The following is a 115,343-nucleotide window of genomic DNA, read 5'->3' on the forward strand; positions in this document are numbered from 1 at the left end:
CACTTAATTTTTCGCTATATTGATCGCGATATTAATTTTACTTTGTTGATCTTGTTTAGGCGTCCACGCCTAGTGATTGAGATTAACATTCAGTTTTATTTTTGGAAATAAAAAACGTGCGAAAACACAAGTTTTCCGCACGTTTCAGACGAACAGCAAATTAAGCAGATTTAGAATTTACAACTTTCAAATCTACTTTAGGCGCAGCTTCAGTCTCTGCTTTAGGTTGACGCTCTGCCTTTAACTCTGGCTTTCCTTCACCACTAATCACCGCATCATTTACGATCACAGTTCCGACATCGGTACGGCTTGGTAAATCATACATCGTTTCAAGTAAAGAATTTTCCAGGATTGAACGCAGACCACGTGCACCTGTATTACGTTCTAATGCTTTTTTGGCCACAGCACGCAATGCAGAATCTTCAAATACCAAGTCAACATTTTCCATACCGAATAAATATTGGTATTGGCGTATTAAGGCATTCTTCGGCTCAGTCAGAATCTGCATAAGTGCTTCTTCATCCAACTCTTCCAAAGTTGCAATAACCGGTAAACGACCAATGAATTCTGGAATTAAACCAAATTTCACCAAGTCATTTGCTTCCACTTGACGGAATAAATCAGACAATTTTTTAGTTTCGTCTTTTTTCTTCACGTCTGCAGTGAAACCAATACCGCCTTTTTCTTGACGTTGTTGTACGATTTTCTCAAGACCCGAGAATGCACCGCCACAAATGAACAAGATATTCGAGGTATCAATTTGAATGAACTCTTGTTGCGGATGCTTACGACCACCTTGTGGTGGAATTGAAGCAACCGTACCTTCGATCATTTTCAATAATGCTTGCTGAACACCTTCACCTGATACATCACGGGTAATCGACGGGTTTTCAGACTTGCGGGTAATCTTGTCGATTTCATCGATATAGATAATACCCTTTTGCGCTTTTTCTACATCGTAATCCGCTTTTTGCAGAAGTTTCTGTACGATGTTTTCAACGTCTTCACCGACATAACCGGCTTCGGTTAATGTCGTTGCATCTGCCATAGCAAATGGAACATCTAAGAGACGCGCTAAAGTTTGAGCAAGTAAGGTTTTACCTGAACCTGTTGGTCCAACCAAAAGAATATTACTTTTCGCAAGTTCTACAGCATCATCAGGTTTATGACCTGAGTTGGTGACTTTTAAACGTTTGTAATGGTTATAAACCGCAACTGAAAGCGTTTTTTTCGCAACATCTTGACCAATAACATATTGATCAAGCGCAGCACGAATTTCATGTGGTTTTGGCAAAGGTTTAGTTGCCCAATCACCAGATTCGACTTGCTGACTGGTCTGGACTAAATCTAAGCATACGTCCACACACTCATTACAGATGTAAGCGTCCTCACCTGCAATCAGTTTCCCGACTTCAGACTGCGTTTTACCGCAAAATGAACAATGCTTTTGTCCTTGAGGATGTTCGGACATATTCACTCCAATATTAAAATCTGAAAATTATGGACGTTTACTTAACACTTCATCCACGAGACCGTATTCTTTCGCAGCCTGAGCTGTCATAAAGTTGTCACGGTCAGTATCTCTTGCAACAGTTTCATAGTCTTGACCACTATGCTCTGCCATTAAACGGTTTAAGCGTTCTTTGATGAATAGAATTTCACGTGCGTGAATTTCAATATCCGATGCTTGACCACGGAAACCACCAAGTGGTTGGTGAATCATCACACGGGCATTTTCCAAGCAGTAACGCTTGCCTTTGGCACCGGCATTCAACAAGAACGCACCCATAGATGCCGCTTGCCCCATACAATAAGTCACCACATCCGGTTTAATAAACTGCATGGTGTCATAAATTGCCATACCTGCAGTCACCGATCCACCTGGTGAATTAATATAGAGGTGTATATCTTTATCTGGGTTCTCTGCTTCTAAAAACAACATCTGCGCAACAATTAAGTTCGCCATGTTGTCTTCAACTTCACCTGTTAAAAAAATTACACGCTCACGTAAAAGACGTGAAAAAATATCAAAAGAACGCTCACCACGAGACGATTGTTCTACAACCATTGGTACTAAAGCGTTATTAATTGTTGGAACATACATACGTTATTTATTCCTAAATTTTTTGTTACTCAACTCATAGTCACAATATGAGGGATAATTGTCGAAATTGCAAAATATTCCCAATTAAATAACAGATATTTTTTGCATAAGTTTGGTTAATTCAGGACACGTTCAAGATAAGCCAATACATAAAAAAAGGCGCATGATGCGCCTTTTTTCGATCAGCTAAACTTAGCCTTGTTGACGAGCTTGTTGCTCTTTCAACAATTCTTCGTAGCTTACAGCTGTATCAGTCACTTTAGCAGACGCTAAAATGTGATCAACGATTTGATCTTCTAACACAACCGCTTCGATTTGAGCACGTTGCTGTTTGTCATTTTTGAAGTATTCAATAACTTCTGTAGGATCTTCATAAGAAGAGGCCATGTCATTGATATAAGCTTCAACGCGAGCAGGATCAACTTCGATTTTAGCATCAGCTAAAACCTTACTTACCAACACACCCAATTTAACTGCTTTCTCAGCTTGTTCTTTGAACAAGTCATCTGGAAGCATGCTGCTGTCAAATGCTTGCGCACCTTGCGCACCAAACTGTTGAGTGAATTGTTGAATCATTTGTTGACGTTGACGGTCAATTTCTTGAGCCAACATAGACTCAGGAACTTCAACTTCGTTTGCCGCTACAAGCGCGTCAAAAGTCGCAGCTTTAACTTGGTTACGAAGACCGTTTTTCACTTCACGATCCATATTTTTGCGAACGTCAGCTTTTAATTTTTCAACGCCTTCTTCTTCAGTCAAACCAAAGGTTTTCAAGAATTCAGCATCAATTTCTGGAAGTTTTGGTTTTTCAACTTGCTTAACAGTGATTTTGAACTGTGCAGCTTTACCAGCAAGGTTTTCAGCTTGGTAGTCTTCAGGGAAAGTTACATCAATAACTTTCTCTTCGCCTTTCTTCATACCAACGATACCGTCTTCGAAGCCAGGGATCATACGACCAGAACCTAAAACAAGTTTAAAGTCTTCAGCAGCACCGCCTTCAAACTTTTCACCGTCAACAGTACCTTCGAAATCGAAAGTTACTTGCATGTCTTTTTTAGCCATGCCTTTGGTTTCAGCCCAAGCTTGACGTTGTTTTTGAAGGTTTTCAATCATCTGGTCAACGTCTTTGTCGTTAACTTCAGTTGTTTTACGTTCAACTTCCAAAGTGTCAAAAGCTTTCACTTCAACTTCTGGATAAACTTCTACAGTTGCTTGATAAACAAGAGCATCTTCTTTGTTTTCAACTTTATCAATGTTTGGCATGCCAACAGCATTGATTTTTTCTTGCTGAATTGCTTCGAATACTGTGTCACGAATTACATCGTTCACAACTTCTTGATAAATGCCTGCGCCATATTCACGACGTACAACATTTAAAGGCACTTTACCTGGACGGAAGCCGTTGATCTTCACAGTTTTAGCAGTGCGTTTTAAACGAGCTTCAAATTGCTCGTTCACACGGCTCGTCGGTACAGATACATTTAAACGACGGGCAACGCCCGAAACCGCTTCAGAAGTTACTTGCATGGCTTCCTCGATATAGAAATAGTAATTGCAATTTTGAAAGTGTCATATTATATGACAACATTGGAAGATATACAAAACAGGATGATTTAACCATTAAATTTTAAGCTTTCTTCTGATAAAAATCCGTTTTTATTTCAATTTCCTAACACTTTATCTGCCAAATACGCTCATTTTGTATGCGCTTTAGCTAAAAGCGTAAGTTTTCTTAATTTTGAGTACTTAGCTGATTGAGTTAGTGCATCCTAAATTAGAGTTGCATCACTCTTTGTAATTACCAATAAAAAAACGCGCATCAACTTGTAACAATCTTAATCAATGAAAATCACTTTTTTAATTACATGGCAAAATTTATAACTCACAAATGCGACCTTTTAAATCCGGTTCACAATATTCATCCTTCACAACAAAAAAGATGAACTTTGTGTAATTTCATTACAAGGCATCTAGAATAAGGTTTGGTAGCGCTTCGACTTGAGTTAAAATAGTACATTGATAATGAATACAACCTACTCGATGTGAGAAACACGATGTAACATCAAATGAACTATTCGACATCACAAATTGCTTAAAAAATTCTTAACATCAGTATGATTAAAATTCACAATCAAATATTACACATTAACTGTTTTTACAGATATACAAATAAAATCAAAAACTTAAATATAGATAGCAGTATTCTTTTATTCAATATACCACTCAATTAAAGCATAATGATCGTAAACTACAATTTGGATTAATAGTTATACAAAATAAGAATCATTATTATTCTCATACATTTTCACAGTTCACCTTTTGAGTTAGAAATGGCCTTCATAAAAACACGCAAAAAAATCGTATCTTCTGCGATTGTGTCATCACTTTCAGTAATGGCGGGTAATGCAATTGCACAAGATCAAGTGACTCAACTTGATACTATTCGCGCTCAAGCAGAAGCAGAACAAACGCTCAAGGTAGATAAATCTGCGAATTCCAAGTTTGTTGCGCCGCTACTCGATACGCCTAAATCAGTTTCTATCATTTCTAAACAGCTGATTGCCGATACTCAAGTAACAACTTTAAGCGATGCTTTGCGTACTGTGCCTGGTATTACTTTAGGTGCGGGTGAAGGTGGTAACCCAAATGGTGACCGTCCATTTATTCGTGGTTATAACTCTGAAAGTTCAATGTATGTGGATGGTGTGCGTAGCGCAACTTCACAAAACCGTGAAATGTTTGCCGTAGAACAAGTTGAAGTGACTAAAGGTTCTGCATCTGCAATGGGTGGTGCGGGTACCACTGGCGGTAGCATCAACATGATTTCTAAAGTTGCTAAAAAAGGTGACTTCTTAGAAGGTTCTGTTGGTGCAGGTACAGACAATTACCAACGTATTACCTTAGATGGCAATAAAGATTTTGGTAATGGTATTGCCGCACGTGTTGCGGTATTGGGTCACAAAAATGAAAAAGCCGGTCAAGCCGATGGTACTGAATATGCACGTGCTGGTATTGCGCCAAGTATTACTTTTGGTTTGGACACAGCGACTCGTGCAACTTTAAGCTATTACTACTTAAAATCGGACGATACACCTGATTCAGGTATCCCTTATAACAATCCTTTCTCAGCAACCAATAAACCTGCTCGAATTTCCGAAAATGGTAACGGTAAACCGATTGATGTCAAACAAGGTCTATATTACGGCTGGAAAGACCGCGATTTCCAAAAACAGGAAAATCAGATCGGAACAATCAAATTAGAACATGATTTAACTGACAATCTAACCATTAGCAATACTGCTGTGTATGGTAACTCTAAGAATGATTACCTTTGGACCAATCCAGATGATTCAAGAGGTAATTTTTATCAACCTGGCGGTTCTTTAACAGGTAATGTTTGGGCACGTGCAAACTCTCGTGTAGCCGATACCGATACCTTTACTGACCAGCTGGCATTAACTGGTAAGTTCAATACGGGCCCCCTCAAGCATAGTTTTAACTTGGGTGCGGAGTACTCAGATCAGGAAACTGATCGTACCCAATACATTATTGATGGTCTTAACGCTACAGGTAATGCACATAATGCCTGTACGCCTGCCGATATTACTTCGGGCTGGTGTACTTCGGTACAAAACCCTAATCGTGGGCCATGGACAGGTACATTAAGTACCAATGGCGCCGACCGTTACAATATTGAAAGTAAATCAAAATCTGTTTATTTCTTAGATAGCATTGAATTCAATCCACAATGGATTTTAGATTTGGGCGTTCGTTGGGATGACTATTCAACTGAACAAACGATGACTTATGGTGCACGAAATAACTCAGTTACTGGTGCAAACAATACACCGATTACAGCAAATGCAGGTGATAAAGTTACGATCGAAAATGATAAAGACTTTATTAACTATCAGGCTGGTATCACTTTCAAACCTGTTGAGAATGGTAGCATCTATGCAAGTTATGCGACTTCTTCAAATCCAGTCGGTGTAGATGGTGGCGATGGTTCTGAAGGGATTACAGCTGCAATCAACAATCTTAAACCTGAAGAAGTCCGCACCATGGAGTTAGGGACTAAATGGGATGTCTTGAATGACAAACTCAACCTGACTGCAGCTATTTTCCGTACTGAAAAAACCAATACTCGTGCGACCGGAGATGATGGTACGACAAGTAATATTGGTGAAACTCGTGTTGATGGTATTGAATTAGGTGCTAGCGGTAATATCACTGAAAAATGGGCTGTATCTGCTGGTTATACTTATTTAGACAGCGAGTTGGTTGATGGTGGTTATGAAAACATTGGTACTACAGCTGCACCTCTCTATATTTCAAACAGAAGTAATGGTAATCAAGTTCAAAACGTTGCTAAAAATAGCGCTACACTTTGGACCACTTACCAAGTATTACCACAGTTAACATTGGGTGCTGGCGCGGTTGCTATGGATAAAGTCTATGGTAATGCGACTAATACCAAGTTTGTTCCAGGTTACGTACGTTACGATGCCATGGCACGTTACAACGTAAACAAAAATGTTGATTTACAATTGAACGTAAACAACCTGTCTGACGAACGCTACTTCACTAAAGCATATTCTTCACACTATGCAACTGAAGCAGAAGGTCGTAGTGCAGTATTATCTTTAAACTTCAAATACTAAAACCCGCTCAAAAATCCCATAAATTATTTATGGGATTTGATTTTAAATAGCCTCATAATGAGGCTATTTTTATAGCTCAAAGAAATCATTCTTCCAAAGGTGTATTGCCGTGATTCATCATATTCCTAACGTACTGAGTAAAGAACAAGTTCAATATTTTCGTGAAGAAATGAATAAAATTGAATGGGTCAATGGTAAAGTCACTGCAGGTACACTTTCAGCCACCGTCAAACAAAACCAACAACTCCCCGAAGATCTTCCACTGACTCATCACTTAAGTACGATTATTTTAGAATCATTAGGACAACATCCATTATTCCTGTCTGCGGCTATTCCTTTAGACATCATTCCGCCCCTGTTTAACCGTTATGAAAACAATGAAGCCTTTGGCTTTCATGTCGACAATTCGATTCGTCGAATCCGAGGAACAAATGAACGTTTACGTACCGACCTGTCCTGTACTGTTTTTTTGAGCGAACCAGATGAATATGAAGGTGGGGATTTAGTCGTAGAAGACACTTATGGCTACCATGAAGTTAAACTTCCTGCCGGTGACATGATTCTCTACCCTTCCACCAGTTTGCATGAAGTCACGCCAGTAACCTCAGGTTGCCGTATTGCATCATTCTTTTGGGTGCAAAGCATGATTCGTGATGAAGCAGAACGTCATATGTTATTCAATCTTGATCAAAGCATTCAGAACCTGCGTATGCAGTTGGGTGATCAACATGATGAAGTGATCAAGCTAACCAATCTTTATCATAATTTAATGCGTAAATGGGCTGAGCTTTAATTCTTTTAACCCCCAAAAATTAAATGGGCGGTCGAGATTTTATATCGGCTAGCCCAGTCAATGACTTATAAATATAAGAATTTCTGTTTTATCTGTGAGTCAGATTTGACTGTCATCGGATCGTTTTCTTTGAGCATGATTGCTTTATCTAATTAATAAACTTGAATTAAGTCATATTTCCATCCCTTTTCATCACAATTAAACACTCACCACCATTGTTAATGATAATTATTATCATTATAATTCGCATAAATTGTTACAGGCCATAACAATATCTCCGCTTTTGCTGCTATTTTGCCGACTTTAAAAGTTGCAAGGCAGTAATGGAATTCTGTCATATACGATATTAGGGATTAGCTACAATGGCACAGATTAAAAGCCGTAAACACAATCGAAATGCTCAACTGGTTGCTTTAGCTGCATCTCTCCCCCTGATGGCTCATGCAGCTAATACACAAGATGTCACTCAACTTCCAACCATTACCGTGAAATCAGATGCAGAAAATAAATATAAAGCGGATAAGCTAAGTTCGCCTAAATATACTCAGCCTCTGGTCGATACCCCACAAACAGTTTCAGTGATTAAAAAAGAATTATTAAAAGAACAAGGTGCAACGTCCCTAGTTGAAGCTTTAAGAAATACCCCAGGAATTACCCTGCAACTCGGTGAAAATGGCAATACCAGTGCAGGTGATGCTTTCCAAATGCGTGGGTTTTCAACTCAAACATCAACTTATGTCGATGGTATTCGTGATCTGGGTGCTGTTACTCGGGATGTATTTAACCTGGAACAGATTGAAGTAGTCAAAGGCCCTTCTGGTGCAGAAGCAGGACGTGGATCGGCATCGGGTTATATTAATCTGGCTACAAAACTTCCTCAGACTGAAAATAGCCAAGAAGTTTCTGCAACTTATAATACGGCTGAACATGCACGCCTGACTGCCGATATGAACCAAGTGATTAATAGTGGTACTGCTTTTCGCTTAAATGCGATGGGACAAGACGGCGGTGTTGAAGGTCGGGATTACCTTGAAAACAATAGCTGGGCAATTGCTCCTTCGATTGCCTTTGGCTTAGATACCGATACACGTCTGTATCTCTATTCGCAGCATATTCGTCAACGTAATATTCCAGACGGCGGTATCCCGACTGTAGGGATGAAGGGTTTTTACAATGCAGATTCAGCTTTAAGTTCAGCACCTAAAGTAAACCGTGAAAATTATTATGGTCATGTGGATGATCATGAAGATGTTGATGCGGATATGTTCACGGCAAAAATCGAAAGTGATCTGGCTGAAAATGTAAAACTGACCAATATTACCCGTTTGGGCAAAACTCATATGCAACGTGTATTAACCGGGATTAATACACTTAGCACCAACAGTTCAACCAATCCTAATGACTGGACAGTGAGCCGTTCTCGCCAAGGGGTGGATCAGGAAAATAAAATTCTCGCCAACCAGACGACTTTAAATTTAAATTTAAAAACGGGAGCGATTGAACATGACGTCGTTGCGGGTCTAGAGTTTTTAAAAGAACAGCAATATAACAAAACCATGGCAACGCAAATGCCTGGGCAAACCCCTGTTACTCCGACTGCAGCCAGCTTATACAACCCTGATCGCAACCAAGTACTCCCAAGCTTAGTGTATACGGGTGGCTACACCAATGGTGAAACGGATACTGCTGCCGCTTATTTATTTGACACGCTTAAATTCAGTGATCGTTTCCAACTCAATGGTGGTGTACGTGTCGATTATTATGATACTGAATATGATGCTTTGACTTTGCCATCGGGCAGCGGTAGCTTGGTGCCTGCCAATTTTGGTGCGCACGATACTTTGGTCAGCTGGAAAGTGGGTGGTTTATTTAAGCCAACCACATTTAGCAGTGTCTATGCCTCTTATGCAAAATCACTAACGCCTCCGGGAAGTGCGAATTTCACTTTGTCTGAAACAGGTGCAAACAGCTCGGCAGCTGAACCTCAAGAAACCCATCATTATGAAATTGGTACGAAATGGGACTTGCTTGAAGGCAAATTGGCGTTGAATGCTGCAGCTTACCGTACTGAAAACGAAAACCAGTTTACGATTGATTCCATTACTCAACTCTCGGTACAAGAAGGTAAAAAACGCGTTGATGGAGTAGAGCTCAGTGCAGTAGGACAAATCACCGATGTGTGGAATGTTTCAGCCGGTGTTGCTCATATGAAAGTGAAACAGCTGAATCAACAAACGGCAACTGCAACAACAGTAGCTGAACGCTGGTCACCCGAGTGGACTGCAAGTTTATGGTCTACTTATGATGTTGCAGGCTTTAAACTGGGCTTAGGTGCACGTTATGTTGATGATCAAAAGCGTGTGATTACAGACAGCACTGCAGCAGCGAATATGCCAAGCATTCCGGGTTATGTGGTATTTGATGCCATGGCCGGTTATACCCTCAATAAAAATGCCTCTGTAAACTTGAATGTCTATAATCTGGCAGATAAAGAATACATCAGCACCTTAAATAATGGTGGTGGTCGTGTTGTATTGGGGCAACCGCGTTCTGCAGCCTTAACCTTTAACTATAAGTTTTAAGCAATTCGCTAAGTATTAGCAGATTGAGTATAAATGTAGTGTGTTAGAGCTAACGCACTACATTATTTTTATTTTTGGGCCTTAACAATTCAAGGGATGCAGATAAAGCGGATGATGTTACATATTCCTGAAATTTTAACCAAACAGCAGGTTGCCGAATTACGCCAGCAATTGGATGCGAGTCATGCCTGGGTTCATGGTCAGCAAAGCGCAGGCTTTCAGGCTCAAAAAATAAAAAATAATCTGCAAATCGATGTGAACAGCATTATTTATCAGTCCCTTTCTCCCAAAATACTGCAAGCCTTACAGCGAAATGCTCAGGTCAAATCTGCGGCACTGCCCAAACACATGCTCTCACCTTTATTTAACTGCTATCAAGATGATGGCCATTATGGCAATCATGTCGATAATGCGGTGCAATATTCAGATGCTACAGGACACGCGATTCGTACCGACGTTTCAATCACGCTGTTTTTGTCTGAACCTGATGAATACGAAGGTGGTGAACTGATTATTGAAGATAATTATGGCAGTCATGAAGTAAAGCTAGATGCTGGCGATGCCATTCTCTACCCAGCTACAAGCTTGCATCGGGTTGAACCGGTCACTCATGGCAAACGGGTTGCAGCTTTTACCTGGTTACAAAGTATGGTGAAAGATGACTGGCAACGCAGTATGTTATTTAACCTAGATATGACCATTATGAAACTACGACTACAAGTGGGCGATTCGGAAGAAATCATCAGCTTAACCAGTCATTATCATAATTTATTGCGCCAATGGGGCGATCTATGAAACCGATTACGCCACTTGATCCCTTCAACCAAATTCCAGCACATTTACAAACACTAGCCGATTACGAACAACAGGCTGAAAAACACCTTCCAGAAAGTACCTGGCATTACTTGCAAGGCGGTGCCATGGATGAAGTCAGCGTTCAGGAAAACCTAGATCAGTTTAAAAAAATCCAGCTCATTCCCAGACATTTAAACGACCTGACTCAAGGCAATACCGCATGTGAAATTTTGGGACAAACATTTCCACATCCTATTTTTCTGGCACCGATTGGTCATCAACAACTTTTTCATGCCGACGGTGAACTGGCGACTGCCTTAGCAGCTGAAGTTTTACACAGCAATCTGATTTTAAGTACCTTTAGCAATACCGATATGCGTAGCGTCAAAGCTGAAAATCCTTATAAATGGTTTCAGCTTTACTGGCAAGGCGATCGTGAAAAATCATTGGCACTGGTTAAACTCGCTGAACAGCAAAATTTCAAAGCTCTGGTGATTACGATAGATTCACCGCATAGCGGTATTCGCGATCGTGAAAGACGTGTGTTTTTCCAGTTACCTGAAGGTATGCAACATCCGCATACCCCTGCGCATATTCCCCTGCCTGAAATTGGTGAAGATCAACACCCTGTATTTAACGGCTTAATGCAGATTGCCCCGAAATGGCAGGACATTGAATGGATTATTGCAAACACTTCTTTGCCGGTCATTTTAAAAGGTGTTGTTCATCCCAAAGATGCTGAGCGTGCAGTTCAATCTGGCGTGCAAGGACTGATTATTTCCAATCATGGGGGGCGGGTTTTAGATAGCTGTATTTCGCCACTCACTGCCCTGCAGCGGATTAAAGCAGTTGTGCCTCAGGATTTCCCTTTAATTGTCGATGGTGGAATTCGTCGTGGAAGCGATATTTTTAAAGCCATTGCTTTAGGTGCAACAGCAGTCTGTATTGGTCGACCTTATATTCATGGTTTAGCAGTTGCCGGTGCTTTAGGCGTTGCCCATGTGATTAAAATCTTGAAGGAAGAATTTGAAATCACGATGGCTTTAGCGGGAACTGCGACATTAAACCAGATTACTTCCGACTATATTTTTCATAAATAGCTTAATTAAAGGAAAATATTTTCTATAAAGCTGTTGTAAACGCAAAAATAGAAAATTATTTTCGGAATAAGTGGATTAATATTTAGTTATAGATTTGCAAGTGCTGCGATAAAGCTAAGTCGTAATAATTTATCAATATTTTACGACTTTCGACTAAAGTACCCGAAGCATTGCTTGTAAATGGTTAGAATAGACACAATCTATATTCGTAGTACGTTGCCGTTATCCACGATTAAAAGCAATGCATGCTACACAAGGAGTTACCTCATGATGTTGGCTGATCCAAGTAAAAAATATCGTCGCATGTATCAACGTGTAGACTTGCCAGACCGTCAATGGCCAAATAATGAAATCAATCAAGCGCCAATTTGGATGAGCACCGACCTTCGTGACGGTAACCAGGCAATTTTCGAACCGATGGATATGGAACAGAAATTTAAAATGTTCCAGATGTTGGTGAAAATCGGCTTTAAACATATTGAAATTGGTTTCCCTTCTGCATCGCAAATTGACTTTGATTTCACCCGTAAATTGATTGAAGAAAATCATATTCCAGATGACGTTTACATTGAAGTTTTGGTTCAGGCGCGTGATCATTTGATCCAACGTACTTTCGAATCATTGGTTGGTGCAAAACGCGCGATCGTGCATATCTACAATTCAAACTCACCGACTTTCCGTCAAAAAGTCTTGAATGTTGATGTTGCCGGTGCAAAACAGTTAGCGGTAAATGCTGCGACTAAAGTGAAAGAATATGCAGCGCAATATCCTGAAACTGAATGGGTATTCCAATACAGTCCAGAATGTTTCACTGCAACCGAATTAGAAGTGGCAAAAGATGTCTGTGATGCTGTGACTGAAATCTGGGAAGCATCACCGACAAACAAAGTGATTTTAAACTTGCCTGCAACGGTTGAAGTTTCAGGTCCGCATGTGTATGCCGACCAAATTGAATGGATGCACCGCAACATTCAACGTCGTGATGGTGTGATTATTTCTGTTCACTGTCACAATGACCGTGGCTGTGGTATTGCAGCTTCTGAATTGGCAATTATGGCCGGTGCTGACCGTGTGGAAGGCTGTGTGTTTGGTAATGGCGAACGTACAGGTAACGTGGACGTTGCAGCAATTGCATTGAACATGTACACCCAAGGTGTTGCACCAAACTTGGACTTCTCCAATATCAATGAAATTATTGCCACTGTTGAAGAATGCACTGGCTTGCCCGTTCACCCGCGTCATCCGTATGCAGGCGACTTGGTGTTCACCGCATTCTCTGGTTCGCATCAAGATGCGATCAAGAAAGGTTTCGAGTTCCAGAAGAACCAAGAAATGTGGGATATGCCTTACTTGCCAATCGATCCTAAAGATTTAGGTCGTGACTATGACGCCGTGATTCGTGTCAATTCACAGTCAGGTAAAGGCGGTATTTCTTACTTGTTAGAATCAAATTACAACGTGGTCTTGCCGCGCCGTTTACAAATTGAATTCTCACAAGCGGTTCAACAAGTGACAGATGAACAGGCGAAAGAAGTTTCAGCACAAGATATCTGGGCTTTGTTCAAACAGAATTATGTTGCAACCAAAGATGGGCATTATTCTACCAAAAACTACAAATTGTCTGATGAAAATGGCAATCAAGTGATTGAGCTAGATATCGAAATTAACGGTGAAAATCAACACTTGCGTGGTGAAGGTAACGGTCCAATTTCTGCAATCTTGAATGCATTGCAATTGCCAATTGACGTGTTGAACTATGAAGAACGTAGCATTGGCTCGGGTGCGCATGCCAAAGCATTGGCTTTAATTGAACTTCAAGTAAAAGGCACGGGTAAATCTGCATTCGGTGCGGGTGTTCACGACAATATTGTGACGGCTTCAATCGAAGCGATTATTGCCTGCACCAACCGTTTAATCGAGCAAGGTGTACTGAGTACAGAACAGGTTGTTGCAGCTGCGGTATAAGTATTAGCAATAATATTTAGCACTAAAATGACTTTAGAAGGATACCCTCAAGTGGTATCCTTTTGTTTATACATCCTAAAGATTTAAGGCGAATTATTCCTGTGTCTTTTCCAGCTGACTCAGTGGGTCTAGTTACCCCACAAAAGTTCTCATTCGAAGAGCCGTTAGAGCTTGAATGTGGTCGCATTCTCCCACGTTTCGAAATCATGGTTGAAACCTACGGTACGCTCAATGCAGATAAATCCAATGCGATTCTGATTTGCCATGCGTTGTCGGGTCATCATCATGCTGCAGGCTATCATCACCAAGATGATAAAAAACCCGGTTGGTGGGATGCCTGTATTGGTCCGGGCAAAGCGATTGATACTTCTAAATTCTTTGTTGTTGCCCTCAACAACATTGGTGGTTGCAGTGGCTCCACTGGTCCAATATCGCCAAATCCTGAAAATGACAATCGCCCTTATGGTCCGGACTTTCCCTTAGTTACTGTTCGTGACTGGGTGAAGACTCAAGCCATGCTGTCTGATCGTTTAGGCATTGATGTCTGGTACTCGATTATTGGGGGTTCACTCGGTGGCATGCAGGCTTTGCAATGGTCGGTGGATTATCCTGACCGTTTAAAAAACTGCGTCATCATTGCCAGTGCACCAAAACTGTCTGCACAGAATATTGCCTTTAACGAAGTGGCGCGTCAGTCGATTTTGTCCGATCCAGATTTCCATAACGGCCGTTATTTAGAAAATGATAGCTATCCAAAACGTGGCCTCATTTTGGCACGTATGGTCGGGCATATTACCTATTTATCTGAAGAAGCAATGAAACAGAAATTTGGCCGTGACTTGAAGTCGGGCAAATTTATGTATGGTTTTGACGTTGAATTCCAGGTGGAAAGTTATTTGCGTTATCAAGGTGAGCAATTCAGCCGTAACTTTGATGCCAATACTTACCTGATTATGACCAAAGCGCTGGATTATTTTGATCCTGCACGTGAATATGAATTGTCTTTAACCAAGGCGATGGCGAATACCAAATGCCGTTTCCTGGTGGTTTCATTCACTACGGATTGGCGTTTCACTCCAAAGCGCTCAGAAGAAATTGTTGATGCACTGATTACCAATCATAAACCTGTCAGCTATGTCGATATTGATGCAGAACAAGGTCATGACTCGTTCCTGTTCCCTATTCCGCTTTACGTTAAATCATTACGTGCATTTTTAGGTGGCGCAGAACACCTTGAAGCAACACCTCAGGAGACTGTGTAATGCGTATCGATCATCAACTTGCTGAGACATGGATTAAACCTGATTCAAGCGTACTTGATTTAGGTTGTGGCGATGGTGAACTGCTGGCTCATATGGGCAAAAAGCACAACATTCGTGCATACGGATTGGAAATTGATCAGGAAAAGATTGCAATTGCGGTCAGTCGAGGGTTAAATATTATCCAACAAGACTTGAACCTCGGTTTAAGCCGCTTTGCAGACCAGTCATTTGACTATGTTGTTATGGCACAGGCTTTGCAAGCAGTAGATGCACCAGACGTATTATTGCGTGATATGGTGCGTGTGGGGAAACAAGCAATTATTACCTTTCCTAACTTTGCCCATTGGAAGACGCGTTCTTTCTTGGCTTTAAAAGGAATGATGCCTGTTTCAAATGCTTTACCGTATATGTGGTATAACACGCCTAATATCCACTTATGTACTTTCCGTGATTTTGAAGCACTTTGTGTGGAAAACGATATCCGGATTATTAACCGACTCGCCGTGAATGGGGATCAACAAGGTAGTTTACTTAGTAAACATGTCCCGAATCTGTTTGGTGAAGTCGCTATTTATCGAGTGAGCGCACTATGAAAAAAATATTATTAAGCACACTATTGGTTGGTTTTTTTAGCATTCAAGCCCATGCGGATTATGTTTCATCTACCCCATCTGTTTCCAGTCAGGCAGCACAATATTCTGTCATGGATATTAATAGCCTGATTAAATCAGCCAAATCTGGTCAAGCGGCCGCACAGTTTTATTTGGCGACCAAATATCAACTCGGCAAAGATATTCAAAAAGATGTACAGCAAGCTTTTTCCTGGTACAAGGCCGCTGCTGACCAAGGTCTAACTGCTGCCCAATTAAATGTCGGCCGTATGCTGGCTGATGGTATGGGTACCAAAAAAGACGAAGCTTTAGCGCGTAAATACTTTGAAAAAGCTGCAAGTCATGGTGACAACCGTGCCAGCTTTAATCTTGCGATGATGGAAGAGCAAAAGAAAAATTACGTGGGTGCATATCAGTGGTATGAACTTTCTACCCGTGATGGCATGCTCGACAATAAAGTTATTTCTCTTTCTGAAGGTAAGAAAACAGCTTTGGCTGCCAACTTAACTCAAGAGCAAATTCGTATGGCGCGTGACCGTGCCGACAAATGGATTCAAGCCCAATAATTTTGCCTGATTCTAGAAAGCACCTTCGGGTGCTTTTTTATTGGCTAAATTATCTAGATAAGTTTGCTAAAATACGCACAATTATTTTCACATTAAGATCAAAATCATGGCTTCTACAGATTGGTTATCCCAAGGCACTCTTGTACTTGCAAGTAACAATAAAGGCAAAATTTCAGAATTTGAAAAATTGTTTGCAGAACTGAACCTACCTGTCGAAGTAGTTGCTCAGGGCAACCTCAACATTGAAGATGCTGTCGAAGATGGCTTAAGCTTTGTCGAAAATGCGATTATTAAAGCCCGTCATGCATCGAAAATTTCTGGAAAACCGGCCATTGCCGATGATTCCGGGATTTGTGTACCTATCTTAGGCGGAGCACCTGGCATTTATTCTGCGCGTTACGCAGGTGAACATGGTGATGATGCTGCCAATAATGAAAAACTGTTAGCTGACTTAAAACCACTACGTAAATACAGCGAAGCGATTGAAGGGATGTTTGTCTGTGTACTTGCGCTGGTGCAACATGCAGAAGATCCGCTTCCACAAATTTTTCAAGGCATTTGGAAAGGTGAAGTTCTAGAAGCGGCACGTGGTGAAAATGGTTTTGGTTATGACCCATTGTTCTGGTTACCTGAACTTGGGATTTCTAGCGCAGAACTGTCTAAAGAAGAAAAAAATAAAATTAGTCACCGTGGTCAGGCGATGCAATTGTTTAAGGCGAGTTTGGAGAAGTAATTTCCTTACGGATTCCCTCTCCTTTTAGGAGAGGGTCAGGGAGAGGTCAACTCCTTCCTCTTGCGCCATACATTGCTCAGGAGAGGAAATTTCAATTTTGGTTAAATAATCCCTCCTAAGCTCCCTTTAATAAAGGGAGGAAAAGCCCCTCTTTATTAAAGATGAGGAATATATTCCGCAAGAGGGAGATTCGGTTTTTGACTTGTTAAAATTGAAGAACCTTTCCCTAACCCTCACTTGCGCTAAGATTTAAAGCATCGCTTTAAATCTTGCTCAGGACAGGGAATCATATGTGGTTTAATCCAAGCATAATTTTAAATCGATGCTCTCCCTCCCTTTGGGAGGGAGTTAGAGGGAGGGTAATAAAAGATGAAGCACCACGCCATAAATTCCTATCAAGATCGTACTGGCAATCGTCCCTGATGCAATATATTTCGCTGAATGTCCTGTGCCCTGGTAATACGTTTCTAAAGCCACAATATTGGCTGCAGGTGGCAAGGCAAAGAACATAAACATAACAGCATAAGTCAGCTGCTGATGTGGAATCGGTAAGACATAATAAGCTGCCAAACACACAAAAATAGCTAAAAACATTCTGCTACTGATCAGCAATAGACTCTGTTTTAGATCACTCAAACCAATACGAATTTTACTTAGCCACATGCCAAGAATGCACATCCCGGTAAATGTGACCAAGACCTTATTGGTTTGATAAAACCACTGCACCCATGGATGCGACTCATAGGCTGTAAAATCCCAGATCGACAGAATAGCGGCTAGACTTAAGGCAATTACGGGTGGAGAAAGCAGAACATTTTTAATAATAAATTTTGAATTTTGCCTGGTTTGACTGACTGCCATGACCGCACAAACATTGCCAAACAAAGAGCCGCCAATATATAAAGCCACAATTATGCTGCTGGCTTGCGGGCCAAATAATGCCAAGGCAAAGGGAAACCCCAACCAAGCCCCATTTAAATAGCTTAAGCACAGCGCACGTAATTTATCTTTTTTGAAATAATAAAAAATACAAAAGAAGAATACCGAACTGATAAAACTAAAACCAATGAGCCACAAACTACCCGCCTGATAAAACACCATGTTGTAAATAATCACGACGGGAATAAAAAATCGGGCTAATAAACTCGCAAATAGTGGTTTTAAAGTTGCGGAAAATTGTGTTGAAGCGAGTCCCCATCCACATAAAAAGCCGAAAAGTGGTAAAAGCAAAGCCACAACATTACCCTAAATGATCAATAGAAATATGCTAGCACTGAATCAAACACAAAAGCAGCTTTAATCCAGTTTGTCTTTAAACTGAAATTTTTCAGTCACATTGCTGTCATCGCAAAATGTTCAGATGGTTCTAGATAAAAAATGAGTAAAGAACATGGCAGGATTATCGATTTGGCACGTTGTGATTTTTGCAATTGTGGTGATTTTATTGTTTGGTACATCAAAACTTAAAAACTTGGGTAAAGATGTCGGTGGTGCAGTCAAAGATTTTAAAAAGTCAATTAAAGAAGATGAAGCAGCTACCTCAGCATTAAATGAACCAAAAATTATTGAACATCAAACCAGTCATTCTGATGTTAATTCCACGGTAAAAACCCATTCAGGCTAAAATGTTATGCTTAATATTGGTATGACTGAACTGCTGGCTTTCGGCATCATTAGTTTATTGGTGCTTGGGCCTGACAAGCTTCCAGAAGCTGCTCGCTTTGTCGGAAAATGGTATGCGAAAATCAAACGTACGGTCAGCAATGTACAAAATGATATTGACCGAGAGCTGCGTTTATCTGAACTGCGGGAACAGATGCAAAATGAAATGCAAAGGATTCAAGAGCTAGAACAAAAGATGCAAGCTCACATGCATGAACTAAAACAACAATCACAACCTGCAACAGAAAAACAATTACCAGACGCATTACCCAATAATAATGCTCCCGTTCTTTATATTTTTATCAAACATCATCGACCTTTGTGCGTTTATTTAAGCGTACAAAGTGCTTGCAGCATTACGCCGTCAATAGAACAGCCTTTAAACATCATGCCTCCAATTTCACAGTTAAATGAATTAAAGGTGGCAGTATGAACACTCCAATAGAAAACCAATTGCCGATTACCCTTGCAGATCAACAATCCCCTAATCTTGAAGAAATGCCGATTACCCAGCACCTGATGGTTTTGCGTCGGCATCTGTTTAAAATTGTCGGTTTACTGTTGGTATTATTTTTTTGCTTATTGCCTTTTGCCAATCAAACCTATCAGCTTTTGTCTGAACCTTTACGTGCACAATTGCCTGTTAGCTCATCGATGATTGCCACTGATGTCACGGCGACATTCATGGCACCATTTAAGCTAAATTTCTTTGTTGCCTTGATGTTGGCGATGCCTTTTATCATTTTTCAACTCTGGAGTTTTGTAAAACCTGCACTCTATGAAAAAGAAAAAACTTTAGCGATGCCATTACTGTTTGGCAGTATCAGCTTATTTTATGCCGGGATTGCTTTTGCATATTTCGTTGCGTTGCCTTCGATTCTGCATTTTTTCATTAGTGTTTCACCCGAAACGGTTGCGCCAATGACTGACATTAACAGTTACCTGGCTTTCTGCTTAAAATTGTTTTTGGTGTTTGGTTTTACCTTTGAAATCCCGATTATTACCTTAATCCTTATTTTAATTGGTCTGGTTTCTACACAACAATTAGTCGAAAAACGGCGCTTTATTGTGGTCGGCTGTTTCTTTGTGGCGATGTTCGTAACACCACCCGATGCAATTTCCATGATTATGCTCGCCATTCCCATGTGGTTATTATTTGAAATGGGCTTGTTCTTTGGCAAACTGATTGAAAAACGTCGGGCAGCTTAAATGCTGGCAGCAATTTTTTAGGCAGACTTCGGTCTGCTTTTTTCATCAGAGCGACTTATTTTCTTCACCAGACTGTCATTTAAACGTCAGCGCGCTGTCATATATTTCACCTAAGTTTGATACAACTTTATAACAACCATATACTTGGGAAATATCATGACAGACTTTACGCCATATCATGAAGAGCAAGAATTAGACAACAATACTTCTGACAATGTCCATTTCCGTGACATTTTAGAGCAAGCGATTACACGCCGCAGCCTCATCACTAAAACTGCGAGTGGTGCAGTTGCCTTGACTTTGGCTTCAACTTTGACAGCTTGTGGCAGCGATAGTGATAGTGACTCGGCAACAACAACTCCAGCTACTGATCCAACCAAATTACCGACAAAGTTGAGCTTTACCCCAGTCGCGAAGAACTTGAATGATATCGTGACGGTTCCAGAAGGTTATGAAGCCAAAGTAATTTATGCGCTGGGTGATTCCATCAATCAATACTATGGTCCATGGGATGACAGCAATGTTCCTTCAGGTCCAAGTTTTCAGTTCCGTTCTGGTGACTGTCATGATGGTATGAGCTATTTTGGCTTAAATACTACGACTGGTCGTTATGATGACAGCAAATCAGATCACGGTTTACTGGTTTTGAATCATGAATACATTAACCAGACTTTCTTACACCAGACAGGTCCGACCAATAAGGGAACGGGTCCTCGTCCTGAAGATGAAGTGATCCGTGAAGTCAATGCGCATGGCGTATCCATCATTCATCTGAAAAAAGACAGCAAAACCCAAGCCGTTGAAATTTTGAAAAATTCAATTTTCAACCGCCGTATCACAGCTTCTACACCCATGACTTTTGCGGGCGTTGCTGCGGGTTCAACTTTACTTTCAACCCGCTTCTCTCCATCTGGTGTAAAAACCCGTGGTACCCAAAATAACTGCGGTAATGGTTATACACCTTGGGGCACCTACCTGACTGCTGAAGAAAATTTTATCGGTTACTTTGTTCGTAATTCAACAGATGATAGTTCGCGCACCGCAAATGAAGTTGTAGCATTAAACCGTTATGGTCTAAAACAAGGTGCTAAATCGCGTTATCAGTGGGAAACAGCAACAGGCAGTCTGGAACAACAGGACATGTATGATCGCTGGAATGCATCTGTTGTAGGTGCATCTGCTTATGTAGACTATCGCAATATCCCGAATACTTTTGGCTGGATTGTAGAAATTGATCCATTCGATAGCCGTCAGGACCCTGTAAAACGCACCTCACTTGGCCGTTTTGCACATGAAGACTGTCGTACTAGCCGTGCTATTGAAGGTCAGAACCTGGCATTCTATATGGGTGATGACTCACGTGGTGAATACATCTATAAATTCGTTTCTGATGCGAAATGGGATGTAAAAGATGTCAATGGTGGCTATGCAGCCGGCGATAAATACATGAATAGCGGCAAACTGTATGTTGCCAAATTCAATGCCGATGGTACAGGTCAGTGGATTGAGCTATCAACTAGCAACTCAGCAATTTCTGGTTATACGACTTACGCATTTGCAGACCAAGCCGATGTAGTGACGCATGCACGTATCGCTGCAGATGCTGTTGGCGCAACCAAAATGGACCGTCCTGAATGGGTTGCAGTCAATCCAAACAATGGTGAAGTGTATGTCACTCTCACCAATAACAGTAACCGTGGTACCAACTATACAACTGATGCCGCTAACCCACGTAATTATTCTGATCCAGAAGGCGGTAAAGGTAACGTGAATGGTCACATTATCCGCTTCCGTGAAGATGCAGATACTACAACAGCCACCACATTCAAATGGGATATTTACCTGTTTGGTGCTGAAGCACAAATGCTTGAAAATGTTAACCTGTCTGGCCTAACTGACAATAATGACTTCTCTAGTCCGGATGGTATGTGGTTTGACCCACGCGGCGTGCTCTGGATTCAAACAGATGATGGGGCTTACACTGACGTGACCAACTGTATGATGCTGGCTGCATTGCCGGGTACGATGGGTGATGGTGGCAAAGCGACTGCGCTTTCAGGTACTGCTACACAAGATACCTTTATGGGTGCCAAAGTGACCGATGAAAATCTACGTCGCTTCCTGACCGGTCCAAAAGATTGTGAAATTACTGGTGTGACTATGACGCCTGACTACAAAGCCATCTTTATTAACGTTCAGCACCCTGGTGAAGATTCAACTGCTTATAATAACGCAACCAGCCACTGGCCTGCGACACAAACAGACCCTACCAATACCACTGCGCGCCCACGTTCAGCAACGGTAGTGATTACCCGTAAAGATGGCGGAGTGATTGCTGGATAAGTTTCCAAATCTTAAAAATACCGGCTTTATGCCGGTATTTCTTATTTTGGGATCGGAATAATCTTTTCTACAACCTGCCCTGCGGTTTCCCCCTGTTGGGATTTTTCCTGCCACAACCAGGCATCATTTTTCATTCTTAAAAAATTTGAACAACGGGTGCCATAAACGGGGCTTTGAATAAAAGTCGATGAGAGCAATTCTTCCATCTCTGCACTAATACCGGTTTGTGGGAGAAGTTCAGGAATGATTTTTCGTTCATCTTCTAAAATATCCCATACCGTAAATTCAAGATCCGCTTCAGTAATAGAAGCCTGCTGCAACATCGGCAGGAATTCTTGGGTAAAGCGTTTACGCAAATGTCGAGTCTTTTCCCAATGTTCGGTCATTAAACCATTGGATACCACATATACACCTTTGGCTAAAACCTGAGGTGCTTCACCGCGGTTACTCATATAGACCGCCTGATCTTGATCACCGAGCAATAAATTAAAACCGGCATAATCACATTGGCGTTTTTCTAATGCTTGAGCAAAGCGGATCGGCGTTAAACCGGATTCTAAAAAAGCTTGAATCAGATGACCGCGTGAAGTCGGATATGTTTTTTTATCGGTTGCATCTCGAAAGTTAGTCACTACCGCCCATCTTCCCGATGCAGTCACGCCCATCCACGTTCCGCCAGACTGTAGATCTTGTCCGGCAATAATCGGGCTATTTCCCCAAACTTTTAAACCACTGGTCGGGCGCTGATAAAACTCATCACGATTAGAAATCAGACATAAAGGCGTATCTTCCAAGACTTGCCAAGCTAAAGCTACAATACACATAATTCGTGCTCTTTATCTTTACACATTGAATGTACAACATTTTTCATCACATTCAGCTAAAATCTGTGCAAAACAGAATCACAAGGAACAGGAATGCTGACCTATCCAAATATTGACCCAGTTGCCGTATCGCTGGGACCGTTACAAGTCCATTGGTATGGATTGATGTATTTACTGGCATTTTTATTTGCCTGGGGACTTGCCACTTATCGCACCAAACATCGGGATGGCTGGACACCCGACATGGTGTCTGACCTGATTTTCTATGGGGCTTTAGGTGTGGTCGTCGGTGGCCGTATTGGCTACGTGTTCTTTTATGGCTTTGAGCAATTCCTTGCCAATCCACTCTGGCTATTTCAGGTATGGACCGGTGGCATGAGCTTCCATGGTGGCTTTCTGGGTGTGATGATTGCCATGCTGTTCTGGTGCAAGAAATACAAGATGACCTGGTTTCAGACTTTGGACTTCATCGCGCCTTGTGTACCGACTGGCTTGATGTTCGGTCGTATCGGCAACTTTATTGGTGGCGAGCTCTATGGTCGTCAAGTCACTGATCCAAACTTTGCGTGGGGGATGATTTTCCCCACCGATCCGCTGCAGTTGGTGCGTCACCCATCACAGCTTTATCAAGCTTTGGCTGAGGGGTTAATCCTGTTTATTGTGTTGTGGTGGTTCAGTTCAAAACCTCGCCCACGTATGGCCGTTTCAGCCTTGTTCCTGATTGGTTACGGTATTGCACGCTTTGTGGTGGAATTCTTCCGCGAACCGGACAATGGACAACTGTTTATTGGCTGGATGAGTAAAGGCCAATTCCTGACTGTACCGATGATTTTGATTGGTCTCTGGATGATGTGGTATGCCTACCAAAAGAAAATTTATGATTGGGGTCCACAGAAAAATACTTAATTTTTAGCGAGGCAAAAGCCTCGCTTTTTTATCTTTGTTTTTGCTAAAGTGCAGTCAGTGCTCGTTTATCTATCAGAAAATTATGCTCGAATTTTGGTTTAATCCTAAAGTTTCCATCCTCCGTAAACTCATGATCTTTGTAGTCATTGCGATTGCAACAGGCATACTTTACTGGATGGATCCGCTAAAACCTGATGCAATTCTCATGTTCTTAGGAACAGGTATTATTTTTCTGATTTGTCGTTACTGCAAAATCCATTTTGCATCTAAAAATCCAACCGGATTGTTATATCGCCTACTGACTTGGATTCCGATTGCGCTATTACTGGCTCTTATTTTTATGCAGATGAAAGAGGGTGAAATTTTAATTCCGGGTGCGCAAGGCATTGGCTTTATGGCTTTAGCCATCTGTTTATTTTCACCTTTGTCTTTACTGAATAAAAATGATGTTACAGACGAGAAAAAATAATGCTGGAATTTTGGTATTCAGATAAATGTACCCGTCAAATCAAGCTGATGGTCTGTATTGCCACCTGTGTGATGATTTATTTGTGTTCCACAGTGCAACAACTTTCCCCAATGTTTACGGGAATCAGTATTGCTATTGGCATGAGCATACATGGGTTAAGAACTTTGAGCTTAAAAGTTGCAGCAGATAATCCCTATAAAAAAGGTTTTGTTATTCTCATTTTGGTTATGCCGCTTATGGCATTCATCACTTTAATTTCAGTATTACCGATACAGCATAAAATCATTCTCGCCATGCAAGCAATTGGATTTTCTGCAATTGGTTTATTCACCTTATCGACATTTCCAAAGCGTCGCTTTGATAAAAATTAAAAGATCGATATTTTATCAAATGAAAATAAAAAAGACCGCTAAAAAGCGGTCTTTTTTCAATCATCCGAAGACGATTAAGCAGCTAATGCGTCTTTCGCTTTTTGAGCGATAGCAGCAAATGCAACTGCATCATGCATAGCGATGTCTGCAAGTACACGACGGTCGATAATCACTTGAGCTTTTTTCAAGCCAGCGATCATACGGCTGTACGATAAACCATTAAGACGCGCACCAGCATTGATACGTGCAATCCACAAAGCGCGGAATTGACGTTTCTTCTGACGACGGTCGCGGTAAGCATATTGACCTGCTTTAATTACTGCTTGGAACGCTACGCGATATACGCGTGAACGAGCGCCGTAGTAACCTTTAGCACGAGCAAGAATTCTTTTATGACGGCGATGAGCCTGGACACCACGTTTTACACGAGCCATTTATAAATCTCCTAAAGGTATGGGCACATACGGCGAACTGAAGCAACGTCACTTACGTGAACCATTACACAGCCGCGCAATTGACGAATACGCTTAGCAGATTTCTTAGTCAAAATGTGGCGTTTGAACGCTTGTTTACGCTTGATACCGTTAGCTGTCGCTTTAAAGCGTTTAGCAGCACCACGGCGAGTTTTCATCTTAGGCATAACAACCTCTTTTGAACACCTGTTCGGAACGTCTGCACCATTGCAAAAACGACCTGCAGGTAAGGGAGCCAGTATTCTAAAGCATCTTTGCTTAAAACAAAAGCAAATATCCTTAAAATACACAACCAATCGTCCGTTTCTTTTAGTCTTATTTCCTCTATTGAATACGAGATGTTTTTATTAATAACTCAACTATTCAGCATTATAATTATCGCAACATAAGAATATTGGACCAACATGACTCCCGCACAGGATGCTTTTGCAGCACTGCGCTATCGTGATTTCTCTATTGTTACGATGAACCAGTTCTGCCTCACTCTCGCCATTTTAATTCAAGAAATTATTGTCGCGTATTCACTTTATCAAATCACCAAAGACCCACTGACACTAGGTTTAATTGGTTTAGCCGAAGCGATTCCATTTATCACCTTGTCTTTATGGGGTGGCTATTTTGCAGACCGCTTTAATAAACAGACCATTATGAAAATCTGTTTGTTCTTTGCCGTGCCTTTACCTGTGGTTTTGTGGTGGCTGTTTCATGCCTATGGCCTAGGTCAAATCGGGGTCAATACACTGTCTTGGGGGATTTACGCCGTTATTTTTGGCTTAGGAACGATTCGTGGTTTTTACAACCCATCTGCAACTTCACTCAAGCCTTTTCTGATTCCACGTGAACTCTATGCCAACGGTGCAACATGGACAACGATCGGTTGGCAAAGTGGCGTGATTATTGGACCTATGCTCGGTGGTTTCATGCTGGCACTTTTAGGTCGTGAAACCAGTTTATTATCGGTTGCGGTATTGCTGAGCATCTGTTTTGTCTTAATTAACCTGCTGCAAAAACGTAGCTTCCCCAAAATCGAAACAGACAATTTAATCGAAAGTTTGGGTGATGGTTTCCGCTTTATCTGGAAAACCAAGATTGTACTGTGGGCGATTTCACTGGATTTGGTTTCTGTTCTCTTTGGTGGGGTAATTGCCCTACTGCCTATTTTTGCAGAAGATATTTTAAAAGTCGGTCCTGAAGGCTTGGGTTATTTACGTGCTGCACCTTCTATTGGGGCACTATTGACCATGATTGTCCTAACCAAGTTTCCACCTACACAAAATGCCTGGCGCAATATGCTGCTTGCCGTAGCAGGTTTTGGGGTATTCACGCTGCTGTTTTCCTTCTCAAATAACATGTGGCTGTCCCTGTTTGCTTTAGCCATGACCGGGGCCTGTGACAGTATTTCAGTCGTAGTTCGTCAAACGATCCTACAAATTTACCCACCTGAGAATATGCGTGGACGCGTTGCGGCAGTAAACGGCATGTTTGTCTCAAGCAGCAATGAACTTGGGGCATTTGAATCTGGCTTAGCCGCAAAATACATGGGTACCATTATGGCCACAGTATTTGGTGGATGTATAACGATGGTGGTGGTTGCGATAAGTTGGGCAAAAACGCATGATTTATTTGGCGTAGATATCACTCAAGGTGATGATCAAATACGTTAATTCACTTTTTAGACTTGCGAGTATTTCTAATTCAGGAAATACTTCGCACTCACCATGCTCCGCTCCCGATACAACCTCTGGCTTGATTAAAGAAATAAATAATTATGAAGAAAATCCTGTGTTTTTCTCTACTTATCAGCTTACCGTTAAGTGCTACTTATAGCGCTGCACCTAAAGCACCAAAACAACTCTTGGTTCAGAAAAGCGCAGCCCTTCCCGCGCATTTAACCACGCGCATTCAGTGGAGCAAATTTCCACGTCCAAGCTATAAAAATGAAGATTTAGAAGATCAAAACCGTAGCGCCATTATTCGTATCTATGCCGATGAAACCGGCAGTATTAGCAAAGCCAGCGTACAAGAAAGTACCGGCTTAACACATTTAGATGATCTGTTAATTAAAGCGGTTCGTGAGGCACAGGTAAAACCCTATGTCGAAAATGATACTGCCATTGCACAAATTGGCTATCAAACCTTTAGCCTTAAACTAAGCCAAGAGGATGATGCAGAAGTTTGCCAATACAACTTTAACTCTAAAAACTGGCAGGCTCAGCAGCAAGATAAAAAAGTACCCTTTTCATATCGTGCTCAACCCGTTTTAGATATCGACTCTGAACAACTCAACGGACACAATCGTGCGGTGAAATTCACCTTTAAAGTGAATAAACACGGCGATGTGAAAAAAGTAAAAGTGAAAAACGGTTCCGGCATTTACGCTTTAGACCAACAAATTGTACGCGCAGTCTCAGATGCGAAAGTAGATGTGCCGCGTAAATATTGGATTTATAAAAAATCGACCCTTAAAGATGAAATAAAATTCAATTTAGATCAATGTCAGTAATTTAAATACCGATCTCAGATATAAAAAGAGATGCGCAATGCATCTCTTTTTAAAACATTGAAAAAGCGCCATAGATAAATAAATAGCGCCCAACTTTGGCAATACTGACCATCAATAAAAACCACCAAAAGTTTTCTTTGAGCAAGCCCGCAATCAAGGTAATCGGATCGCCAATGATCGGTACCCAACTCAATAGCAACGACCAGTAACCATACTTTTGATAGATTCCCTGTGCTTTCAACATTTTCTGCTCTGACACAGGAAACCATTTTTTATCTTTATAGTGTTCGATTTGCAAACCTAGCCACCAGTTCACACAGGAACCCAAAATATTTCCCAAGCTTGCAACAAACAGCAACTCAATAACTGAATGACTACCTTCAGCTAACAGCGCCAATAAAACGGCTTCGGACTGTAATGGCAATAAAGTCGCTGCGCCAAAGGCAGAAATAAACAGTAAAGTGTAGGATAGCATTATGTGAATAACGGTTTAAAGACCCAACTTTTTCTTGGTAGATTTATATTCATAAATAGACCAAACAATGAATAAAACCATCACCAACCATCGCGTCAAACTATAACGATGAGCAATCACACTAAATATTTCTTTAGATACCGATGGATCATTGGCTTTTAGCGTCTCTGCCAATGACTGCATATGAACCACTTCAGCAATAAACAACAATAAGCAAGCTGCAATACCAAAGATAATTGCCCAATAAATTTTCTTATTTGTTTCAATAATCTGCGTTAAATTTAAGAAAAAGTCTTTCATAGCCATGAGGTCCAATAAAAAACCACCGCAACGGGTGGTTTATTTTTGCGAGATTTAAGCGGTGTTATTCCGCAATCTTAGCACAAAAAACATTTTTCAATTTTTACCATCAGGCATTTACTTGAATTGCCAAAGCACGTTGCACTGCTGGACGTGCGGTCAAGCGATCTACATATTCTTTCACATATGGATAATCTTCGAGTTGAATCTGCTGCCATTCATAACGCAAAATCCACGGCAAAATTGCCATATCGGCTATTGAATATTCACCCGCCACGTACTTTTGGCCAATCAACTGCTTGTTCAATACACCATACAAACGTTTGGTTTCATTGACATAACGATCAATTGCATAGGGGATTTTTTCAGGCGCAAATTTACCAAAATGATGATTCTGCCCAAGCATCGGACCCAAGCCGCCCATTTGCCACATCAACCACTGCTCAACTTCAACACGTTGCTGTTCATCCTCTGGATAATACAAGCCTGTTTTACGCCCTAAATATTGTAAAATTGCACCAGATTCAAATACCGAAATGGCTTCGCCACGCGGGCCATCCTGATCAACAATTGCCGGAATTTTATTGTTTGGAGAAATACGTAAAAAATCAGGTTGAAACTGATCATTTTCCATAATATTGATGGGAAAAATTTGATAATCCAAACCCATTTCTTCTAAAGCGATTGTAATTTTATGACCATTGGGCGTTCCCCAATAATATAGATCAATCATGTTTTCTACCTTTTGCCGTTCTCGTTTTGCATGACATTATTGAACTGTGCTCATACTTATAGCATGTTTTATATTGATAAATCATTAATCTTCACTGAAGTTTAAAACACAAAAAAATTAAATATAACCAACTGTTTTTATTCAATATTATAAATTTATAATTTTTTTTTAATTTGAATTCTTGAAAGCACTAAAAACAGTACAATATATAACAGAGAGCAATGATCTTTTAAGATATCGTTCCTCATACTGTTGATGTAATGCATAACAGAGTTGCAATCTTTTTATAAAAATTATTTTTAAATTAAGAGGTTATATCAATGAGCAATATCAGCCTTACTCCTCTCTTCCGTCGCAGCATTGGTTTTGACCGTTTCAATGATCTATTCGATTACGCCATGCAAAGCGACACACCCAATTATCCGAACTATAACATTGAAAAAACAGGTGATAACAACTATCGAATTGTCGTTGCTACAGCTGGCTTTAATGAAGATCAACTTGAGATTAATCTTGAAAATCAGCTACTCACAATTACGGGTAAAGCTGTTGAAGAAAAGTCAGATACTACTGTTGAATTTTTACATAAAGGCATTGCCAGTCGCTCATTTAAACTGTCGTTACGCTTAGATGAACATATTGAGGTACAACAAGCAAATTATGAAAATGGTTTATTGAAAATAGATTTGCAGCGTTCTGTTCCTGAAGAAGCCATGCCGCGCCAAATCCCGATTGGGCGTAAAGCCAATGAACAGTTAGAAACTGCTAAAACTGAATAAACGCTAAAAAGACCCGTCATTGACGGGTCTTTTTAATGATTAAGGCTGCCTATTAAAAAATAATGTCCATGAAAAACACGACAATCAAATCTTAAAACCTAGTGATTCAAATTTAAAATATACTGCAAGATAAGAATACAAAAATGACAATCTATCTTTGCAGAAAAACAGGTAAAAAATGAATTATTCAAGACAATCCAATATTGGCCCATTTGCGATCTTAATCGCCTTTATCTGTTTTATTACACTGATTATTTTGATTCTGTTCGGTTGGCCGCATTATAAAGTTTGGAAACAAGGCATGGATGGTCAAGCAGCATTGGCAGAAGCTGAGCAATCGAAAATGATTCAAGTTCAGGTCGCCAAAGCAGAATTGGAAAGTGCCAAATTGCGTGCAGAAGCCATAAAGTTAGTCGGTCAAGCCGCGAAAGATTATCCTGAATACCGTAAACAAGAATTTATTGGTGCCTTTGGTGAGGCCTTACGTGATGGTCGTATTCAGCAAATTATTTATGTACCGACCGAAGCCAATATTCCAATTGTGGAAGCGGGCAAAAACAGTAGCTCTCTGCAATAAATAAAAAATACAGGCATAAAAAAAGCACTGCATTGGCAGTGCTTTTTTATCAATGGATCAACGCGTGCTTATTTTTTACGTTTCGGTCCAATGAGCATGCCCATTTGACGACCTTCCATTTTTGGTGCTTGTTCGACTGTACCGAATTCAATTACATCTGCTTCAACTTTTTGTAATTGAGCAAGACCTAATTGTTGGTGAGCCATTTCACGACCACGGAAGCGCAAGGTAATTTTTACCTTGTTCCCTTCCTCTAGGAAACGAAGAATTGCACGTAACTTGATGTTGTAATCACCAATGTCTGTACCAGGACGCAACTTAATCTCTTTAACCTGAACTTGATGCTGTTTTTTCTTCGCATCTTTTTGCTTTTGCTTCAGATCGAATAAATGTTTGTTAAAGTCCATGATTTTACAAACAGGCGGCTCTGCATTAGCAACGATCTCAACAAGATCAAGCTCAACTTCTTCTGCAGCGCGCAACGCTTCAGCTAAAGAAACGATGCCCTTTTGCTCTCCTTCAGCACCAACGAGACGTACTTCTTTTGCACGGATCTCGTCATTCAATGCAGGACGATTGCTTTTAGCACCTTGTTGTTGGTTACGGTCAGGCTGTTTAATCTTTATTACTCCACAATATACCGGCCACGTTCGGCTACGGCTGCTTTCACTAGGTCAACGAAGGCATCAATTGACATAGTACCTAAATTTTTTCCTGAGCGGGTACGGACATTCACGGTACCTTCCTCTACTTCACGGTCTCCAAGAACCAGTAAGTAAGGAATACGCTCTAAAGTACGTTCACGAATCTTAAAGCCGATTTTCTCATTTCTCAAGTCAGAAATGGTACGAATTCCACTTTCTTTAAGTTTAGCGACGACTGACTCACACGCCTCAGCTTGTGAATCGGTAATATTCATTACACACGCTTGAACCGGTGCTAACCATGGTGGCATGAAACCAGCGTAGTGCTCAATAAGAATACCAATAAATCGTTCAAAACTACCCAGAATTGCACGGTGCAACATCACAGGCTGATCACGATCATTATCTTCTGTTACATAAGATGCGTCTAGACGCCCCGGTAAGTTGAAGTCACACTGAATAGTACCACATTGCCAGATACGGCCTAAACAGTCTTTTAACGAGAATTCAATTTTCGGACCGTAGAACGCGCCTTCACCAGGTTGTAAATCCCAATCAAGACCAGCAGCATCTAAAGCATCCGCCAAAGATTTTTCCGCCATGTCCCAAAGTGCATCTTCACCAACACGTTTTTCAGGACGAGTCGACAATTTCATTTGTACTTCTTCGAAGCCAAAGTCTTTGTATACATCTAGTGTCAATTTGATAAAGTCTGCAACTTCTTGACCAATCTGTTCTTTGGTACAGAAAATGTGCGCATCATCTTGAGTAAAGCCACGAACACGCATAATGCCGTGTAATGAACCAGATGGCTCGTTACGGTGACATGAACCGAATTCTGCTAAACGTACTGGAAGATCACGGTACGATTTCAAACCCTGGTTGAACACTTGTACGTGACAAGGACAGTTCATTGGTTTAACTGCGTAGTTACGGTTTTCAGAATGCGTGGTGAACATGTTGTCTGCATAGTTTGCAGCATGTCCTGATTTTTCCCACAGCGTGAAATCCACCACTTGCGGGGTACGGATTTCTTCATAACCATTGTCTTGTTGAACTTTACGCATGTACTGTTCAAGAACTTGGTAAATGGTCCAGCCGTTCGGATGCCAGAACACCATACCCGGTGCTTCTTCTTGCATATGGAACAAATCAAGCGCTTTACCGATTTTACGGTGATCGCGTTTTTCTGCTTCTTCAATACGTTTTACATAAGCTGCAAGCTGTTTCTTGTCTGCCCACGCTGTACCGTAGATCCGTTGTAACTGTTCATTCTTCGCATCACCGCGCCAGTAAGCACCAGAGATTTTAGTCAGCTTGAATGATTTTAAAAATTTTGTGTTTGGAACGTGCGGGCCACGGCACATGTCCAAATAATCTTGATGGTAGTACAAGCCCATTTGTGTTTCTTCAGGCATGTCTGCAATCAAGCGTAATTTGTATTCTTCGCCACGCGCATTGAATTCTGCAATCACTTCGTCACGCGGAGTCATTTTTTTCACGACTTCATAGTCTTGATCGATGAGCTTTTTCATACGCTCTTCAATCGCAGCCATGTCGTCTAACGTGAATGGACGTGGCATCCAGATGTCATAGTAGAAACCTTCTTCAATGACAGGACCAATTACCATTTTCGCTTCTGGGAACAATTGCTTAACCGCATGGCCAACCAAATGCGCGCATGAGTGACGGATAATTTCGACACCGGCGTCGTCTTTAGGCGTAATAATTTGTAGTGTTGCATCTTCAGTGATGAGATCAGACGCATCCACTAAACGGTCGTTAACACGACCAGCAACTGTATTTTTTGCAAGACCAGGACCAATGCTAAGTGCAACGTCCATCACAGATACGGCGTGATCAAACTGTTTTTGATCGCCATTGGGCAAAGTGATAATTGGCATAAGAAATCCTTAAGGAGTGATGCCCCGTACCATGGGGCATATCACCGCGAGATTATGATCGAGGAGAACCTCAAAAGATAAAAACGGTGGATAAATAAAAATCGATTAGAATTTTACACGTCTTACCCCTTCGATTAAACCTTTTCCCCAATAAAATTCGGCTTCACAATCAAAATTTAGCTTTAAGCGGATATATGAAGTGATGATTTAGGGTTTAAATGCCCCTATATTTACTCTCGACAGGTTTCCCAAACTTCAAATTCCCTCTGTTCATAGGCATAGAGATGGGCGAATTGTGGAATAAGCGCTTCGCTCTGTTGCGGCCTTAAAAACACATAATCATCGACCGCAATCTCACACTGTTTAGGGACTTGAAGCATTTCCTGATTACTACTGCGACCATACAAAAGGTGCGGCTGACTTTTTTCAGGATAAATATAATCCGCTCGCCAATAACCACCATAAACAAAGAGAGCCTGATGATGATGTGGCAGATGATTCAGCACCTCCAAACCGGGTAATTGGCTATACGGCAAAACTTTCAATACCGGTGCGGCAATCCAGAGTGCACATTTTAAAGCAGATAAATTGTCCAGATCGAAGTCACTTGGCTTCACGAGCATGGAACCAAATGCCAGATCATTACATTCACTCTGTTGGCAATGTTGCATAAAGGTTGGACTTCCGCCCCCGTTAAAGCACAGATCTTCATGCCATAAATTGGGGAATTGCTGCTGAATAATGGCTTTGTATTGTTGATAAGTTTGTTGCGATTGTTGATAACTTTTTTCAGGGCTTTTTATTATTTTCGGTAACTTGGCAATATGTGCATCGTAGCCCATTAATCCTGATAGTTTTAAATGCCTTGAATGCTGTTGAATCAGCTTGAGCAAAGCCACAAATTGCTGCGAATTTTGCACTCCACCACGATGCAACCCGACATCAATTTCAATATTTACATTCAAACTGATGTCGAGTCGTTGCGCGAGCTGCAGATATTCTTGTAATCGCTCCAAATCATCAATCAGCCATTGAATATGAATTTCGTGTTGAGCATTATTTTGATAAAACAATTCCACTGCCCTGATCGGCATCGGCTTACCCAGCAAAATATCAGCCTGTTCAAATGTCTGGATAATCTTTGCAATATGCGGTGGATGAAAGACCATAAAGCGTTGCGTAGATAGCTTTTGGCTGGCAAGTTTCAACATTGGCATACTTGCCAGAGACTTCACCACCAAACGCGGTTTTAAATGCGCAGGCAATTTTGACTGCACATAGTCCAAATTATGTTGATAGGTTTTTACATCTAAAATCAGTTGTGACGTGCCTGTTCCCTGCTGTTTTAAATCCTGGGTTAATTGCTGAAAATAATTCGATTGCATCGCCATTTCCTAATTTTCAGGTAAAAATAATTGCTTTAAATGTGGATTAAGCCATTTTTGATTGGGATCAAGTTGCTGACGCAACGCCATAAAATCATCCCATTTTGGGTATAAATCGCGAAGTAAAGCAGCGTTCATGGAATGCAATTTCCCCCAGTGTGGTCGCCCCTGATATTTTTGTAAAATGGGTTCGACCAAATCAAATACGGCGTGATAATCCTGTTTATGAAATTGATGAATGGAAATGGAGACCGAATCACGTCGGTAAAAAGGACTCAACCAGATATCATCGCCTTTGACATAACGAAACTCGATCGGGAAAAACATCGGCACTTGATGCTTGCGTAAGATATGTAAAACCTCCTCCAGACACTGCAAGCCTTGCTCAACCGGAAGCTGATATTCCATTTCATTAAATTTGGTATTGCGCGGAGTCGGAAAGATTTGATTTGACCAATCTACATAGCAAGTCGGTTTTACAAACACACTTAGCAGTTTTTGCAGATAGGGATTCGTGACAGGCAATCTTCGCGTTAATTCCGAACATAGAGTCAGCAAAGCATCTTCCGAAGGCCATGCATCCTGTCTGGGCTGAATCGCATCATCAGTTTCATCCAGTGTTTTTAACATCACCTGATCAGAATGAAGAAATGCCCAAAATTCAATATGGCGATGCTGATGTTTCCATTGATCGATATTTGCAAATACCTCCTGTAGCGGACACAGTCGGATCTGTTCTTTTAATTTATATCTGGACCGATTTTGCAGAGTAATTTTTGTCAGTATGCCAAAGCTACCCAATGCCACTCGTCCGGCTTGAAATATTTCGGTATTTTGCTGACGATCACATTGCAACAGTTCTCCATCTGCAGTCAGTAATTCAAAACCTTCAACAAAAGCAGATAAACAGGGTAAATCGATACCCGTGCCATGCGTTCCGGTAGAAATAGCGCCCGCCAAACTTTGCTGATCAATATCGCCCTGATTGGGTAAAGCCTGATTGATTGGGGCAAGATATTCACCTAAATCATATAAGCGTGTGCCCGCTTGTACTGTGCATTGGGTTTGATCTTCATCAAAGGTAACTACGCCCTTGAAACGATCAAGATTGATCAGCACCGCATCTGTCTTGACTAAAGCACTGAACGAATGTCCTGCTCCCACTGCACGAATCTGCGCATGCGACTTCAGCAACTTTTTTAATTCATTGATCTGCCTGGGCTTAAAAATTTCAGCAGAGCCATACTGACTCCCTGACCAATTTCGCCACACTTCATCCGCCTGTTGTATTTTCATTATTCTTCCTTGGCTGATATTATTTTAATTGCTCAACTAGAGTAAAATACCTAAAAAATCAAATATGGGAACCCATGAGTTCAAAATACTTGAGTACCATGAAATAATTTATTTAATATTCAATATGTTATAAATTATAAAAAAACACTCGACTAAAGCATAAATGCAACATTCATGAGAAGTGCATATCTTTTCAACAGGATATGAAAACAAATATAGAATGGAGTTTGAAAATGGTTAGCGCATACGATGAATTACCGCGTACCCCCGCAAATTTTGTAGCGTTGTCACCTTTACGCTATCTTGATCGTGCAGCGTATATCTATCCAAATCAGAACGCGATTATTCACGGTAAGCGTCGTATTACCTGGCGTGAGAAATATAATCGTTGCCGTCAGTTTGCCAACCAACTCCAAAAATTAGGCATCGGTAAAAATGATACCGTTTCTGTACTGCTGCCGAACGTCCCTGCCATGATTGAAGCACATTTTGCTGTTCCTATGGCTGGGGCTGTATTAAACACCTTAAATACGCGCCTAGATGCCAAGACACTCGCCTTCATGCTTGAGCATGCTGAAACCAAAGTGTTATTGGTCGATCCCGAATTTACTGCGCTTGCTACAGAAGCACTTGCACTGGTATCACAAGACATCTATGTGATTGATGTGGCTGACGAAGAATATGAAAATGCATCGACACCGATTGGTCAAGTTGAATATGAAGACTGGATTGCCCAAGGCGATGCAAATTTTGAATGGCATTTACCCCAAGATGAATGGGATGCCATCAGCTTAAGTTACACCTCTGGAACCACTGGCAATCCTAAAGGTGTGGTTTACCATCACCGTGGTGCCTACATTAACGCAGCTAGTAATATCATTGCCTGCGGCATGATGCCTCGTGCAACCTATTTATGGACACTGCCCCTGTTCCACTGTAATGGTTGGTGCTTTGCCTGGACTATGGCAGCAAATGGCGGGACCAATGTCTGCTTACGTAAAGTTGATGCTGAACTGATCTTCAAATTGATTGCTGAACATAAAGTGGATTACTTCTGTGGTGCGCCAATTGTCTTGTCGATGCTCATCAACATGCCTGAAGAGAAAAAGACCAAGCTTGATCACCGTGTCGAAGTGATGGTGGCGGGTGCCGCGCCTCCAGCAGCGATCATTGAAGGGATGCGCAATATTGGCGTTAATGTTACCCATGTATACGGCCTGACAGAAACCTATGGTCCTTCTGCACTCTGCGCATCCCAAGCCGGCTGGAGTGATTTGTCGATTCAAGAACAAGCGCAGTTGCACTCACGTCAGGGCGTTCCTTACCCATTACAAGATGGCATGAAAGTACTTGATCCTGAAACCATGCAAGAAGTTCCACATGATGGTCACACCATGGGCGAAATTATGTTCCGTGGCAACATCGTGATGAAGGGTTATCTGAAAAATCCTGAAGCCACAGCAGAAGCCTTCGCTGGTGGATGGTTCCATACCGGTGACCTTGCCGTTTGCCAGCCAGATGGCTATGCAAAAATTACCGACCGTTCCAAAGATGTGATCATTTCAGGGGGTGAGAACATTTCATCGCTTGAAGTGGAAGAAGTGTTGTATCAACACCCTGCTGTACTCACTGCGGCAGTGGTGGCAAAACCAGATCCACGTTGGCAAGAAGTTCCATGTGCCTTTGTGGAACTGAAAGAAGGTAAAACAGCAACGCCTGAAGAACTGATTGAATTCTGCAAACAACATTTAGCACGCTTTAAAGTGCCTAAAGATCTGGTGATTACAGAAATTCCAAAAACTTCGACCGGGAAACTGCAAAAATTCATCTTGCGTGATTGGGCAAAAGAACGTGCCACAGGTGAATTTAATTAATTTCTTCTGATCGACCACTAACTTCCATCCCAGCCTTCCTCCTACAAGGAGCTCCCTCTCCTGAGCAAGTTTTAAAGCACTGCTTTAAAACGCAGCGCAAGTGAGGGTTAGGGAGAGGTTATATACATCGAAGAAATATGTGATTTTTACTTAGCTGTATAAAAAATTAGTTATTTGAAAGATATTTTTTGGGATAAAAGTCAGCCCTCTATCTAACTCTCTTCCAAAGGGAGAGAGGAATCTTAAGGCATAAAAAAGCGACTCATATGAGCCGCTTTTTTATTTCTATCACTGAACAAAAAATCAGTTATCTGAAATCAATGCCACTTGCTGAATATAGTTAAATAATTTCAACTTAGAAGCAGCGACTTGTTCTTCAGGCAGCTGTTTGGTGATATCACGCTGAATACGCAAGATATGCTGACGAATTGGATGATGTTCAGCCGCATTATGCGCTTTCATGAATTCTTTGATTGCTGGATCACCCTGTGCAATCATTCGGTCAACCCAACGCTGCAATTGTGCGGTTTTTTTCGCACCTTGTTGCGGGGTTAAATAAGATAAAATCACTGCCTCATCTTCATTACGCAATAATTTACCAATACGTAGAAATTGGCGACGGCGTGCTTCATGTGACGTAATATTACGTACGTCTAACAACGCATCAATTAAACGCTCTTCCACAGGGAGTTTCTGAATTTGTTTAACATTCAGTTCAGAGAGTTGTTCACCTAAAGCAGCCATACGCTGAACTGCTTTTTTTTGTTCGGTTTTGCTTGCACGTCCTTCTAAAGTTTCAAAGTCATCTTCAGTAAAACGCTGTTGCGGTCGACGTGCCACGATTAATCTGCCTCGTAAAATTTTGCTGCAAATAGTGCCTGAATTTCAGATAAAGCTTGTTCTTCATCTGCACCTTCAAGCACTAAACGTAAAGTTGTGCCTTTGCCTGCACCGAGCATGAGCAAGGACATAATATTTTTTGCATCGACTAATTTATCACCTTTACCAATTTGAATCGATGAACGAAATTTGGTGGTAACTTCAATTAGCTTTCCAGACGCACGCGCATGTAAACCTAGTTTGTTAATTACGTCAACAGTTGTGTCAATCATGACCAGTGCTTCATTTCCCTGTGTAAGACCTGAATAGACCATTTTGCCTCAAGAGCCTTTTTGAGTCTATCCACAATATATACTGAACGGTGCTGCCCTCCCGTACACCCAATCGACACTGTCATATAGTGACGATGCCCCTCTGCAAAGGCAGGCAACCATTTATCTAAAAAATGATAAATGTCTTCGAACATCTCGTTGGTTTGTTCACTTTGCAGCAAAAACTGTTGCACAGGTAAATCTAAACCTGAATATTTTCGCAATTCCAGATCCCAATGCGGATTAGGCAAATGACGTACGTCAAACACATAATCGGCATCAAGGGGGATACCGTGTTTATAACCAAAAGATTGTAAAATTAAAATTAAGTTATCGGATTGTCCAAGTTTAGACAACAAAGTGTGCTTTAGATCATGCACACTTTTATCACTGGTATCAATATGAACTGTGGAACGTAATTGTATCGGAAGCAATAAGGTTTTTTCTTCCTGAATACACTGAATCAAACTTTTAAAACGACTGGATAAGGGATGTGGACGACGCGACGCGCTAAAACGGGAAATCAATTGTTGATCTTGGGTGGTCAAATAAATGATATCCACCGAGCCATGACTTTGCAGCTGTTCAAAAACATGATCAAACTCTTGTAGATCTGCACGGGTACTGCGTACATCCACCCCTAAAGCCAATTGTTCTAAATTATTTTCCCTATCTAGCTTGGCCACTATTTCAGGCAGCAATGCCAGTGGTAAATTATCAATGCAGTAATAGCCCAAATCCTCAAGCACCTGCAAGGCAGATGATTTCCCTGATCCGGATTGTCCTGTAACGATTAAAATACGCTTCATGGCAAGGCTGTCCTATGACTAAATTTTACGCAGTATACTTAACTTGCAAGTTATCAATCAGTCGGGTTGTGCCTAATTTAGCGGCTACAAACAAAACGACATCCTGATCAAATGCTTCAAGTTTGTGTAATTCCGGAGTACGTGCTTCCACATAATCCACAATAAAACCAGATTGTGTCAACTTTTGCTTAATACTTTCTAACACTTCTGCTAGAGCAACACCATTTTGCAATTCTTGTTCCGCCGCTTTTAAACTTTGGTAAATTGTTGGTGCAATCTGACGATGTTCTTCACTTAAATAACCATTACGCGAACTGAGTGCTAAACCATCTTCTGCACGGGTAATCGGCACACCAATCACTTCCAATGGAATATTCAAGTCACGCACAAACTGACGAATCACCGCCAATTGCTGATAATCTTTTTGTCCAAAGAATGCAAAATTTGGTTGCACCATATTAAACAGTTTAGTCACCACCACAGCTACGCCATCAAAATGACCTGGACGCTGTAAGCCACATAAATCATTGGTAATTTCAGACACGGTGATATTGGTTAAACGCGGTTTATTACCATACATTTGCTCAACGCTTGGTGCAAAAACAATGTCACATCCCACGTCTGCCAACAAATGGCTATCCTGTTCTAAAGTACGCGGATAATTTTCAAAATCTTCATTTGGACCAAACTGAATTGGATTGACAAAAATACTGACCACCACGACATCACATATCTTGCGTGCTTCACGCACCAGGTTTAAATGACCTTCGTGCAAATTTCCCATGGTCGGGACAAAACCAATAATTTTTCGTGCCGATCGAGCTGGACTAAGTGAAGCGGTTAATCCTTGAATAGTGGTTTCAGTTTTCATGTTTACAGCTCGACTTGAAAAGTTTGTTCTTTAGCAGGGAAAGAACCATCCTGTACTGCAGCATGGTAGGCTTTAAAAGCATCCAAAATTGCAGTTTCCCCTGCCTGTTCTTTCATAAAGTTACGTACAAATTTAGCCACGCGACCAAAGGTCAAGCCCAGCATATCTTGAACGACCAGCACTTGACCGTCGGTATCTGCGCCTGCACCAATCCCAATCACAGGAATATGCGGGAACAGTTCAGTAATTTCTTTACCCAATTGTGCCGGCACACATTCTAATAATAATAATGCAGCACCCGCTTCTACCACGGCTTTACAATCTGCAATCAGTTGATCCGCTGCTTCACGCGTACGTGCCTGTAATTTATATCCGCCAAAGACATGAACGGATTGTGGCGTTAAACCTAAGTGTACACAGACTGGAATGCCATTACGTGTCAAAACAGTGACAGTTTCACTTAACCAGGCACCACCTTCCATTTTGACCATTTGCGCGCCAGCTTGCATGACGGTTTTTGAGCTTATCAATGCGTCATTTAAAGTGGCATAACTCATAAATGGCAAGTCAGTCATAATGAAGGCATGCTGATTCCCACGGCGTACCGCAGCGGTATGGTAAGCCATATCTTCCACAGTCACAGGCAGGGTTGAATCACGGCCCTGGATCGACATCCCTAAAGAATCACCAATTAAAATGCTGTCGACTTCTGCAATTTCCATTGCCTTGGCCATACTGGCATCGTAACAGGTCAGACAAGAAAATTTGCGTCCATTCGTTTTAAATTGTCTTAAGTCGCTGAGACTAATCATCAAGATGTTCCTCTAACACGTTCCAAGAACATGCCTAAATTAAATATTTGACCAAGTTTCATCATCCAGAACGATCAGGGTTGGATGTTGAACCACGGGTAAATCTTTTAATCGTTGTGCTTTAATTTGTATATTTGCATCTAAATCTAACAAGGGGATAACCACAAAATCACGTTCGAACAGTCCCACATGCGGAACGGTTAAACGCTCATTTTGAATGTGTTCTTGACCATAGACCAATAAGTCTAAATCTAAAGTACGCTCGCCCCAACGACGTAAACGCACCCGACCTGATTCCTGTTCAAAACGTTGTAACTCATCCAATAAAACCAAAGGCACTAAATCAGTTTCTAGCTGTACCACCGCATTTAAATAATTTGGTTGGTCTTGTGGTCCCATGGGTGGACTTTGATATAACCTGGATGTTTTCACGGTTCCAAGCGTTGCCAGTTTTTGCACAGCTTCAAGCAAAATCTGGCGTGAATCACCCAAGTTACTACCTAAACCAATATAGGCGACTGTGCTCATTGTGTCGGTCCAAAAACAACCTGGCTTAAATCACGTTTTACACGTTTACGTTTTAGAATTGGATGGTCATATGCAATCTCTGAACCACCTGCAGAAACGGTTTGAACCGGTCTATCTGGTCGGGTTCTGCTCTTGCGTTCACGACGGCGTGGTTCAGGCTCGTTTACCAAAGGCTCAATTTCTACAGAAACCGATTTAGGTTCAATCACATCTTCTATTGCAGCTTTACGACGACTTTTTGCACGTTGACGATTATATTGACTAATGGCACGTTCTTTTTCATCCGTACTCATCAGTTGATAAGAATCCCACCACATGCCCATACCTTGGGTGGTGTTGTCGCCTGACTTCTCACGAAGCAACAGGAAATCGAAGCCGGCACGGAAACGTGCATGAGTAGATAAAGCTTGTATTTGTTGTGGTTTTGGATTCAACAAACGGGTTTGCATTTCCCAAACTTCACGAATAAAGGTTTCTGCAAAACGTGGAATGATGGTACGGGTGGCCTGACGCTTTAATACATCCAAGCCCGCTTGTGCACGTGCTTCTGCAGCAACAACACCTTTACTGAGATAAAATTCACAACGTTCTAAAAACGGCTTCCACAGCAACACTGCATAGAAAAATGCAGGGTTAATGGTTTTACCGATTTGAATACGTTGGTCGGTATTGATGGCTGCGCGTTCGATAAATGTCGAAATATCTGGACGGATATCGGCAAACAGCTGACGCCAGATATCAAAATCAATCAGCATCGGGAGCACACGGTTCAAATGGCCCATGGTGAACAATTTCTGCGATTCGTCATATAAACGATGCGGAGAAATATCACGCAACAACTGGGTTATTTCAGGGGTGAAAATCTCTAAAATTTCAGGCGCAATGCTGAAATTTAATTTTGCCGCGAAACGTAAAGTACGCAGCATACGCACTGGATCTTCTTCAAAACGTAAAGTCGGATCGCCCAATAAGCGTAAAGTTTTATTTTCTATATCATCAATTGCATTACAGAAATCGAGCACGATCCCTTTACGCGGTTGATAATACATCGCATTAATGGAAAAATCACGACGGACAAAATCTTGCTCAATCGTGCCCCAATTATTGTCACGTAAAATCATGCCTGAAGCAGAAGTGACTGCTTTTTTAGGCGGTGCACGGAATGTCGCAACTTCGATCAGTTCTCGGCCTGAATAGACATGAGCAAGCTCAAAACGTCGTCCAATAATACGACAACGCCGTCCGAAAACTTCTTTCACTTGCGCCGGTGTTGCATCAGTGACTGCATCAAAATCTTTGGGATTGAGACCCAACATTAAGTCACGGACACCGCCACCGACGATATAAGCTTCAAAGCCTGCCTTATTTAAGGCATCGATAACATCTAATATGGAAGAAGGTAATTGAGCGGTTGATAAACCACATTTTGACGCGCGCAAAGTTTGCAAAAGACGCTGTCTCCTACGTCTGAACGTAAAATATCTAAGATGACGCTAATCATATATCTAACACAATCAAAGGGCAATTTGATTATCTCAATGCTAAATATATTGTTTGGCTCTTCATGACTGCTTGACCTATGAATTACAGGCTTAATCGTTCCTTATTCTTGGCAAATAAAGCGGGTCCAATCCCCTTCACCTGCTGTAATTCCTCAATGTTTTTAAATTTTCCATTTTTTTGACGATAGGCAATAATTGCTTCCGCTTTTTTTAAACCTACCCCAGACAGCTGTTGTAACTGTTCCAGATTGGCTTGGTTCAAACTTATTTTAGCCCCAGTGGATGCCTGTAAAGCAGGTTTCGCCAAATAATAATTTTTTGGCGGAGATACATGCGGTATTTTTAAGCGTGCATCTTCGGCTTCCTGTTCAGCCTTCCATTTTAAGTATTGTTGGTCAAACTGTTGAGCATAACCGGTCGTTCCGCTCAGCACTGACATCAATACACCCATATAAAAAATTGCATTCAGGATCTGTATTATTTTTTTCATTATCGGCCTTTTATTTTAATTGTTGTTTTGCCTGCTCCCAGAGTCGATCCATTTCTTCTAAAGACAGCGTCTCAATTTTTTTATGTTGTTGCTGAGCGTGATCTTCAATGAAAGCAAAACGGGTTCTAAATTTATGAATAGTGCTTAAAAGCGCCATTTCACTGGAAAGTCCCAGTTTACGTCCAACATTGATGAGTGAAAACAAACAATCACCAAATTCATCGAATATTTCGTCGGAATTTTGATTTTGCATGGCTTGTTGCAGCTCTTCTAGTTCTTCATTCAGCTTGCCATAAGCACCTGCTACATCAGGGAAATCAAAGCCAATTTGTGCCGCATTTTTTTGAATTTCATGTGCTTGTTGAATTGCAGGACCATGCTTGATGTCATCTAAACGGGATTGGGCTTTGCCCTGCTTTTCTTTTTGTTTAATTTGTTTCCAAAGCACCGCCACATCATCTGAACTGAGCTGTGAAAATTGCTCTGCCTGAAATACATGTGGATGACGACGAATTAACTTTTCTGTAATCGCATTTACCACATCATTAAAATAAAAAGCCCCGACTTCACTATACATTTGCGACTGAAAAACAACTTGCAGCAGCAAGTCACCGAGTTCATCGCGTATCTCGTCTGTATTTCCCTCCCTGACTGCTGCTTCTACCTCATACGCTTCTTCGATGGCATATTTAGTTAGACTTTGCGGAGTTTGCTTCTGATCCCATGGACATTTTTCACGTAATTCACGCATCACTGCCAATAATTTATCCATGTTTTCATCACTCCAATCATTTTGAAAAAATCCGTTTTTCACAGTCAATATTTGTTATGCTCAACTAAAATCTTTAAAAACAAGCGCTACAAAAACAAAACTGAAAGGAAAAAAATATATGCACAGTATCTTTATTAGTGGTGCAGCACAAGGCATTGGTGCCGCAATTGCAACGCTGTTTTATCAACACGGCTATAAAGTCGGCATATATGATATCAACGAAATTCAAGCCCAGAAACTTGCCCAGCACTTGGGGACAAATGCTAAAGCTGGCCTACTGGATGTTTGCCATTATGAACAATGGCAACAGGCTTTAAATGAATTTCAGGCTTGGGCAGGTGAAATTAATATATTAGTTAACAATGCAGGGATTCTCTATTCAGGGGCTTTCGAGCAGACCGATATTGCAGCGCATCAACGAACTTTCAATATCAATGTTAACGGGGTTGTAAATGGTTGCCATGCCGCTTTACCTTTTCTAAGACAGGCATCTTTTGCACGTGTGATTAATCTATCCTCTGCTTCCGCCATTTATGGACAACCTGATTTAGTCTCGTATTCAGCCAGTAAGTTTGCTGTACGCGGCATTACCGAAGGCTTAGATATTGAGTGGCAAAAATATGGTATTCGGGTTTTAGATGTCATGCCCTTATTTGTTCAAACCGCAATGGTTAAAGATATGGATGCAGGCAGCATCCAAAATATGGGTGTGCATTTAACTGCTGAAGATGTCGCACAGACAATTTACGCACGTGTGCAAGCGAAAGATTCTTTTTTTACCAAAACCCATGAACCTGTGGGTCTTAAGACCAAAATTATGTTCAATTTATCCAAAGTCAGTCCGCAGTTTGTAAACCGGATCAGTACAATGTTTTTAGCAACAAGAAAATAATTCAATAAAAAAAGAGCCTGATGATCAGGCTCTTTTTTCTTAATAGAATCAGTCAATTATTGGTGAGAGATTCTTTTTCTTTATCTTAAAATATAAACATCAATAAATATTTAAATATCATCAAGATTTTTTGGTTTCGATGCTGCACTTTCTGGCATCTTGAATTCAATCCCGGCTTTTTTAAGCAGTTTCGGATATTCTACCAGAGCCATACTTGAGTTTTTCGCAATACCGGTAATATCACCTACAACATTTTTTGCATCAACCAAAGATAGTCCTGTATTTGTCAAACTCATAGGGTTTGTCATCACGCTCATACTGACTTGTTTAGCGCCTAAAGCTAAATCACGTGCTATTAAACTTGCAATCACAAAGTTCGTTGCAGAATCCAATAAATATTTCTTTTGATCTGCATTAAGTGATGAAAGTTTTGCAACTGTTGCTTCTTCATCTTTTTTTGATGCGTCTAAAACAGCATTAGACATCGCTACAATTTCTTTTTGAATCGCTTCTTTTTCTTTCAGATCAGAAGTCGCTTTCAAACTTTTTTGTTTTGTTTTTAATTCATCTGAATCTTTTTTACTTGCAAGTAATGAAGCTAAAGCACTACGGCTCTGAATGAACATCGCATTGGTTGCTTTCGCTTGAGTAAAAAAGCCCGCTAGATCCATATTTGAAGAAGACACACCAGTAGCAGATTCTGTTAATGTCGAAGCAAGACTACTGAGTGAACCAAAGCCTGCGTAGACGCTTGAAGCCCCCATTGATGCTGTTATTGCTAAAACAATCGCAATTTTTTTCATACGTCATTACCCTTATTGTGTGGAATCGGCTTTTTGCACGATTTGATTTAAAATTTTTGGTAAAGCTTCAAACATCTGAATGTTGTACATTTCATGACGATGTTGGTGATCGATACCCTTCAATCCAATTTCTTGCTGTAACCCATAGGCACCAATTTTTTCAGCTTTATCATTAAATCTGCGCGCACCACTCGCCATAACCAATGTGGCATCGCAGTTGCTTTTGTCTGCATTGCATTTAATGCTGTCTTGTTTCACTTCGATCTTAAACACCGGCTGCAAACATTCATTTTTCGGAATATGGAAATTCACTTTCATATCCTTTTTAAATCCGGCATTTCCAGTCATGCTAATCACTGAATCTTTCAGTGAAGTCTGGCCTTTAAAGCCTGAACCTGTAGCATAAAAAGGTCGTTTCGACTGACTAGTAAAAGCGTGATAAATCAAAGGACCAAAACCATAGAAAGGAATTTCACCGACTTGTTCGGTATGCAAGCCTGGACATAAAACACGGGCTTGTTTTGAATCGCCGACTGGAGCAGAACTATCAAGCAAAATACTGTCACCGGAACGCACCGGTAAACGATCACTGCTGCTGATAGGAAAATCTAATTGTGCTTTCACTTTCGCGCCTTGACGTTCTAGTACAGTGGCTTCCCATGTCGGAATCAGGATATTACGCCCTGCTGCTTTATCTTGATGATAGACATGGACTTTCATGCCGGTAGTTAAGCGCTCACCCGCATCATCAATGGTAATGCCCTGACCACTTGAACCTGAGACTTTTAAATCAGATCGGGTGAATTGAATACCCTTTTGAAATTTTTGACCTAGTTTCAAAAGCGCATTTTTCAGTACCACTTCCTTACGTGCATCTAAAGAAAAGCCCATTCCTTCAGAAATAACGTCTTTAATATCATCTGTTGCATGGGCTGAATAAATAACACGACCGGAGTGATCAATCATTTCAGCAAAGACTTCGCTATGAAAAACCTGCTGCTGGGTCATTTTTCCGATCTGCTGTTGATAGGCAATCACAGGAACAACATTAATGCGAATAAAGAATTCAGGTAATTCACGCTGATTGATATCTTCACTTTGTGCTAAGGCAGTCTGTTCACTGACACTTTGTGCCATGGCACTATAGCGTCGGTTGACGGGGGTCAAAGTAAAAGATGCTTGCTCCCCCACTGCATCAGAAAAGATTTGCTCGATTAGATCTTTCGATTCACCTTGATAAGTCAGTACATCCACCACCAAAGCCTTTGGCTTATTCATGGCCTGACGCGTATTGGTGGATACTTTGCTAAAATGTTTACTATTACCTGACATTAACACTGGCAAAGCTACAGCGTAATCACTGTCCGCATGAACCACACGAATCAAATCACCGTCTGTCGAACTTAGCTCATCCTGTGCAGCAATCCCTTGATTAAAACCTTTATCGAGAACCAGATAAGATTTCCATTGATCGATCACTTGAGTTTCGGTTTCAGAAATTTTAAGTTTCGACTTTAATTCTTGAGTGACCTGTTGCGTCAAGCTCAGTAAAGTACTTTGAAATTTTTGCTTAATCGCTGCTTTTGTTGCAGCAGATTCAATTTCAGCAGCGAGTACTTGAATCGGTTGAGACAAGGTTGCACTGTCGCTATAAATGACCTCGCCCGACAATACATTAGTAAGCTTTAAACTTAAGGTGACAGGTAGGAAAATTTCTGCGGTCGAATCCTTTTTCACAATGTATTGACTCGCACGTAAAACTTCTAGCGATGCAATATAGGTACGATTTTTAGTTTTTTGCGAAATGGTATCAACAATTTGAGTACCAAAATTTTGCTTTAAACTTTGTAAAAAAATTTGCTCTGCTTGCTTACGTGTTGCCAGATTATCAATTGCCCGACTAAAATCACAGTCAATTGAAGAACCATTGGCTTCATACTTACTGGGATCTGTACGGCAACCTTGTTCTAGACCAAAAATACCTTGTGATGGATAGATTTGAATATTGGCTTGTGCAACAGATACCGAAAGCATCGACATTGCAAACAAGAGGGCTTTAGCTTTTACTTGCATTGGGTACCACCAATACAAAGTGTAATCGTATTACCTGCCTGTAAGCGTTCTGCACTTGAAAGTGTGGGATTGACTTTACGTAGTGCTTTCGCCAGCTCACCGGTAATGGGTTTACTGCTCTTATAAGTCATGGTCAGTTCGACCAGTTTGCCATCCTGTGTACGCACATCAATGTTTTCTGCACCTTCAATTTCTTCAAGTGCCACATACAAATCATCACCTAAACGTGTAGAGACATTGCCTGAAATGCTTTTCACAAAAATGGTGATTTCTTTACCGTACATTGAACGATTTTTAGAGTAGGCAAGAATTTGTGGCCCTACCTGGCTAATGGCTAAATCACCCAGTTTTTTTGCTACATTGGTTCGGCATGAGTCTGTAGTCGCACCTGTCGATGATTCAGTACGCGTTTCACCGCCCATTAACGTGCCATCATCTACAGAATAAATTTTAAAACTGACTGCACCATCGCAAACAAACTGTCCTGTTGCGGGTGAACGACCACGGTCATAAATGTACGAACTTCCCGCCATAAACCAATCGGCTTTTTCCTTACGTGCAGCAATTGCCAATTTGGCAAGCTCTGTATCACTTAAAAGCTGTTGAATGGTCAGGCTACGACCTTTCAGGTAAGTACTACGAAAAATATCGGAATCCAACAAGCGTAAATCGTAACGGGAAGCTGCAGCTGAAATCGCATTTAATGTTTGATTATCATGTTCAGCTTTAGTACTTGGTGTTTGATATTCCACATATTTCACAAAGCTCTGAATATCATTCTGGCGTTCAGATTGACTATAATTTGCCGACTCACTGGCCTTATAACTGCTTGAAGAAGCAGATTTACCTGAGTTGTTGTGACTTGCTGAACGTGCAGAAACGCCTGCACCAGCCCCATAATAATTGCCATAGGCATAGCCTGATGCCGCTGCAGATTTCCCTTTAGAAGAATAAGAACTGCTGTCGCTTGCTTTGGCACTTTCACTCGCTTTGTAACTAGCATCTTCATCATAGCTGTAGCTACGATCGGAGAAATAAGAAGTAAATTCTTTTACCGGTTTAGAATTATCTTTTGGTACACCGAAATACTCGTCCATGACAATCATGATCGGGCTTGAACGACTGTTCTTTTTAGAGAGACCAAAATCATTCAGAATAGAACGGAATTCTTGATCATCCATTTCCAAGCTAATTTGAGTCACTAATTCATTATTGCCTTGAGTCGAACTTCCACGATTACTGATATAGGTCGGATCAACTTGCTTTACAATTTCATCTAAATACTGTTGTGCCTCACCCATGGCCTGTGGACCATTTATTTTTTTAATCATTGCAATGACGGCATCTGTTTTCGCATTGTTGAATGCTTGGTTACGTGTGCCATTCGGATCTTTTTTGATAATAGCTGCTTTACCCTCACCATTTACTTTAATGATTTCTGCATTGGCGATTTGTCCTGCAAACATACACATGAGCGTCAATACGGTTTTTTTCATCTTTTTACCTTTTTCACTAAAGTTTTTTTTGGGTATTACAACTCTTACATTTTGTTTATTTTTTATGTGATTTATCAATCTACAAAAAACCAACAAATAATAAACGCATTTTAATATTAACTCCATCACATAATTTTATTTTTTATTGATTTTCAACAAATTAGAAATAGTTAACCCATCCTTTAGACTTTCTATACAAAAGAAAATTCCTATATTTGGAAAGCATTTTTAGTGAATTGAATAAGATACTTTATAAGTGTGAGCTATCAAGAATTGATGAAGTCAATCCAACCAAACAGGTCATAATGAAAAGAAAAATGAGAGATGAAGATGAATAATAAATAGAGATATTTTTTATAAAGGGGCTTTTTTAACCCGAGATAACCACTAAAAAAGCCCTTTCCAAGCTCACTCCATAATTTATTAACCGGATGGGCAATAGGTTCTTGGCGAAAAGAAAAGAAGTGACGTCCAAATAAAAAAGAACCTGATTAACAGGCTCTTTAAAAAACTCAATGATCCATAAAGTTTATTTTAAAAAACTCTTTTAGGATGGAAAAAATATTTTAATTTCTGGAAAAGTAAAACCTTTACAGGATGCCTCTGAACGCCATGCCACCGTTAACATGACATGACCTAAATTGAAATTTTGATAAGCAAATGTTCCGATTAAAGGATGAGTGCATAATCCTCCATCATAAACAGGATGTACCTGAGTCTCTAGCTCATTTAAATTTAGATGTATCCCCAAGCCAGATGCTTTCAATACCGCTTCTTTTGTAGTCCAGACTTTAAACCAATAAGCACGATCTTGTTCCAGTTCATTCCAGTGATGTAATTCATTGGGGTGAAAAGCATGTGCCGCCAAAGCTTCAAATCGTACCTTTCGATCTAAATCTTCAATATCCACACCCAAATCCTGCATATTGCTACTGGTTGCTAAAGCATAATTTTTTTGACTATGACTATGATTAAAATAAAATTTAGGAGATTTAACTAAATACGGTTTGCCATGTTGAGTGGTAGCAAAATCTTCTTGCTGAATCGCTGTATCTAATTGCTGGGAGAGTAATTGATTTCGATAATGATAAATGGCCTGTTTTTGCTGCTGAATTTTAGTCTTGCGATCCAATTCTTTAGATAGAGGGACAATACGCTCAATTGTATCGACATCTACTCGTATTAATCTAGTCACGTGTACACCTTTTCCCCAAAATATAATCACATCTTAAAACAAAAAAGCCCAAAGTAAACTTCGGGCTTTGATGATTAATAGAAGATTAATTAACTTCTAAATTTCTTTTCAGCTTTCTTGAATTTCTGAACATAACGACGTTTACGTGCTGCAATGCGTTCATCCATTTGTGTCTTACGACCTTCAAATGGATTTTCAGACGTTTTAAAGTCAATACGAACCGGTGTACCTTCAAGTTTGTAGACACGGCGGAACACATTTTCCAAATAACGACGATAATCCGCAGGGGTTTTATCCACCTTATTACCATGTACAATAATCGTTGGTGGATTTTGACCACCCATGTGGGCATAACGCATTTTAATACGTTTACCGCTAATCATTGGCGGTTGATGTGCTTCAGTCGCATCATTCAAAATTTGAGTTAATTTCGCAGGCGAAACTTTCAAATGTGAAGAATCAAAAGCACGGTGGATTGAAGGATATAACTCCCCTACACCAGTACCATGCAATGCAGAAATCAAATGCACTTTAGCCCATGGGATAAAGTCAAAACGACGATCAACATCAAGCTTACATTGCTTGCGGTCGTATTCTGTCATGTTGTCCCATTTGTTGATCGCAATTACCATTGCTCGACCCGCTTCTAAAGCATAGCCAATCAAATGTAGATCTTGTTCAACCACGCCTTCACGTGCATCCAATACCACAATTACAACGTGAGCATCTTTAATGGCTTGCAAAGTTTTCACGATTGAGAATTTCTCAACCATTTCATCTACCTTGCCTTTACGACGTACACCTGCAGTATCAATCAGCGTGTATTTCTGCTCATTCCGTTCATACGGAATATAAATAGAATCACGCGTAGTACCTGGCATGTCATAAACCACAACACGCTCTTCGCCCAGTAAACGGTTGACCAAGGTCGATTTTCCGACGTTTGGACGACCAATCACGGCTAAGCGTAAACCGGTGTTCTGGTCATGCAGCTCAGGATCTTCATCCTCAGGAACATCTGCAAGCACATCTTCCAGCATTTGAGCAACACCACGACCGTGGCTTGCTGCAACATGCAATGGTTCGCCGAAGCCGAGTTGATAGAACTCAACCACTGCAGCTTCTGCATGTACACCATCAACTTTGTTTGCAACCAAGTAAACTTTTTTACCTAGGGTACGAAGTTCTCGTGCAATTTGTTCATCTGACGCTAGTAATCCCGCACGCGCATCAACAACAAAAACAATAATATCGGCTTCATTGATGGCTGTTTTTGATTGTTCAGCCATATATGAATCAATACCTGCTTCACTTTCACCGATACCGCCTGTATCAACTACAATGAAGGATTTATTTTGGAATACTGCATCGCCATATTTGCGGTCACGAGTAAGACCAGCAAAGTCAGCAACGAGTGCATCACGACTCTTGGTAATCTGGTTAAATAACGTTGATTTACCGACGTTCGGACGTCCAATTAGCGCAATTACGGGTTTCATAAATTAACGGTTCTGCCAAACGCTTAACGCGCCCTTTCTGGTGGAGACATATAGTTGTCCATCAATTTCGCGTAGTGAACGTACTTCACCACTTGTTTTTGATCGACCAATGAGTTGCCCGGAAGTTGGATCGATTAAGTGTAATACACCATCTAGATCACCAACTACAAGGTCTTGTCCGAGAACAACAGGATTACTGAGCTGACGATTGAGCAAACTATCGTTTTGCCATAATTGCTCACCTGTTGTTAGTGCATAAGCAGTGATTTTGCCATCTGCCTGTGCAACAAAAACGGTATTATTCATTACTTCTGGACGTTGAATACTGCTTGCATCTTCACTCCACACCACTTGTTGTGAAGCTAAATCTGTAACAGTCACTTGTCCTTGGAAACTGGTTGTTACAAGAAACTGACCTGCAACAACTGGATCGCCATCAATATCATTGAGGCGTTGAATATCTGAACGGCCTTCGCTTACTGCAACACGGCGCTGCATACGCGGTACACCACTGAGTATATCAAGGGCATAAACATAAGCATTTGATGAAGCAATCAATACCGTACGCGGGTCGAGTGCGACCGGCGATGCCATTCCACGTAAGCTAAATTGTACATTAGGAAGGTTATATGTCCAAACTTGCTGACCGGTAGCAAGATCATGCGCATAAACAGTGCCGTCATTACTGACGGTAATCACACGACCGGATTGAATCAATGAAGCAGATAAAATGGCACCCGACAACTGAGCAGTCCACTTTTGCTCGCCTGTCGCTTGATCTAAAGCGAACAGTTGACCTTTCTTATTACCAACAACAACAGTACCTTCACCTGCTTCTACACCAGAGCTTAAACCCTGTTTAGAAACCTTTTTCTCCCAGATACGCTGCTTACCTTGATAAGCCGCAACTTCACCTTTTGGATCTAAGGCAAAGATCACACCGTTATCCACATCTAAACGCAGACGTAATGGATCCGCTTTCGATGTTGATGAAACACTTTGAGAAAATACAGGAACAAGACTTTTGGCTTGAGCCAATTTCGGCAATGGATTCGGTTTAACTTCTTCCACTTTAATTTTATTGGTTGAACAGCCAACAAGTGCGAATGTTAAAATTGTCAGCGCAAACGGTATTTTGTATTTTCTATCCATCATGACTCATCCACTTGTGTTTCTAAAATTGGTCGTTCCACATCAGGATCATCAACTAAAACGCCGACACTTTCGAGTTTAATTTGTAAAATTTGACGTTCCTGCTGACGTTCAACCAGTGCATCCCATGCACTTTTGTACGATTTTTTAGCATTTTCTATATCATTTTTAGCAACATACACATCACCCAGCGCTTCATCAGCAGTCGCTTTAAAAGCGGGATCTGTAACTGCAGACAATGTCTTTAATGCATCATCATATTTCTTTTGCGCAAGCTGAGCATAAGCCAAGCGCAGTTTAACCAACTGAACCAGGCCTGCGTCATCGAGCTTGGAATTTTCAACTTTCTTTAATGCTCTTTCTGCCTGAGCATAATCTGCTTTGTCATAAGCCAGTTTAGCCATCAGCAATTGCGTTTGAATGGCTTGGGCAGAATCGGGAGCTTCTTTTACAATTTTGTCCGCAGTTGCAGATAAAGCATTAAATGCATTGGCATCGCCTTGCGCATTTTTAGCATCATCCATTAACTGTTGAACCTTGGCTGTTTCCATCTGAGATTCAGCCAGGTTTTTCTTCTGCCAATATTCCCATCCGAAAAAGGCAATCAACGCAATTAAAATCCCACTAATCATGGCAGAGCCATATTTTTTAGTGAAAGATTTCAAGCTATCAAGTTGTTCATCATCACTCAATGCGTTCATGTGATTACCCTTTCCTTATGTTTTTTAAGCTTATTTTGAAGAAAATTTTTCAATGAAAAATGGCACAATATTCGCCACAGCAACATCAGTTTGCTCGGCGGTCGCCAATTCTTTCACAGCTACTTGTTGTGCTTCCCACTCACGTTCACCTGCAATCACGGCAAAAATAGCGCCTGATTGATCGGCTTTTTTCATTTGGCTTTTCATCGAACCTTGTGAACCCACTTTCAGGCGAATATTGCTATTTGCCGCTTCGAGCTGGTTACGAATTTGTTCTGCAAGTACCAAGGCTTTACCTTGTGATGCAGGATCCGACAACAAGAATACTTCACAATCACGTACAGGTGTATTGTCTTCAACTTGTTCAAGTAGAAGCAGTAAACGTTCCATGCCCATCGCAAAACCAACAGCGGGTACGGATTGATCAGCCTTGCCTTTCAATTGACCCACAAGACCGTCATAACGACCACCGGCACATACAGTTCCTTGTGAACCCAAGTGCGTAGTTGTCCATTCAAAAACAGTTTTGTTATAGTAATCCAGACCACGAACCAGTTTCTGGTTAATCACAAATTCCACACCTGCATCAGTTAAGTACTGCTGCAATTGTGCAAAATGGTTCATGCTATCCTCACCCATGAAGTCATGAAGTTTCGGTGCATTTTCAAGAATTTGTTGCGTACGTGCATCTTTAGAATCGAGGATACGCAGTGGATTCGTTTCTAAACGACGTTGCGAATCTTCGTCTAAATCGCCTTTGTGCGATTCTAAAAACTCAACTAACGCTGCACGGTATGCCGCACGTTCGTCTGATTCACCTAAAGTGTTCAATTCAAGTTGAACTTTATCAGCCACACCCATGCGTTTCCACAAACGTGCAGTCATCAAAATCAATTCTGCTTCCATATCCGGTGTAGCGACACCAAATGTTTCCACACCAAATTGATGGAACTGACGGTAACGACCTTTTTGTGGTTTTTCATAACGGAACATTGGCCCGACATACCACACACGGGGTGTCGCACCGCGAAGCAAGTTATGTTCGAGCATGGCACGTACACAGCCTGCAGTCCCTTCAGGACGCAAAGTCAAAGACTCAGGTGGATTACCCTTATCCAAGAACGTGTACATTTCTTTTTCAACAATATCCGTCGCATCACCAATTGAACGTTTGAACAGATTCGTCTGTTCAACAATCGGCAAACGGATTTGCTGGTAACCATAAGCATCCATAAGCGATGCTAAATGTTGCTCAAGACGTCTCCACGCAGCAGTTTGCGTTGGAAGAATGTCATTAAAACCTTTGATTGCGACAATTGAACTCATGATGAACTACGAATAATCTCTTTAGATTTAGCTTTTTCAAGCTCTAGAACACGTTGACGAACCATAGTTTCGATTTCATCAACCAATTGATTGGTATCGATTAAATGGCTTTTCTCGCCATTACGATATACCAGTGAACGCGGACTTGCACCAACAACGCCAATATCGGCTTCTTTGGCTTCGCCCGGCCCATTCACTTTACACCCAATTACGGACACATCCATGGGGGTACGAATATCTTCCAAACGCTCTTCGAGTGATTGCATCACTTTAATCACGTTGAATTCTTGGCGCGAACAACTTGGGCAGGCAATAAAGTTAATACCGTTAGAACGAAGTCCCAATGATTTTAAAATATCAAAACCTATTTTCACTTCTTCTTCAGGGTCAGCGGCCAAGGAAATACGCATGGTATCGCCAATGCCTTCCATCAACAGACCACCGAGGGCAATCGCTGATTTCACTGAACCAGTCCGGTAAATACCTGCTTCAGTCACACCCAAATGCAGTGGATTATCGATTTGTGCTGACAATAAACGGTATGCGTCCATAGTCAAAAACACGTTCGATGCTTTTACTGAAATTTTAAATTCCTGAAAATCCAGACGGTCTAAAATATCGATATGACGCATCGCAGATTCAAGTAATGCTTGACCTGTTGGCTCGCCATATTTTTTCTGAATGTCTTTTTCCAGTGAACCGGCATTCACCCCAATACGCATGGAAATATCGTTGTGACGTGCCGCAGCAACTACTTCACGAATTTTCGCTTCAGAACCAATATTACCCGGGTTAATACGCAAGCAATCTGCACCTGCATCGGCAACAGCTAAAGCAATTTTATAGTCAAAATGAATATCGGCAACCAATGGCACATTGACTTGCTTACGAATTTCACCAAATGCCGCTGCTGCTTCCATCGATGGAACAGAAACACGCATGATGTCCGCACCGGCATCGGCACAACGTTGAATTTGTGCAACGGTTGCAGCAACATCACAAGTTTCGGTATTGGTCATACTCTGGATGCTAATGGGTGCATCACCACCCACATAGACTGAACCAACACGAATTTTACGAGTGGGACGGCGCTTAATCGGATTTTCAATCATTAATATCGCTCTTCTCTTTACCCATTAACGTGACAAGCGGAAGTCTGCTTTGCCATCCACTGTATAAGGTGACAACGCAATATTTTCATTATTTAAAGTTAATGTTACAGCTGATGCATCATCAAGGCGAATTTGGAACGGGGTTTCACCATTTAATTTCACTGTCGATGCCTGACGACCTGTTGCCAGAACTTTACCGGTTGAATCTACAATATGAACAGAGGTTGGACGACTAAACTTAAGTTCCAACTGATCACCCGATACAGCCGTTGAATTATCTAAATTCAACACTTCCACATCGGATTTTGCTGGTGCAATTTCTTGGCTATCATCATCTTTATTTGACGACAAATTTTGCACAGCCATCACCGCAGCAACTACAGCAACCAATACCACTAAAGCAATAATGATACGTTTTAACCACTTCTTATTGCGATCACGATTCGAACCTGGGAGTTTGCCCATAATTTTAATCGGTGAGTTATTTAAGGCATGATTTGGCAATAACCCTGTATCATTTTGATAGATCTCATCAAAACGCTGGATAATCGCTGTTGCATCGACCTTTAAATATTTCGCATAAATACGATAGTAACCTTTAATAAAGGTCGCTTCCGGCAAAGCTTTATAATCATCTTGCTCTAAAGCTGTCAAAGTTTTCACTTGCATGTTCAAATCTTTGGCAGCGTCATTTAATTCACGCTTTTGTGCAATTCGAATTTGACGTAAGTACTCACCTGGACGCTGAACATTTCCTAATGCATTGGGTGCTACGCTTGAACCATTTGATTGCTGTGAATTAGGATTTACTTCCATACGGCCTCAGTACTGTACTGTAATTGCAGATAACGTTGGTATTCCGGACTCTCTGGAAAGAGTGCACGTAATTGATTGACAAGTACCTGCATTCCCATTGTGTCACTATTTGCCCGTGCATTTCGGATACCAATCCAGAGCGCACGCGCACCTTGATTCTTTTGACCTACACCACGCACAAACTGTTCATACAACTGTGTCGCAGCAGCGGTCTGCTGTTTCAAATAAAAAATTTCGGACAACTCTAACATTGAAATGTAGGAATCACGATTTACTTGCAGGGCTTGTTTGAATGATTTTTCAGCATTCGCCATATCACCTAGTTTTAAATAAATTCGCCCTACATTTTCAAATGCTTTATAGCGCTGATCATAACCCAATGTGGTCGCCGCTACATTGAGTTGCTCAATCGCATCATTATAACGCTCAATTTGATACAAATAAGTACCGTAGTTGTTACGCGCTTGTGCGTTTTTCGGATCAGCAGAAATGGCACGCTTAAAATATGCTTCTGCCTTATCCATACTGACTTTACTGCCTTCTTGTTGCAGTAAAATCCCCATCATCATATTCGCAGCGGAATCTCGAGAATTCATTTCCAGCGCTTGATCTAAAGTACGCTTTGCAGAATCTAGATCACCCGATTTGATATATTCTGCAGCCAATTGAGTGCGAACTTTAACTGCTTTTTCTGGATCTTTCTTCACCATTGTTGTCTGTGTCTGACAAGCAGTGATAAAAATAGCAGACATACAAATCGTTGTAATAAAAGCTAATTTATATGCGGGCTTTCTCAATTGGCGTCCCCTTTTATTATCCTTGAGAGCGCATAATCTCATTACTTTGCGCAATTTTCTTTTTCCACTGTTCCGCACGACGGGTACGGTCAGCCACTTGACCCACTAACTGTCCGCACGCAGCATCAATATCATCACCACGTGTCTGACGAATCGTACACACAAAACCGGCATCAGACAAAGTTTTTTGGAAAGAAATAATGCGGTTACGGCTTGAACGACCGTATGGTGCATGCGGGAATGGATTAAATGGAATTAAATTAATTTTACTTGGTAAATTTTTGAGTAACTTAATCATTTGTTGCGCATGTTCAGGATGGTCATTCACGCCATCCAGCATCACATACTCAATGGTCACATGTTTACGTGAACTTTCGTTACCATCTTTAGCAATATAACGCTGACATGCAGCAATCAACTGCTCTAACGGATATTTTTTATTAATTGGAACCAATTCATTACGCAGTTCATCATTTGGCGCATGTAAAGAAATGGCAAGCGCCACATCAATATCTTTCACCATTTGGTCGATTTTCGGTACCACACCTGAAGTCGACAAAGTCACACGGCGTTTAGACATGCCATACGCAAAATCATCCAGCATGATGCGCATTGAGCTAAGAACAGCATCATAGTTCAACAAGGGTTCGCCCATACCCATCATCACTACATTGGTCACTGAACGCTCACGTTCTGCAACAGGCACTTCTTCCATATAAGAATAGTTTGCCATCCACAACTGACCAATGATTTCTGCAGGTGTTAAATCACGCTGAAAACCTTGTTTACCGGTTGAGCAGAATGAACAGTCCAGCGCACAACCCACTTGTGAAGAAATACACAAGGTTTTACGTAAGCCGGTTTTGTCTTCTGCGGGAATCAGCACGGTTTCAACCAGTGAACCATCACCATCACCGACACGGAACACCCACTTACGGGTACCGTCCTTAGAATAGTTACGGTGTACCACTTCTGGCGCTCTGACTTCACAAATTTGTTCTAGTTTTTCACGAAGTTTGCCTGAAATATTGGTCATTTCAGCAAAATCAGTCACAAAGAACTGATGAATCCATTTCATCACCTGACCCGCACGGAATTTCTTCTCGCCAATATCTTCGAAGAATTTTTCCAGTTGCGGACGTGACATGCCGAGTAAGTTCACTTTTTCCACAGCATTTTGCTGTGTCGGAGTGGATGGAGATGGTTGCTGTGCATCAGAAATTGCTGATGTAGCGACGACTTCAGTACTCATGTGTAATTACCTAAACCATGTCTAAAGATGAAAGGAGAAGCTCAATAATCGAGCAAAGTGTTATTCAGAGAATAAAAAAACCAGATAAGTATAATAACACTTATCTGGCTTGAATACTTCGAATTAACGAGTACGTGGGCAGATCTCAGTTTGAGCGAAGAAGTAGTTAACTTCACGATCAGCAGATGCAACTGAGTCAGAACCGTGAGCAGCGTTTTCGTCGATGCTTACAGCGAAATCTGCACGGATAGTACCAGGAGCAGCTTCTTTAGGGTTAGTTGCGCCTAAGATATCACGGTGAGCAAGAACAGCGTTTTCGCCTTCAAGAACAGATACTACAACAGGACCAGAAGTCATGAATGCAACAAGGTCACCGAAGAAACCACGTTCTTTATGTTCAGCGTAAAAGCCTTCAGCTTCAGCTTGAGTCAAATGTTTCATTTTAGTTGCAACGATTTTAAGACCAGCTTTCTCAAAACGAGCAAAGATGTCACCGATGTTGTTTTTAGCAACTGCGTCTGGTTTAACGATAGATAAAGTACGTTCGATAGCCATGATTGGCTCCTTATGTCAATTTGACGAGAAAATTTTGCCGCATTATACCGAGATAATCAGCAAGTATCAGCTTTTGATATGTAAAAAGTTGCTTTTTTCGATTTACTGATTAACGAATTTCATCAATCCACGCCATTTGAATCCCTTCCAACAAACCTTCAGTCGATTTTTCCGGGTCATCCTTGAAGTCTGGCAATGCACAAACCCATGCATGCAGGTCTGTAAAGCGAATCCATTGTGGATCGACATCTGGGTGTGCTTCAGAAAGCTCAATGGCAAGATCAATAGTGTCAGTCCAACGTAAACCCATGGTTATTCCTAAGCGCTAAATGAATGCCCTACTTTAACAAATTCCTAAAATCGAGAGATAGTTTTTCGATTTTAAAAAAAACATTTTTATAACACGATATTCAAAAATGGCGCGGTAAAAATAATTCCTGTTGCGACCAACACACCGATCAATGCACCCACAATCACATCACTCGGATAATGCAATCCCAAAACCATACGGGATATGGCAACCAGAAGCGTAAAAGGCAACATCAAAACAAGTAACATCGGCTGAATATAGCCCATCACTGTACTCGCCATGACAGCATGCAAGGTATGCCCAGAAGGAAAGCTAAAGTGATCTAGCGGTTGCTCGCGCAATAGAATCACTTGATGCACTTGATAAGGTCGAGGACGTGTAGTTTTTTGTTTCAAGATTTTATAAATTGCAGAACCTACAGATCCACTAATTAAGATATATAACAACTGCTCAATATAAAACTTATCTTCCAACACCCACAAACTGGCCAACATGAGGCACCAAAACAAACCATTGCCGAGACGACTAATGATCTTAAAAAAATGGGCTACCGTATGTGAATGTGAAAAATGATTCAGATACATACATCCTTTTAAGTCGAGATCTAACATCGTTATTATTGCTTTTTTTAATTTCATGATGATTCTCCTTTAAGCATCTGCTTAAAATTCAGGATGTCATTTGCATCTCTCTGGCAACTCCATATAGTGCCTGTTCAAACTGTCGTACAGGATGTTGCCATCCTACATCCTGTACTGCTTCACGGGCTTTTACCCCCATATATTTCAACTGTTGATTATTCGGTAATTGATCAATTGACTGAATCAGTTTATCCATCTGACCTAAAGGACTTAACCAACCTGTTTCATTATTTTTCACGTGTAAATGCGCACTGGCATAATCATAAGCAATCACAGGCAAACCACTTGCCATGGCCTCAAGCACCACATTACCAAAGGTTTCAACTTGGCTGGCGAATACAAAAACATTAGCACTTGCATAAGCTTGGGCTAAATTCAAACCAGTTAAATTTCCCGTAAAAATAACATCATGACTTTGGCATAATATTTCCAGACGATTCCGATCCGGTCCATCACCGACAATCACAAGTTTTACATCATTCTGAGCCACTTGCTTCATAGCTATATAGGCTTTCACCACAACATCTATCTCCTTCTCGGGAGATAGTCGTCCTACATACAACATCACCCTGGTTTCTGAAGTAGCCTTCCACTGTTGACGCAAAGCATCTGAGCTATGTACCGGAGAAAAACATGCAACATCCACACCACGTCCAACAATAGCCAAAGGACAACGAACACCAAACCTTCTTAAAATATATTCTGTATCTTTACTGGGAATACATGTCAGTTGTGTATTGTTATGAAACCAACGTAAATAGTGCTGGATAGGCTTAACTAAAAAAGCCAAATCGAAGAAGCGACTAAACTCTTGAAAAGGTGAATGAAAGCCACTTGAAATAGGGATTCCCTTTGTTTTTGCAGCCTGCAAAACACTCAAACCTAAGGGTCCTTCGGTAACAATATGCACAACGTCTGGTACAAATCCATCCAGTGCTTGTGATACTTTTAAAAATTGTGGCCAACCAAATTGAAGACTTGGATATTTAGGAATAGATTGTGCTTTGACCAGACACTCTTTACTGGGTGTAAAGTCATGACAAGACCCCTGTTGCTCTGGTCGAATCAGTAAAATTTTATGACCTTGTTTTTGTAAACCTTTACATAATTGTAGTAAAGATAGTGCCACCCCATTAATTTCTGGAGGCCAAGTTTCAGTAACGATGGCTATTTTTAGGCGTGGACGAACCAAGTCTTTTAAAACCTGGATGTCATCACACAAAATATCTTGTTTTCTTTGCTTAAAATAAAATTGAAAACTTTCTGGAAAATCTTGTTGTTTTAGCAGGCTGGTCGCATACAAATTTGTCATACAACACCTATGTCGTTATTTTAAACTTAGCTTAGATGTTGTTTCTTTCAGTTTGATGATTTTTAGATGACTGTTTATTGACATATTTTATGAGGTAAAAATTAATAAAAATAAAGTATCATCCAGGTAACACCATAGTTAAATACAGCTTAAATACCGACCTGTATTCATAAAAATTCCTACATTCACTTATACCAATGTACAAACTCACTAAAATAATAAACTTACACAAACCACCTTCTGAGGTGAACTATTTGAGACAGATCTTAAATTAGCGAATTTAACCTCATACTCTCTACTAATTTTTGCTACCTATATGTTCAAAACAATCTATGTAATTATGCAACTTATTTAACAATCAACTTTACATTAGAATGAAATATCAACTGAAATTCTATCTCGATACATACCTGCAGGAACACCACTTAAGGGATTATCTTCAAGTTGTACAGATATAATATATTTTTGTCTTTGTGCTCCGGCCTGATGAAGGTGCACTCCCCACAAATTTTGATTTGCTCCTCTCAGATTTAACTTTGTCCGTAATTTATAAGAACCATTGGATATATAACTCATCCCATTTGATGTGATTAAATTTTGACTATTAAATAAAATCGAATAACCCGTATTACATGAAATATTAAATGAAGTTGCCGATTGACTACGCTGATAACTTGCCAGCCGCATTTCTGAGTTGGTAAATCCATCAATTGAGCATTGTTGAGCAGCAACCATTTCACTCATCAATGTGCCTAAAATTATTAAAATGAATTTATTCATTTTCAACTCCTATTTACATACAAGGCTCAAAACTTGATTACCTAAATTTTCGAACTGATTCTGACTAAGCACAAATTGAGACTGACATGGTGCCCCCCCTCCTTGAGTTTTCACTATAAGGTTGTAGCGATCCGGCTTAGATACATACAAATAGACTATTCCATCACTATCAATAAAATATGGCTCTGTAGACATACCCTCTACTTGAACTTCTGATCCTGCTAATAAATTTTTTCCATTGATATCTTTTATATTTATAGCAATACGTTTTGTTTTATGAATTGGAAAGTCTATTTTATATCCACGTTGATCTAGTCCAACCAGCTTTTTAGAAGAATTTTCGAAAGTTTCTTCCATAGGCAGCTGATTCTGATCAAAAGAAATATCATAATTTATATAAGGAATAATATGATGTACAAACATGTACCCTTTATCATTGGTGCTACCGACCAAAGATGAGGATTTATAAATATCCAGATCTGGATGATTATTTACATTAACAAGTGCAAAAGCATTATCGGCATATTTAGTTAATGCAGCTTTATTACCTAACCAAACCAATGCACCCTCAAACATGGCTTGTGAAACCCGATTATCCTCATATTCATCATGAGAAACTCGTAAATTACCAATATCTGTTTTCCATAAACCATAAGCATTATAATTTATTTCATCTTCAATTCGGTTTACACCTAACACATAATCAAAACCATTTTGTGTCATCGTTGTTTTTCTAAAACTTAGTCGGGTTTCATCACTTTCAGTATCATGGTTTAAATTTATTTGACCTTTTTCTACCCAGTCATAATTAAATGCAATATTAAACCCATAGTCCTCATCATCTCCAAAATCTTTAAAAAAACCGAAAGTTGAATATAAGTTATTGGTCAAATTTTTTCTTGCAATAATATCAAAAATTTTACGATCATCAGGGTCAAAATTGTTAGAAGAATAATTTGTCTGATCAATATAACTTATATTCAGTCCATCTATATATTTAAGATTATAAAAATTAAAATAAACCAGATTGGAGGTTTTAATATTGGAATTAAATTCTTCATCGCTAATATATTTATATTCTTCAGAAAAAAAATGACTACTGATTCCAAATGACCAATTTATAAAATCTCGGCTAAGGGATACAGTCGCGCCATATCCCTGCTCATTTTCAGCATCACTTACTGCAAAAGCAGTATCTAAAAGTACAAATTTACTTAATGCTTGAGTCCATAACAAACTGGCATTACTTGCCTTTTCACTATATAAAATATCCCCCCCTAAAGTAGTGGATGAAGTAATTCCTCGCCGAAAAAATAACTTTGAAAAAAAATCTCGGTAATCATCGTCAACCTCATCATAGTTATATCTTAATTTACCTAAAGAAAAATTATATTCATTTAATTTAGGTTTTAATAATAGATTATTGATATAAATAGGAAAGCTCCGAACAGTTCTATTCCCCAAAATATCTTCCACAACAATTTGAGCACTTCCTGCCTGATTAATAAGTGCACCTGTAGGTAGTGAGTAATTACCTGGTGTCACAGAATTTTTATACAATTGAATGCCATTAAGGTATAAATCAACTGTAGAAGGTAGAGCAGCACTGCCTTTTAGAGTAGGTGCATTCCAATAAATAAAATCTGGACGATCTGTATAATTTGTTCCAATACTAAGTCCCCCAAACCGAAATGAGTTATTCAAAGTATTGTAAGGGCTTGTGGTATCCCCCAAGGTTAATATTAAAAATTTTTCAGGAAATTCAATATCCAAAGTACTATTTACCCGAAGCAATTTCTTTTCGAATTCATTCGGATTATTTCTGTATAGAAAAGAATTTTTTAATAACCAATAATCTTTAAATACTCCTAGTTCAGAGAAAGTATTAAAGTCCTGTTCATAATCATCTTTACTATAAAAAAGACTATAATTCAAAAAACCACCAAAATTTGCTTTTTCTGGGGGTGTAGTGGTATTCAAATCATATTGAGTATCTTCAAAATAATCTGGTGGAAAATGTATTTTTATTGCTTGTAAAGCCTGATCATCTTCAAATTTTACTTCAGGTGAATTTAATAAACAAAAATCTTTTTTTATAGAATCTTTGCTCAATTTCTCAACACGTACTCCCACATTTTTTAATGCCTGGCATTCAATAAATTTTTTTGCATCTTTTGAAAAAGTTACCGCTTCCGTTTTATAATCAAGGCCATTGATCCAAATATTTACAATGACCATTCCCCCTTCCTGTTGTTGATTTATCTTCTGATTAATATCTGCATTTACATAAGTAAAACTAATACCACAAACGATCATTGTAAGAATTTTAGTAGCCTTCATAGCCCTATCCTTTTACTGAGTATTCCAAATACTTCTCATCCTTATCAGTTTTAATTTTAATTTTCAACTCATCATTATTTTTAATTTCTCCAAGTTCAAGCTTGATCCGATTCCCTCCTAGAACATATTGACCTAATTTTTTTTTCAAAATTTCATTATTTTTATTATCTATTACAAGAATTTCGACAATTTTGATATGCGATTTAGCCAAATTATCAATACTTAAATAAGCTTGGTTGTCCATTTTTTCTAATTTTAGATTTAACTTGGGATTTACTTGTTTTCCAGCAAATAATGGTAAGGAAAAATTAAATAAAAAATTAATCGAAGAATTATCCTCCTCAATAGGGGTAACCTCTTTAAAAATAATACGCCATGTTTGCTCTTGCTCCATATTTGCTAATGGTTGACTAAAACCAACGCGTACAATTTGTTTACTTTCAGGTTTTAATTCAAATGTTTTAGGATTAAATAAAAGTGTTTTATCTTCCTCTAAAATATCTTCGCCTTTTTGATCTTGTTTCCATTTTACTGCAGAAATTTCAAATACCCTCGACTTCGTTAATCCGGTGCTTTCGACGCTGACGGTCGTACTTCTTTGCCGAGTAGAATCCTGAATATATAATTGTATAGGGTTAAATTTTATTCCTGCAGATACAGAAAAACTTAACAAAAGTAATCCACAAAAACCCATTATTTTTTGCATTATTATTCACCCCAAATATATAAAATTATTTTTCTGCTATAAAGGCTAAAAATAGGAGATGCTGAAACGCACCTCCTATATGACACTTTTTGAAATAGAGAATCTTTTAATCTAGAATTTAATTTCTACACCATAAGTTCCCTTATAATTACCGGCATATGTCCCAATACCAATGTTCCGGGCATAAGCTTTAACACCATAAGTGTGCTCTCTTCCATCCCAATTCACCGTAGAACCATTGCGGTATGTAGCACCCCCACGTCGAGTCGTGTCGACACTTACTGGCACAGAGCGACTACCATTTACCAATGTTGAAGGTGGTGTAATAGCTAAACGATAATCCGCATTGGTACGTACAGCAAAGGTTGTGGAATCGGTATAATTATTTTGTTCTGTAAGTACAAGAGTTGAATCTGCAATATCAAGATCACAATGCTTAGGAACTTCTAATACAATATCAATCTTCCCTTTACAATCATGACCACAAGCAGATTTTCCTGGTTTATGTGGTTGACTCCCCGGACCTCCTGGACCTCCTGGACCTCCTGGACCTCCTGCATACACACTTGTTGCACATACACCAAAGGCTAATGCTGCTAATGCTGCTTGTATTGTTTTATTCATAACTTTCTCCATTTCTTTTTTTTAAAAGAATGTATATAAGAATGTATATATATTTAATTTTAACAATTACGTTTGTAACTCTTCTTATTATGAGTAAGATTTCGTAATCGTTAAGCTATCTTATTACTATTGATATAAAAATTTTAAAAATGTTATTATTCACAATATTTTTTTATATTTTAATTTTTAAATTACATTCACAGCTATAGTGTTATTTTTATTAATATTTAATCTATTAAACAATAAGATACAATTTAAATTTGTTTCCAGTTATGTCAAAAAATAACTAAATGTTTCTCGAAATATAGTAATAAAAAGTTAAATACATAATTTATATATTTTTTTTAAATCATTTTGGTATTACATAAAAATAGAATAAGTTCACACAATTTACAAAATAGTGTATTTAATTCCTTATTTTTCAATAAATATGTGATTTATTTTTTAATTTTATGTTCTTTTTCAAACGATGAAATATTAACAGAACTTTATACCCAAATTCTAAATACGAAGGTTATTGCAAAACAAGCTATTGTAAAATAAAGAATAAATAATAAAAAACCTGATTTATACAGCAGTATTGAAACAAAATACTGCCATAATTATTAATTATTTTGATTGTGTTTATTTACTTCCAAGATTTTCTGAACTGTAAGTGATCGTACTTACTTTAATTCAGTATGTAATATTTTGAGAATGATTTTTTCGAGAAATTACACTGTGGTATTAATTAGGGAATTAATTACAAAAAACTTACAATGAATATTCATTTAATTTTAAATTTTAAATTTCTGCTTTATAATTAAATAGCATTTAATCGTCAAAAAAGCCCAAAAACCGACTCATTTAAAAAAAATAATTTCACCAAAACAAAATTCTTAAATTATATTTATTTTTATATAAAAAATTTAACATTAAAAAGCTTAAATCTATAATTTAATATAAGCCTACACATACCATAACAATTTTATTAAAAGGTCATATTTATTCCATCCGATTTAACAACCCTTTTTGCACTTGGTATAATTGCCCCTCCCCAAAATCAATTTGTTGTTTTTCTCCATGTAAATTTGGAAATCCCACAATCTTTTCAAGTTGTGGTGAGCGCTGAAATTTTTGGGTTTTGGGGTTAAACATCCAGTAAATATAACGTTTATCTTGAATAGTTCGTTCTTCTGAAATATCTGACAACACAATGTCATAATATCCATCAAAATTAACATCCATATAACCAATACTTTTCGGAAATGCAGTAAATCCTGTCAGAGTTTGTGCAACATTGTTATTATTTTTATTCACAATATCTATTCGTTTGAGTATTGAACCATAGGGCTGATTAATATCTTCCAGACCATAAAATTTAAAAATGAAATTTGGTTTATCTGAGACCTTTATTGCAGGCTCAAACTGAATAGATTTTCCCAAAGTATCATCACCTTCAGCAAACATCGCCTTAAGATCACCGCTATCGGCATTAAGCATCCCTGATAATTGATAAGTCTTATTTGTTATATTTTCAGAGTCAGCATCAACAGATTTTAAATTCAACTGATCGCCTTTTTGCAATCCTTTTAAATTGATTGTCTGCTCTTCACCAAGGTCATATAAAGTGGCATGTGGATTCCAAATACCAGCATACAGACTAAGAAAATAACGTCCTTCGGTCGATTTCAACATGCGTTGCATGGAAACACGAACATTATTGAGTGGCTTGTATTCTGGAGCATTTAAAACTGTTTCAGCCGGACTTAGGTTAGAAAAACTCAACGCAGCAATACAAAGCAATAATTTAGTTCTCATTGTTCAGCACACTCAATAATGCGGACGATTATGAGTACTGTATCACAAAAAAACCGCTCAATTGAGCGGCCTTTTTGTATCTTTGAAACAGAAAGAAAACTTAGTTTTTCTCTTTGTCTACAATTTTGTTTGCTTGAATCCAAGGCATCATCGCACGAAGTTTGTTACCTGTTACTTCGATACCGTGAGCAGCATTTTGACGACGACGAGCAGTCATTGAAGGGTAGTTCAACGCACCTTCTTGAATGAACATCTTCGCGTATTCGCCAGATTGAATACGTTTAAGCGCATTACGCATCGCTTCACGAGATTGTTCGTTGATTACTTCAGTACCCGTTACATATTCGCCATATTCAGCGTTATTCGATACAGAGTAGTTCATGTCCGCGATACCGCCTTCGAACATTAAGTCAACGATCAATTTAAGTTCGTGTAGACATTCGAAGTAAGCCATTTCTGGAGCATAACCAGCTTCAACCAAAGTTTCGAAGCCCATTTTAACAAGCTCAACAGCACCACCACAAAGAACTGCTTGCTCACCGAATAAGTCAGTTTCAGTTTCTTCACGGAATGAAGTTTCGATAATACCAGTACGACCACCACCTACACCTGAAGCATAAGAAAGTGCAACATTACGAGCGTTACCAGAAGCATCTTGGTGAATTGCGATTAAGTCAGGAACACCTGAACCACGTTGGTATTCAGAACGTACTGTGTGACCCGGTGCTTTAGGCGCAACCATGATTACGTCAAGATCTTTACGTGGAACAACTTGGTTGTAAAGAATTGAGAAACCATGAGCAAACGCTAAAGTCGCACCTTGCTTGATGTTTGGCTCAATCTCGTCACGGTAAAGTTGTGACTGGAATTCATCTGGAGTCAAGATCATTACTACGTCAGCTTGCGCTACAGCAGCAGCAACTTCAGCAACTTTAAGACCTGAATTCTCAGCTTTTTTCCAAGAAGTAGAGTTCGCACGTAAACCTACAGTTACGTCAACGCCAGAGTCTTTAAGGTTAAGCGCATGTGCGTGACCTTGTGAACCGTAACCGATGATCGCTACTTTTTTACCTTGGATGATAGATAAGTCACAGTCTTTATCGTAAAAAATTTGCATTGCTGTCTCCGCTTAAATGCTTTTGTTTCCTTTTATCCAAGCCAATGATGTTATTGGTATTCATTGGCTTGGAACCTCACCTATTAAGATGAGTAGAATGTGTGAATAAAATTAAAATCTGTTAGATGGTTAAAACTTTTTCGCCGCGCGCGATGCCTGAAACACCTGAACGCACCACTTCAAGAATGGTATTTTCTGCTAGTGCATCAATAAAACCATCTAGCTTTTCAGTGGTACCTGCGATTTGAATCGTATACGTCGTCGGTGTTACATCGACAATTTGTGCACGAAAAATATCTGCAGTACGTTTAATTTCAGCACGAGCTGATCCAAGTGATTTCAATTTAATCAACATGAGTTCACGCTCAATGTGTGCACCTTCAGACAAATCTACAACCTTTACAACTTCAACCAACTTGTTGAGTTGTTTGGTGATTTGTTCAATTTTATGATCATCACCATAAGTAGTCAGTGTCAAACGCGACATGGTTGGATCTTCCGTCGGTGCGACGTTCAAAGTCTCAATGTTATAACCACGTTGAGAAAATAAACCTACCAAACGTGAAAGCGCACCAGCTTCGTTTTCAACGAGTACAGAAATTATGTGTCTCATTTTGTGCGCTCTCCTTTTCCTAACCACATATCTTTCATAGATTGACCAGCAACCAACATTGGATAAACGTGCTCTGAACGATCAACCATGACGTTGATGAATACGCATTTATCATTAATGGCCATTGCTTCTGCAAGCTTAGACTCAAGCTCATCTGCATGGTCAATTTGAATACCGACGTGACCGTAGGCTTCCATCAATTTGGCAAAATCTGGCAATGAATCTACATAAGAGCTTGAATGACGACCTTCGTAATTCATATCCTGCCATTGTTTAACCATCCCTAGAGCACGGTTATTCAAGCAGAGAATTTTCACATTTAAGCCATATTGCTTACATGTCGATAATTCCTGGATACACATCTGAATCGATGCTTCACCAGTAATACAAACCACTTGCTGATCCGGGAATGCGAGTTTCGCAGCCATGGCATATGGCAAACCCACACCCATTGTTCCCAAACCGCCAGAGTTGATCCATTGACGTGGACGTTTGTATGTATAGTAGTTGGCACCAAACATCTGATGCTGACCTACGTCCGAAGTAATGATGGCTTCACTGTTGGTGATACGATCAAGTGCTTCAACCACCTGTTGTGGTTTCATTACACCATCAACGCCCGCTTCATAACGCAAGCCATGTACTTTGCGCCATTCATTGATTTGAGACCACCATGCAGCAATCGCTTCAGGATTTGGCTTAGAAACATTCATTTGTTTCAATTGAACCAACATCTCTTGAAGTACAGGTTCTACTGCACCCACGATTGGAATATGCGCCATGATGGTTTTTGAAATCGTCGCTGGATCGATATCAATATGAATTACTTTGGCATTCGGACAGAATTTTGCTGGATTGTTGGTTACACGGTCATCGAAACGCGCACCTATACACAAAATCACATCTGCATTGTGCATGGTCATGTTGGCTTCATAGGTACCATGCATACCCAACATACCAACGAACTGCTCATCATTACCCGGGAAAGCACCTAAGCCCATAAGGGTATTGGTTACCGGGAAATTTAGAAGATGTGCAAGCTCTGTAAGTAATTCCGATGCATTGCCTTGAACAACACCACCACCACTATAGATGACTGGACGTTCAGCACTAATCAATTCTTCAATGGCTTTACGGATTTGACCTGAATGACCACGATGTGGTGGTTGATACGAACGCATCTTCACTTTTTCAGGATATTCGTAAGCAAATTTTTCTGCAGGATTGGTTACATCTTTAGGAATATCAACAACTACAGGACCTGGACGACCTGAAGACGCAATATAGAATGCTTTTTTAATAATTCCAGGAATTTCACTGGCATGACGCACCTGGAAACTATGTTTCACAATTGGACGAGAAACACCAACCATGTCTGTTTCTTGGAATGCATCTTCGCCAATTAAATGTGTTGCAACCTGACCAGACAAAATCACCATTGGGATTGAGTCCATATATGCCGTTGCAATAGGCGTTACCGTGTTGGTTGCGCCTGGACCCGATGTGACAAGTACCACACCAGTTTTACCTGTTACGCGCGAATAGGCATCTGCCATGTGACCAGCAGCTTGCTCATGACGTACGAGGTAATGATTGATTTTGTCTTGTTGAAAGAGCGCGTCGTAAATATGAAGTACTGCGCCGCCTGGGTATCCAAATAAATGTTCAACGCCTTCGTCCGCCAATGCGCGAACGAGCATTTCACCACCAGATAAAAGTTCCAACGTGATTCACCCTAATCTTTTTCACTAACAAATGGAGGGCATTTGTAGTGGTTAATTCATTAACTGTCTGCACTGTTATAGCACACAAATTTCATAGTTTTCATAGCAATAGGAAAAAAATCTGACCTGACTGCTGTTTGAGCAATATGAGGTCTAAAACATGTTGGGATAAACACATTTTGTTGGCTTTGTTCAGCTTCTCGGCTAGAGAAGAAGTCCATTGCTAAAATGACGCTGATTCGAAGGGTGATCAAATAAACGCATATAAAACTACAGTCAGCATTTTTGTGGTTTCGACTATTAAAGTCAAGTTTAAAAATTAGCTTTTTCTTGATTATTTACAGACCGTCTATTTTTTAAGCTTTATGCGTGATTTCACATTTTATTTGCTTATTGAGGATTTCATGAGAAAAACCAATCACTTCATTACACCTCACATTTTAATGATAAAAAAATATTATAAATTAAATAAATAATTTTAATGTGTTGTGATTTTTCAGATTTATCCTTCTTAATAAAAATTTAAAATAACGCTGTCATTTGCAGAATATTTTGTCTTTATTTTCATCTTAGCCACACTCCTCATACGATCACAAATCAATCGAAAACAGAACAGCTGATATTTAAAAAAGTAACGCCAAAATGAACCATTCTTCATGCAGAATTCATCATCAATATCATTCGTCAGCTTATCTTTTTTTTCTGCAAATAAATAAAAATCATATAAAATACAAAACTGATAATGTGACTATATTCCATACTTTACAACTGACTGATTATTATAGGGACTTGTTCATTATGTCATCATCTTTCATCAAAATTGGATTCATGGCTGCATGCGTTACCTTCAGTCTAAGTTCAACCACTGGCTTTGCTAAAGAATATTACAAATGGGTCGATGCAAAAGGTTCTACGCATTACACCACCACCCCACCACCAAAATCTGCCCAGAAAAAAGGAAAAGTAGATACCTACGGTCCGAATAACCACACGCAAAGCTCTAAAAATACCTCTACCGCAGCAGCAGAGCATGCATCAAAAGAAGCTCAAAATCATGCAAATGTTGCAGTGGATGCTGCAAATGCAGCTCCCGCGGTAGTACGAGAAGCCGATCGTTCATCAAATTCTAATAAAGTATTATCTGTTCAATAGTCAGCAATCTCTAATTCCCTCCTTTGAAATGGTTTTTGCTGGTTAAAAACTTTTATATTTTTATGATTTATGTCGGGCGCAAAATTCACTTTTTAGTGCATTTTGCGCTATGCTGTGCAACAAACTTTTAACCGTTGTTCTTATATACGTTTATGACTACTTCTCACATTGACCCTGAATATCAAGCTAGTGCGATTGAGCCAAATGTCCAAAAAGACTGGGAAACTCGCAAAGCCTTTAAAGTTGCCGACACTGTAGAAGGTAAACATCGCTATATCCTGTCGATGTTCCCTTACCCAAGTGGCAAGCTGCATATGGGTCATGTGCGTAACTACACGATTGGTGACGTGATCAGCCGTTTCCACCGTTTAAAAGGTGAAACTGTGTTGCAACCAATGGGTTGGGATGCGTTCGGTCTTCCTGCAGAAAATGCAGCCATTGCACACCAGGTTGCTCCTGCAAAATGGACTTTTGAAAATATCGCATATATGCGTGATCAATTGAAAAAACTCGGTCTTTCAGTGGATTGGGATCGCGAATTTGCAACCTGCACGCCAGAATATTATCACTGGGAACAATGGTTATTCGTACAACTCTATAAGAAAGGTTTGATTTATCGCAAACTTTCAACTGTGAACTGGGATCCAGTCGATCAAACTGTTCTTGCCAATGAACAAGTTGAAAATGGTCGTGGTTGGCGTTCAGGTGCATTGGTTGAAAAGCGTGATATTCCAATGTATTACTTCCGTATTACCGATTATGCACAAGAATTATTAGACGATTTAGATTCTTTAAAAGACGGCTGGCCTCAACAAGTGTTGACCATGCAACGTAACTGGATCGGTCGTTCACAAGGCATGGAAATCACCTTCCCTTCAGCAAACCCTGAAGTGTATGCAGATGATTTAACCGTTTATACCACACGTGGTGATACCTTGATGGGTGTGACTTATGTTGCGGTTGCGGCTGAACATCCAATGGCGCTTAAAGCGGCTGAAACAAATCCTGAATTGGCTGCATTTATCGAAGAATGCCGTATGGGTTCTGTGGCAGAAGCCGATCTTGCGACTGCTGAAAAGAAAGGCATGGCAACAGGTCTTTCTGTTAAGCACCCTGTTACAGGCGAAGCAGTTCCGGTTTGGATCGCAAATTATGTATTGATGTCTTACGGCTCAGGCGCAGTGATGGCAGTTCCATCACACGATGAACGTGACTTCGAATTTGCCAATAAGTACGGCTTAACCATCAAACAAGTAATTGATGCCAAAGGCGTAGATGATGCTGAATTCTCTGCAACTGAGTGGCAAGAATGGTACGGCTCGAAAGAAGGTAAACTGGTTAACTCGGGTGAGTTTGACGGTTTAGACTTCCAAGGTGCTTTTGATGCGTTTATCGCAAAATTAGAACCACAGAAACTTGCCAATACCAAAGTTCAGTTCCGTTTACGTGACTGGGGTGTTTCTCGTCAGCGTTATTGGGGTTGCCCAATTCCAATGATCAACTGTGAAACATGTGGTCAGGTGCCAGTACCTGAAGAACAACTTCCAGTGATTTTACCGACTGACGTGGTTCCAGATGGTTCAGGTAACCCGCTGAACAAAATGCCTGAATTCTATGAAACGACTTGTCCTTGCTGTGGCGCAGATGCTCGTCGTGAAACAGATACTTTAGATACGTTTGTAGAGTCTTCTTGGTATTACGCACGTTATGCATCGCCTGATTTCACTGGCGGCATGGTGAAACCTGAAGCTGCGCAATCTTGGTTGCCTGTAAACCAATACATCGGTGGTGTAGAACACGCGATTCTGCATTTACTTTATGCACGTTTTTTCCATAAATTGATGCGTGATGAAGGTGTTGTACAAGGTAACGAACCATTCACCAACTTGCTTACTCAAGGCATGGTTTTGGCGGATACCTTCTACCGTGAAGCTGATTCTGGCAAGAAAACCTGGTTTAACCCTGCCGACATCGAGTTAGAAAAAGACGAGAAAGGTCGTATTCTTTCTGCTAAATATAAAGGTGATGGTCAAGAAGTTGTGGTTGGCGGTCAAGAAAAAATGTCGAAATCGAAAAATAACGGTATCGACCCGCAAGCGATTATTGACCAATACGGCGCAGATACTGCCCGTGTCTTCATGATGTTCGCAGCTCCTCCTGATCAATCGCTTGAATGGTCTGATGCAGGTGTTGAAGGTGCAAACCGCTTCTTGAAACGTGTTTGGCGTTTGGCAACGGGCTTCTTGGAAAAAGGCAACAATGCAGTGAATATTGATACTGCAAACTTGTCTAAAGATGCGCAAGACTTACGTCGTAAAACCCATGAAACCATTCAGAAAGTGGGTGATGATTTAGAACGTCGCCATGCATTCAATACTGCCATTGCTGCACAAATGGAATTATTGAATAGCATCAACAAATTTGAAGCAAAAGATGACAATGATGTTGCGGTTGAACGTGATGCCATTATTACTTTGCTGACGATGCTTGCGCCATTTGCACCACATTTAAGTCAAACATTATTGACTGAATTTGGCATCGAGTTAACTGAAGCATTGTTCCCTGTTGTGGACGAGTCTGCATTGACACGCAATACCCAAACGATTGTAGTACAAGTGAATGGTAAACTTCGCGGCAAGTTAGAAGTTTCAGTCGATACGTCTAAAGAAGACATTTTGGCTCAGGCAAAAGCATTACCAGAAGTTCAACAATTTTTGACCGGTCCAACCAAGAAAGAAATTGTTGTTCCAAATAAATTGGTTAACTTGGTGGTTTAACTCTTATTTAAAATCCCTCCCCTTGCGGAGCATGCTCCTCACCTTTGATAAAGGGAGGAGCTGTACTGGCTAGAACCAATTCAAAGCATGGGAAGTCCCCCTTTTGAAAAGGGGGATTTAGGGGGATTAAAATTTAAGATAAAACAAAAGCCAAACAAAGCCCGTTGCCAGCCAACGGGCTTTGACTTTACAATCCACTGAGCTTAGGGAAAGATATCCCTCCCAATCATTACAATTGGGAAAATTAAATAGAGGAATAAGCATGCATTTAGTTCAACGTGTTGCAGCGGTTGTATTAACTTTGGGTCTAAGTGCTAGCTTAGTCGGTTGTGGTTTTCATTTAAAAGGAACTACCCCAACCACGGCTCCTGTTGCATACTCTAAAATGAGTTTAGCGCTTCCAAATAACACAGAAGAATTGCACGAAAAACTTGCCATTTACCTAGGTGCAACCGGTATTCAACTGAGCAACAATCCAGATGCTTATGTATTACATGTACTTGAATACACACCTCAACGTCATGAACTAAACGGTAAATTGGTTGAAACCTTGCTTCGCTTAACTGTAACTTTCCGTATTGAAGATGCCCAAGGTAATCCTGTGACTGAACCACGTACCCTGACTGCTTCACGCAGCTATCAATATGACGTCGCGACAGTAAACACCGATGACCAAGAACAGAAGTATCTCAATCAAGTCATTGTTGATGACATTGCACAGCAAATTGTGCGTCAGATTTCATCCAATCGTTTACCGAAAGTCGTGAACAAACCAGCAGCTGCAACCACTCAACCTTAAAGATAGAAATTAAGCTATGAAACTTGACTATCCACAAGCACTAAAACGTGTTGATGAAGCTCGCGGTGCTTGGATTATGTATGGTCAAGAACCCTTACTTGAGCAAAATTTACTCGATGCTTTTCGTCAGAGTTGGCACAAACAAGAAATTGAACGTCAGCGTTATGACATTAATAATGTCAGTGATTGGAAAAATGTCTTTAATGCTTTAAACAGCTTATCGCTTTTTTCCAATCAGCTTGCCATTGAAGTGCATGGCAATATCAAGCCAGATGCGAATGGCATCAAGCAACTGAAAAGCTATATTCAGCACAATGAACAAAACCTGTTGCTTGTGGTAATGCCCAAACAAGACAGCAGCAGCTTAAAATCAAGTTTCTTCCAAGTGGTTGATGCGAATGGCGTCACTGTGCCGCTTACTGCCAACTACCCACAAGATCGCCAACGAATTCTAGGGATTGAGGCAGAAAAACTGGGGATTAAACTGGCGAATGATGCTTGGCAGTGGCTTGAACAACATCATGAGCATAACCTGCTCGCTGCAAAAAACAGTCTGATGCGCGTCAGTGATACTTTTGTCGATGTCGACGTGATTCAGATTGATCATTTGTATTCATGTCTACAAGATCAATCGCGCTATACCACTTACGACTTAAATGATGCCCTGCTTGCCGGAAATCTGGCTCAGGCAATTAAAATTTTCCAATATTTAATTGCCTCGGGTGAACCGATGAGCCTGATTTTATGGAGTATCAGCAAAGAAATGCGCTTACTGATGCAACTGTTTGAACAGCCGCAAAATGCCTTGCAACTGGGGATTTGGAAAAATAAAGTCAGCCTATATCAACAAGCGCTAAGACGACTGAATCCAAATAACTTTCTAACCTGGCCTTCGCTGCTGTTACGTATTGATGCATCCATTAAAGGTCTGGGAAAAGAAAATCCAGAACATCTGGTCTTGCAAGCGATTACCAGTATGTGTGGTCAAATGTTATTTGAATCCCCTACTGCTTAGCTGAAAAAACGCGAAAACCAGCTTTTACCCTTCTTCTGTTCTTGTGAACGCAAATAGTGCAGCATATTGTCACGCACAGCATCCACATAATCTTGATCATCATGTTGGATATGATTAATCAACCACTTTGACAGTAATCGATATAAATCATTTTCGACCGATTCTCCCCGATCAAATTTTTGACGATAATCATTCAGCCGTTTAACAAATAAGTCGTGTATGCCTCTATGAGAAGGCAAATACTGATAACTCACTTGTTCAAGCAAGTTTTCTTCGAAGCTAAAATGTGATTGGGTATAATCAATCAAATCATCCAAGACTTCTTTGATCTGATTACGATCCCCACTCACTCTAATCTTCTCTAGAGCATTAATGTAATCCAAGATTTGGCGATGTTGATTATCAATCACTTCGATTCCAATATTATAACTTTCATTCCATTTCATCAGTTATCTCTCACAAATTTTCCTATTAATTTCATGATTTATTGTGCACAATCATTGTGCATAACGCTGTTATTATTAATCCCATAAAAAAAGTATGGGATTTAATATTACAAACTTTTTTTATTTAAATCTATAGATAAAACAAAGATTTTTTAAAGCCATCAGAACAAGTCCCTAGCTAGGCATTCCGAAATAAAAGCGAAGCGAAAATATCAAACATAAAAAATTATTCAAATAAAAATTATGAAATAAATCTAGTATCGTTCTACTCAAATCTAATGTGTTCTCAAGGCCTGAGATTCGTTGGTAAAATCCATTTTCACAGCAGTATTTCTGCGAAACTCAATACTCGAACAGAAATGAGATTTCAGAAATTTCATTGAATCCAAATTCAATAAAGTGCCAATCGTCTACAAATCACGCCGTAAAAGGCTGGTTTAAAATCAGTTCACAATCTCTTTAGTCACTTTTCAAGAGATCTCCAAAAAGAAAATAATTCTCATTTGTTTTTAAAAAATTCACGTTCTATCCTCATTTAGCTTTTATAATCTGTTCAATTTTCTCAATTTATACGCTCACTATGCCAAAAATAAAGCCGTCCAAAATAGTTGTAGCAGTGGTCTGTATTCTTGCTATTGCAGTCACAGCCTGGTTTTTCTTAAAGCCAAAAGAGCAAACACCGCAATACATTACTAGTGAAGTCAGCCGTGGTGATATTGAAGACTCTGTACTTGCAACAGGTGTACTTGAAGCCACCAAAATGGTCAGTGTCGGTGCACAGGTTTCCGGTCAGGTGAAAAAGATGTATGTGAAACTGGGCGACCAAGTGAAACAAGGTCAATTGATTGCTCAAATTGATTCGATTCGTCAGGAAAATGATCTAAAAACGGCTGAAGCGAGCATTAAGAATCAACAAGCCCAACTGGCTGTCAAGCAAGCCAACTTAGCGAAAGTTCAAGCTGAATATCAACGTCAACAAGCGATGTATGCTCAAGATGCAACTTCACGCGCTGAATTAGAATCAGCATTGGCAAGCTATAAAACGGCACAAGCTGAAATTTTGGCGATTAATGCACAAATTGAACAATCTCGCTTAACCTTGGCAACGACTAAAGAAGATTTGGGCTATACCCAGATTGTTGCGCCGATGGACGGCACCATTGTGGCGATTGTGACTGAGGAAGGTCAAACCGTAAACGCCAACCAAAGCGCACCCACCATTGTCAAATTGGCGAAACTCGACAACATGACCATTAAGGCTGAAATCTCTGAAGCCGACGTGATGAAAGTTGAAGAAGGACAAACTGTTTATTTCACCACTTTGGGCAATAGCGACAAAAAACATTATGCAAAACTACGCCAAGTAGAACCTGCACCCAATTCAATTAATACTGAAACCAATAACACATCGAGCTCATCTTCAAGTTCTGCCGTGTATTACAACGCGTTATTTGATGTACCGAATGAAGATGGCAAGTTACGTATTGATATGACTGCGCAAGTTTATATCGTACTTAATGAAGCAAAAAATATCTTAACCATTCCTGCAGCAGCCTTACAAAGCTCAAATCGCCCACAAGGCAAACGTGGTGATCGTAATGCAGACCAAGCAAAACAACAAAAGCCAGCCGATACAGATCAGGCTAAAATTGAACGTCCAAAACGCCTGGAACTTTCTGCTGAAGAAAAATCACTGATTGAACAAGGCAAAGCCTCTATGTCGATGGTTCGCGTGGTTCAAGCTGATGGTACGGCAAAACCACAACCTGTCTTGATCGGTTTAAATAACCGCGTAACAGCTCAAGTCATTAAAGGCCTAAAACAAGGCGACAAAGTAGTGATTGCAGATGCTTCTGATACTTCAAATGATGCTGCAAAACGCAGTAACCGTACTGGCGGTGGTGCTGGTCCAATGAGAATGTAATGATGAGTCAAGATCAACAACCTTTGCTCAAGGTCACAGATCTGACTCGTGAATTCCCCGCTGGGGAAAGCACCATTCAGATTCTGAAGGGCATTAATTTAGAGATTTATCCGGGTGAACTGGTGGCCATTGTCGGGCAATCTGGTTCGGGTAAATCAACCCTAATGAATATCCTCGGTTGTTTGGATCAACCGACTGCAGGTAGCTATCAGGTTAAAGGGCGTGAAACACGAAAATTGGAACCGGATGAGTTGGCGCAACTACGCCGTGAATATTTTGGTTTCATTTTCCAGCGCTATCATTTATTGGGAGATTTAACCGCTGCAGGGAATGTCGAAGTTCCGGCAATTTATGCAGGAGTGGATGCATCTGCACGGCAACAACGTTCGACCCAACTGCTCACGGACTTAGGCTTGGCTGACAAAACCCAAAACCGTCCCAGCCAGCTTTCCGGTGGTCAGCAACAACGTGTATCGATTGCGCGTGCCTTGATGAACGGTGGTGATGTGATTCTGGCCGATGAACCGACTGGTGCATTGGATAAAAACAGTGGTATTGAAGTGATGCGTATTTTGCGTGAACTGAATGCCAAAGGTCATACCATTATTTTAGTCACGCACGATCATAATGTGGCGAAAAATGCCTCGCGCATTATTGAAATTAGTGACGGGAATATTATTTCGGATCGGGCCAATGTGCCTGAAACGGATGGTGAAGTGCTCGAAAAGCAGCAACTCGACCGTACACCACAAAAGAAAACCCCATCTTGGCGTTCTGCTGCCGACCGACTGGGTGAAGCCTTCCGCATGGCACTACTTGCCATGAATGCACACCGTATGCGTACCTTCCTGACTATGCTCGGGATCATTATCGGTATTGCATCGGTCGTTTCTGTGGTGGCGCTGGGAAATGGTTCACAGAAAAAAATTCTGGAAAATATCAGTAGTCTCGGCACCAATACCATTACCGTTTATCAGGGACGTGGCTTCGGTGACAATTCCAAAACCTCCCAAGCTAAAACCCTGGTTCCGGCCGATGGTGAGGCATTAGCTGAACAACCCTATGTCGATGGCGTTAGTCCTTCTGTGACCAGCAACATCACCGCACGCTTTAAAGATACTGAAGCTTCTGCAACAGTGAATGGTGTGAGTGAAGACTTCTTCTATGTTAAAGGCATGACCTTCGAATCAGGGCAACCTTTTGACAAAGAAGGGGTGACTGAACGTGCCCAAGATGTGGTGATTGATAGCAATACCAAAAATACTTTCTTTAGCGATAGCACGAATCCTCTAGGTCAGGTCATTCTCTTGGGTAGTGTGCCTAGTCGTATTATTGGTGTGATTGAAGCGCAAAAATCGATGATGGGTAACTCGGATAGTCTGAATGTTTACCTGCCCTACTCCACAGTCATGAGCCGCATGTTGGGTCAGTCCAATGTCCGTAACATCATTGTCCGGGTCAAAGATGAATACCCAAGTGCTGCCGCTGAAAATGCGATTCTGAACTTGTTGGTACAACGTCACGGCGCGCAAGATGTCTTTACCCAAAACTCGGACAGTATTCGTGAAACCATTCAGCAAACTACACAAACCATGACACTACTGGTTTCTGCAATTGCGGTGATTTCCCTGATTGTCGGCGGTATTGGGGTGATGAACATCATGCTGGTTTCGGTGACTGAACGAACTCAAGAAATTGGGGTACGTATGGCCGTCGGTGCACGTCAAAGTGACATCTTGCAGCAATTCCTGATTGAAGCGGTATTGGTGTGTATTTTAGGCGGTATCTTAGGGGTGCTTTTATCCTTAGGCATTGGACAGCTGATTGGTCATTTTGCTGGAGATACCTTCCAGATGGCCTATTCAACCACTTCAATTATTGCAGCCTTTGTCTGTTCCAGCATGATCGGGATTATCTTCGGCTTTATCCCTGCCCGTAATGCAGCACAGCTCAATCCTGTTGATGCACTTTCTCGCGAATAAGGATACTTAGAATGCAAATGAATTTTTCCAAACTTGCCACTGCCCTTATTTTAAGTGGATCGCTGGTCGGTTGTGCTGCAGTGGTGAAAACGCCATATGAGCAACCTACCGTGAATATTCCCAGCAACTTCCAAAACAGCAAAGCCATGAGTCAGCATGTGCATGCCGATGTCTATGCCGATCAATGGTGGACCTTGTTTGGCGATGCGCAACTGAATCAATTGGTCAATCAGGTTTTAGCAAGCAATACCGATTTAGCAGTTGCGGGAATTAACTTGCAGCAAGCACGTTTACAAGCAGGTTTAGCGCAAAACAAGCAAGGTCCACGTGTCAGCTCAAATGTATCGACTGGGCATAATATTGACTTAAATTCAGGGGATGACTCGTCCCGCGGCTTATCGTTAAGTGCTGGTGTGAGTTACGAACTGGATTTATTCGGCAAACTGGCTCGTCAGACTGAAGCAACAAAATGGGAAGCTTTAGCGACTGAACAGGATTTGCAAAGTACTGCACAAAGCTTAGTGGCAACCACGGCGAATTTATATTGGCAGTTGGGTTATCTGAATGAGCGTTATAGCGTGGCACAGCAAAACCTGGCCAGTACGCAAAAAACCTATGAACTGGTCCGTACACAGTACCGTGCCGGGGCGGTTTCTGGTCTGGATCTCACTTCAGCTGAACAGTCGGTGCAAAGCCAAAGAGCGACATTAAGCCAGATTGAACAGCAAAAAGTGGAAACCAGAACTGCATTAGCTGTTTTGATGCATCAACCTGTGCAGCAACTGAATATTCAGGAACCTGCACATTTACCGCGCATTGCCCTGCCGACCATTGCAGCCGGCTTGCCGGCAGACTTGCTGTCACGTCGCCCAGACTTACAAGCTTCTGAATTACGTTTACGTAAGACTTTAGCCAGCAAAGATGCAACCAAAGCCAGTTATTATCCTTCGATTAATTTGACTGGAAATTTAGGCTCTACCAGTACATCATTAACCAATCTGTTGCAGAATCCGGCTTTAACTTTGGGTGCCAGTCTCAGCTTACCGTTCTTGCAATATAACGATATGAAGAAAGATTTGGCGATCAGCGATCTGGATTATGAAAAATCGATTATTCAGTACCGTCAAACTTTGTATCAGGCTTTTGCAGATGTAGAAAATGCGCTATCGGCACGTACCGAATTAAACAAACAGGTGGCTTTACAAGAACGTAATGTACAACTTGCCGAGAAAACCGAGCGTTTAACTGAAGTACGTTACCGTAACGGCGCGATTGCACTTAAAAATCTGTTAGATGCACAAGAAACCACACGTAATGCACGACTGTCTTTGGTTCAAACCAAGCAAAGCCAATACAATGCTTATGTGACCTTGATGCAGGCTTTGGGGGGTAGTCCAATCAAACAACTGCCTTAAGCTAAGCAACAAAAAAAGCCTCTACGGAGGCTTTTTTATTTAGGATGTTTTGATTTATAAAAATTTAGAAACTCGGGCGATAATATTTATAGGTCAGGCCTTTTTCGTTATAAACGTCATAACTTTTTTGTTTAAAGTCAGATACCCATTGCTTGCCATTAAACCCTGCAATATGTCCATAAACATGTTTGCCGGTTCGATCAATAATATAAATATCACCTTCTTTCGGGGCATCAAATTTAGGGTTAATTTGTCGATAACCAATTTTCATTAAAGTATTGCCCCAGTCTGCCGCAGCAACTGGGTGACTTTGAAACTGTGCACCGGCTGACTCCAAAGCAAGCCGGATACTTTTGGCACACTTTTGTGAACTGCTATATGAACTAATACCCTGTAAGAAATTCGTGAATTTATTAATATCAATTCGCTGTCCATTGCTTGCAATTATCTTGTTTTTTTGACTGGTTTGAACGGACTTGGACTCTGTATTTTTATTAGAATTTTTACCAGATTGGGAACGAATTACGATGTTTGACTGGACAGGAGCATACACTTCACTCATGTTTACATTGTGATCATAAGCCATTCTTTACAACTACTCCTAACCCTTACAATTCGGGCTTTTCACTCATTTCGACGGGGAGGATAGTACCTTGTCACATGTGATTTTTCATGTAATAAATGTAATTAAATATAAACAAATCGCTTTGAATCGACTTAACTGATTATTTTTTGTTAATTTTTATAAAAACAGAGAGCGGATAAATTCAATTGAAGCTCAATAAATAAGCAACAATCTTTTATTTTCTTTCAAGCCCTGATTATGACTAGGTTATATTGACCGCGAAAAATTGAAATCGAGAAGATTTCACATACTCTGCAATTTTTCTCAATAAACTTCATTCAATTTAAGATCACGAATATATTTTGGATATTTAATAGCAATCGATATATAGGGTTTTTTATCAATGTTCAGAAATACTGCAAAGAAAAAATTTAACCATTTTCTTTATCCTTATAATTTTTAGGCAAAGATTATTAGGCTGAAGATCAATCTTTCATAACAGATTCAAAAAATAACTAAAAAAATAAATTAAAATCATCAGGTTAAAAAAATTTAAAGATAATTTAAATTTCCTAGGATTTGAGGAGATACAGTTTCCTGTAAAAAAAGGCTAATATGTAGGGTTAGCAAACAGATCCTAATTAGTGTTAGCAAATAGATCCTACCTAATTAGAGTTAGCAAACAGATTCTAATGAGAGAGACATGCGTCAATATTTAGACCTTTTACAATATATTCTCGACAACGGTGGCGAAAAAGGCGACCGTACCGGTACAGGGACGCGTTCAGTGTTCGGTCACCAAATGCGCTTTGATCTTTCCAAAGGTTTCCCTTTATTGACCACCAAAAAAGTTCATTTTCGTTCAATCGTGATTGAACTGTTGTGGTTTTTAAAAGGTGATACCAACGTCAAATATCTGCAAGACAACAAAGTTTCAATTTGGGATGAATGGTCAACTGCAGAACAAACTGCACGTTTTGGTCGCCCGGAAGGCGAATTGGGTCCGGTCTATGGTCATCAATGGCGTAACTTTGGCGCAACCAAAAAAGAAAATGGCTTATATGAGCAAGATGGTTTTGACCAGATTGAATGGCTGATTAATGAAATTAAAACCAATCCAAATTCACGCCGTTTAATCGTGTCGGGCTGGAATCCAAAAGAAGCTGGAAATGTTGCCCTTCCGCCTTGCCACACCCTGTTCCAGTTTTTTGTACAGAACGGCAAACTTTCTTGCCAGTTGTATCAACGCAGTGCAGATGTTTTCCTGGGTGTTCCCTTTAACATTGCCAGCTATGCCCTACTCACGCATATGATTGCGCAAGTGTGTGGTTTAGGCGTGGGGGATTTTGTCTGGACAGGTGGTGATACCCATTTATATGTCAATCATTTTGAACAGGCTAAATTACAGCTCAGCCGTGAGCCATTACCGCTCTGCCAATTAAAATTAAATCCAGAAATTAAAGATATCTTCGACTTTAAATTTGAAGATATCGAAATTGTCGGTTATGAATCACATCCAGGAATTAAAGCCCCTGTTGCGGTTTAATTTCTAAAATCCCCCTTTAATTCCCCCTTTTACAAAGGGGGAAAACGTATCTGAGTATAAAAAATACAGGGAAAATTTTATGACATTCCAAAATTTAGAAGTTGTTCATGTCGTGGCCATGGATCAGCAGCGTTGCATTGGTAAAAATAATGACTTACCTTGGCACATTTCTGCTGACCTCAAGCACTTTAAAGAAATCACCCAAGGTGGTGTCGTAGTCATGGGTCGTAAGACTTTAGAGTCTATGGGACGTACCCTGCCTAAACGTGTTAATTGGGTGATTACCCGTGACACCGACTGGTCATTTGAAGGGACTAAAGTTGCCTACTCGATTGAAGATGCCTTGGCTCAAGCTGTTGCCGATGTGCAAGCCTCAGAAAAGCCGCAAGCAATCTTTATTATCGGTGGCGGTGAGATCTTTAAACAAACCATGGACATTGCCGACCGTTTAGAATTGACCCATGTTGAACTTGATGTTCAAGGCGATGCTTATTATCCAGAAATTCCAGCTGAATTTAAAAAGGTCGCGTCTGAACAACATATTGACGACAAAACTGGGATTGCTTTTGAGTTCGCAACATACCGAAAATAAAGGCAATAATTACTTATAACAGTCAAATATGCATAATATTGGAAAAAGGGAGTTTTTCGCTGCTCTAGGCATGGCTTTACTCCATTCCATGTTCAGCCTTTTCGTTATTGTGTCCTCTATTTGGCTGTGTCTTGCGTTATGGTTTCAGGAACCTTTTGGCTGGTTCGTCACCCGCGTACTGATTGGCATCTGGATTGTCTTTACTTTAAGTATTCTCGGCATTTATATCACCCAAAATTTATTTAACCGTCATATAGATATACTGATTTATATCTTTGGTTTTCTGCTGGGCTTATTTTGGTATTTTGGCTTGGAAGCCAAACAAGATCGTGAATGGAATCCGGAAGTTGCCCAAGTGCTGTCTTATGAACAAGATGGCGACCAGATCACTTTGCACAATGTCCGTAATTTTAATTGGCATGCAGATGGCAGTTATGATGAACGTTGGGAAACGCGTGATTTTGATTTAAACCAAATCACGGGCGTGAATATCATCACCTCCTATTGGATGGGACCACGCATCGCCCATACCTTGGTCAGCTTTGATTTTGCCAACAGCAAACCACTGACCTTCTCGATTGAAATTCGCAAACAAAAAAATGAAGAATTTTCCACTTATGGTGGTTTTTTTAGAAAATATGAATTAAGTCTGATCGCCGCAGATGAGAAGGATCTGATTTATACCCGCAGCAATATTCGTGGCGAACATGTCTATTTCTTCCCGGTCAATATGTCCAAAACCGAAAGACGCGCCTTGTTTGAAGAATACCTGCATAAAGCCAATGAATTAAAAAATCAGCCTAAATGGTATAACAGCCTGACCAGTAACTGCACCACGCTGGTGTTTGATATGGTGCAAGCAGTATCTAAAAGGCACTTGCCGACCGATTATCGCCTGCTGGCTTCAGGGTATTTGCCCAATTATCTGTATGACCTGAATGCCATTTCGCACGATTTAACCATACAACAATGGTATGAAGTTGCCTATATAAACCCACGTGTCAGTGGATTAAACCATATTAGCAGCACTCAATATTCCACCCTTATTCGTCAGGGTTTACCGCAACCTACAACTGTAGATATGCCACAATAAGAAATGCAAAAAATATATAAAACATACATTTAAGCCTAGTTAAATGGCTATTTTTTTGTTTATATAGAACATAAGTTAAATCAACAACGAGAATTCCAATATGTTAAAAAAATTATGTGCTGTCAGCATGATTGCTGCAGCGATTGCTTTTACAGGTTGTGAAACTATGCCTAACGCATCGTCTACGATTGAAACTGCAAATTTAGTGCAATTGCAAAATCGCACCTGGATTGCAACCCATATTGGCAATACTGAAATTAAGACAGCACCCACCGCACACAATATTCCAAGCTTACAGTTTGATGCTGCAACCAAACGCGTCAGTGGTGCCGATGGTTGTAATCGTATTATGGGAAGTTATGAAGCTGGTAGAGATACTTTAGTGCTTGGTCAAATGGCAGGTACCAAAATGGCATGTCTAGACAACAACAATGTATCGCAACAATTTAATGAAGCATTAACTAAAGTGGCAAACTATCAAGTCTTTGGCAAAACACTCAAACTGCTTGATCGTCATGGTAATCTTCTGATCCAATTTAGCAGTCCTGTTCAACCACGTTAAATAATGCACATAAAAAGCCTGAAATTTCAGGATTTTGTATATAAAATGCATAAATAAATACATTGTAGCTTCACAAAAAACCCCTATATTAAAAATAATAAACAAATACAGGATAAAACCATGCAACAGGCATTATTTGGTGGTGGATGTTTTTGGTGTGTTGAAGCCATATTTTTACAGCTTAAGGGTGTAGAAAAAGTGGTCAGTGGTTATGCTGGCGGTCACACCGACAATCCAAGTTATGACGATATTTGTCGTGGTGACACCAACCACGCAGAAGTGATTTTGATTGATTACGATGAAACGCAAATTAGCTTTGCTCAGCTTTTGGATGTGTTTTTCACCACCCATGATCCAACGACCTTAAACCGTCAAGGCAATGACATTGGCACTCAATATCGTTCTGTGATTTATTATTTTAATGATGAACAGCAACAGCAGGCACAACACACAATTGATGCCTTAAAAGCAGAAGGTCTGAATATTGTGACTGAACTGAGTCCTGCACCCAAGTTCTACCCTGCGGAAGAATATCACCAGAATTTCTTTGCCCGAAATCCATCCCAAGGCTACTGTAATTTTTCTATTCCACCGAAATTAATGAAATTACGCAGCAAGTTTCAGGACTTACTTAAAACTGAATAACAGTACTTTTCAGCAAATTTCAGACATAAAAAAGCGACCTTCTCGGTCGCTTTTTTATACTTTTGATTAGTTATCAGTCGCAAAAGCAATATCGCTGAGCCCGGCTTCGCTCGCACGAGACATCACTTGTGCAACAGCGTCATAACGTGATTCTTTATCTGCTTTCAGAACAATGGTCGGCTGACGCTCTTCCTGACCAGCTTCATTAAATTTTGTCTGTAACTCATCAAGAGTGAGCACCTTGCCATTCCAGGCAACTTCTCCACCTGCATTAATACTGATGGTCACATTTTTAGGTGGCAAATCAATAATATCTGCCGTGGTCTTTGGTAAGGTTAATGGAATTGATGGGTTAGCAACGGTTGCTGTCACCAAAAAGATGATCATCAATACCAACATAATATCGATCAGTGGAATGAGATTCATCTCATTCATGCCTACATCGTTGTCTTCGCCCAATTGAAAGCCCATTAAGCTTGACCTCCCACCAAATGATTTGACGTTGCTTTAGCATCAGTGGCTTGAGCCGAGCTATCTTGTTGCAACATGGTATCAATCAACAAGCTGTGTGCCTGGTCTTGTAATTCATGTGATAAACCACGATTGACACGGGTACAAATGTTATAAGCCAGTACTGCAGGAATCGCCACCGCCAAACCCAGACCGGTCATAATCAAAGCTTCACCTACAGGTGTTGCCACTTGGGCCAAACCGGCCTGACCACTCTTACCTACCGCAACCAAGGCATGGAAAATACCCCAAACTGTACCGAACAAACCCACAAATGGTGCAAGTGAAGCAATGGTACCTAGAACCGCAACACCTTTTTCCGCACTCGATTTTTCAGCAGAAATTTGACGCAATAAAGCTTGTTCTGCCACTGCTTTACGTTGTTCAAAATTCAAAGGTGCAAATTTTGCCTTTAACTTGCTTAACGCTTGAGAAAGTTGAGCATAAGCTTGTTGCTTCAGTTGGCGAGTCCCCATTAAACGTAAAACGAAGATTGTCCATGTCGTAATCGACATTGCCAATAACACGAAATACAGTGTCTTACTCACTGCATCGGCGTGTTGCCAATAAACTGAAAAGTTCATACTCGAACTCCTAAAAAATGTTAGCCGTGTGGATTCAATGTCAATTCAAATGGTTGGTCAGCACTAATTGGATAAGCCACGCCATTTTCTTTGTACGGTTTGAATTTGGAACTACGCACTGAGCGTAAAATCTTGTTATCTAAAGCAGGCACACCACTCGAACGTGCAATACGCGCTGAGGTAATCACCCCTTTTTCATTCGCTTCAATATGTATCACCACAATACGCGTTTGGCCTTCTAAATCGCTATTGTTATAAGAAGGTTTTGGCGAACGACTCCATTGCACGCCCGAGCCACCAATCGATACACTTTTTGGAGATGGCGGAGCAGCTGGTGCCGGTGGAGTAACAGGTGCTGGTGGCGCAACTGGCGCAGGTTTAGCGACTGGTACAGGTTTAACCACTTTAGTTTCAGAAATCGTAGTCGTGACAGTGGGTTTAGGCGGTGCTTCAACCGGCTTCACCACTGGTTTTGGTGTTTCTGCTTTTTTAACTTGTTGAACCTTCTCTACCTTTTTCGGAGGTGGTGGAAGTTGTTTTTCTACAATTTTAACTTCTTTCACTTCCTTAGGCTTGGGCTTTTCTTTTTTCGGTTCAGCTTTCGGCTTAGGCGGTAAAGGTTTAGGTGGTTCTTGAATTTTAACAAAACGAACTTTTAACGGCTCTTTTTCAACGGGTTTGAGTTCTGGGGTCTTCATTTGCCCCACCGCCCACAACACACCCATGTGACCGACCACAACGGCGATGAGCGCTGTGATAATTTTCTTTTTCATCGGATTGGGAGTTTGCATATTTAGAGCGGGAGATTGACTCATTAAAATCAGTTACCTAATTAAAGCGATTGTAGATCAATACAGATTTAAGCAATCAAGCTCATCGGTTAGTACAATTAAAGCATCGCAATAATAAATGAGAAGTGTTTTCATTTGCAACTATTAAATCGTAAGTTTTGATGAGTTTTTTTAATCAATAAAACAAGAAAGGCACACTTTAAGTATGCCTTTCTTTAAAAATCAGTCAATGCTTTTTTATTGGAAGACTACAGTTTTATTGCCATCAACAATAATACGATCTTCAAGATGCCATTTTACCGCACGAGCCAAAACATTTCGTTCCACATCTTGTCCAAGTTCACGCAGCTGATCGACAGTAAAATCGTGATTTACCCGTTCTACATCTTGCTCAATGATTGGACCCTGATCGAGATCGGCAGTCACATAATGCGCGGTTGCACCAATCAGTTTCACACCTTTTTCATACGCTTGCTTATAAGGGTTTGCACCGACAAAGGCAGGTAAGAATGAATGGTGAATGTTGATGATTTTCATTTCCCATTTTTTGACAAATTCTTCATCCAGAATTTGCATATAACGTGCAAGAACTAACAAATCGTTGCCTTGCATGATTTCATCAATTTTGGCATAGGCTTCACGTTTGTTTTCTTTATTGACTGGAACTACAACAAAAGGAATACCGAAGTTTTCAACTGACTCGCGTAAATCTTCATGGTTGGACACTACAGTTGTGATTTCACAAGGTAAACCGCCACGTGCATGACGCCATAACAACTCAAGCAAGGCATGATCAACTTTAGAGACTAAAATGCCAACTTTTTTGACATCGCTGACCAAAGCCAAACGCCAATTCATGTTATAGCGCTCTGCAACATTGGTCGCAAAAGTTTGAGTCAAATTTTCTTTACGGCTTTGCAAGTTATCCAGTTCAAACTCAACACGCATGAAGTAACGCCCGCCCTGAGCTTCAGTCGCGTATTGATCAAGTGCGGTAATATTTGCTCCTTGATGATACAAAAAGCTCGATACAGCTTGCACGATTCCTGGTTTATCCTCGCAAGTAATCAGTAAACGTGCTGTGTTAGCAGTGGTCATATTCATGTTGGTTTATATCACTAATCAGTTAAATTGAAAAACAAGCCGAGCATTCTAACGCTTTTTTAAGGCTTTCTAAATAGGCTATGTCGCATCGGGATTTTTACTTGAAGATAGGCTCTCAAAAAGCTCTGAAGGACCCAGCGTTTCAAGCAGATGTTCATAGGTTTGACGACTTTCACCACGCAAATACGCCCCTTCCAGGAACACCATTTGACGTAATGCCTGCCAGACCCATTTTTCTTCTAAAGTATTTGAGTCGGTAATATGACCCGACATATATAAGAAGTTGGTCCAGTTGGTCAAAACAATCCACAAGTTAATAATCAGGGCCTCAATTTCTGAGTCCGTCATTTGCATCAGGCCTGCATTCACAAAAGCTTTATAAATTTTCTGCCCCTGTTGCATCACCTGACCGGCAAAACGTGGATACATTTTGCGAAAATCATCATTATTTTCAACCAAATGATAAACATCACGATGCAAGAAGCGATAAGCCCAGAGCTGGCTGCTCAGTACTTGGAAATAACGAATTTTATCATTGGCATCGAGCAAGCGATCATCTGGTAATGCAAGCATTTCCAAAGTTTCTTTCTGATACTGCTCCATCAACTCTTTGATAATTTCGTTTTTATTACGAAAATGGTAATACAAATTACCCGGGCTCATACTCAGTTCAGCTGCAATATGATTTGTTGTAACTGAACGCTCACCGCGCTCATTAAATAACTGTAAGCTGAGCTGTAAAATACGTTCTTTGGTTTTCACCGTTTTGGAGTGAGACATCCTAAAGTGACCATTCATTCAATAGGTTAGCTAGCTAACACATAAAGTAACTTGACTATTTAGAGCTTTTACTCTAAAAATTAAATTAATCGCTTTTATTTAATGGTAGCAGGTCATGAATAGTCATACAAAAACAACTTCAATGACACCACATTCTTTCGATATTCCGCACTTGCATGATGTGCTGGAACAGCAAAAACATGCCTATCAACGCCATCCTTTACCAAGTGCAAAGGAACGTATTGATCGTTTAGCACGTTTAAAGCGTATCTTAGTTAAATATCAAGATCAATTTGCCGAAGCAATTAACCAGGACTATGGTAACCGTTCTATTGGCGAAACCAAAATCGGTGAACTGCTCACCTGTCTTGAACAGATTAAATATTATAGCAAGCATTTGACCAATTGGATGAAACCTTCGAAACGCCATGTCGGAATTATTCATCAACCGGCAAAAGCCTGGGTTCAATATCAACCTCTCGGTGTGATCGGAATTATTGCCCCTTGGAACTATCCTTTATTATTGTCGATTGGTCCACTGATTTGTGCAATTGCTGCCGGCAACAATGCCATGATCAAAATTTCCAGCGCATCGAGCAATTTTGGTCGTGCGCTTGAAAAAGCCTTGAGTGAAGCCTTTCCGATCGAATTAGTTGCAGTCATTAATGGTGGCGGTCCTATTTCTGATGCGTTTAGCCATTTAGCCTTTGATAAAATCATTTTCACCGGTTCCACCGAAATTGGTAAAACTGTGATGGCAGCTGCCTCAGAAAACTTGGTGCCGGTAATTTTAGAATTGGGCGGAAAGTCCCCGGTTCTGGTTCACCCATCGATTGATTTACAAGATGTGGCACAACGTCTGGCTGCCGGTAAACTGTGGAATGCAGGTCAGACCTGCGTGGCACCGGACTATATGTTCCTGCCTAAAGGAAAAACGGCCGAATTCATCGAGCAGTTCAGGGCCTGTGTTGAAGAGATGTATCCAAATATTGCATACAATCAGGATTACACCTCGATTATTAATGACAAACAGTACAATCGCCTGCAAGGTTATTTGGAAGATGCCCTTAATCAGGGTGCCAAAATTATCGAAATCAATCCTGAACATGAAGATTTAACTGCAGTTCGAAAAATTGCACCGACTTTATTGACCGGTGTAACCACTGAAATGCGGATTATGAAAGAAGAAATCTTCGGCCCGATCCTGCCAATCATGGAATATGATCAAATTGACGATGTTATTGACTTTATTAATAGCCGTCCGCGTCCACTTGCTTTATACTATTTCGACTTTGATCAGGCGCGTGCCGACTATGTCGCACAGCATACTCATTCAGGGCATTTCGGGCAAAACACGGTATTGACCCATGTTGCACAAGACGATTTACCATTTGGTGGCGTCGGTGCTTCAGGCATGGGCAAGTATCATGGTCCAGAAGGTTTCTTCAGTTTGTCTCATGAACGGTCGGTGATGTCGAATCCTAAGCTCTATAGCTTAAAATTCATTCTCCCACCATTTAACAAGCCGATTCATAAATTGATTTCGAAGACCCTTCTTCGCTAACTGATCAAGGCATGAGCTATTGCACGTGTTCATGCCGGGTTTTTATTAAATTCGCTTGTCTTTTAAGCGTATTTTTGATATAAAACGCCCCTTGAATGATTTCATCCGTTTACTTTTAATGACTAGCCGCACAATTGGTGCTGTCTAGCAATGGAGTTCACCATGTCTAAGGTTTGCCAAGTTACCGGCAAGCGTCCAGTCGTTGGCAACAACGTCTCGCACGCCAATAACAAAACCAAACGCCGGTTCGAGCCGAACCTGCATCACCACCGTTTCTGGTTAGAAAGCGAAAAACGTTTTGTACGTCTTCGTTTAACCACTAAAGGTATGCGTATTATCGACAAATTGGGTATCGAAAAGGTTGTTACTGACCTACGTGCTCAAGGTCAAAAGATCTAAGGAGTTCGAACCATGCGTGATAAAATTCGTCTAGTTTCTTCAGCTGGTACTGGTTATTTCTATACCACAACTAAGAACAAACGTACTATGCCGGAAAAAATGGAAATCAAAAAATTTGATCCAAAAATCCGTCAACACGTAATCTTCAAAGAAGCTAAAATTAAATAATTTTGCCTTCTTTAAAAAAGCGACCTTCTGGGTCGTTTTTTTTTGCATTTTTTTTATCCGAGTTGATACACTTTAGCTACTTTTTTGGCACCGTTTGTGCTTTTGTATTTTTACCCTTAACTAGGCTTAAGGAGTTTTTAGTGCCTCATGACGTAGATCTCATCATATTATTAGCAGTTGGCTTTGGACTGGCGCTTATTTTTGGCTATATTGCGGCTCGCATACGCCTTCCCCCTCTGATCGGCTATCTCGTTGCCGGTATCATCATTAGTCCGAACACCCCCGGTGTGGTCGGAGATATTCATCTTGCCAACCAACTGGCTGAACTTGGGGTTATGTTCCTCATGTTTGGTGTCGGGATGCACTTTTCCTTAAATGATTTGATGCAGGTACGTCGAATCGCTTTACCAGGTGCTGTTTTACAAATTGCTGTCGCGACCTTACTGGGAATAGGCGTTTCCATGATCTGGGGCTGGAGTTTTGGTTCTGCACTGGTTTTTGGCTTAAGCCTGTCCTGTGCCAGCACTGTAGTATTACTCAAAGCCTTGGGTGACCGCGGTCTACTCAACTCGGTCAACGGTAAAATTGCCGTGGGCTGGTTATTGGTTGAAGACTTGGTCATGGTCTTGGTCCTTGTTCTACTCCCTGCCACCGCAGTCTTACTTGGCGGCACACCAGTTGCTGGTTCCAATGCCGATGCAAATATCTGGATGACCTTAGCGGTTACTTTACTTAAAGTGGCTGGTTTTATTGCCTTTATGCTGATCATTGGTAAACGTCTCGTACCCTGGATTATGCAGGTTGTGGCACGCCTGGGATCTCGCGAACTGTTTACCTTGACCGTTGTTGCCGCTGCGATATCGATTGCTTTTGGTGCTTATAAAGTCTTTGGCGTATCAATGGCGCTGGGTGCATTCTTCGCAGGGATGGTGGTTAAAGAATCTGATTTCAGTCACCGTGCAGAAGAAGAAACCTTACCGCTGCGTGAAATTTTTTCGATTTTATTCTTTGTTTCCGTTGGCATGCTGTTCGACCCACGCATTTTGATTGAGCAACCCTTCCATGTGCTTGCTGTGGTTGGCATCATCATGATTGGCAAGACCATTGCCGCAATGGCTTTGGTTTTATTCTTCCGCTATCCCATTAATACTGCGTTAACCGTGGGTGCAAGCCTTGCGCAAATCGGCGAGTTTTCTTTTATTCTGGCAACTTTGGGCCTCTCACTCAATTTACTTTCCATAGAAGGGCAAAACCTGATTCTAGCGGGTGCATTGATTTCCATCACCCTAAATTCATTTGTGTTCTCTGCAATTGAACCTGTACAAAACTGGATTCGTGAACGCTCACATTTGGCGCGTTTATTGGAACGTAGTGGTGACCCGCTTTCTATGCTACCAGATGAAGTATCTCAAGAGTATTTGCGTGATCAGGTGGTGATTGTCGGTCATGGTGAAGTCGGTCGTCGCATTGCTAAAACATTAATGGCACAGGACATTAAAGTGGTGATTGCGGAAGAAAACCGCGAAATTGTAGAAAGTTTACGCGGAAAAGGCATTGCTGCAGTTTCTGGTCATGCCACTGAACCGAGCGTGTTAATTCAAGCACATATTCAACATGCACGACTTTTGGTTCTATCCCCGATGGATATTTTGGATATTCACAAAATTGTGGATATTGCCAAAACACTGAATCCACAAATTCAGGTTTTAGTCTGTGCAGAAAGTAAAGAAGAAGCTGAAGTGATTCGTCGTGATGGTATTGGTGAAGTCTATTTTGCCAAAGAGGAAATGGCGAAAAATATGACCAATCATATTCTCAATCAAATCCAGATTGCACATCAACAAGACCCCACACATTAATCTTGTATCGTAAAAAAACGCACTCATGAGTGCGTTTTTTTATTTGGGAGAGATCAGCTCAAATACTTAGGTTGATCATCCACAATCTCTGCCTGCCATTCATTGACCTGCTTTTCCATCATGGCAAACAAAGCAGCTTGCACCATATGTTGTGCAATCTCAGGCATTTGATCACCCAGTAATGACTTCACTTCATCATTAAACTGAATTTTAACCAAGGGTTCTTTTTGAGAGCCTGCATTTCGCAATGCCAACTCACCACCTTCAAGTTGAACCAATTCTAAAATAGCTTCTTGATTACCAAATAATTCTTTCAATTGTTCTATAGACATAGTTCCTCCATGTTCAACATGGTGGCAAAGGCAGTTGCACTTTGCATTACGTAGACTACTTATATAAGGCCGATAGCAAAAACTTCAAGAGCAGAAAAAAAGATTAAAACTCAACCATCTCGTTACGAAAGCCATCAATCAGCTGGGTTAAATCACGATGCCATTCACGCAAAATTTTTGTATCCGGCAACCATGCTTGAGGCGTTTGCGTCACTTTAATAATCAGGTTAGATGATGTTTCATGTTCTGGTTCTGGTGCACTTGGCTCGGGTGCATACTGGCACATGCGATAAGCACGCTTTAATTCAGCAATAAAACCTTGTTTTGATAATTGCTGCATCACGGTGACTTCAGGAGATACTTGTCCCTTTTCCGCCATGTTATGCTCAATCGACTTGAGTGTCGGCATAAAGTCATTTAAACGATAGTAACGAACCAATTCCTGTAGAAATGCCAAGACTGCACCATGTAAATGGAATACGGCAGCTTCACGATGTGCCTGTGCCTGTTGAATATTGTCAGTTTGCTCAGCTTGTTGGCATGAAAGACGTGCAAAATACAGTTTTTGATTGGTACGGTCAGCATGGAAGCGAGCAACACGGGACATAGCGATATTCCTAAATTTTGGCGTTTGTTACAGACTTAAGATTAAACTTTATTTTGATCAATTCACAATAAAAATTATGCATGATCCATTTCAATTAAATAGATTTTACGTTTTGCAGCAACTTCTGTCTTGTTCTCGATCAGATTTCTAAAATCTTGATTCCCTGAGAAATATACATTCCATTGGGGCCAATCATAGACAAGGCCTGAAAATTCCGTTTCATTTTTATTTATAAAAAAAGGAGCTTTCGCTCCTTTAATTATTTGTTTTCAGTTTTACTTTCAGCTTCAGGCTTATCTTCAGCCTGTTTTACACGAATACCATGTCCATGCAAACGAAGGGTATTTAAGCCTTTAATTGCTTTGATCGCCTCACGCGCATGTGGCATTTCAACAAAAGCAAAACCTTTTGATTTACCTGTAGTTGTATCAAGCACCAACTTGCATGATTCAACTGTGCCAAAGTCTTGAAATAGCTTCAATAATTCAGCTTCTGTAACTGTACGTTCTAAACTACGAACTAAAATTTTCATCTTACAACCTTAAAATAGGCAAAATCATCAAAAAGCACTCGCCTACTCGACTTTTTGAACTTCGCAATAAAAAACAAAATAACGCAATTGTTATAGTTTAATCGAGATCAATGCCAAAATCTAAATTAATCGACTGTCGTTCAATTAAAGCACTTTTCACGGTTTGCTGGCGTTGTTTGTAATGGGTTTCGGTAATACACAAATTACGGGTTAATTCATTTAGAAAATAACTTTCAATCTTGCGACCCTGATCATCCACCTGATCACGCGCCCATAAATTCAGATTCTGCTTGGTTAAAATCAATTCATTTTTGGCACGGGTTAATGCCACATAGAGCACTCGGCGTTCTTCTTCGACTTCATCGAAATTACCCTGCGCACGTGCATGTGGATATTGTCCTGCTGAAACATTCGCTACATAACAGACTTTCTGTTCCGTGCCTTTGGCAGAATGGATGGTGATCAGGGTGACCACATCATCCTGCGACTGACGTTCAATTTCACTAATCGACACTGGATCGAGAACATATTCTTCCAAAAACTCGCTCAGTTGATCATGCTTGGCAGCCAATTGTTTGACCAGATCAAAATCACCTAAGCGTTTTGACCAGTCTTTTTTGGCATAATTTTCTTCCAGCTGTTCTTTTAGCGCCTCAATACCTAGCGATACACAAGCCTGTACTTGATCTTTCAACACCAGCATTTGCTTCATGATCAGCAAAGTATTGTCTGGAATACGGCCAAATTTTTCTAACTTTTCAAAAATGCGGTCGGTCTCAGGCTCAAGTAATAACTGCTGAGCGAGCTTACTTGCTCCGACATCACCTACGCCATTCCACAGCGTCAGGAAGCGCATCCAGGCAATATCATCCAATGGATTGGCAATCACACGCAGCAGACTGAGCAAGTCTTTTACATGCGCAGTTTCAAGTAGCTTCATACCGCCAATAAAACGGTAAGGTACATTGGCTTGAATGAAAGCCGCTTCAATATGACGTGCAGCAAAACTGGAACGCACCAGCACCATATGTTCATGCCATGCTGCACCTTCCAGTAAATGCCGCTCTTTAATGTCGATGGCAATCCATTTGGCTTCATCAAATTCATTCGGGAAAATATGCATGCGTGGTTTAACACCATCACCACGATAAGCCTCTAAATGCTTGTCATATTGAATCGGACTTTGATCAAGCAACCAGTTGGATAAGTCCAGAATTTCTTGCGTGGAACGATAGTTTTTTTCCAGTTTAAAAATCTGTGCATTAGGCACACGTTCTTTAAAATGGTGAATATTTTCAAAGTCAGCACCACGGAAACCGTAAATGGATTGTGCATCATCACCGACACAAAACAGACTGGTTTTATCTTTCAGCGGTTCCAGCAAAGCCCATTGCAGAGGATTGGTATCCTGCATTTCATCCACCAGCATATGCTGACAGATAGAGGAAACGTAATCCACCAAGCCTTCAGACTGCGCCAGTGCTGAAGCAACAACCGCCAAAATATCATCATAATCCAGAAAGCTACGTGCCTGTTTTCGAGCTTCGTACTCTTTCATGATTTCAGCAATTTGATCTTTATATTCCAGAAATTCTGGCATTTGCTTTTCTAAAGCCAGACTTAATTTTTGCCGCGTATTTCGGGCAAAAGAATAGAGATCACATAACTCTTTCGGTTTTGGCAGTGCATTTGGATTTTTCTTATCATCTTTACCGCGAATCAGGCGGAACATCATCAACTGATCATCACGGTCGATAATCGAGAATTGTTCCAAGCCAAATGCTTTGGGAATTCGACGCAGTAAGTACATACAAAAGGTATGAAAAGTCGATGCACGAAGCCCTTTCGCTTGTTCACCTAAAGCCAGTTCTACACGAGAGACAATTTCACTGGCGGAACGACGGGTAAAGGTCAGAATCTGGATTTGATTGGCGGGCACACCTTGATCAATCAGATAAGCTGCACGCGCCACAATGGTTTTGGTCTTGCCACAGCCTGCGCCTGCAAGTACCAAACTGTGCTTAGATTCGGTGGTTGCGGCTTGCTTTTGTTGAGGGTTTAATTCATCAATCAGGGTGGCTAAACTCATAATCTCTAATCTACTTGGGGATAGCGATAGTTTAGCAGAGCTGACTATACATCTGAGATTGGTCTGCTTAAAAATTGAATCTAATCCCATATATTTGTCATCCAGAAAGGTGACATGGATGTCGCCTGTTGAACTGTGAAACAGGGATGTTTAATCAGTTCAACATAGGATTTTTGTTACTTTTCATCCTTGAAAAGTACGGCATTACCTACGCAAAAACACTTAAGTTTATTTAGAATAATCTGGTCATAATGGTTATGAATTTAGGGCTAATATCCGAGCAATAGCCTCACAGGTTCTTTCCAGATTCTTTTCCCCATTTTCTAATGCCGTTGGCAAATCACACGCCCCATCCACAATACCAAAAATTGCCGTAAACCCTTCCTCATAAAGTTCTTCTATACCTTCCCCAATATAGCCCGAACAGGCAATCACTGGTTTATTCAATCGCTTCGCCACTTGCGCCACACCAAAAGGGGTTTTACCAAATTTGGTCTGAAAATCAATCCCTCCTTCACCCGTAAATACATAGTCGGCTTGGGCAATTTTCTCTGCTAATTGGGTATGTTCAATGACAAGTTCTACACCTGAACGAATACTTGCACCTGCAAATACCATCAAGCCAAAACCTAACCCACCTGCAGCACCTGCACCCGCGATATCTTTAACATTAATATTTAATTGTTTAGAAACCAGTTCTGCAAAATGCGCAAGGTTCTGATCAAGCTGTTGCACCATTTCAGGCGTTGCACCTTTTTGTGGACCAAACACATACGATGCCCCATTGATTCCAGTCAAAGGATTATCCACATCACTGGCAATCGTGATCTCAACCTGCTTTAAACGTGCATCCAAGCCTGAAATATCAATCATTCGAATTTGATCGAGTTGCCCACCACCTACTGCAACTTCAGAGCGGTGTGCATCTAAAAATTTTGCTCCCAATGCCTGTGCCATTCCTGCACCTGCATCATTGGTAATACTTCCACCCAAACCAATAATGATTTTAGAAACTCCTAAATCTAGTGCAGCCTTAATCATTTCTCCTGTACCGAAAGTCGTGGTCAGCAAGGGATTTCGCTGGGAAGGTTCGAGCAAATGAATGCCATTGGCTTTTGCCATTTCAATCACAGCGGTTTGACCGTCGTCAATTAAGCCAAAATAGGTTTTTACTTTTTGAGTGGATAAAGGTCCTGTGACTTCACAATCAATCCTCTGTCCATTTAAGCAAGAAACCAAAGCATCGACTGTCCCCTCACCACCATCTGCCATGGGCACATGAATAAAATGTGCATCTGTAAATATTTTCTGGATGCCACGTTGCATCGCCTGACAAGCCTGTTCAGCAGTCATGCTTTCTTTGAAAGAATCTGGAGCGAGGACAAAAGTTTTAGGCATGATTTTCAAAAATGAAATAAATAGATCTTTTATACAATAAAAAAAGAGCGCATATAGCGCTCTTTAGTCGAATTGGGTTTAAACATCGGCAGAACTTTTGGGCACTTCACGTTTGATATAAGAAGCTAAAGTGAGATAGTTAATGCCCTGAAATAAAATATCTACTGCAAGGAATAAACCTAGCACCCAGAACGGCGCATCGGGTGACATCAAAATAATAATCCCTGTCACCAAGGTAAGAATGCCGGAAAATAATACCCACCCCCAACCTTGATAGGCTTTAAAAACAAAGGCACTCAAGACACGAATAATACCAGCAACAATCAATACAATCGCCAACAAATTGGTCAATACAATTGCAGTTTTTACGGGGGTGGTAAAAGCATAATATCCAGCTACCAGATACAGCACACCGAACAATGCCCACAACCAACGATAGCCCCCCTCAAAGATTTTAAATGCTGCTATGAAGTGTAGAATGCCACCAATCATCATCAGCACACCAAACAGAAAAATGACTGAAAGCGTAGCAAAAGGTAGAGCTGCCAGTAACACAACTCCGAATAGGATAAGCAGAATGCCCAGACCTAAGTACCACTTTCGATTTTCATGCAGCTGATGTCGAACTAAATCATTTCCTACTGTTTTCATGTTTCTTCTCAAGTCTTTTGTTAGGAACAGGTTTATTTTTCAGCATTTTAAAACAGATGTCTGTTATGAATATGCGACATTTTTATCCCCATCGGTAAGTTGAACTGTGGATAAATTAAGCGTTATCCACAAGATTATTTTTTCCAGCCCAATTCGATCGCGGTAATTTCATTAATTAATGTCTGTTGCAAAGTGTCTGGCATCTTACTTTTATCCAGTGACACAGGAATATGTCCTGCCATCAATTCACATTTGGCTTGAGGAAATAAAGGCTTTTGATTAGGGTAGGCATAACCAATCGGATACAGGGGTTGTCCTGTCGCCAAGTCATATTTATCGGTTGCACCGAAGGCATGAAGTAATTCATGTACCAGCACAATTTTGTTTTGTTCAGACTGTTTTTTTGACGCAAATAAATTGACCGAACCAATCCGCCCTTTTTGCAAGGCGGTTGAATGCTTTAATTCTTTAGTTTGTGCAGGGTCATAATAATTTAAAAACAAAGTCACACTGGGTGCACCATCAGCACTTTCATGCTGTTTCCATGCATAAAAACGGAACTTTAAACTCCATAAAATGGTCTCTAGTAGGGTTGCTTGTTCAGGTACTTTCGGAGGTATCTTTTTGAGTTCACGACCCATTTGAAAATAAAGGGAAATCGGTTGTCCACGATATTCTGCCGACATTTGTTTCAGGTATTCTTGTGCAGCGCTTAATTCAGACAAGTTAAGAGACTGAATATAGTTTTGAGTAGCAGCCTGTCCATCTGCATTAATGGGATGCAGCATAACAATAATAGGTTTAGACCAATTCTGGTTTTGGTCACGATAAGCATTGACTGCCACGATGAATAAAATGATAAGTAAACACAGTACTCGAATTTTTTTCCACATTTCCCCAACATCTCAATATTTTGTATTTATTTTCAACTCTCATTAAAACATATAAGCATGACGGAGTCTTTCCATTCAACCATGAATATTCGGAGCTCATTCGGTACTTTTTGCTGTAAAAAAGTACCAAAAAACTCTGTCATGCACAAAACTCGACGACTTCCATCTTTTATCTATTTTATCGCTGAAACAGTATTTCACCGATATAGTCCTGCCTCAGACAGTTGTGCATGACCTTGTCATCTGTTCAAATGATCTTTGATTAATCATGCTCAATACAATTTATCAAACAATAAAAAATGCCGACTTTCGTCGGCATTTTTCACTTCTTAAAAATTAGGCTTCAACCCATTTCCCATCTTGGAAAACAAGGCTCCACTTGGTTTGCTTGCCTTCAGCATTTTCAGAACCAATATACTGCGCTTGGTTCTTACGGCTGAATTTCACCAATGCTGGATTACCTTCAGGATCTGCATCTGGAGCTTGCAAAATAAACTGATATTTCGGATCAAGCTGTTCAGCTACCGAACGGAGTTCGGCGACTTTCGGTGCACGTGTTTCACGAACTTTCGGGAATTTGCTGGCTGCCAGGAATAAGCCGGCTGCCCCATCACGAAGTACAAAGAAGTCATCGTGTTTGGCTGAACGTAAATGTTCCATTTTAATTGGATCGACACGTGGAGGCGCAGGTTGACCGCTCTTCAACACTTTACGAGTATTGTCGCAGCTGGTGCAGGCAAAGTAAGGTCCAAAACGACCCGTCTTAAGCTGCATTTCACCATCACATTTGTCACATGGAATGGTTGGTCCATCGTAACCTTTAATTTTGAACTCACCTTCTTCAAGTTCAAAACCGGCACAGTCCGGGTTATTACCACAGACATGCAATTTTCGACCACCATCAATCACATAACTGTCCATTGCCGTTTCACAAATCGGGCAACGTTTTTTCGACATCAAATCAGCAGTTTCTGCTGCATCATCATCAGACAATGCTGCAAGTGACTCAACAGGAGTCAGGTTCAGGGTACCTTTACAACGCTCTTTTGGCGGCAAGTTGTAGCCTGAACATCCTAAGAATACACCCGTTGTACCGGTACGAATCTGCATTGGACGTGAGCATTCAGGACAATGGACCGCTTCAACTTCAACAGGTTGGTTACGACGCATGCCGTTTTCGCCCTGTGCCGTGGTTAAGCGTTTTTTAAAGTCACCGTAGAAATTATTCAGTAACTCTTTCCAGTTGCGCTCGCCCATGGCTACTTTATCGAGCTGACCTTCAAGATCAGCGGTAAAAGCGTAATTCATCAAGTTATTGAAGTTTTCATCGAGACGATCGGTCACGATTTCGCCCATCTTCTCGGCAAAGAGACGACGGTTATCCAACTTCACATAACCACGATCCTGAATGGTTGAAATAATTGCCGCATAGGTTGATGGACGACCAATGCCTTTTTTCTCTAATTCTTTAACCAGTGACGCTTCGGTAAAACGTGCAGGTGGTTTAGTGAAGTGTTGAGATGGGTCAAGCTTCTCAAGTTTAAGCACTTCGCCCACTTTAACTGCAGGCAGCAAAATATCGTCATCTGCCTTGTTTGCAGCGCGCACTTTGGTGAAACCATCAAAAACTAAAGTACGACCTTTAGCTTTCAGCTCAACACCATTAGCATCAACCAGAATCGTTGAAGATAGGTATTCTGCCGGTGTCATTTGACACGCGACAAACTGACGCCAAATCAAGTCATATAAACGTTGTGCATCACGATCGACACCTACCAGCTGATCACCTTTTAAAGCCACATTGGATGGACGAATCGCTTCATGGGCTTCTTGCGCACCGGCTTTGTTGCCATAACGATTTGGCTTGGCAGGAAGATATTTCTCGCCAAATTCCAATTCGATATGATTACGTACCATATTGACCGCATCATCACTTAAGAAAGTTGAGTCAGTACGCATATAAGTAATAAAACCTGCTTCATACAGACGCTGCGCCATCGTCATGGTTTTCTTCACAGAGAAACCTAAACGTGTGCTTGCTGCCTGTTGCAGGGTCGAGGTGATATACGGTGCACTCGGATTAACCTTGGTCGGCTTGTCTTCACGCGTGGTAACTTTATATTCAGCATCATTCAGAATTTTTAATAAAGCATCAGTTTGGGCTTTATTTTGCAGTTTTAAGGTTTTACCACCTTGTTTAACTGCTTCTAAACGAATGTCATCGCTTGATGATTTGGTATCTGCAAAGACTTGCCAGTATTCTTCAGGAATAAAAGCACGAATCTCACGTTCACGTTCTACGACCAATTTTACTGCAACCGATTGCACACGTCCTGCCGATAAACCACGGGCAATTTTTTCCCACAGTAATGGCGAAATCATAAAGCCTACCACACGGTCTAAGAAACGGCGTGCTTGCTGGGCATTTACTTTGTCGATATCTAAACGTGAGGGATGCTTAAAGGCTTCCTGAATCGCATTTTTGGTAATTTCGTTAAAGACCACACGTTGATAACGTGAATCATCTCCACCAATCACTTCTTTTAAATGCCAGGCAATCGCTTCCCCTTCACGGTCCATATCCGTTGCGAGGTAGATTTCATCGACTTGTGATGCCAGTTTTTTCAGTTCAGCAACGACATGCTCTTTACCCGGAAGCACTTCATAGTGAGCCTTCCAATCGTGTTCAGGGTCGACGCCCATCCGATTAACCAAAGCCGTTTGTGCTTTTTCAGTTTTTTGCTCATCGGTGAGTTTGGCACGTGATACAGGTTTTTTTTCTGTACTTTTAGAACCACCGGTCGGTAAGTCACGGACATGACCAACGGATGATTTCACAATGTAATCCGAGCCGAGGTATTTATTGATTGTTTTCGCTTTTGCAGGCGACTCCACAATCACTAAGGCACGCTTTTTCGCAGCACTCGGTGATTTTGCTGTGGTGCTTTTGGATGTAGACCGAGGAGCGTTCGCCATAGTTAACCGTTAATCCTGTGTGTTTCGTTTATAAATTAAAGTTCAGCCAAAGACTGTAAATAGGTTTTGATGTCATCTAACTGTGTTGCTCGAAGGTCAGATTCTTCATCCCAATAGAGTCCTACACAGTTTGCCTGCATATCAATAGCATAAATGCCCTTTAATGCAATGGGCAAATCGTTAAACTTATCATCACCCTGCACAAGTTTTAGCTTTTGATCTTCAACACGCGCACGCATTAAAGGCAGACGTGCATCTGGAATAAGTACGCTGTAATAGGCCACCATACTGGCACGCTTTTCAGAAGCCATTGGAATTTTTGTCCAATCGGGAGCTGCGACTAAACGTGGGTGCAGTGCCATCTTGCGTGCTTTCTCACGCATCATGCCTAATGCTTTTTCTCGCGGACTGACGCGAAGACCCAAAATCGAGCCCAAAACAAATAGAATGATGAAGCCAATGACCCAAATACCGGTATTTTCCATAGTACAACCTTGTCTATTCCTTTATTAGAGTTGCATAAGCTGAATATAAAACGCAAGTTACAACGATGAAATTAATTCAAGAACATCTCGTGACTATACAGCACTTCACTGCCATTCCAGTAGATATATCCCTTTTCAATCAACTCCTTAAGTAATAATCTAACATCTGATTTCGGGAACATTTGCTCCAGTAAATCACGCAAGGCATAAATATCTTTCGGCTTGTCCGACTTTAATTCGCGCAATTTACGCGCAACAATGACCTGAACCGGATCAATTTTAGAGAAGTTTTTAAATAAATCTTTTTGCGCATGATGAATGGTATTTGAATGCTCCAGTTCTTCATCTGAGGAAGATTCTGTTTGTAGTTGAGCAAAAATCGGGGAAATATTGTGTGCTGTTTCTGAAGGTGTTGCTTGCTCTAAATCAAGTTCCGTCCATTGTTTTAATAGTTTTTTACGGAAATTAATTTGCTCATCATAACGTTTCACAATTTTTAGATTAATCAGTAAAGCAATCAGCTGCTGCGCCTGGTCACTTTCAACTTGCAAAATATTACTGATCGAGTTTTTGAGCTTCTCAATCGAGTTCGGTTTGCCCTTCATTTTAGCCAAGGCATCACAATATTTTTTGATTAATAGTAAATCTGGTTTTTGCTTAATCGTTTCGACACTTGGGATTTTATATTTTGAATTTAAACAAGATTTTTCAGCCTGAATTTGAATCAAGTGACAGTTCATGTCTGAGGATTGCATCATCTCAAGCAGGATTTCACTGCTTGGCATGGCAGAAATGACTTCAATCGTCGTGTCAGGTTCTAACAATGCAATCAGTTGCCCGACTACAACCGCATATTCAAATTCTTTATGATCGACCTCTGCAGTTTCTAAGATGACCACTTGTCCACTACTCACCCAACCTGAAAATTCGGTTAAATCTTCAAGTGAGTATTCAAACTTTCCTTGGCAGTTAAATAGGTAAATTACAGCGTAGTGTTGAATGATGTCACGCAACAATTGTGCGTTAGGCATATTCTTTTCAAGATCAAGAAGAACGACTTTGTTGGACATAATCTCAATAGACAAGTAAGCAAACTTTGAGCCCGCATTAGAGCGAGCCTGAATGAAAAGGTCAAATCAATTCAGCAAAAAGACCCGTGAACATTGAATCAATAATGCGGTGGTCGATTGGTCATCGGATCAAAAGCGGCAATTCCATCGGATAAATCGGAAGACTCAATGCGTTGATACAAAAACTGCATTTGTTTTTTCAAATCAGCTATTTCGGCATGTTGCAGAGACACCTGTTCATTTAATTGTTCAACTAAATCATCTAAAAATGTAATTCGCACTTGCAAATCTTCTATGGGTGCGGAAAATGACGCCTGATCATTAAGATTTTTTTGTTTAGTCATTTTAAGTCCTCATTTTGGATTTCAGGAAACAGTATGGCCTATATTACGTTAAGGGATGTCCAACTCGCGTTTGGCGGACCTTCCCTGCTCGACGGCGCGAACTTCAATTTGGAACGCGGTGAACGAGTTTGTTTGATTGGCCGTAACGGTGAAGGTAAGTCTACTTTACTTAAACTCATTGAGGGAAGTTTACTACCGGATCGCGGTGAAGTTTCTATACAAAATGGCATCACCATTTCCATGCTTGCTCAAGATGTACCCATGGATTCTGGTAAAGTCGCTGACATCGTTGCCGACGGCGCAGGTGAAGCGGCTACTGTACTCAGAGCCTATCACGAAGCCAGTGATGCTTGTGTACTTGGCGATATGGAAGCATGCGACCGCATGGGTAACCTGCAGCACAAACTCGATCAGGTCGATGGTTGGGCTTTGGAAACCAAAGTAAATTCTATTTTAAGCAAAATGGGTTTAGACCCTGATGCCGATTTAGCCGATTTATCCGGTGGTCGTAAACGTCGTGTCCTATTAGCACGTGCGCTACTCACCCAACCCGATGTACTTTTACTCGACGAACCAACCAACCACTTGGACGTTGAAAGTATTGAATGGTTAGAAAAATTCTTGCTTGATCAAAATAATTTAACCTTATTATTTATTTCGCATGACCGTTCATTTGTTGACAGCATTGCAACGCGTATTGTCGAACTCGATCGTGGTACTTTGCGCAGCTATGAAGGTAACTACACACGTTACCTTGATCTTAAAGCGCAACAAATGGAAGCGGAAGAAAAGCAAAATGCTTTATTCGATAAACGTTTGGCTGAAGAAGAAGTCTGGATTCGCCAGGGCATTAAAGCTCGCCGTACCCGTAACGAAGGTCGTGTACGTGCGCTGAAAGATTTACGTGAAGAATCTAAAGCACGTCGCTCGCAACAAGGCAAAGTGAGCATGGCAACGCAAGACGCCAACCGCTCGGGTAAATTGGTGTTCGATATCGAACATTTAAGTGTTGCTTTTGGCGATCAAGAACCCATCATCAAAGATTTCTCTGCATTGGTACTTCGTGGCGACCGTATTGGCTTGGTCGGTGACAATGGTGTGGGTAAAACAACATTGATCAAAGCCATTTTAGGTGAGCTTGAGCATGGCGGCACAGTAAAAACCGGTACCCAGCTGGAAGTGGCCTATTTCGACCAATTACGTAATGCGCTGGACTTAGAGAAATCGGTTAAAGATAACATTTCTGAAGGTTCGGACTTTGTTGATGTTAACGGTGGTCGTCGTCATATCTACAGTTATCTTCAAGATTTCCTGTTCTCGCCTGAACGTGCGCGTACTCCGGTAAAAGCCTTGTCTGGTGGTGAACGTAACCGTATTCTATTGGCGAAACTACTCCTTAAACCATCGAATTTAATTGTGATGGATGAGCCAACCAATGACCTGGATATGGTGACTCTAGAGCTATTAGAAGAAATGCTCGGTGGCTATACCGGTACATTACTTTTAATCTCGCATGACCGTGCATTCATGGACAATGTCGTTACATCGACCTGGGTGTTTGATGGTAAAGGTAACATTGATGAATACATTGGTGGTTATCAGGACTATCTTGAACAACGCCCGGATCAAACTGCTGTCGGTTTGAAGAGCGATGCAAAGAAAGCCGTCGCTAAAGCGGAAGCTGCTGTACCGAAAAAAGTAAAGTTGAGCTATAAAGATCAACGTGCTTTAGAGCAGTTACCGGCTGAAATTGAAGCGTTAGAGAAAGAACAGGCAGAGCTGAATGAGCAGCTTGCAGATGGCTCTTTATTTGTTAAAGATGCCGATGCAGCCGCTCAAGTATCACAACGTTTAGCTGAAATTGACGAGCTATTGCTTGAGAAATTAGAACGTTGGGATGAATTAGAGAACCTGACCCAAGGTAACTAATTTAGCCGCGTTATAAAAGCACCTGTAAAGTATTTTGCAGGTGCTTTTTTATTTAGAAAATAACTTCATGTTAAACTGCAGATAACTTTTGGTATAAACGGTCATTATGAGTAAAAAGCCAGACTACAAACCGGGTGAGTTTCAATGGTCTTTCCTTCTTCCTAAATATTGGGGCATTTGGATTGGAATCATATTTTTAATGATTCTGGCAATTTTACCGTGGGCCATTCAGTATCGTTTAGCCACTTTTTTAGGCAATATTGCATTCAATCAGCTCAAATCGCGCCGTAAAACAGCGATTCGGAATTTAGAGCTCTGTTTTCCAGAATGGACTGCCGAACAAGTTCAGGAAAATACCCGACAAGTTTTTGTCGATCAAATGATTGGGATTTTTGAAACTTTAAATGCGTGGTATTGCCCGCAGTGGTTTAAAGGTCGTGTCAGTATTGAAGGTCTGGAACATCTCCAAAAAGCACAAGCTGAGGGCAAAGGGGTTTTACTGTTAGGCACACATTCAACATTATTGGATGCAGGTGGTTATTTGTGTGCTCAATATTTTGAGCCTGATGTGGTCTATCGTCCGCAGAATAATCCACTGCTGGATATGCTGATCTACCGCTGCCGTGCCACAATTTATACCCATCAAATTGACCATGATGATATGCGTGGTTTAATTCGTCATTTAAAAAATGGCCGTGCGATTTGGTATAGTCCTGATCAAGACTATGGCCTAAAACAAGGCGTGATGGCACCCTTTTTTGGTACGCCTGCTGCAACGGTAACTGCACATCGTCGGTTAATAAAGATGACCAAAGCTGCCGCGATTCCGCTGTATTTTTACCGTGATGGCAATATTGCCAATCCACAATACAAAGTCTTAATTGAAGCACCTGTAGAAAATCTACCGAGCGAAGATGAAGTGGATGATGCAACACGTGTTAACAAGATCATTGAAAGTCAGCTGCGCATTGCACCGACTCAATATATGTGGTTTCACCGTCGCTTTAAAACCCGCCCTGAAGGCTATGATAAAATTTATTAATCAATCCCACCCTTTAAAATAATGAAGATAACACCTATGAAAATTATGCAGCTTCTTCCTGAATTGAACAGTGGTGGTGTTGAACGTGGCACACTGGAAATTGCACGTGCACTTATTGCAGACGGTCACGAATCTTTGGTGGTTTCAAATGGTGGACGTCTGGTCGCCCAACTTGAAGCGGAAGGTTCACAACATCTTACTTTAGCCATTCATAAAAAATCTTTATCCAGCCTTTGGCAAATACGCCCTTTGCGTGATTTGATTGAACACCACCAACCTGACATTCTGCATGTTCGTTCACGCGTACCCGCATGGCTGACTCATTTTGCCTTAAAAGGCATTCCGGCACATAAACGCCCACATCTCATTTCAACAGTGCACGGCTTTTATTCGACCAATCGTTATAGTGCTATCATGACGCAAGCGGAAAAAGTCATTGCTGTCTCGGACAGTGTGGTGAAATACATTACCGAGCATTATAAAAACTGCCCGCCTAAAAATATTGTGCGAATTTATCGCGGGATTTCGCCTCAAGAGTTTCCTCACGGCTATCAACCTTCTGCACAATGGATCAATCAAAGCTTTAAAGATTTCCCTCAACTGGAAAATAAGTTTTTAGTCTGCCTTCCCGGGCGTATTACTCGTTTAAAAGGTCATGAAACTTTAATTGAATTAATGGAGCAACTGCAAAACCAGTATCCAAACCTACATGCTGTGGTGGTGGGTGGAGCGGATCCCAAAAAAGCAGCTTACTTAAAAGAAATGCAGGACAATATTCAAAGCAAAGGTTTAAGCGACAAAATCACCTTTGTTGGTCATCGTTCCGATATTCGTGAGTGGCTGGCTTTTAGTGATGTGGTGCTTTCTCTTTCAAATCAGGCGGAAACTTTTGGTCGTACGGCATTAGAAGCATTATCGGTGGGAACACCCGTGATTGGCTGGAATCGTGGCGGTGTGGCAGAGATTTTATCCAATGTTTATCCGCAAGGTTTAATTGAGGTAAATGATCAATCTGCACTATTAAATGCCGTAAAGCATCATATTGATCAGCCCCAAGCAGTTGAGCCAGTCACGATGTTTAGCTTAAAAGAGATGTGTGATCAGACCATTCATTTATATAAACAGGTTTTAAGCTTAGATTAAATTTGTTTAGCCCAGTCTGTGGATGATGTCTTCGTGACATACAAAAATAGGTTGGGCATAAAAAGATAGACTTAAATGAATCATCTAAAAATGATCAATGTTCTGTTCCTGTATAGATTCACATAGACTCAGTCTGTCCTACTGGAACAAAACCTATTGATTCGTAAATTTCTATGGCTTGATGTTCAGCAACTAAATTTTTTTGATGAAAATCATTATATTTTAATAACATTGCTTCCATCATTAATCGACCAACACCTATTTTAAGTTATTGAAACTTTGATAAATACATAGCTGAATTTTATTTTTAGGATCTTCTATAAAAGCATAACCCGAGTTCTGCATCCTGCAAAACTCGGGTATATAAGGTTGTGCTTTTCAGATCATATTTTTATTATATTCGTGCTATCCATTGCTGCATCATATCCATGATGACTCACCATCAGCCCAACATCGTCTTCCATAATGGGATTTTCCGTTCCCAACTCCTTGGCTGATGAGTCTAGATTAAACAGAAATGAAAAAAAGAACTATTCGCAATTAACCTAAATCAATGTAAGCCATTTCGTACACTTTTCCTTTAATTGCTTTGAGCTACTTTCGGGCCATTTTTATAGTCCTGTGCAATTTCATCAGTCACTAATTTTTCTTCTTTTTCTGCTTTTTCAATGCCTTCCTGAATAGCTTCTTGTGCTTCCTGTTCATCTGCATCAGTTTGTTCTAACTCGTCTTGGACTCGCTCAAAAACACGACCGGTTTGTAGCACGACATACACAGGAAAATGATCTGAGCCAATATGAGGTAAACGTTTCATATGCACCAAGGCAAAATCGGTACTATGAAATATATGATCTAGTGACCAGCGTAACAATGGATAATCTGCATGAAAAGTATTGATATAATGCCGTCCTACACGCGGATCAAGCAGCCCACTAATCCGCTGAAATAATCGTGTGGTTCTTGACCATGCCACGTCATTCAAATCCCCCATCACAATACAGCTTTCATCCAAACCTTTAATTTGATCTCCGACAATTAAAAGTTCTGCATCACGGAGTGTCGAGTCTTTGGCTTCGGTTGGGCTGGGCGGTTTAGGGTGCAAGCAATAGAGTTGTACAGGTTGGCCTGAAGGTAAAATCACCGTGGTATGAATGGAAGGAATTTCATCACTTAAAATGAATTTGACTTCGGTATCTTTCAACTCAAGACGGCTATACAGATGCATGCCATACAAATTATCCAACGGTACCGGCACACGATATGGATAATCTTTTTCAATCACTGAAAGTGCATTTTGCCAAGTTTGATCTGATTCTAATGTGAGGATCAAATCAGGTTGATGTTTTTGAATCTGTTCAATCAACAAGTGGTATTTATCATTTGTAGTCAATACATTGCAAACAATCAAAGAGATTTGCTTATCTGGATTGAGCTGATTCTTGCGAACTTTTTTGACCTGCTTTTTCCAGATAAAAGTATAAGGCAGCACCATTTTAAGTTGATAAGCCAGTGCAGCAATCAAAGCAATAAAGATAATTTGACGCCATAGATCCCACGGCTGATCCCAGACCAATAACAGCACAAAAGCAATCAGTCCCAAAACTAAAATTTGCAACCGTGGAAAATCAGCACCTCGAATCCACCATTCATCTCGTGGAATCAATGACCAAAATGTCAGCCATATGACAAAAACTGAAATTAACTCCACCCAAATCATAAGCATCTACTCTTTTGTAGCTTTTAGTTTTTCTTTGATGAAATAACTTTATCAATTTTGTATGTAACATAAACAAGATATTCCCCTCAATAATATTGATGTTTTCATTGTGTAGTACTTGCAGTTGTGGTCGCTTTTGATACACTCAAGCCCCCTTTTATTTTTTTACGCACCGAGGCAAAGTGACATGAAAGTAGGTCTGGTCGGTTGGCGCGGGATGGTTGGTTCTGTCCTCATGCAACGTATGGTTGAAGAGAATGATTTCGCTCATTTTGAGCCATTCTATTTTTCTACCAGTAATGCCGGTGGTGAAGCCCCTGCGTTTGGTGGTAAGACTGCCCCAGCACTTATGGATGCATCAGACATTAGCAGTCTGAAGCAAATGGATGTCATTATTACCTGCCAAGGTGGTGATTACACCTCTGAAGTTTTCCCTAAATTAAAAGCGGAAAACTGGAACGGTTACTGGATTGATGCTGCATCTACCCTACGTATGGATGATGAAGCCATCATCGTACTTGATCCAGTCAACATGAACGTGATTAAAGATGGTTTAGTCAATGGCACTAAAACATTTGTGGGCGGTAACTGTACCGTTTCATTGATGTTGATGAGCATGGGCGCGCTTTACCAAAACAATTTGGTCGAGTGGATGACTGCAATGACTTATCAGGCAGCATCAGGTGCAGGCGCACAAAACATGCGTGAACTGATCACAGGTATGGGTTATTTATATAATAATACCAAAGACTTGCTCGATGACCCACGTTCACCAATTCTAGACATTGATTCTAAAATTGCATCTTTGCAACGTGGTGAAGGCTTCCCTGCTGCCAACTTCGGTGTGCCTTTAGCTGGTTCTTTGATTCCATATATCGACAAACAGCTCGACAATGGTCAGTCAAAAGAAGAGTGGAAAGCGCAAGTTGAAACCAACAAGATTTTAGGCAACCAACAAATTGTTCCGATTGATGGTCACTGCGTGCGTATTGGTGCAATGCGTTGTCACTCTCAAGCTTTAACTTTAAAGCTTAAGAAAGACGTTCCTTTGGATGAAATTGAAGACATGATTCGTCAATCCAACCCATGGGCAAAAGTCGTTCCAAATACCCGTGAAGCATCGATGACTGACCTGACTCCTGTAGCCGTTACCGGTACATTATCTGTTCCTGTCGGTCGTTTACGTAAACTGAATATGGGTAAAGAATATCTAGGCGCATTCACTGTAGGTGACCAATTACTTTGGGGTGCTGCGGAACCTTTACGCCGTATGCTTCGCATCTTAATTGAATATAAAAATGCTTAATTTTTAAAATTAAGAAAACGAAAAGTCGGTCACAATTGATCGGCTTTTTTTATGTATCCTTTATGTTAATATCTTACAATTGTTCAA

General features: G+C 40.6%; 110 protein-coding genes. 43 read left to right on the forward strand and 67 right to left on the reverse strand.

Translation table 11 applies throughout. The features are described 5' to 3' along the window. Window positions 1-160: 160 nt before the first annotated feature. The 3 genes from clpX to tig form a co-directional block, all read right to left on the reverse strand. A complete protein-coding gene (clpX, locus tag HLH14_RS00245; RefSeq protein ID WP_067721893.1) occupies window positions 161-1,471 on the reverse strand; it encodes an ATP-dependent protease ATP-binding subunit ClpX in 1,311 nt (436 codons plus the stop codon). Between the two features lie 27 nt (window positions 1,472-1,498). Further along, the gene (gene clpP, locus HLH14_RS00250) at window positions 1,499-2,104 is read right to left on the reverse strand and encodes an ATP-dependent Clp endopeptidase proteolytic subunit ClpP (RefSeq protein ID WP_067721895.1); all 606 of its coding nucleotides are present in this window, start codon (window positions 2,102-2,104) and stop codon (window positions 1,499-1,501) included. A 192-nt stretch (window positions 2,105-2,296) separates the two neighbouring features. Beyond that, window positions 2,297-3,631: a trigger factor gene (gene tig, locus HLH14_RS00255; RefSeq protein WP_067721897.1), complete on the reverse strand. Its 1,335-nt coding sequence runs from the start codon at window positions 3,629-3,631 to the stop codon at window positions 2,297-2,299. An 803-nt stretch (window positions 3,632-4,434) separates the two neighbouring features. Between tig and HLH14_RS00260 the strand changes: the two genes are divergently transcribed. The 10 genes from HLH14_RS00260 to rdgB all read left to right on the forward strand — a co-directional run bounded on the left by HLH14_RS00260 (window position 4,435) and on the right by rdgB (window position 17,172). Next, a complete protein-coding gene (locus HLH14_RS00260) occupies window positions 4,435-6,765 on the forward strand; it encodes a TonB-dependent receptor (protein WP_067721899.1) in 2,331 nt (776 codons plus the stop codon). Between the two features lie 109 nt (window positions 6,766-6,874). Next, complete coding sequence (locus tag HLH14_RS00265) at window positions 6,875-7,558, forward strand: Fe2+-dependent dioxygenase (protein WP_067721901.1); 684 nt, start codon at window positions 6,875-6,877, stop codon at window positions 7,556-7,558. A 362-nt stretch (window positions 7,559-7,920) separates the two neighbouring features. Beyond that, window positions 7,921-10,140: a catecholate siderophore receptor Fiu gene (locus HLH14_RS00270; protein ID WP_067721903.1), complete on the forward strand. Its 2,220-nt coding sequence runs from the start codon at window positions 7,921-7,923 to the stop codon at window positions 10,138-10,140. A 111-nt stretch (window positions 10,141-10,251) separates the two neighbouring features. Beyond that, entirely contained in the window at window positions 10,252-10,935 is a 684-nt protein-coding gene (locus tag HLH14_RS00275) for a Fe2+-dependent dioxygenase (protein ID WP_067721905.1), read from the forward strand. After that, complete coding sequence (locus HLH14_RS00280; protein ID WP_067721906.1) at window positions 10,932-12,035, forward strand: alpha-hydroxy acid oxidase; 1,104 nt, start codon at window positions 10,932-10,934, stop codon at window positions 12,033-12,035. The genes HLH14_RS00275 and HLH14_RS00280 overlap by 4 nt, the downstream gene beginning before the upstream one ends. A gap of 267 nt (window positions 12,036-12,302) precedes the next feature. Further along, a complete protein-coding gene (gene leuA, locus HLH14_RS00285; protein ID WP_067721908.1) occupies window positions 12,303-14,000 on the forward strand; it encodes a 2-isopropylmalate synthase in 1,698 nt (565 codons plus the stop codon). 101 nt (window positions 14,001-14,101) lie between these two features. Next, a complete protein-coding gene (gene metX / locus HLH14_RS00290) occupies window positions 14,102-15,262 on the forward strand; it encodes a homoserine O-succinyltransferase MetX (RefSeq protein WP_067721910.1) in 1,161 nt (386 codons plus the stop codon). After that, a complete protein-coding gene (gene metW / locus HLH14_RS00295; protein WP_067721913.1) occupies window positions 15,262-15,855 on the forward strand; it encodes a methionine biosynthesis protein MetW in 594 nt (197 codons plus the stop codon). Before metX ends, metW begins: the two co-directional genes overlap by 1 nt. After that, on the forward strand, window positions 15,852-16,439 hold the full coding sequence (locus HLH14_RS00300) for a tetratricopeptide repeat protein (RefSeq protein WP_067721915.1): 588 nt from the start codon (window positions 15,852-15,854) through the stop codon (window positions 16,437-16,439). The genes metW and HLH14_RS00300 overlap by 4 nt, the downstream gene beginning before the upstream one ends. Window positions 16,440-16,545: 106 nt before the next feature. After that, window positions 16,546-17,172 (forward strand): RdgB/HAM1 family non-canonical purine NTP pyrophosphatase, encoded by a 627-nt coding sequence (gene rdgB, locus HLH14_RS00305; RefSeq protein WP_171532458.1) that lies wholly within the window; start codon window positions 16,546-16,548, stop codon window positions 17,170-17,172. 348 nt (window positions 17,173-17,520) lie between these two features. Here the strand turns inward: rdgB and HLH14_RS00310 are convergent, their stop codons facing one another. Next, entirely contained in the window at window positions 17,521-18,408 is an 888-nt protein-coding gene (locus HLH14_RS00310; RefSeq protein ID WP_067721919.1) for an AEC family transporter, read from the reverse strand. Between the two features lie 154 nt (window positions 18,409-18,562). Between HLH14_RS00310 and tatA the strand changes: the two genes are divergently transcribed. The 4 genes from tatA to HLH14_RS00330 all read left to right on the forward strand — a co-directional run bounded on the left by tatA (window position 18,563) and on the right by HLH14_RS00330 (window position 22,386). Continuing rightward, the gene (gene tatA, locus HLH14_RS00315; protein ID WP_067721921.1) at window positions 18,563-18,796 is read left to right on the forward strand and encodes a twin-arginine translocase TatA/TatE family subunit; all 234 of its coding nucleotides are present in this window, start codon (window positions 18,563-18,565) and stop codon (window positions 18,794-18,796) included. Between the two features lie 6 nt (window positions 18,797-18,802). Further along, entirely contained in the window at window positions 18,803-19,267 is a 465-nt protein-coding gene (tatB, locus tag HLH14_RS16235; RefSeq protein WP_067721923.1) for a Sec-independent protein translocase protein TatB, read from the forward strand. Further along, window positions 19,264-20,043, forward strand: coding sequence for a twin-arginine translocase subunit TatC (gene tatC, locus HLH14_RS00325; RefSeq protein WP_067721925.1), 780 nt, complete (start codon window positions 19,264-19,266; stop codon window positions 20,041-20,043). Before tatB ends, tatC begins: the two co-directional genes overlap by 4 nt. 156 nt (window positions 20,044-20,199) lie before the next feature. Beyond that, a complete protein-coding gene (locus tag HLH14_RS00330; RefSeq protein ID WP_067721928.1) occupies window positions 20,200-22,386 on the forward strand; it encodes a PhoX family protein in 2,187 nt (728 codons plus the stop codon). A 41-nt stretch (window positions 22,387-22,427) separates the two neighbouring features. Here the strand turns inward: HLH14_RS00330 and HLH14_RS00335 are convergent, their stop codons facing one another. Then, entirely contained in the window at window positions 22,428-23,210 is a 783-nt protein-coding gene (locus tag HLH14_RS00335; protein WP_067721930.1) for an NRDE family protein, read from the reverse strand. Window positions 23,211-23,303: 93 nt separating this feature from the next. Here HLH14_RS00335 and lgt point away from each other — a divergent pair, with 93 nt between their 5' ends. The 3 genes from lgt (at window position 23,304) to HLH14_RS00350 (ending at window position 24,956) form a co-directional block, all read left to right on the forward strand. Beyond that, window positions 23,304-24,116: a prolipoprotein diacylglyceryl transferase gene (lgt, locus tag HLH14_RS00340; protein ID WP_067721932.1), complete on the forward strand. Its 813-nt coding sequence runs from the start codon at window positions 23,304-23,306 to the stop codon at window positions 24,114-24,116. An 82-nt stretch (window positions 24,117-24,198) separates the two neighbouring features. Continuing rightward, on the forward strand, window positions 24,199-24,585 hold the full coding sequence (locus HLH14_RS00345; protein WP_067721934.1) for a hypothetical protein: 387 nt from the start codon (window positions 24,199-24,201) through the stop codon (window positions 24,583-24,585). After that, window positions 24,585-24,956: a hypothetical protein gene (locus HLH14_RS00350; protein WP_067721940.1), complete on the forward strand. Its 372-nt coding sequence runs from the start codon at window positions 24,585-24,587 to the stop codon at window positions 24,954-24,956. The genes HLH14_RS00345 and HLH14_RS00350 overlap by 1 nt, the downstream gene beginning before the upstream one ends. Before the next feature lie 74 nt (window positions 24,957-25,030). Here HLH14_RS00350 and rplT read toward each other — a convergent pair whose 3' ends face one another. Beyond that, on the reverse strand, window positions 25,031-25,390 hold the full coding sequence (rplT, locus tag HLH14_RS00355) for a 50S ribosomal protein L20 (RefSeq protein WP_067721943.1): 360 nt from the start codon (window positions 25,388-25,390) through the stop codon (window positions 25,031-25,033). Between the two features lie 11 nt (window positions 25,391-25,401). Then, a complete protein-coding gene (gene rpmI, locus HLH14_RS00360) occupies window positions 25,402-25,596 on the reverse strand; it encodes a 50S ribosomal protein L35 (RefSeq protein WP_067721945.1) in 195 nt (64 codons plus the stop codon). Window positions 25,597-25,833: 237 nt separating this feature from the next. Here rpmI and HLH14_RS00365 point away from each other — a divergent pair, with 237 nt between their 5' ends. Both HLH14_RS00365 and HLH14_RS00370 read left to right on the forward strand, forming a co-directional pair. After that, on the forward strand, window positions 25,834-27,093 hold the full coding sequence (locus tag HLH14_RS00365; protein WP_067721947.1) for an MFS transporter: 1,260 nt from the start codon (window positions 25,834-25,836) through the stop codon (window positions 27,091-27,093). A 104-nt stretch (window positions 27,094-27,197) separates the two neighbouring features. Further along, entirely contained in the window at window positions 27,198-27,932 is a 735-nt protein-coding gene (locus tag HLH14_RS00370) for an energy transducer TonB (RefSeq protein ID WP_067721949.1), read from the forward strand. 49 nt (window positions 27,933-27,981) lie between these two features. Here the strand turns inward: HLH14_RS00370 and HLH14_RS00375 are convergent, their stop codons facing one another. The 3 genes from HLH14_RS00375 to HLH14_RS00385 form a co-directional block, all read right to left on the reverse strand. Continuing rightward, on the reverse strand, window positions 27,982-28,407 hold the full coding sequence (locus tag HLH14_RS00375) for a YqaA family protein (protein ID WP_067721951.1): 426 nt from the start codon (window positions 28,405-28,407) through the stop codon (window positions 27,982-27,984). 15 nt (window positions 28,408-28,422) lie between these two features. Further along, window positions 28,423-28,707, reverse strand: coding sequence for a hypothetical protein (locus tag HLH14_RS00380; RefSeq protein WP_067721953.1), 285 nt, complete (start codon window positions 28,705-28,707; stop codon window positions 28,423-28,425). Between the two features lie 109 nt (window positions 28,708-28,816). Continuing rightward, on the reverse strand, window positions 28,817-29,440 hold the full coding sequence (locus HLH14_RS00385; RefSeq protein WP_067721955.1) for a glutathione S-transferase N-terminal domain-containing protein: 624 nt from the start codon (window positions 29,438-29,440) through the stop codon (window positions 28,817-28,819). Window positions 29,441-29,760: 320 nt separating this feature from the next. On the opposite strand from HLH14_RS00385, the gene HLH14_RS00390 reads away from it, so the two are divergent. Beyond that, window positions 29,761-30,219, forward strand: coding sequence for an Hsp20 family protein (locus tag HLH14_RS00390; RefSeq protein ID WP_067721957.1), 459 nt, complete (start codon window positions 29,761-29,763; stop codon window positions 30,217-30,219). A 178-nt stretch (window positions 30,220-30,397) separates the two neighbouring features. Next, the gene (locus HLH14_RS00395; protein ID WP_067721965.1) at window positions 30,398-30,796 is read left to right on the forward strand and encodes an SPFH domain-containing protein; all 399 of its coding nucleotides are present in this window, start codon (window positions 30,398-30,400) and stop codon (window positions 30,794-30,796) included. Between the two features lie 68 nt (window positions 30,797-30,864). Here HLH14_RS00395 and infC read toward each other — a convergent pair whose 3' ends face one another. The 4 genes from infC to HLH14_RS00415 form a co-directional block, all read right to left on the reverse strand. Then, the gene (gene infC / locus HLH14_RS00400) at window positions 30,865-31,416 is read right to left on the reverse strand and encodes a translation initiation factor IF-3 (RefSeq protein WP_067721967.1); all 552 of its coding nucleotides are present in this window, start codon (window positions 31,414-31,416) and stop codon (window positions 30,865-30,867) included. A 5-nt stretch (window positions 31,417-31,421) separates the two neighbouring features. Continuing rightward, window positions 31,422-33,344, reverse strand: a complete 1,923-nt coding sequence (thrS, locus tag HLH14_RS00405; protein WP_067721972.1) for a threonine--tRNA ligase — start codon at window positions 33,342-33,344, stop codon at window positions 31,422-31,424. Window positions 33,345-33,574: 230 nt separating this feature from the next. After that, window positions 33,575-34,729, reverse strand: a complete 1,155-nt coding sequence (locus HLH14_RS00410) for an alanine racemase (protein ID WP_067721974.1) — start codon at window positions 34,727-34,729, stop codon at window positions 33,575-33,577. A 9-nt stretch (window positions 34,730-34,738) separates the two neighbouring features. Continuing rightward, a complete protein-coding gene (locus tag HLH14_RS00415; RefSeq protein ID WP_067721976.1) occupies window positions 34,739-36,025 on the reverse strand; it encodes a D-arabinono-1,4-lactone oxidase in 1,287 nt (428 codons plus the stop codon). Between the two features lie 233 nt (window positions 36,026-36,258). Between HLH14_RS00415 and HLH14_RS00420 the strand changes: the two genes are divergently transcribed. Next, complete coding sequence (locus tag HLH14_RS00420; RefSeq protein ID WP_067721980.1) at window positions 36,259-37,899, forward strand: acyl-CoA synthetase; 1,641 nt, start codon at window positions 36,259-36,261, stop codon at window positions 37,897-37,899. A 303-nt stretch (window positions 37,900-38,202) separates the two neighbouring features. On the opposite strand, the gene yjgA is transcribed toward HLH14_RS00420, so the two are convergent. From yjgA to mazG, 9 genes are all read right to left on the reverse strand, one after another. Beyond that, window positions 38,203-38,739: a ribosome biogenesis factor YjgA gene (gene yjgA / locus HLH14_RS00425; protein ID WP_067721982.1), complete on the reverse strand. Its 537-nt coding sequence runs from the start codon at window positions 38,737-38,739 to the stop codon at window positions 38,203-38,205. A gap of 2 nt (window positions 38,740-38,741) precedes the next feature. Next, window positions 38,742-39,011, reverse strand: coding sequence for an HPr family phosphocarrier protein (locus HLH14_RS00430; protein ID WP_010325935.1), 270 nt, complete (start codon window positions 39,009-39,011; stop codon window positions 38,742-38,744). Further along, on the reverse strand, window positions 39,008-39,859 hold the full coding sequence (rapZ, locus tag HLH14_RS00435; protein ID WP_067721985.1) for an RNase adapter RapZ: 852 nt from the start codon (window positions 39,857-39,859) through the stop codon (window positions 39,008-39,010). The genes HLH14_RS00430 and rapZ overlap by 4 nt, the downstream gene beginning before the upstream one ends. Window positions 39,860-39,884: 25 nt before the next feature. Further along, entirely contained in the window at window positions 39,885-40,730 is an 846-nt protein-coding gene (gene panC / locus HLH14_RS00440) for a pantoate--beta-alanine ligase (protein ID WP_067721986.1), read from the reverse strand. Window positions 40,731-40,732: 2 nt separating this feature from the next. Further along, window positions 40,733-41,542 (reverse strand): 3-methyl-2-oxobutanoate hydroxymethyltransferase, encoded by an 810-nt coding sequence (gene panB, locus HLH14_RS00445; RefSeq protein WP_067721987.1) that lies wholly within the window; start codon window positions 41,540-41,542, stop codon window positions 40,733-40,735. A 39-nt stretch (window positions 41,543-41,581) separates the two neighbouring features. Then, on the reverse strand, window positions 41,582-42,070 hold the full coding sequence (folK, locus tag HLH14_RS00450; RefSeq protein WP_067721988.1) for a 2-amino-4-hydroxy-6-hydroxymethyldihydropteridine diphosphokinase: 489 nt from the start codon (window positions 42,068-42,070) through the stop codon (window positions 41,582-41,584). Further along, a complete protein-coding gene (gene pcnB, locus HLH14_RS00455; RefSeq protein WP_067721990.1) occupies window positions 42,067-43,518 on the reverse strand; it encodes a polynucleotide adenylyltransferase PcnB in 1,452 nt (483 codons plus the stop codon). Before pcnB ends, folK begins: the two co-directional genes overlap by 4 nt. A 136-nt stretch (window positions 43,519-43,654) precedes the next feature. Next, the gene (locus tag HLH14_RS00460; protein ID WP_228139698.1) at window positions 43,655-44,011 is read right to left on the reverse strand and encodes a ComEA family DNA-binding protein; all 357 of its coding nucleotides are present in this window, start codon (window positions 44,009-44,011) and stop codon (window positions 43,655-43,657) included. 61 nt (window positions 44,012-44,072) lie between these two features. After that, the gene (gene mazG, locus HLH14_RS00465) at window positions 44,073-44,834 is read right to left on the reverse strand and encodes a nucleoside triphosphate pyrophosphohydrolase (protein WP_067721992.1); all 762 of its coding nucleotides are present in this window, start codon (window positions 44,832-44,834) and stop codon (window positions 44,073-44,075) included. 118 nt (window positions 44,835-44,952) lie between these two features. Here mazG and HLH14_RS00470 point away from each other — a divergent pair, with 118 nt between their 5' ends. Continuing rightward, window positions 44,953-45,726, forward strand: coding sequence for an SDR family oxidoreductase (locus tag HLH14_RS00470; RefSeq protein ID WP_171532459.1), 774 nt, complete (start codon window positions 44,953-44,955; stop codon window positions 45,724-45,726). Between the two features lie 110 nt (window positions 45,727-45,836). Here HLH14_RS00470 and HLH14_RS00475 read toward each other — a convergent pair whose 3' ends face one another. From HLH14_RS00475 to HLH14_RS00590, 24 genes are all read right to left on the reverse strand, one after another. Further along, on the reverse strand, window positions 45,837-46,529 hold the full coding sequence (locus HLH14_RS00475; RefSeq protein ID WP_171532460.1) for a hypothetical protein: 693 nt from the start codon (window positions 46,527-46,529) through the stop codon (window positions 45,837-45,839). Window positions 46,530-46,541: 12 nt separating this feature from the next. Then, a complete protein-coding gene (locus HLH14_RS00480) occupies window positions 46,542-48,602 on the reverse strand; it encodes a hypothetical protein (protein WP_171532461.1) in 2,061 nt (686 codons plus the stop codon). After that, complete coding sequence (locus HLH14_RS00485) at window positions 48,593-50,098, reverse strand: hypothetical protein (RefSeq protein ID WP_171532462.1); 1,506 nt, start codon at window positions 50,096-50,098, stop codon at window positions 48,593-48,595. Before HLH14_RS00485 ends, HLH14_RS00480 begins: the two co-directional genes overlap by 10 nt. Before the next feature lie 547 nt (window positions 50,099-50,645). Further along, entirely contained in the window at window positions 50,646-51,293 is a 648-nt protein-coding gene (locus HLH14_RS00490) for a 4'-phosphopantetheinyl transferase family protein (protein ID WP_171532463.1), read from the reverse strand. Between the two features lie 89 nt (window positions 51,294-51,382). After that, window positions 51,383-52,792: a ribosome biogenesis GTPase Der gene (gene der, locus HLH14_RS00495; protein ID WP_067722004.1), complete on the reverse strand. Its 1,410-nt coding sequence runs from the start codon at window positions 52,790-52,792 to the stop codon at window positions 51,383-51,385. Window positions 52,793-52,795: 3 nt separating this feature from the next. Beyond that, window positions 52,796-53,944, reverse strand: coding sequence for an outer membrane protein assembly factor BamB (bamB, locus tag HLH14_RS00500; protein WP_067722006.1), 1,149 nt, complete (start codon window positions 53,942-53,944; stop codon window positions 52,796-52,798). Further along, a complete protein-coding gene (locus HLH14_RS00505; RefSeq protein ID WP_067722007.1) occupies window positions 53,944-54,645 on the reverse strand; it encodes a YfgM family protein in 702 nt (233 codons plus the stop codon). Before HLH14_RS00505 ends, bamB begins: the two co-directional genes overlap by 1 nt. A gap of 30 nt (window positions 54,646-54,675) precedes the next feature. Further along, a complete protein-coding gene (gene hisS, locus HLH14_RS00510; protein WP_067722008.1) occupies window positions 54,676-55,971 on the reverse strand; it encodes a histidine--tRNA ligase in 1,296 nt (431 codons plus the stop codon). Beyond that, window positions 55,968-57,083: a flavodoxin-dependent (E)-4-hydroxy-3-methylbut-2-enyl-diphosphate synthase gene (ispG, locus tag HLH14_RS00515; RefSeq protein WP_067722009.1), complete on the reverse strand. Its 1,116-nt coding sequence runs from the start codon at window positions 57,081-57,083 to the stop codon at window positions 55,968-55,970. The genes hisS and ispG overlap by 4 nt, the downstream gene beginning before the upstream one ends. A 24-nt stretch (window positions 57,084-57,107) precedes the next feature. Then, the gene (locus HLH14_RS00520) at window positions 57,108-57,899 is read right to left on the reverse strand and encodes a helix-turn-helix domain-containing protein (protein WP_067722011.1); all 792 of its coding nucleotides are present in this window, start codon (window positions 57,897-57,899) and stop codon (window positions 57,108-57,110) included. Then, complete coding sequence (gene pilW, locus HLH14_RS00525) at window positions 57,890-58,651, reverse strand: type IV pilus biogenesis/stability protein PilW (protein WP_067722013.1); 762 nt, start codon at window positions 58,649-58,651, stop codon at window positions 57,890-57,892. The genes HLH14_RS00520 and pilW overlap by 10 nt, the downstream gene beginning before the upstream one ends. A 61-nt stretch (window positions 58,652-58,712) precedes the next feature. Then, the gene (gene rlmN / locus HLH14_RS00530; RefSeq protein ID WP_067722015.1) at window positions 58,713-59,948 is read right to left on the reverse strand and encodes a dual-specificity RNA methyltransferase RlmN; all 1,236 of its coding nucleotides are present in this window, start codon (window positions 59,946-59,948) and stop codon (window positions 58,713-58,715) included. 123 nt (window positions 59,949-60,071) lie between these two features. Beyond that, window positions 60,072-60,503, reverse strand: coding sequence for a nucleoside-diphosphate kinase (gene ndk, locus HLH14_RS00535; protein WP_067722016.1), 432 nt, complete (start codon window positions 60,501-60,503; stop codon window positions 60,072-60,074). Between the two features lie 109 nt (window positions 60,504-60,612). Continuing rightward, a complete protein-coding gene (gene iscX / locus HLH14_RS00540) occupies window positions 60,613-60,813 on the reverse strand; it encodes a Fe-S cluster assembly protein IscX (protein ID WP_067722017.1) in 201 nt (66 codons plus the stop codon). 86 nt (window positions 60,814-60,899) lie between these two features. Next, window positions 60,900-61,451: a phosphatase PAP2 family protein gene (locus HLH14_RS00545; protein WP_067722018.1), complete on the reverse strand. Its 552-nt coding sequence runs from the start codon at window positions 61,449-61,451 to the stop codon at window positions 60,900-60,902. Between the two features lie 31 nt (window positions 61,452-61,482). Further along, window positions 61,483-62,766 (reverse strand): glycosyltransferase family 4 protein, encoded by a 1,284-nt coding sequence (locus HLH14_RS00550; protein ID WP_067722020.1) that lies wholly within the window; start codon window positions 62,764-62,766, stop codon window positions 61,483-61,485. Between the two features lie 369 nt (window positions 62,767-63,135). Next, a complete protein-coding gene (locus tag HLH14_RS00555) occupies window positions 63,136-63,546 on the reverse strand; it encodes a hypothetical protein (protein ID WP_067722022.1) in 411 nt (136 codons plus the stop codon). Between the two features lie 9 nt (window positions 63,547-63,555). Continuing rightward, a complete protein-coding gene (locus HLH14_RS00560; protein ID WP_067722025.1) occupies window positions 63,556-65,886 on the reverse strand; it encodes a fimbria/pilus outer membrane usher protein in 2,331 nt (776 codons plus the stop codon). 4 nt (window positions 65,887-65,890) lie between these two features. Beyond that, window positions 65,891-66,592, reverse strand: a complete 702-nt coding sequence (locus HLH14_RS00565; protein WP_067722027.1) for a fimbrial biogenesis chaperone — start codon at window positions 66,590-66,592, stop codon at window positions 65,891-65,893. A gap of 111 nt (window positions 66,593-66,703) precedes the next feature. Continuing rightward, window positions 66,704-67,216: a hypothetical protein gene (locus HLH14_RS00570; RefSeq protein WP_086192932.1), complete on the reverse strand. Its 513-nt coding sequence runs from the start codon at window positions 67,214-67,216 to the stop codon at window positions 66,704-66,706. A 984-nt stretch (window positions 67,217-68,200) separates the two neighbouring features. Further along, window positions 68,201-69,016 carry an XAC2610-related protein gene (locus HLH14_RS00575; RefSeq protein WP_067722029.1) on the reverse strand — a complete coding sequence of 272 codons (816 nt, stop codon included), beginning with the start codon at window positions 69,014-69,016 and terminating at the stop codon, window positions 68,201-68,203. A 100-nt stretch (window positions 69,017-69,116) separates the two neighbouring features. Beyond that, entirely contained in the window at window positions 69,117-70,133 is a 1,017-nt protein-coding gene (gene ilvC / locus HLH14_RS00580) for a ketol-acid reductoisomerase (RefSeq protein WP_067722030.1), read from the reverse strand. Window positions 70,134-70,254: 121 nt separating this feature from the next. Further along, window positions 70,255-70,746, reverse strand: coding sequence for an acetolactate synthase small subunit (ilvN, locus tag HLH14_RS00585; RefSeq protein WP_067722031.1), 492 nt, complete (start codon window positions 70,744-70,746; stop codon window positions 70,255-70,257). Beyond that, on the reverse strand, window positions 70,743-72,470 hold the full coding sequence (locus tag HLH14_RS00590) for an acetolactate synthase 3 large subunit (RefSeq protein WP_067722032.1): 1,728 nt from the start codon (window positions 72,468-72,470) through the stop codon (window positions 70,743-70,745). The genes ilvN and HLH14_RS00590 overlap by 4 nt, the downstream gene beginning before the upstream one ends. 828 nt (window positions 72,471-73,298) lie before the next feature. Between HLH14_RS00590 and HLH14_RS00595 the strand changes: the two genes are divergently transcribed. The 4 genes from HLH14_RS00595 to holA all read left to right on the forward strand — a co-directional run bounded on the left by HLH14_RS00595 (window position 73,299) and on the right by holA (window position 78,213). Beyond that, window positions 73,299-73,622 (forward strand): DUF4124 domain-containing protein, encoded by a 324-nt coding sequence (locus tag HLH14_RS00595; protein ID WP_235940443.1) that lies wholly within the window; start codon window positions 73,299-73,301, stop codon window positions 73,620-73,622. Between the two features lie 152 nt (window positions 73,623-73,774). Continuing rightward, a complete protein-coding gene (leuS, locus tag HLH14_RS00600) occupies window positions 73,775-76,399 on the forward strand; it encodes a leucine--tRNA ligase (RefSeq protein ID WP_171532464.1) in 2,625 nt (874 codons plus the stop codon). Window positions 76,400-76,661: 262 nt separating this feature from the next. Further along, complete coding sequence (locus HLH14_RS00605; protein WP_067722036.1) at window positions 76,662-77,198, forward strand: LPS-assembly lipoprotein LptE; 537 nt, start codon at window positions 76,662-76,664, stop codon at window positions 77,196-77,198. Between the two features lie 16 nt (window positions 77,199-77,214). Beyond that, window positions 77,215-78,213, forward strand: a complete 999-nt coding sequence (gene holA / locus HLH14_RS00610) for a DNA polymerase III subunit delta (RefSeq protein ID WP_067722038.1) — start codon at window positions 77,215-77,217, stop codon at window positions 78,211-78,213. Here holA and HLH14_RS00615 read toward each other — a convergent pair. Further along, complete coding sequence (locus HLH14_RS00615) at window positions 78,210-78,659, reverse strand: bacteriohemerythrin (protein ID WP_067722040.1); 450 nt, start codon at window positions 78,657-78,659, stop codon at window positions 78,210-78,212. The two genes, holA and HLH14_RS00615, sit on opposite strands and share 4 nt — an antisense overlap. A 580-nt stretch (window positions 78,660-79,239) precedes the next feature. Here HLH14_RS00615 and HLH14_RS00620 point away from each other — a divergent pair. From HLH14_RS00620 to HLH14_RS00630, 3 genes are read left to right on the forward strand one after another with little or no spacing between them, the layout of a single operon-like run. Beyond that, window positions 79,240-80,583, forward strand: coding sequence for a MacA family efflux pump subunit (locus HLH14_RS00620; protein WP_067722042.1), 1,344 nt, complete (start codon window positions 79,240-79,242; stop codon window positions 80,581-80,583). Window positions 80,584-80,585: 2 nt separating this feature from the next. Continuing rightward, window positions 80,586-82,565, forward strand: coding sequence for a MacB family efflux pump subunit (locus tag HLH14_RS00625; protein ID WP_067722512.1), 1,980 nt, complete (start codon window positions 80,586-80,588; stop codon window positions 82,563-82,565). 11 nt (window positions 82,566-82,576) lie between these two features. Next, a complete protein-coding gene (locus HLH14_RS00630; RefSeq protein WP_067722045.1) occupies window positions 82,577-83,980 on the forward strand; it encodes an efflux transporter outer membrane subunit in 1,404 nt (467 codons plus the stop codon). Window positions 83,981-84,044: 64 nt separating this feature from the next. Here HLH14_RS00630 and HLH14_RS00635 read toward each other — a convergent pair whose 3' ends face one another. Further along, entirely contained in the window at window positions 84,045-84,566 is a 522-nt protein-coding gene (locus HLH14_RS00635; protein WP_067722047.1) for a hypothetical protein, read from the reverse strand. A 682-nt stretch (window positions 84,567-85,248) separates the two neighbouring features. Between HLH14_RS00635 and thyA the strand changes: the two genes are divergently transcribed. The 5 genes from thyA to msrA all read left to right on the forward strand — a co-directional run bounded on the left by thyA (window position 85,249) and on the right by msrA (window position 88,983). Further along, the gene (gene thyA, locus HLH14_RS00640) at window positions 85,249-86,091 is read left to right on the forward strand and encodes a thymidylate synthase (RefSeq protein ID WP_067722049.1); all 843 of its coding nucleotides are present in this window, start codon (window positions 85,249-85,251) and stop codon (window positions 86,089-86,091) included. Between the two features lie 79 nt (window positions 86,092-86,170). Continuing rightward, window positions 86,171-86,683: a dihydrofolate reductase gene (locus tag HLH14_RS00645; protein WP_067722051.1), complete on the forward strand. Its 513-nt coding sequence runs from the start codon at window positions 86,171-86,173 to the stop codon at window positions 86,681-86,683. A 28-nt stretch (window positions 86,684-86,711) separates the two neighbouring features. Further along, window positions 86,712-87,776: an Lnb N-terminal periplasmic domain-containing protein gene (locus HLH14_RS00650; protein ID WP_067722053.1), complete on the forward strand. Its 1,065-nt coding sequence runs from the start codon at window positions 86,712-86,714 to the stop codon at window positions 87,774-87,776. Between the two features lie 100 nt (window positions 87,777-87,876). Then, window positions 87,877-88,338 carry an META domain-containing protein gene (locus HLH14_RS00655; RefSeq protein ID WP_067722055.1) on the forward strand — a complete coding sequence of 154 codons (462 nt, stop codon included), beginning with the start codon at window positions 87,877-87,879 and terminating at the stop codon, window positions 88,336-88,338. A 120-nt stretch (window positions 88,339-88,458) separates the two neighbouring features. After that, window positions 88,459-88,983 carry a peptide-methionine (S)-S-oxide reductase MsrA gene (gene msrA / locus HLH14_RS00660; protein WP_131271813.1) on the forward strand — a complete coding sequence of 175 codons (525 nt, stop codon included), beginning with the start codon at window positions 88,459-88,461 and terminating at the stop codon, window positions 88,981-88,983. A 66-nt stretch (window positions 88,984-89,049) separates the two neighbouring features. Here msrA and HLH14_RS00665 read toward each other — a convergent pair whose 3' ends face one another. From HLH14_RS00665 to HLH14_RS00685, 5 genes are all read right to left on the reverse strand, one after another. After that, window positions 89,050-89,454, reverse strand: a complete 405-nt coding sequence (locus tag HLH14_RS00665) for an ExbD/TolR family protein (protein ID WP_067722060.1) — start codon at window positions 89,452-89,454, stop codon at window positions 89,050-89,052. After that, window positions 89,454-90,077: a MotA/TolQ/ExbB proton channel family protein gene (locus HLH14_RS00670; protein ID WP_067722062.1), complete on the reverse strand. Its 624-nt coding sequence runs from the start codon at window positions 90,075-90,077 to the stop codon at window positions 89,454-89,456. Before HLH14_RS00670 ends, HLH14_RS00665 begins: the two co-directional genes overlap by 1 nt. A gap of 20 nt (window positions 90,078-90,097) precedes the next feature. Continuing rightward, entirely contained in the window at window positions 90,098-90,892 is a 795-nt protein-coding gene (locus HLH14_RS00675; RefSeq protein WP_067722064.1) for an energy transducer TonB family protein, read from the reverse strand. Between the two features lie 213 nt (window positions 90,893-91,105). Then, window positions 91,106-91,972: a formyltetrahydrofolate deformylase gene (gene purU, locus HLH14_RS00680; RefSeq protein ID WP_067722066.1), complete on the reverse strand. Its 867-nt coding sequence runs from the start codon at window positions 91,970-91,972 to the stop codon at window positions 91,106-91,108. 78 nt (window positions 91,973-92,050) lie between these two features. Then, window positions 92,051-92,752, reverse strand: a complete 702-nt coding sequence (locus HLH14_RS00685; protein ID WP_067722068.1) for a TetR/AcrR family transcriptional regulator — start codon at window positions 92,750-92,752, stop codon at window positions 92,051-92,053. A 115-nt stretch (window positions 92,753-92,867) separates the two neighbouring features. Here HLH14_RS00685 and HLH14_RS00690 point away from each other — a divergent pair, with 115 nt between their 5' ends. The 4 genes from HLH14_RS00690 (at window position 92,868) to HLH14_RS00705 (ending at window position 96,742) form a co-directional block, all read left to right on the forward strand. Further along, the gene (locus tag HLH14_RS00690) at window positions 92,868-94,316 is read left to right on the forward strand and encodes a coniferyl aldehyde dehydrogenase (protein WP_067722070.1); all 1,449 of its coding nucleotides are present in this window, start codon (window positions 92,868-92,870) and stop codon (window positions 94,314-94,316) included. A 162-nt stretch (window positions 94,317-94,478) separates the two neighbouring features. Continuing rightward, window positions 94,479-94,715, forward strand: coding sequence for a 50S ribosomal protein L28 (gene rpmB / locus HLH14_RS00695; protein ID WP_010325866.1), 237 nt, complete (start codon window positions 94,479-94,481; stop codon window positions 94,713-94,715). A gap of 12 nt (window positions 94,716-94,727) precedes the next feature. Continuing rightward, window positions 94,728-94,883, forward strand: a complete 156-nt coding sequence (gene rpmG, locus HLH14_RS00700; RefSeq protein ID WP_001205031.1) for a 50S ribosomal protein L33 — start codon at window positions 94,728-94,730, stop codon at window positions 94,881-94,883. 140 nt (window positions 94,884-95,023) lie between these two features. Then, a complete protein-coding gene (locus HLH14_RS00705; protein WP_067722072.1) occupies window positions 95,024-96,742 on the forward strand; it encodes a cation:proton antiporter in 1,719 nt (572 codons plus the stop codon). Between the two features lie 53 nt (window positions 96,743-96,795). On the opposite strand, the gene HLH14_RS00710 is transcribed toward HLH14_RS00705, so the two are convergent. The 11 genes from HLH14_RS00710 to HLH14_RS00760 all read right to left on the reverse strand — a co-directional run bounded on the left by HLH14_RS00710 (window position 96,796) and on the right by HLH14_RS00760 (window position 108,119). After that, window positions 96,796-97,074: a hypothetical protein gene (locus HLH14_RS00710; protein WP_067722074.1), complete on the reverse strand. Its 279-nt coding sequence runs from the start codon at window positions 97,072-97,074 to the stop codon at window positions 96,796-96,798. Between the two features lie 103 nt (window positions 97,075-97,177). Continuing rightward, on the reverse strand, window positions 97,178-97,681 hold the full coding sequence (locus tag HLH14_RS00715) for a DUF6586 family protein (protein ID WP_067722076.1): 504 nt from the start codon (window positions 97,679-97,681) through the stop codon (window positions 97,178-97,180). A 259-nt stretch (window positions 97,682-97,940) separates the two neighbouring features. Next, window positions 97,941-98,213, reverse strand: coding sequence for an RNA recognition motif domain-containing protein (locus HLH14_RS00720; protein WP_067722078.1), 273 nt, complete (start codon window positions 98,211-98,213; stop codon window positions 97,941-97,943). Window positions 98,214-98,310: 97 nt separating this feature from the next. Next, window positions 98,311-100,302 carry an ATP-dependent helicase gene (locus HLH14_RS00725; protein WP_067722080.1) on the reverse strand — a complete coding sequence of 664 codons (1,992 nt, stop codon included), beginning with the start codon at window positions 100,300-100,302 and terminating at the stop codon, window positions 98,311-98,313. A gap of 255 nt (window positions 100,303-100,557) precedes the next feature. After that, complete coding sequence (locus HLH14_RS00730) at window positions 100,558-101,700, reverse strand: glycerate kinase family protein (RefSeq protein WP_067722082.1); 1,143 nt, start codon at window positions 101,698-101,700, stop codon at window positions 100,558-100,560. 78 nt (window positions 101,701-101,778) lie between these two features. Continuing rightward, window positions 101,779-102,351, reverse strand: a complete 573-nt coding sequence (locus tag HLH14_RS00735) for an HdeD family acid-resistance protein (RefSeq protein WP_067722084.1) — start codon at window positions 102,349-102,351, stop codon at window positions 101,779-101,781. Window positions 102,352-102,485: 134 nt separating this feature from the next. Next, entirely contained in the window at window positions 102,486-103,244 is a 759-nt protein-coding gene (locus tag HLH14_RS00740; protein ID WP_067722086.1) for a hypothetical protein, read from the reverse strand. A 336-nt stretch (window positions 103,245-103,580) separates the two neighbouring features. Beyond that, on the reverse strand, window positions 103,581-106,220 hold the full coding sequence (gene topA / locus HLH14_RS00745) for a type I DNA topoisomerase (protein ID WP_067722088.1): 2,640 nt from the start codon (window positions 106,218-106,220) through the stop codon (window positions 103,581-103,583). Between the two features lie 35 nt (window positions 106,221-106,255). Further along, window positions 106,256-106,705, reverse strand: a complete 450-nt coding sequence (locus HLH14_RS00750; protein WP_067722090.1) for an ammonium transporter — start codon at window positions 106,703-106,705, stop codon at window positions 106,256-106,258. Window positions 106,706-106,776: 71 nt separating this feature from the next. Further along, window positions 106,777-107,775: a hypothetical protein gene (locus HLH14_RS00755; RefSeq protein ID WP_067722092.1), complete on the reverse strand. Its 999-nt coding sequence runs from the start codon at window positions 107,773-107,775 to the stop codon at window positions 106,777-106,779. Window positions 107,776-107,873: 98 nt separating this feature from the next. Then, window positions 107,874-108,119, reverse strand: coding sequence for a SlyX family protein (locus tag HLH14_RS00760; RefSeq protein WP_067722094.1), 246 nt, complete (start codon window positions 108,117-108,119; stop codon window positions 107,874-107,876). A gap of 33 nt (window positions 108,120-108,152) precedes the next feature. Between HLH14_RS00760 and HLH14_RS00765 the strand changes: the two genes are divergently transcribed. The 3 genes from HLH14_RS00765 to HLH14_RS00775 all read left to right on the forward strand — a co-directional run bounded on the left by HLH14_RS00765 (window position 108,153) and on the right by HLH14_RS00775 (window position 112,233). Further along, complete coding sequence (locus HLH14_RS00765; RefSeq protein ID WP_067722096.1) at window positions 108,153-110,048, forward strand: ATP-binding cassette domain-containing protein; 1,896 nt, start codon at window positions 108,153-108,155, stop codon at window positions 110,046-110,048. A gap of 106 nt (window positions 110,049-110,154) precedes the next feature. After that, window positions 110,155-111,090 carry an LpxL/LpxP family Kdo(2)-lipid IV(A) lauroyl/palmitoleoyl acyltransferase gene (gene lpxL, locus HLH14_RS00770; protein WP_067722098.1) on the forward strand — a complete coding sequence of 312 codons (936 nt, stop codon included), beginning with the start codon at window positions 110,155-110,157 and terminating at the stop codon, window positions 111,088-111,090. A gap of 36 nt (window positions 111,091-111,126) precedes the next feature. Continuing rightward, on the forward strand, window positions 111,127-112,233 hold the full coding sequence (locus HLH14_RS00775) for a glycosyltransferase family 4 protein (protein WP_067722100.1): 1,107 nt from the start codon (window positions 111,127-111,129) through the stop codon (window positions 112,231-112,233). A 118-nt stretch (window positions 112,234-112,351) separates the two neighbouring features. On the opposite strand, the gene HLH14_RS16120 is transcribed toward HLH14_RS00775, so the two are convergent. Continuing rightward, window positions 112,352-112,477 carry a hypothetical protein gene (locus tag HLH14_RS16120; RefSeq protein WP_265733064.1) on the reverse strand — a complete coding sequence of 42 codons (126 nt, stop codon included), beginning with the start codon at window positions 112,475-112,477 and terminating at the stop codon, window positions 112,352-112,354. 336 nt (window positions 112,478-112,813) lie between these two features. Then, window positions 112,814-113,950: an endonuclease/exonuclease/phosphatase family protein gene (locus HLH14_RS00780; RefSeq protein ID WP_086192967.1), complete on the reverse strand. Its 1,137-nt coding sequence runs from the start codon at window positions 113,948-113,950 to the stop codon at window positions 112,814-112,816. Between the two features lie 187 nt (window positions 113,951-114,137). Here HLH14_RS00780 and asd point away from each other — a divergent pair, with 187 nt between their 5' ends. Further along, complete coding sequence (gene asd / locus HLH14_RS00785) at window positions 114,138-115,256, forward strand: aspartate-semialdehyde dehydrogenase (RefSeq protein ID WP_086192968.1); 1,119 nt, start codon at window positions 114,138-114,140, stop codon at window positions 115,254-115,256. The last annotated feature ends 87 nt before the right edge of the window (window positions 115,257-115,343 follow it).

The sequence above is a fragment of the Acinetobacter terrae genome (genome assembly GCF_013004375.1).
GTDB classification, from domain to species: domain Bacteria; phylum Pseudomonadota; class Gammaproteobacteria; order Pseudomonadales; family Moraxellaceae; genus Acinetobacter; species Acinetobacter terrae.

What these genes read in the sequence shown, in the direction of transcription:
- clpX (WP_067721893.1), bottom strand. Translation starts at nt 1,471, where the DNA reads ATGTCCGAACATCCTCAAGGACAAAAGCATTGTTCATTTTGCGGTAAA.
- clpP (WP_067721895.1), bottom strand. Translation starts at nt 2,104, where the DNA reads ATGTATGTTCCAACAATTAATAACGCTTTAGTACCAATGGTTGTAGAA.
- tig (WP_067721897.1), bottom strand. Translation starts at nt 3,631, where the DNA reads ATGCAAGTAACTTCTGAAGCGGTTTCGGGCGTTGCCCGTCGTTTAAAT.
- HLH14_RS00260 (WP_067721899.1), top strand. Translation starts at nt 4,435, where the DNA reads ATGGCCTTCATAAAAACACGCAAAAAAATCGTATCTTCTGCGATTGTG.
- HLH14_RS00270 (WP_067721903.1), top strand. Translation starts at nt 7,921, where the DNA reads ATGGCACAGATTAAAAGCCGTAAACACAATCGAAATGCTCAACTGGTT.
- HLH14_RS00275 (WP_067721905.1), top strand. Translation starts at nt 10,252, where the DNA reads ATGATGTTACATATTCCTGAAATTTTAACCAAACAGCAGGTTGCCGAA.
- HLH14_RS00280 (WP_067721906.1), top strand. Translation starts at nt 10,932, where the DNA reads ATGAAACCGATTACGCCACTTGATCCCTTCAACCAAATTCCAGCACAT.
- leuA (WP_067721908.1), top strand. Translation starts at nt 12,303, where the DNA reads ATGATGTTGGCTGATCCAAGTAAAAAATATCGTCGCATGTATCAACGT.
- metW (WP_067721913.1), top strand. Translation starts at nt 15,262, where the DNA reads ATGCGTATCGATCATCAACTTGCTGAGACATGGATTAAACCTGATTCA.
- HLH14_RS00300 (WP_067721915.1), top strand. Translation starts at nt 15,852, where the DNA reads ATGAAAAAAATATTATTAAGCACACTATTGGTTGGTTTTTTTAGCATT.
- rdgB (WP_171532458.1), top strand. Translation starts at nt 16,546, where the DNA reads ATGGCTTCTACAGATTGGTTATCCCAAGGCACTCTTGTACTTGCAAGT.
- tatA (WP_067721921.1), top strand. Translation starts at nt 18,563, where the DNA reads ATGGCAGGATTATCGATTTGGCACGTTGTGATTTTTGCAATTGTGGTG.
- tatB (WP_067721923.1), top strand. Translation starts at nt 18,803, where the DNA reads ATGCTTAATATTGGTATGACTGAACTGCTGGCTTTCGGCATCATTAGT.
- tatC (WP_067721925.1), top strand. Translation starts at nt 19,264, where the DNA reads ATGAACACTCCAATAGAAAACCAATTGCCGATTACCCTTGCAGATCAA.
- HLH14_RS00330 (WP_067721928.1), top strand. Translation starts at nt 20,200, where the DNA reads ATGACAGACTTTACGCCATATCATGAAGAGCAAGAATTAGACAACAAT.
- HLH14_RS00335 (WP_067721930.1), bottom strand. Translation starts at nt 23,210, where the DNA reads ATGTGTATTGTAGCTTTAGCTTGGCAAGTCTTGGAAGATACGCCTTTA.
- lgt (WP_067721932.1), top strand. Translation starts at nt 23,304, where the DNA reads ATGCTGACCTATCCAAATATTGACCCAGTTGCCGTATCGCTGGGACCG.
- HLH14_RS00345 (WP_067721934.1), top strand. Translation starts at nt 24,199, where the DNA reads ATGCTCGAATTTTGGTTTAATCCTAAAGTTTCCATCCTCCGTAAACTC.
- HLH14_RS00350 (WP_067721940.1), top strand. Translation starts at nt 24,585, where the DNA reads ATGCTGGAATTTTGGTATTCAGATAAATGTACCCGTCAAATCAAGCTG.
- rplT (WP_067721943.1), bottom strand. Translation starts at nt 25,390, where the DNA reads ATGGCTCGTGTAAAACGTGGTGTCCAGGCTCATCGCCGTCATAAAAGA.
- rpmI (WP_067721945.1), bottom strand. Translation starts at nt 25,596, where the DNA reads ATGCCTAAGATGAAAACTCGCCGTGGTGCTGCTAAACGCTTTAAAGCG.
- HLH14_RS00365 (WP_067721947.1), top strand. Translation starts at nt 25,834, where the DNA reads ATGACTCCCGCACAGGATGCTTTTGCAGCACTGCGCTATCGTGATTTC.
- HLH14_RS00370 (WP_067721949.1), top strand. Translation starts at nt 27,198, where the DNA reads ATGAAGAAAATCCTGTGTTTTTCTCTACTTATCAGCTTACCGTTAAGT.
- HLH14_RS00375 (WP_067721951.1), bottom strand. Translation starts at nt 28,407, where the DNA reads ATGCTATCCTACACTTTACTGTTTATTTCTGCCTTTGGCGCAGCGACT.
- HLH14_RS00380 (WP_067721953.1), bottom strand. Translation starts at nt 28,707, where the DNA reads ATGAAAGACTTTTTCTTAAATTTAACGCAGATTATTGAAACAAATAAG.
- HLH14_RS00385 (WP_067721955.1), bottom strand. Translation starts at nt 29,440, where the DNA reads ATGATTGATCTATATTATTGGGGAACGCCCAATGGTCATAAAATTACA.
- HLH14_RS00390 (WP_067721957.1), top strand. Translation starts at nt 29,761, where the DNA reads ATGAGCAATATCAGCCTTACTCCTCTCTTCCGTCGCAGCATTGGTTTT.
- HLH14_RS00395 (WP_067721965.1), top strand. Translation starts at nt 30,398, where the DNA reads ATGAATTATTCAAGACAATCCAATATTGGCCCATTTGCGATCTTAATC.
- thrS (WP_067721972.1), bottom strand. Translation starts at nt 33,344, where the DNA reads ATGCCAATTATCACTTTGCCCAATGGCGATCAAAAACAGTTTGATCAC.
- HLH14_RS00410 (WP_067721974.1), bottom strand. Translation starts at nt 34,729, where the DNA reads ATGCAATCGAATTATTTTCAGCAATTAACCCAGGATTTAAAACAGCAG.
- HLH14_RS00415 (WP_067721976.1), bottom strand. Translation starts at nt 36,025, where the DNA reads ATGAAAATACAACAGGCGGATGAAGTGTGGCGAAATTGGTCAGGGAGT.
- HLH14_RS00420 (WP_067721980.1), top strand. Translation starts at nt 36,259, where the DNA reads ATGGTTAGCGCATACGATGAATTACCGCGTACCCCCGCAAATTTTGTA.
- HLH14_RS00430 (WP_010325935.1), bottom strand. Translation starts at nt 39,011, where the DNA reads ATGATTGACACAACTGTTGACGTAATTAACAAACTAGGTTTACATGCG.
- rapZ (WP_067721985.1), bottom strand. Translation starts at nt 39,859, where the DNA reads ATGAAGCGTATTTTAATCGTTACAGGACAATCCGGATCAGGGAAATCA.
- panC (WP_067721986.1), bottom strand. Translation starts at nt 40,730, where the DNA reads ATGAAAACTGAAACCACTATTCAAGGATTAACCGCTTCACTTAGTCCA.
- panB (WP_067721987.1), bottom strand. Translation starts at nt 41,542, where the DNA reads ATGATTAGTCTCAGCGACTTAAGACAATTTAAAACGAATGGACGCAAA.
- folK (WP_067721988.1), bottom strand. Translation starts at nt 42,070, where the DNA reads ATGAGCACAGTCGCCTATATTGGTTTAGGTAGTAACTTGGGTGATTCA.
- HLH14_RS00460 (WP_228139698.1), bottom strand. Translation starts at nt 44,011, where the DNA reads ATGTCAGTGCTGAGCGGAACGACCGGTTATGCTCAACAGTTTGACCAA.
- mazG (WP_067721992.1), bottom strand. Translation starts at nt 44,834, where the DNA reads ATGGATAAATTATTGGCAGTGATGCGTGAATTACGTGAAAAATGTCCA.
- HLH14_RS00470 (WP_171532459.1), top strand. Translation starts at nt 44,953, where the DNA reads ATGCACAGTATCTTTATTAGTGGTGCAGCACAAGGCATTGGTGCCGCA.
- HLH14_RS00475 (WP_171532460.1), bottom strand. Translation starts at nt 46,529, where the DNA reads ATGAAAAAAATTGCGATTGTTTTAGCAATAACAGCATCAATGGGGGCT.
- HLH14_RS00480 (WP_171532461.1), bottom strand. Translation starts at nt 48,602, where the DNA reads ATGCAAGTAAAAGCTAAAGCCCTCTTGTTTGCAATGTCGATGCTTTCG.
- HLH14_RS00485 (WP_171532462.1), bottom strand. Translation starts at nt 50,098, where the DNA reads ATGAAAAAAACCGTATTGACGCTCATGTGTATGTTTGCAGGACAAATC.
- der (WP_067722004.1), bottom strand. Translation starts at nt 52,792, where the DNA reads ATGAAACCCGTAATTGCGCTAATTGGACGTCCGAACGTCGGTAAATCA.
- bamB (WP_067722006.1), bottom strand. Translation starts at nt 53,944, where the DNA reads ATGGATAGAAAATACAAAATACCGTTTGCGCTGACAATTTTAACATTC.
- HLH14_RS00505 (WP_067722007.1), bottom strand. Translation starts at nt 54,645, where the DNA reads ATGAACGCATTGAGTGATGATGAACAACTTGATAGCTTGAAATCTTTC.
- hisS (WP_067722008.1), bottom strand. Translation starts at nt 55,971, where the DNA reads ATGAGTTCAATTGTCGCAATCAAAGGTTTTAATGACATTCTTCCAACG.
- ispG (WP_067722009.1), bottom strand. Translation starts at nt 57,083, where the DNA reads ATGATTGAAAATCCGATTAAGCGCCGTCCCACTCGTAAAATTCGTGTT.
- HLH14_RS00520 (WP_067722011.1), bottom strand. Translation starts at nt 57,899, where the DNA reads ATGGAAGTAAATCCTAATTCACAGCAATCAAATGGTTCAAGCGTAGCA.
- pilW (WP_067722013.1), bottom strand. Translation starts at nt 58,651, where the DNA reads ATGTCTGCTATTTTTATCACTGCTTGTCAGACACAGACAACAATGGTG.
- rlmN (WP_067722015.1), bottom strand. Translation starts at nt 59,948, where the DNA reads ATGAGTACTGAAGTCGTCGCTACATCAGCAATTTCTGATGCACAGCAA.
- ndk (WP_067722016.1), bottom strand. Translation starts at nt 60,503, where the DNA reads ATGGCTATCGAACGTACTTTATCTATCGTTAAACCAGACGCAGTTGCT.
- iscX (WP_067722017.1), bottom strand. Translation starts at nt 60,813, where the DNA reads ATGGGTTTACGTTGGACTGACACTATTGATCTTGCCATTGAGCTTTCT.
- HLH14_RS00545 (WP_067722018.1), bottom strand. Translation starts at nt 61,451, where the DNA reads ATGAAATTAAAAAAAGCAATAATAACGATGTTAGATCTCGACTTAAAA.
- HLH14_RS00550 (WP_067722020.1), bottom strand. Translation starts at nt 62,766, where the DNA reads ATGACAAATTTGTATGCGACCAGCCTGCTAAAACAACAAGATTTTCCA.
- HLH14_RS00555 (WP_067722022.1), bottom strand. Translation starts at nt 63,546, where the DNA reads ATGAATAAATTCATTTTAATAATTTTAGGCACATTGATGAGTGAAATG.
- HLH14_RS00560 (WP_067722025.1), bottom strand. Translation starts at nt 65,886, where the DNA reads ATGAAGGCTACTAAAATTCTTACAATGATCGTTTGTGGTATTAGTTTT.
- HLH14_RS00565 (WP_067722027.1), bottom strand. Translation starts at nt 66,592, where the DNA reads ATGCAAAAAATAATGGGTTTTTGTGGATTACTTTTGTTAAGTTTTTCT.
- HLH14_RS00570 (WP_086192932.1), bottom strand. Translation starts at nt 67,216, where the DNA reads ATGAATAAAACAATACAAGCAGCATTAGCAGCATTAGCCTTTGGTGTA.
- HLH14_RS00575 (WP_067722029.1), bottom strand. Translation starts at nt 69,016, where the DNA reads ATGAGAACTAAATTATTGCTTTGTATTGCTGCGTTGAGTTTTTCTAAC.
- ilvC (WP_067722030.1), bottom strand. Translation starts at nt 70,133, where the DNA reads ATGCAAATTTTTTACGATAAAGACTGTGACTTATCTATCATCCAAGGT.
- ilvN (WP_067722031.1), bottom strand. Translation starts at nt 70,746, where the DNA reads ATGAGACACATAATTTCTGTACTCGTTGAAAACGAAGCTGGTGCGCTT.
- HLH14_RS00595 (WP_235940443.1), top strand. Translation starts at nt 73,299, where the DNA reads ATGGCTGCATGCGTTACCTTCAGTCTAAGTTCAACCACTGGCTTTGCT.
- leuS (WP_171532464.1), top strand. Translation starts at nt 73,775, where the DNA reads ATGACTACTTCTCACATTGACCCTGAATATCAAGCTAGTGCGATTGAG.
- HLH14_RS00605 (WP_067722036.1), top strand. Translation starts at nt 76,662, where the DNA reads ATGCATTTAGTTCAACGTGTTGCAGCGGTTGTATTAACTTTGGGTCTA.
- holA (WP_067722038.1), top strand. Translation starts at nt 77,215, where the DNA reads ATGAAACTTGACTATCCACAAGCACTAAAACGTGTTGATGAAGCTCGC.
- HLH14_RS00615 (WP_067722040.1), bottom strand. Translation starts at nt 78,659, where the DNA reads ATGAAATGGAATGAAAGTTATAATATTGGAATCGAAGTGATTGATAAT.
- HLH14_RS00620 (WP_067722042.1), top strand. Translation starts at nt 79,240, where the DNA reads ATGCCAAAAATAAAGCCGTCCAAAATAGTTGTAGCAGTGGTCTGTATT.
- HLH14_RS00625 (WP_067722512.1), top strand. Translation starts at nt 80,586, where the DNA reads ATGAGTCAAGATCAACAACCTTTGCTCAAGGTCACAGATCTGACTCGT.
- HLH14_RS00630 (WP_067722045.1), top strand. Translation starts at nt 82,577, where the DNA reads ATGCAAATGAATTTTTCCAAACTTGCCACTGCCCTTATTTTAAGTGGA.
- HLH14_RS00635 (WP_067722047.1), bottom strand. Translation starts at nt 84,566, where the DNA reads ATGGCTTATGATCACAATGTAAACATGAGTGAAGTGTATGCTCCTGTC.
- thyA (WP_067722049.1), top strand. Translation starts at nt 85,249, where the DNA reads ATGCGTCAATATTTAGACCTTTTACAATATATTCTCGACAACGGTGGC.
- HLH14_RS00645 (WP_067722051.1), top strand. Translation starts at nt 86,171, where the DNA reads ATGACATTCCAAAATTTAGAAGTTGTTCATGTCGTGGCCATGGATCAG.
- HLH14_RS00650 (WP_067722053.1), top strand. Translation starts at nt 86,712, where the DNA reads ATGCATAATATTGGAAAAAGGGAGTTTTTCGCTGCTCTAGGCATGGCT.
- HLH14_RS00655 (WP_067722055.1), top strand. Translation starts at nt 87,877, where the DNA reads ATGTTAAAAAAATTATGTGCTGTCAGCATGATTGCTGCAGCGATTGCT.
- msrA (WP_131271813.1), top strand. Translation starts at nt 88,459, where the DNA reads ATGCAACAGGCATTATTTGGTGGTGGATGTTTTTGGTGTGTTGAAGCC.
- HLH14_RS00665 (WP_067722060.1), bottom strand. Translation starts at nt 89,454, where the DNA reads ATGGGCTTTCAATTGGGCGAAGACAACGATGTAGGCATGAATGAGATG.
- HLH14_RS00670 (WP_067722062.1), bottom strand. Translation starts at nt 90,077, where the DNA reads ATGAACTTTTCAGTTTATTGGCAACACGCCGATGCAGTGAGTAAGACA.
- HLH14_RS00675 (WP_067722064.1), bottom strand. Translation starts at nt 90,892, where the DNA reads ATGAGTCAATCTCCCGCTCTAAATATGCAAACTCCCAATCCGATGAAA.
- purU (WP_067722066.1), bottom strand. Translation starts at nt 91,972, where the DNA reads ATGAATATGACCACTGCTAACACAGCACGTTTACTGATTACTTGCGAG.
- HLH14_RS00685 (WP_067722068.1), bottom strand. Translation starts at nt 92,752, where the DNA reads ATGTCTCACTCCAAAACGGTGAAAACCAAAGAACGTATTTTACAGCTC.
- HLH14_RS00690 (WP_067722070.1), top strand. Translation starts at nt 92,868, where the DNA reads ATGAATAGTCATACAAAAACAACTTCAATGACACCACATTCTTTCGAT.
- rpmB (WP_010325866.1), top strand. Translation starts at nt 94,479, where the DNA reads ATGTCTAAGGTTTGCCAAGTTACCGGCAAGCGTCCAGTCGTTGGCAAC.
- rpmG (WP_001205031.1), top strand. Translation starts at nt 94,728, where the DNA reads ATGCGTGATAAAATTCGTCTAGTTTCTTCAGCTGGTACTGGTTATTTC.
- HLH14_RS00710 (WP_067722074.1), bottom strand. Translation starts at nt 97,074, where the DNA reads ATGTCTATAGAACAATTGAAAGAATTATTTGGTAATCAAGAAGCTATT.
- HLH14_RS00715 (WP_067722076.1), bottom strand. Translation starts at nt 97,681, where the DNA reads ATGTCCCGTGTTGCTCGCTTCCATGCTGACCGTACCAATCAAAAACTG.
- HLH14_RS00720 (WP_067722078.1), bottom strand. Translation starts at nt 98,213, where the DNA reads ATGAAAATTTTAGTTCGTAGTTTAGAACGTACAGTTACAGAAGCTGAA.
- HLH14_RS00725 (WP_067722080.1), bottom strand. Translation starts at nt 100,302, where the DNA reads ATGAGTTTAGCCACCCTGATTGATGAATTAAACCCTCAACAAAAGCAA.
- HLH14_RS00730 (WP_067722082.1), bottom strand. Translation starts at nt 101,700, where the DNA reads ATGCCTAAAACTTTTGTCCTCGCTCCAGATTCTTTCAAAGAAAGCATG.
- HLH14_RS00735 (WP_067722084.1), bottom strand. Translation starts at nt 102,351, where the DNA reads ATGAAAACAGTAGGAAATGATTTAGTTCGACATCAGCTGCATGAAAAT.
- HLH14_RS00740 (WP_067722086.1), bottom strand. Translation starts at nt 103,244, where the DNA reads ATGTGGAAAAAAATTCGAGTACTGTGTTTACTTATCATTTTATTCATC.
- topA (WP_067722088.1), bottom strand. Translation starts at nt 106,220, where the DNA reads ATGGCGAACGCTCCTCGGTCTACATCCAAAAGCACCACAGCAAAATCA.
- HLH14_RS00750 (WP_067722090.1), bottom strand. Translation starts at nt 106,705, where the DNA reads ATGGAAAATACCGGTATTTGGGTCATTGGCTTCATCATTCTATTTGTT.
- HLH14_RS00755 (WP_067722092.1), bottom strand. Translation starts at nt 107,775, where the DNA reads ATGTCCAACAAAGTCGTTCTTCTTGATCTTGAAAAGAATATGCCTAAC.
- HLH14_RS00760 (WP_067722094.1), bottom strand. Translation starts at nt 108,119, where the DNA reads ATGACTAAACAAAAAAATCTTAATGATCAGGCGTCATTTTCCGCACCC.
- HLH14_RS00765 (WP_067722096.1), top strand. Translation starts at nt 108,153, where the DNA reads ATGGCCTATATTACGTTAAGGGATGTCCAACTCGCGTTTGGCGGACCT.
- lpxL (WP_067722098.1), top strand. Translation starts at nt 110,155, where the DNA reads ATGAGTAAAAAGCCAGACTACAAACCGGGTGAGTTTCAATGGTCTTTC.
- HLH14_RS00775 (WP_067722100.1), top strand. Translation starts at nt 111,127, where the DNA reads ATGAAAATTATGCAGCTTCTTCCTGAATTGAACAGTGGTGGTGTTGAA.
- HLH14_RS16120 (WP_265733064.1), bottom strand. Translation starts at nt 112,477, where the DNA reads ATGATGGAAGCAATGTTATTAAAATATAATGATTTTCATCAAAAAAAT.
- HLH14_RS00780 (WP_086192967.1), bottom strand. Translation starts at nt 113,950, where the DNA reads ATGATTTGGGTGGAGTTAATTTCAGTTTTTGTCATATGGCTGACATTT.
- asd (WP_086192968.1), top strand. Translation starts at nt 114,138, where the DNA reads ATGAAAGTAGGTCTGGTCGGTTGGCGCGGGATGGTTGGTTCTGTCCTC.